At 42.3% G+C, this 115,343-nt stretch carries 107 protein-coding genes, 2 tRNA genes and 1 pseudogene (2 of these 110 cut by a window edge); 48 read left to right on the top strand and 62 right to left on the bottom strand.

Annotated elements, in window-relative coordinates:
* The 5 genes from tsf to BM176_RS26060 all read right to left on the bottom strand — a co-directional run.
* A protein-coding gene (tsf, locus tag BM176_RS26080) for a translation elongation factor Ts (RefSeq protein ID WP_090107318.1) crosses the window boundary here: on the bottom strand, positions 1-771 show its 5' portion. It extends 57 nt beyond the left edge of the window; the window shows 771 of its 828 coding nt (coding positions 1-771); its start codon is at positions 769-771; its stop codon lies off the left edge, out of view.
* Between the two features lie 121 nt (positions 772-892).
* On the bottom strand, positions 893-1,930 hold the full coding sequence (gene rpsB / locus BM176_RS26075) for a 30S ribosomal protein S2 (RefSeq protein ID WP_090107316.1): 1,038 nt from the start codon (positions 1,928-1,930) through the stop codon (positions 893-895).
* Positions 1,931-2,004: 74 nt separating this feature from the next.
* Positions 2,005-2,394, bottom strand: coding sequence for a 30S ribosomal protein S9 (gene rpsI / locus BM176_RS26070; protein ID WP_089781816.1), 390 nt, complete (start codon positions 2,392-2,394; stop codon positions 2,005-2,007).
* A 14-nt stretch (positions 2,395-2,408) separates the two neighbouring features.
* Positions 2,409-2,852, bottom strand: a complete 444-nt coding sequence (rplM, locus tag BM176_RS26065; RefSeq protein ID WP_090107315.1) for a 50S ribosomal protein L13 — start codon at positions 2,850-2,852, stop codon at positions 2,409-2,411.
* A 425-nt stretch (positions 2,853-3,277) separates the two neighbouring features.
* Positions 3,278-3,967 (bottom strand): zinc metallopeptidase, encoded by a 690-nt coding sequence (locus BM176_RS26060; RefSeq protein WP_090107314.1) that lies wholly within the window; start codon positions 3,965-3,967, stop codon positions 3,278-3,280.
* A gap of 675 nt (positions 3,968-4,642) precedes the next feature.
* Between BM176_RS26060 and radA the strand changes: the two genes are divergently transcribed.
* The 5 genes from radA to BM176_RS26035 all read left to right on the top strand — a co-directional run bounded on the left by radA (position 4,643) and on the right by BM176_RS26035 (position 10,189).
* Complete coding sequence (gene radA, locus BM176_RS26055; protein WP_090107313.1) at positions 4,643-6,013, top strand: DNA repair protein RadA; 1,371 nt, start codon at positions 4,643-4,645, stop codon at positions 6,011-6,013.
* A 49-nt stretch (positions 6,014-6,062) separates the two neighbouring features.
* Positions 6,063-6,752, top strand: coding sequence for a ComF family protein (locus tag BM176_RS26050; RefSeq protein ID WP_177230550.1), 690 nt, complete (start codon positions 6,063-6,065; stop codon positions 6,750-6,752).
* Positions 6,753-6,859: 107 nt separating this feature from the next.
* The gene (locus BM176_RS26045; RefSeq protein ID WP_090107309.1) at positions 6,860-7,390 is read left to right on the top strand and encodes a glutathione peroxidase; all 531 of its coding nucleotides are present in this window, start codon (positions 6,860-6,862) and stop codon (positions 7,388-7,390) included.
* A gap of 90 nt (positions 7,391-7,480) precedes the next feature.
* On the top strand, positions 7,481-8,614 hold the full coding sequence (locus tag BM176_RS26040; RefSeq protein ID WP_090107307.1) for a DNA polymerase III subunit: 1,134 nt from the start codon (positions 7,481-7,483) through the stop codon (positions 8,612-8,614).
* A 162-nt stretch (positions 8,615-8,776) separates the two neighbouring features.
* The gene (locus BM176_RS26035; protein WP_090107306.1) at positions 8,777-10,189 is read left to right on the top strand and encodes a PSP1 domain-containing protein; all 1,413 of its coding nucleotides are present in this window, start codon (positions 8,777-8,779) and stop codon (positions 10,187-10,189) included.
* Positions 10,190-10,723: 534 nt separating this feature from the next.
* Here the strand turns inward: BM176_RS26035 and BM176_RS26030 are convergent.
* Entirely contained in the window at positions 10,724-11,776 is a 1,053-nt protein-coding gene (locus tag BM176_RS26030) for a nucleoid-associated protein (protein WP_090107300.1), read from the bottom strand.
* 70 nt (positions 11,777-11,846) lie between these two features.
* Between BM176_RS26030 and BM176_RS26025 the strand changes: the two genes are divergently transcribed.
* Positions 11,847-12,737, top strand: coding sequence for an SMP-30/gluconolactonase/LRE family protein (locus tag BM176_RS26025; RefSeq protein WP_090107298.1), 891 nt, complete (start codon positions 11,847-11,849; stop codon positions 12,735-12,737).
* Between the two features lie 67 nt (positions 12,738-12,804).
* On the opposite strand, the gene fabG is transcribed toward BM176_RS26025, so the two are convergent.
* Genes fabG through lptB form a run of 3 tightly spaced genes read right to left on the bottom strand, consistent with a single transcriptional unit; the run spans position 12,805 to position 15,903 of the window.
* Positions 12,805-13,554, bottom strand: coding sequence for a 3-oxoacyl-[acyl-carrier-protein] reductase (fabG, locus tag BM176_RS26020; protein WP_090107296.1), 750 nt, complete (start codon positions 13,552-13,554; stop codon positions 12,805-12,807).
* 28 nt (positions 13,555-13,582) lie between these two features.
* A complete protein-coding gene (locus BM176_RS26015; protein WP_090107294.1) occupies positions 13,583-15,115 on the bottom strand; it encodes a GH3 auxin-responsive promoter family protein in 1,533 nt (510 codons plus the stop codon).
* Positions 15,116-15,138: 23 nt separating this feature from the next.
* Positions 15,139-15,903: an LPS export ABC transporter ATP-binding protein gene (gene lptB, locus BM176_RS26010; protein WP_090107293.1), complete on the bottom strand. Its 765-nt coding sequence runs from the start codon at positions 15,901-15,903 to the stop codon at positions 15,139-15,141.
* 212 nt (positions 15,904-16,115) lie between these two features.
* Here lptB and metF point away from each other — a divergent pair, with 212 nt between their 5' ends.
* Entirely contained in the window at positions 16,116-17,069 is a 954-nt protein-coding gene (gene metF / locus BM176_RS26005) for a methylenetetrahydrofolate reductase [NAD(P)H] (RefSeq protein WP_090107291.1), read from the top strand.
* Positions 17,070-17,258: 189 nt separating this feature from the next.
* Here metF and BM176_RS26000 read toward each other — a convergent pair whose 3' ends face one another.
* From BM176_RS26000 to BM176_RS25985, 4 genes are all read right to left on the bottom strand, one after another.
* On the bottom strand, positions 17,259-17,960 hold the full coding sequence (locus BM176_RS26000; RefSeq protein ID WP_090107290.1) for an outer membrane beta-barrel protein: 702 nt from the start codon (positions 17,958-17,960) through the stop codon (positions 17,259-17,261).
* A gap of 225 nt (positions 17,961-18,185) precedes the next feature.
* Entirely contained in the window at positions 18,186-18,815 is a 630-nt protein-coding gene (locus tag BM176_RS25995) for a porin family protein (RefSeq protein WP_090107288.1), read from the bottom strand.
* A gap of 136 nt (positions 18,816-18,951) precedes the next feature.
* Entirely contained in the window at positions 18,952-19,647 is a 696-nt protein-coding gene (locus BM176_RS25990; RefSeq protein WP_090107285.1) for a porin family protein, read from the bottom strand.
* 119 nt (positions 19,648-19,766) lie between these two features.
* Complete coding sequence (locus BM176_RS25985) at positions 19,767-21,176, bottom strand: TlpA family protein disulfide reductase (protein ID WP_090107284.1); 1,410 nt, start codon at positions 21,174-21,176, stop codon at positions 19,767-19,769.
* 102 nt (positions 21,177-21,278) lie between these two features.
* Here BM176_RS25985 and rlmD point away from each other — a divergent pair, with 102 nt between their 5' ends.
* The 8 genes from rlmD (at position 21,279) to BM176_RS25945 (ending at position 29,962) form a co-directional block, all read left to right on the top strand.
* On the top strand, positions 21,279-22,685 hold the full coding sequence (rlmD, locus tag BM176_RS25980; protein WP_090107282.1) for a 23S rRNA (uracil(1939)-C(5))-methyltransferase RlmD: 1,407 nt from the start codon (positions 21,279-21,281) through the stop codon (positions 22,683-22,685).
* A gap of 22 nt (positions 22,686-22,707) precedes the next feature.
* Entirely contained in the window at positions 22,708-23,514 is an 807-nt protein-coding gene (locus BM176_RS25975; protein WP_090107276.1) for a rhomboid family intramembrane serine protease, read from the top strand.
* 17 nt (positions 23,515-23,531) lie between these two features.
* On the top strand, positions 23,532-24,296 hold the full coding sequence (locus BM176_RS25970) for a rhomboid family intramembrane serine protease (protein ID WP_090107274.1): 765 nt from the start codon (positions 23,532-23,534) through the stop codon (positions 24,294-24,296).
* 76 nt (positions 24,297-24,372) lie between these two features.
* Entirely contained in the window at positions 24,373-25,482 is a 1,110-nt protein-coding gene (locus BM176_RS25965) for an endonuclease/exonuclease/phosphatase family protein (RefSeq protein ID WP_177230549.1), read from the top strand.
* Between the two features lie 83 nt (positions 25,483-25,565).
* On the top strand, positions 25,566-26,636 hold the full coding sequence (locus BM176_RS25960; protein ID WP_143097934.1) for an endonuclease/exonuclease/phosphatase family protein: 1,071 nt from the start codon (positions 25,566-25,568) through the stop codon (positions 26,634-26,636).
* Between the two features lie 99 nt (positions 26,637-26,735).
* A complete protein-coding gene (cysS, locus tag BM176_RS25955; RefSeq protein WP_090107270.1) occupies positions 26,736-28,235 on the top strand; it encodes a cysteine--tRNA ligase in 1,500 nt (499 codons plus the stop codon).
* A gap of 31 nt (positions 28,236-28,266) precedes the next feature.
* On the top strand, positions 28,267-29,256 hold the full coding sequence (locus tag BM176_RS25950; RefSeq protein WP_177230548.1) for a M28 family peptidase: 990 nt from the start codon (positions 28,267-28,269) through the stop codon (positions 29,254-29,256).
* An 85-nt stretch (positions 29,257-29,341) separates the two neighbouring features.
* Positions 29,342-29,962, top strand: coding sequence for a DNA-3-methyladenine glycosylase family protein (locus BM176_RS25945; RefSeq protein WP_090107267.1), 621 nt, complete (start codon positions 29,342-29,344; stop codon positions 29,960-29,962).
* 195 nt (positions 29,963-30,157) lie between these two features.
* Here BM176_RS25945 and recA read toward each other — a convergent pair whose 3' ends face one another.
* The 5 genes from recA to BM176_RS25920 form a co-directional block, all read right to left on the bottom strand.
* The gene (recA, locus tag BM176_RS25940) at positions 30,158-31,174 is read right to left on the bottom strand and encodes a recombinase RecA (RefSeq protein ID WP_090107266.1); all 1,017 of its coding nucleotides are present in this window, start codon (positions 31,172-31,174) and stop codon (positions 30,158-30,160) included.
* 272 nt (positions 31,175-31,446) lie between these two features.
* Positions 31,447-32,139, bottom strand: coding sequence for a phosphatase PAP2 family protein (locus BM176_RS25935; protein ID WP_090107264.1), 693 nt, complete (start codon positions 32,137-32,139; stop codon positions 31,447-31,449).
* A 36-nt stretch (positions 32,140-32,175) separates the two neighbouring features.
* Positions 32,176-33,663 carry an RNA polymerase factor sigma-54 gene (gene rpoN / locus BM176_RS25930; protein WP_090107262.1) on the bottom strand — a complete coding sequence of 496 codons (1,488 nt, stop codon included), beginning with the start codon at positions 33,661-33,663 and terminating at the stop codon, positions 32,176-32,178.
* A 70-nt stretch (positions 33,664-33,733) separates the two neighbouring features.
* Entirely contained in the window at positions 33,734-34,354 is a 621-nt protein-coding gene (locus BM176_RS25925) for a ribonuclease HII (protein WP_090107260.1), read from the bottom strand.
* 74 nt (positions 34,355-34,428) lie between these two features.
* Positions 34,429-34,860, bottom strand: coding sequence for a hypothetical protein (locus BM176_RS25920; protein WP_090107259.1), 432 nt, complete (start codon positions 34,858-34,860; stop codon positions 34,429-34,431).
* A 180-nt stretch (positions 34,861-35,040) separates the two neighbouring features.
* Here BM176_RS25920 and BM176_RS25915 point away from each other — a divergent pair, with 180 nt between their 5' ends.
* Entirely contained in the window at positions 35,041-37,197 is a 2,157-nt protein-coding gene (locus BM176_RS25915; RefSeq protein ID WP_090107258.1) for a S46 family peptidase, read from the top strand.
* 147 nt (positions 37,198-37,344) lie between these two features.
* Here the strand turns inward: BM176_RS25915 and BM176_RS25910 are convergent, their stop codons facing one another.
* The 5 genes from BM176_RS25910 to BM176_RS25890 all read right to left on the bottom strand — a co-directional run bounded on the left by BM176_RS25910 (position 37,345) and on the right by BM176_RS25890 (position 44,472).
* Entirely contained in the window at positions 37,345-37,818 is a 474-nt protein-coding gene (locus BM176_RS25910; RefSeq protein ID WP_090107257.1) for an META domain-containing protein, read from the bottom strand.
* A 47-nt stretch (positions 37,819-37,865) separates the two neighbouring features.
* A complete protein-coding gene (locus tag BM176_RS25905; RefSeq protein ID WP_090107256.1) occupies positions 37,866-38,741 on the bottom strand; it encodes an SIR2 family protein in 876 nt (291 codons plus the stop codon).
* A 148-nt stretch (positions 38,742-38,889) separates the two neighbouring features.
* Complete coding sequence (typA, locus tag BM176_RS25900) at positions 38,890-40,704, bottom strand: translational GTPase TypA (RefSeq protein WP_090107255.1); 1,815 nt, start codon at positions 40,702-40,704, stop codon at positions 38,890-38,892.
* Between the two features lie 423 nt (positions 40,705-41,127).
* The gene (locus tag BM176_RS25895) at positions 41,128-43,374 is read right to left on the bottom strand and encodes a patatin-like phospholipase family protein (RefSeq protein ID WP_090107254.1); all 2,247 of its coding nucleotides are present in this window, start codon (positions 43,372-43,374) and stop codon (positions 41,128-41,130) included.
* 45 nt (positions 43,375-43,419) lie between these two features.
* Positions 43,420-44,472, bottom strand: a complete 1,053-nt coding sequence (locus BM176_RS25890; RefSeq protein ID WP_090107253.1) for a COX15/CtaA family protein — start codon at positions 44,470-44,472, stop codon at positions 43,420-43,422.
* 155 nt (positions 44,473-44,627) lie between these two features.
* On the opposite strand from BM176_RS25890, the gene BM176_RS25885 reads away from it, so the two are divergent.
* The gene (locus BM176_RS25885) at positions 44,628-45,050 is read left to right on the top strand and encodes a hypothetical protein (protein ID WP_090107252.1); all 423 of its coding nucleotides are present in this window, start codon (positions 44,628-44,630) and stop codon (positions 45,048-45,050) included.
* Positions 45,051-45,213: 163 nt separating this feature from the next.
* Here BM176_RS25885 and BM176_RS25880 read toward each other — a convergent pair whose 3' ends face one another.
* Positions 45,214-48,276, bottom strand: coding sequence for a glycoside hydrolase family 3 N-terminal domain-containing protein (locus BM176_RS25880; protein ID WP_255373590.1), 3,063 nt, complete (start codon positions 48,274-48,276; stop codon positions 45,214-45,216).
* Between the two features lie 323 nt (positions 48,277-48,599).
* On the opposite strand from BM176_RS25880, the gene BM176_RS25875 reads away from it, so the two are divergent.
* The 4 genes from BM176_RS25875 to BM176_RS25860 all read left to right on the top strand — a co-directional run bounded on the left by BM176_RS25875 (position 48,600) and on the right by BM176_RS25860 (position 52,082).
* On the top strand, positions 48,600-49,187 hold the full coding sequence (locus BM176_RS25875; RefSeq protein WP_090107251.1) for an adenylate kinase: 588 nt from the start codon (positions 48,600-48,602) through the stop codon (positions 49,185-49,187).
* Positions 49,188-49,320: 133 nt separating this feature from the next.
* The gene (obgE, locus tag BM176_RS25870) at positions 49,321-50,316 is read left to right on the top strand and encodes a GTPase ObgE (protein WP_090107250.1); all 996 of its coding nucleotides are present in this window, start codon (positions 49,321-49,323) and stop codon (positions 50,314-50,316) included.
* A gap of 361 nt (positions 50,317-50,677) precedes the next feature.
* Positions 50,678-51,421 carry a hypothetical protein gene (locus tag BM176_RS25865; protein ID WP_143097933.1) on the top strand — a complete coding sequence of 248 codons (744 nt, stop codon included), beginning with the start codon at positions 50,678-50,680 and terminating at the stop codon, positions 51,419-51,421.
* 1 nt (position 51,422) lies between these two features.
* Complete coding sequence (locus tag BM176_RS25860; protein WP_090107248.1) at positions 51,423-52,082, top strand: DUF2306 domain-containing protein; 660 nt, start codon at positions 51,423-51,425, stop codon at positions 52,080-52,082.
* Here BM176_RS25860 and BM176_RS25855 read toward each other — a convergent pair.
* The 3 genes from BM176_RS25855 to BM176_RS25845 all read right to left on the bottom strand — a co-directional run bounded on the left by BM176_RS25855 (position 52,048) and on the right by BM176_RS25845 (position 53,703).
* A complete protein-coding gene (locus BM176_RS25855) occupies positions 52,048-53,160 on the bottom strand; it encodes a TPR end-of-group domain-containing protein (RefSeq protein WP_143097932.1) in 1,113 nt (370 codons plus the stop codon). The two genes, BM176_RS25860 and BM176_RS25855, sit on opposite strands and share 35 nt — an antisense overlap.
* A 93-nt stretch (positions 53,161-53,253) precedes the next feature.
* A tRNA-Thr gene (locus BM176_RS25850) sits at positions 53,254-53,326 on the bottom strand.
* Between the two features lie 65 nt (positions 53,327-53,391).
* The gene (locus BM176_RS25845) at positions 53,392-53,703 is read right to left on the bottom strand and encodes a YbaB/EbfC family nucleoid-associated protein (RefSeq protein ID WP_090107246.1); all 312 of its coding nucleotides are present in this window, start codon (positions 53,701-53,703) and stop codon (positions 53,392-53,394) included.
* A gap of 69 nt (positions 53,704-53,772) precedes the next feature.
* Here BM176_RS25845 and BM176_RS25840 point away from each other — a divergent pair, with 69 nt between their 5' ends.
* Together BM176_RS25840 and BM176_RS25835 are read left to right on the top strand one after the other, a co-directional pair.
* The gene (locus tag BM176_RS25840) at positions 53,773-55,023 is read left to right on the top strand and encodes a geranylgeranyl reductase family protein (RefSeq protein ID WP_090107245.1); all 1,251 of its coding nucleotides are present in this window, start codon (positions 53,773-53,775) and stop codon (positions 55,021-55,023) included.
* A 3-nt stretch (positions 55,024-55,026) separates the two neighbouring features.
* A complete protein-coding gene (locus BM176_RS25835; protein WP_255373589.1) occupies positions 55,027-56,130 on the top strand; it encodes a DUF2891 domain-containing protein in 1,104 nt (367 codons plus the stop codon).
* Between the two features lie 37 nt (positions 56,131-56,167).
* Here the strand turns inward: BM176_RS25835 and BM176_RS25830 are convergent, their stop codons facing one another.
* From BM176_RS25830 to BM176_RS25815, 4 genes are all read right to left on the bottom strand, one after another.
* Positions 56,168-56,470: a Dabb family protein gene (locus tag BM176_RS25830; RefSeq protein WP_090107243.1), complete on the bottom strand. Its 303-nt coding sequence runs from the start codon at positions 56,468-56,470 to the stop codon at positions 56,168-56,170.
* 27 nt (positions 56,471-56,497) lie between these two features.
* On the bottom strand, positions 56,498-57,697 hold the full coding sequence (locus BM176_RS25825; protein ID WP_090107242.1) for an ABC transporter permease: 1,200 nt from the start codon (positions 57,695-57,697) through the stop codon (positions 56,498-56,500).
* On the bottom strand, positions 57,694-58,344 hold the full coding sequence (locus tag BM176_RS25820) for an ATP-binding cassette domain-containing protein (RefSeq protein WP_090107241.1): 651 nt from the start codon (positions 58,342-58,344) through the stop codon (positions 57,694-57,696). The genes BM176_RS25825 and BM176_RS25820 overlap by 4 nt, the downstream gene beginning before the upstream one ends.
* A gap of 63 nt (positions 58,345-58,407) precedes the next feature.
* Positions 58,408-60,180 (bottom strand): DUF4836 family protein, encoded by a 1,773-nt coding sequence (locus tag BM176_RS25815; protein WP_090107240.1) that lies wholly within the window; start codon positions 60,178-60,180, stop codon positions 58,408-58,410.
* Positions 60,181-60,456: 276 nt separating this feature from the next.
* Here BM176_RS25815 and BM176_RS25810 point away from each other — a divergent pair, with 276 nt between their 5' ends.
* Complete coding sequence (locus tag BM176_RS25810; RefSeq protein ID WP_255373588.1) at positions 60,457-60,732, top strand: YciI family protein; 276 nt, start codon at positions 60,457-60,459, stop codon at positions 60,730-60,732.
* A gap of 65 nt (positions 60,733-60,797) precedes the next feature.
* On the opposite strand, the gene msrB is transcribed toward BM176_RS25810, so the two are convergent.
* Positions 60,798-61,265, bottom strand: a complete 468-nt coding sequence (gene msrB / locus BM176_RS25805) for a peptide-methionine (R)-S-oxide reductase MsrB (protein WP_090107421.1) — start codon at positions 61,263-61,265, stop codon at positions 60,798-60,800.
* Between the two features lie 263 nt (positions 61,266-61,528).
* Here msrB and mutL point away from each other — a divergent pair, with 263 nt between their 5' ends.
* Positions 61,529-63,400, top strand: coding sequence for a DNA mismatch repair endonuclease MutL (gene mutL, locus BM176_RS25800; protein ID WP_090107238.1), 1,872 nt, complete (start codon positions 61,529-61,531; stop codon positions 63,398-63,400).
* A 321-nt stretch (positions 63,401-63,721) separates the two neighbouring features.
* On the opposite strand, the gene BM176_RS25795 is transcribed toward mutL, so the two are convergent.
* Positions 63,722-65,200 (bottom strand): gluconokinase, encoded by a 1,479-nt coding sequence (locus BM176_RS25795; protein WP_090107237.1) that lies wholly within the window; start codon positions 65,198-65,200, stop codon positions 63,722-63,724.
* Between the two features lie 110 nt (positions 65,201-65,310).
* Here BM176_RS25795 and BM176_RS25790 point away from each other — a divergent pair, with 110 nt between their 5' ends.
* The 4 genes from BM176_RS25790 to BM176_RS25775 all read left to right on the top strand — a co-directional run bounded on the left by BM176_RS25790 (position 65,311) and on the right by BM176_RS25775 (position 70,847).
* Positions 65,311-67,050 (top strand): GMC family oxidoreductase, encoded by a 1,740-nt coding sequence (locus BM176_RS25790; protein WP_090107236.1) that lies wholly within the window; start codon positions 65,311-65,313, stop codon positions 67,048-67,050.
* 2 nt (positions 67,051-67,052) lie between these two features.
* Positions 67,053-67,733, top strand: a complete 681-nt coding sequence (locus BM176_RS25785; RefSeq protein WP_090107235.1) for a gluconate 2-dehydrogenase subunit 3 family protein — start codon at positions 67,053-67,055, stop codon at positions 67,731-67,733.
* 54 nt (positions 67,734-67,787) lie between these two features.
* Entirely contained in the window at positions 67,788-69,236 is a 1,449-nt protein-coding gene (locus BM176_RS25780; protein WP_090107234.1) for a Gfo/Idh/MocA family protein, read from the top strand.
* Between the two features lie 246 nt (positions 69,237-69,482).
* On the top strand, positions 69,483-70,847 hold the full coding sequence (locus tag BM176_RS25775) for a hypothetical protein (RefSeq protein ID WP_090107233.1): 1,365 nt from the start codon (positions 69,483-69,485) through the stop codon (positions 70,845-70,847).
* A gap of 300 nt (positions 70,848-71,147) precedes the next feature.
* On the opposite strand, the gene BM176_RS25770 is transcribed toward BM176_RS25775, so the two are convergent.
* The 3 genes from BM176_RS25770 to BM176_RS25760 form a co-directional block, all read right to left on the bottom strand.
* Positions 71,148-72,455: a D-alanyl-D-alanine carboxypeptidase/D-alanyl-D-alanine-endopeptidase gene (locus BM176_RS25770; protein ID WP_090107232.1), complete on the bottom strand. Its 1,308-nt coding sequence runs from the start codon at positions 72,453-72,455 to the stop codon at positions 71,148-71,150.
* Between the two features lie 270 nt (positions 72,456-72,725).
* Positions 72,726-74,060, bottom strand: coding sequence for a Gfo/Idh/MocA family protein (locus tag BM176_RS25765; RefSeq protein WP_090107231.1), 1,335 nt, complete (start codon positions 74,058-74,060; stop codon positions 72,726-72,728).
* 92 nt (positions 74,061-74,152) lie between these two features.
* Positions 74,153-75,124, bottom strand: coding sequence for a formylglycine-generating enzyme family protein (locus BM176_RS25760; RefSeq protein WP_090107420.1), 972 nt, complete (start codon positions 75,122-75,124; stop codon positions 74,153-74,155).
* Positions 75,125-75,289: 165 nt separating this feature from the next.
* Here BM176_RS25760 and BM176_RS25755 point away from each other — a divergent pair, with 165 nt between their 5' ends.
* From BM176_RS25755 to BM176_RS25740, 5 genes are all read left to right on the top strand, one after another.
* Positions 75,290-76,216: a hydroxypyruvate isomerase family protein gene (locus BM176_RS25755; RefSeq protein WP_090107230.1), complete on the top strand. Its 927-nt coding sequence runs from the start codon at positions 75,290-75,292 to the stop codon at positions 76,214-76,216.
* A 45-nt stretch (positions 76,217-76,261) separates the two neighbouring features.
* A complete protein-coding gene (locus tag BM176_RS25750; RefSeq protein ID WP_090107229.1) occupies positions 76,262-76,606 on the top strand; it encodes a phage holin family protein in 345 nt (114 codons plus the stop codon).
* An 11-nt stretch (positions 76,607-76,617) separates the two neighbouring features.
* Entirely contained in the window at positions 76,618-78,594 is a 1,977-nt protein-coding gene (locus BM176_RS25745; RefSeq protein ID WP_090107228.1) for an alpha-ketoacid dehydrogenase subunit alpha/beta, read from the top strand.
* 70 nt (positions 78,595-78,664) lie between these two features.
* Positions 78,665-78,808 carry a hypothetical protein gene (locus BM176_RS32595; protein ID WP_177230546.1) on the top strand — a complete coding sequence of 48 codons (144 nt, stop codon included), beginning with the start codon at positions 78,665-78,667 and terminating at the stop codon, positions 78,806-78,808.
* 270 nt (positions 78,809-79,078) lie between these two features.
* Positions 79,079-80,290, top strand: a complete 1,212-nt coding sequence (locus tag BM176_RS25740; protein WP_090107227.1) for an MFS transporter — start codon at positions 79,079-79,081, stop codon at positions 80,288-80,290.
* 142 nt (positions 80,291-80,432) lie between these two features.
* On the opposite strand, the gene BM176_RS25735 is transcribed toward BM176_RS25740, so the two are convergent.
* From BM176_RS25735 to BM176_RS25725, 3 genes are read right to left on the bottom strand one after another with little or no spacing between them, the layout of a single operon-like run.
* Positions 80,433-81,509 (bottom strand): iron-containing alcohol dehydrogenase family protein, encoded by a 1,077-nt coding sequence (locus tag BM176_RS25735; RefSeq protein WP_090107226.1) that lies wholly within the window; start codon positions 81,507-81,509, stop codon positions 80,433-80,435.
* 21 nt (positions 81,510-81,530) lie between these two features.
* On the bottom strand, positions 81,531-82,259 hold the full coding sequence (kdsB, locus tag BM176_RS25730) for a 3-deoxy-manno-octulosonate cytidylyltransferase (RefSeq protein ID WP_090107225.1): 729 nt from the start codon (positions 82,257-82,259) through the stop codon (positions 81,531-81,533).
* A 7-nt stretch (positions 82,260-82,266) separates the two neighbouring features.
* Positions 82,267-83,457: a DegT/DnrJ/EryC1/StrS family aminotransferase gene (locus tag BM176_RS25725; RefSeq protein WP_090107224.1), complete on the bottom strand. Its 1,191-nt coding sequence runs from the start codon at positions 83,455-83,457 to the stop codon at positions 82,267-82,269.
* Positions 83,458-83,537: 80 nt separating this feature from the next.
* On the opposite strand from BM176_RS25725, the gene BM176_RS25720 reads away from it, so the two are divergent.
* Positions 83,538-83,960: a YybH family protein gene (locus tag BM176_RS25720; protein WP_090107419.1), complete on the top strand. Its 423-nt coding sequence runs from the start codon at positions 83,538-83,540 to the stop codon at positions 83,958-83,960.
* 105 nt (positions 83,961-84,065) lie between these two features.
* On the opposite strand, the gene BM176_RS25715 is transcribed toward BM176_RS25720, so the two are convergent.
* Positions 84,066-84,257, bottom strand: coding sequence for a hypothetical protein (locus tag BM176_RS25715; RefSeq protein WP_090107223.1), 192 nt, complete (start codon positions 84,255-84,257; stop codon positions 84,066-84,068).
* A gap of 444 nt (positions 84,258-84,701) precedes the next feature.
* Between BM176_RS25715 and BM176_RS25710 the strand changes: the two genes are divergently transcribed.
* Positions 84,702-84,911, top strand: coding sequence for a hypothetical protein (locus BM176_RS25710; protein WP_090107222.1), 210 nt, complete (start codon positions 84,702-84,704; stop codon positions 84,909-84,911).
* A 56-nt stretch (positions 84,912-84,967) separates the two neighbouring features.
* On the opposite strand, the gene BM176_RS25705 is transcribed toward BM176_RS25710, so the two are convergent.
* Together BM176_RS25705 and BM176_RS25700 are read right to left on the bottom strand one after the other, a co-directional pair.
* The gene (locus BM176_RS25705; protein ID WP_090107221.1) at positions 84,968-85,243 is read right to left on the bottom strand and encodes a hypothetical protein; all 276 of its coding nucleotides are present in this window, start codon (positions 85,241-85,243) and stop codon (positions 84,968-84,970) included.
* Between the two features lie 21 nt (positions 85,244-85,264).
* On the bottom strand, positions 85,265-86,050 hold the full coding sequence (locus tag BM176_RS25700; RefSeq protein WP_090107220.1) for a glycoside hydrolase family 25 protein: 786 nt from the start codon (positions 86,048-86,050) through the stop codon (positions 85,265-85,267).
* Positions 86,051-86,171: 121 nt separating this feature from the next.
* On the opposite strand from BM176_RS25700, the gene BM176_RS25695 reads away from it, so the two are divergent.
* Entirely contained in the window at positions 86,172-87,197 is a 1,026-nt protein-coding gene (locus BM176_RS25695; protein ID WP_090107219.1) for a radical SAM/SPASM domain-containing protein, read from the top strand.
* Positions 87,198-87,200: 3 nt separating this feature from the next.
* On the opposite strand, the gene BM176_RS25690 is transcribed toward BM176_RS25695, so the two are convergent.
* From BM176_RS25690 to BM176_RS25680, 3 genes are read right to left on the bottom strand one after another with little or no spacing between them, the layout of a single operon-like run.
* Entirely contained in the window at positions 87,201-87,566 is a 366-nt protein-coding gene (locus tag BM176_RS25690; RefSeq protein WP_090107218.1) for a hypothetical protein, read from the bottom strand.
* Between the two features lie 32 nt (positions 87,567-87,598).
* Positions 87,599-88,024, bottom strand: coding sequence for a hypothetical protein (locus BM176_RS25685; protein WP_090107217.1), 426 nt, complete (start codon positions 88,022-88,024; stop codon positions 87,599-87,601).
* Positions 88,025-88,050: 26 nt separating this feature from the next.
* A complete protein-coding gene (locus BM176_RS25680) occupies positions 88,051-88,248 on the bottom strand; it encodes a YtxH domain-containing protein (RefSeq protein ID WP_090107216.1) in 198 nt (65 codons plus the stop codon).
* A gap of 169 nt (positions 88,249-88,417) precedes the next feature.
* On the opposite strand from BM176_RS25680, the gene BM176_RS25675 reads away from it, so the two are divergent.
* Positions 88,418-89,452: an AI-2E family transporter gene (locus BM176_RS25675; RefSeq protein ID WP_090107215.1), complete on the top strand. Its 1,035-nt coding sequence runs from the start codon at positions 88,418-88,420 to the stop codon at positions 89,450-89,452.
* A gap of 70 nt (positions 89,453-89,522) precedes the next feature.
* Here BM176_RS25675 and nadD read toward each other — a convergent pair whose 3' ends face one another.
* From nadD to paaA, 5 genes are read right to left on the bottom strand one after another with little or no spacing between them, the layout of a single operon-like run.
* Positions 89,523-90,092: a nicotinate (nicotinamide) nucleotide adenylyltransferase gene (nadD, locus tag BM176_RS25670; protein WP_090107214.1), complete on the bottom strand. Its 570-nt coding sequence runs from the start codon at positions 90,090-90,092 to the stop codon at positions 89,523-89,525.
* A gap of 60 nt (positions 90,093-90,152) precedes the next feature.
* On the bottom strand, positions 90,153-90,644 hold the full coding sequence (gene paaD / locus BM176_RS25665) for a 1,2-phenylacetyl-CoA epoxidase subunit PaaD (protein WP_090107213.1): 492 nt from the start codon (positions 90,642-90,644) through the stop codon (positions 90,153-90,155).
* Between the two features lie 13 nt (positions 90,645-90,657).
* Positions 90,658-91,413 (bottom strand): 1,2-phenylacetyl-CoA epoxidase subunit PaaC, encoded by a 756-nt coding sequence (paaC, locus tag BM176_RS25660; protein ID WP_090107212.1) that lies wholly within the window; start codon positions 91,411-91,413, stop codon positions 90,658-90,660.
* Positions 91,414-91,435: 22 nt separating this feature from the next.
* Complete coding sequence (locus BM176_RS25655) at positions 91,436-91,804, bottom strand: 1,2-phenylacetyl-CoA epoxidase subunit B (RefSeq protein ID WP_090107211.1); 369 nt, start codon at positions 91,802-91,804, stop codon at positions 91,436-91,438.
* 35 nt (positions 91,805-91,839) lie between these two features.
* Positions 91,840-92,844 (bottom strand): 1,2-phenylacetyl-CoA epoxidase subunit PaaA, encoded by a 1,005-nt coding sequence (gene paaA, locus BM176_RS25650; protein WP_090107210.1) that lies wholly within the window; start codon positions 92,842-92,844, stop codon positions 91,840-91,842.
* A 63-nt stretch (positions 92,845-92,907) separates the two neighbouring features.
* On the opposite strand from paaA, the gene BM176_RS25645 reads away from it, so the two are divergent.
* Complete coding sequence (locus BM176_RS25645) at positions 92,908-93,558, top strand: hypothetical protein (protein WP_090107209.1); 651 nt, start codon at positions 92,908-92,910, stop codon at positions 93,556-93,558.
* Here BM176_RS25645 and BM176_RS25640 read toward each other — a convergent pair.
* The 4 genes from BM176_RS25640 to BM176_RS25625 all read right to left on the bottom strand — a co-directional run bounded on the left by BM176_RS25640 (position 93,523) and on the right by BM176_RS25625 (position 98,950).
* Positions 93,523-94,425, bottom strand: coding sequence for a M28 family peptidase (locus BM176_RS25640; protein ID WP_090107208.1), 903 nt, complete (start codon positions 94,423-94,425; stop codon positions 93,523-93,525). The two genes, BM176_RS25645 and BM176_RS25640, sit on opposite strands and share 36 nt — an antisense overlap.
* A 58-nt stretch (positions 94,426-94,483) precedes the next feature.
* Positions 94,484-96,616 (bottom strand): ferrous iron transport protein B, encoded by a 2,133-nt coding sequence (feoB, locus tag BM176_RS25635; protein WP_090107207.1) that lies wholly within the window; start codon positions 96,614-96,616, stop codon positions 94,484-94,486.
* A gap of 204 nt (positions 96,617-96,820) precedes the next feature.
* The gene (locus tag BM176_RS25630) at positions 96,821-98,575 is read right to left on the bottom strand and encodes a PspC domain-containing protein (protein WP_090107206.1); all 1,755 of its coding nucleotides are present in this window, start codon (positions 98,573-98,575) and stop codon (positions 96,821-96,823) included.
* A 42-nt stretch (positions 98,576-98,617) separates the two neighbouring features.
* On the bottom strand, positions 98,618-98,950 hold the full coding sequence (locus tag BM176_RS25625; protein WP_090107205.1) for a PadR family transcriptional regulator: 333 nt from the start codon (positions 98,948-98,950) through the stop codon (positions 98,618-98,620).
* A 338-nt stretch (positions 98,951-99,288) separates the two neighbouring features.
* Here BM176_RS25625 and BM176_RS25620 point away from each other — a divergent pair, with 338 nt between their 5' ends.
* The 3 genes from BM176_RS25620 (at position 99,289) to BM176_RS25610 (ending at position 102,180) form a co-directional block, all read left to right on the top strand.
* A complete protein-coding gene (locus tag BM176_RS25620) occupies positions 99,289-99,576 on the top strand; it encodes a hypothetical protein (protein WP_090107204.1) in 288 nt (95 codons plus the stop codon).
* Positions 99,577-99,831: 255 nt separating this feature from the next.
* Positions 99,832-101,454, top strand: a complete 1,623-nt coding sequence (locus BM176_RS25615) for a SulP family inorganic anion transporter (RefSeq protein ID WP_090107203.1) — start codon at positions 99,832-99,834, stop codon at positions 101,452-101,454.
* Positions 101,455-101,484: 30 nt separating this feature from the next.
* Positions 101,485-102,180 (top strand): carbonic anhydrase family protein, encoded by a 696-nt coding sequence (locus BM176_RS25610; protein WP_255373587.1) that lies wholly within the window; start codon positions 101,485-101,487, stop codon positions 102,178-102,180.
* A 106-nt stretch (positions 102,181-102,286) separates the two neighbouring features.
* Here the strand turns inward: BM176_RS25610 and BM176_RS25605 are convergent, their stop codons facing one another.
* The 3 genes from BM176_RS25605 to BM176_RS25595 all read right to left on the bottom strand — a co-directional run bounded on the left by BM176_RS25605 (position 102,287) and on the right by BM176_RS25595 (position 105,566).
* Positions 102,287-103,420, bottom strand: a complete 1,134-nt coding sequence (locus BM176_RS25605; RefSeq protein ID WP_090107202.1) for a methionine aminotransferase — start codon at positions 103,418-103,420, stop codon at positions 102,287-102,289.
* 78 nt (positions 103,421-103,498) lie between these two features.
* Positions 103,499-104,590 carry a mannose-1-phosphate guanylyltransferase gene (locus BM176_RS25600; protein WP_090107201.1) on the bottom strand — a complete coding sequence of 364 codons (1,092 nt, stop codon included), beginning with the start codon at positions 104,588-104,590 and terminating at the stop codon, positions 103,499-103,501.
* A 1-nt stretch (position 104,591) separates the two neighbouring features.
* Positions 104,592-105,566, bottom strand: coding sequence for a KpsF/GutQ family sugar-phosphate isomerase (locus BM176_RS25595; RefSeq protein ID WP_090107200.1), 975 nt, complete (start codon positions 105,564-105,566; stop codon positions 104,592-104,594).
* A gap of 302 nt (positions 105,567-105,868) precedes the next feature.
* Between BM176_RS25595 and recQ the strand changes: the two genes are divergently transcribed.
* The 3 genes from recQ (at position 105,869) to BM176_RS25580 (ending at position 109,020) form a co-directional block, all read left to right on the top strand.
* Positions 105,869-108,070 carry a DNA helicase RecQ gene (recQ, locus tag BM176_RS25590; protein ID WP_090107199.1) on the top strand — a complete coding sequence of 734 codons (2,202 nt, stop codon included), beginning with the start codon at positions 105,869-105,871 and terminating at the stop codon, positions 108,068-108,070.
* Positions 108,071-108,094: 24 nt separating this feature from the next.
* Positions 108,095-108,868, top strand: a complete 774-nt coding sequence (locus tag BM176_RS25585; RefSeq protein ID WP_090107198.1) for a DUF3050 domain-containing protein — start codon at positions 108,095-108,097, stop codon at positions 108,866-108,868.
* 79 nt (positions 108,869-108,947) lie between these two features.
* A tRNA-Phe gene (locus tag BM176_RS25580) sits at positions 108,948-109,020 on the top strand.
* Here the strand turns inward: BM176_RS25580 and BM176_RS25575 are convergent.
* From BM176_RS25575 to BM176_RS25565, 4 genes and pseudogenes are all read right to left on the bottom strand, one after another.
* On the bottom strand, positions 109,013-110,584 hold the full coding sequence (locus tag BM176_RS25575; protein WP_090107197.1) for a recombinase family protein: 1,572 nt from the start codon (positions 110,582-110,584) through the stop codon (positions 109,013-109,015). The genes BM176_RS25580 and BM176_RS25575 overlap by 8 nt on opposite strands.
* Positions 110,585-110,758: 174 nt before the next feature.
* The gene (locus BM176_RS25570) at positions 110,759-111,481 is read right to left on the bottom strand and encodes a hypothetical protein (protein ID WP_090107196.1); all 723 of its coding nucleotides are present in this window, start codon (positions 111,479-111,481) and stop codon (positions 110,759-110,761) included.
* A 277-nt stretch (positions 111,482-111,758) separates the two neighbouring features.
* Positions 111,759-111,842 (bottom strand): annotated as a pseudogene (locus tag BM176_RS33180) (KilA-N domain-containing protein); the annotation flags it as partial.
* A 347-nt stretch (positions 111,843-112,189) separates the two neighbouring features.
* Positions 112,190-112,405 carry a helix-turn-helix transcriptional regulator gene (locus BM176_RS25565; protein ID WP_090107195.1) on the bottom strand — a complete coding sequence of 72 codons (216 nt, stop codon included), beginning with the start codon at positions 112,403-112,405 and terminating at the stop codon, positions 112,190-112,192.
* A 476-nt stretch (positions 112,406-112,881) separates the two neighbouring features.
* Here BM176_RS25565 and BM176_RS25560 point away from each other — a divergent pair, with 476 nt between their 5' ends.
* Genes BM176_RS25560 through BM176_RS25550 form a run of 3 tightly spaced genes read left to right on the top strand, consistent with a single transcriptional unit; the run spans position 112,882 to position 113,887 of the window.
* The gene (locus BM176_RS25560) at positions 112,882-113,235 is read left to right on the top strand and encodes a hypothetical protein (RefSeq protein ID WP_090107194.1); all 354 of its coding nucleotides are present in this window, start codon (positions 112,882-112,884) and stop codon (positions 113,233-113,235) included.
* Positions 113,236-113,246: 11 nt separating this feature from the next.
* Complete coding sequence (locus tag BM176_RS25555) at positions 113,247-113,579, top strand: hypothetical protein (RefSeq protein ID WP_090107193.1); 333 nt, start codon at positions 113,247-113,249, stop codon at positions 113,577-113,579.
* 53 nt (positions 113,580-113,632) lie between these two features.
* Positions 113,633-113,887: a hypothetical protein gene (locus BM176_RS25550; RefSeq protein ID WP_090107192.1), complete on the top strand. Its 255-nt coding sequence runs from the start codon at positions 113,633-113,635 to the stop codon at positions 113,885-113,887.
* Positions 113,888-114,926: 1,039 nt separating this feature from the next.
* Here BM176_RS25550 and BM176_RS25545 read toward each other — a convergent pair.
* Positions 114,927-115,343, bottom strand: partial view of a hypothetical protein gene (locus BM176_RS25545; protein WP_090107191.1) — the 3' portion only. 24 nt of this gene lie beyond the right edge of the window; the window shows 417 of its 441 coding nt (coding positions 25-441); the start codon falls outside the window, past its right edge; the stop codon is at positions 114,927-114,929.

The raw sequence follows: 115,343 nt of genomic DNA, 5'->3' as shown, positions 1-115,343 counted from the left end.
CAGGTAATCAGCTACAGACTTGTTGCTATCCTTAACAAAAGCCTGCTGTAACAGGGTACTATCTTTATAGAACTTATTGATCTTGCCTTGTGCGATCTTTTCAGCCATTTCAGCTGGCTTACCTTCAGCTTTGATCTGATCGATAGCGATCTCTCTTTCGCGAGCTACCAGTTCAGCTGGTACGCCGTCTGCATCAACTGCAATCGGGTTCATAGCTGCGATCTGCATAGCGATATCTTTACCAACTTCTTCAGAAACTGGAGCAGTGAAGCCTACCAGTACACCCATACGGTAGTTACCGTGGATATAAGAAGTAACGGAAGCAGCAGTGATTTTTTCGAACTTAGCCAGGGTGATTTTTTCACCGATCTTAGCTACCTGATCATTCACTTTATCTGCCACTGTAGCACCATCCAGAGATGCTGCTGCCAGTTCTTCTACTGTATTTGCACCGATGCTGATAGCGAGATCAACGATAGACTGAGCAAATTTTACGAAATCTTCGTTTTTTGCAACGAAGTCAGTTTCACAACCCAGAGCTACAACTACACCAGATTTACCATCTGCTGCGGTTTTAGCAATGATTACACCTTCTTTGGTTTCACGGTCGGAACGCAGAGCTGCTACTTTCTGTCCTTTCTTACGCAGATAATCTACTGCTTTTTCGAAATCGCCATCACTTTCAACCAGTGCTTTTCTGCAATCCATCATACCTGCTCCGGTTTGCTGACGCAGTTTATTCACATCAGCGGCTGTAATTGTTGCTGCCATAACTTATAATGAGTTTAAATGAATTAAGATTTATAGTTTATCCATCACTAATGATCAATTGCGAATCACGGATCAAAGAATGTCCACGATTCGCAATTGATATTATTAGATTAATCAGTGTTTATCTTGCACCACCGGGTCTAGGACCGCCACCGGAACCAGCTGGGCGACGTTGTCCGCCTGCACCACCGCCACCGGGTCTGCTACCGCCACCACCGGGACCACGGCCAGGACCACCAGGTCTGTTACCGCCACCACCACCGGGCCTGTTACCACCGCCGCCAGCTCCACCAGGACCGCGACCACCTGGTCCACCAGGACCACGGCCACCGCCACCAGGACCGCCACGACCAGGACCACCTGGTTTACGACCTCTTTCACCACGATCATCGCCACCTTCCAGTTCGAATTTCAGCGCCTGGTTGTCAGCTTCTTCCTCTTCTATAACGTCGTCAGTTTTTTCGCTAGCTCTTTCAGACAACCCTTCTGCAATTGCTGCAGCGATGTAGTTGGTGATAATTGCTATTGATTTGGTAGCGTCGTCATTTGCAGGAACTGCGAAGTCAACTTTAGTAGGATCTGAGTTAGTATCTACCATACCGAAGGTAGAAACACCCAGGCGACGAGCTTCTGCCAGTGCAATGTGCTCATGGCTGATGTCAACCAGGAACAATGCAGCAGGAACACGGGCCAGCTGAGCGATACCACCCAGAACTTTCTCCATTTTCTCCTTATCGCGGGTTAAAGTCAGACGTTCTTTCTTGGTAATGCTATCGAAAGTACCGTCAGTCAGCATTTTTTCGATGCTCTGCATCTTCTTAACGCTCTTACGGATAGTAGCGAAGTTAGTTAACATACCACCTAACCACCTTTCGGTAACGTAAGGCATGTTTACACGCTTAGCAGCTTCTGCTACGATTTCTTTAGCTTGTTTTTTTGTTGCCACAAACATGATCTTCTTACCACTCTTCGCGATAGATTTAAGGGCAGCTGCTGCTTCCTCTAAACCTTCAACTGTTTTGTTAAGATCTATGATGTGAATACCTTTCTTTTCTGCGAAAATATAAGGCAGCATTTTAGGATTCCACTTCTTCTTCAGGTGACCGAAGTGTACACCTGCCTCCAGTAACTGCTGCTGTAATGAGGTATTATTTTCCATGTTATTATGCTCTGTTATAAAGGATCAATGTTAATAATCTGCAATCAGCGGTTAAGCTTATGCATTCACCACAATTAGCGTTTAGAGAACTGGAAGCTTCTTCTAGCCTTACGTTTACCTGGTTTCTTACGCTCAACGCCTCTTGGATCACGTTTCAGTAAACCAGCCGCCTTCAATGCAGGACGGAACTCTATGTTCACTTCACATAATGCACGTGCGATACCCAGTTTCACGGCTTCTGCCTGACCTTTGATACCACCACCGGCAGCATTAACCTTTATATCAAATTTATCCAGTACATCTACTGTTTTCAACGGAAGTTCAACCTGGTTCTGCAGGTAAACTAACGAGAAGTATGTTTTATAGTCCTTGTCGTTGATGATAACGTTACCGGTACCCTTGCTGATATAGATACGGGCAACAGCTTCCTTACGACGACCAATGGTATTTTTTTGCTTTTCCATGTATCAGAGACGAATTAGAAAGTTAAGGATTTAGGTTTCTGCGCTGTGTGCGGATGTTCAGCACCGGCATATACGAACAATTTCTTGTACATAGCACGTCCCAGGCGGTTTTTAGGCAACATACCCTTTACAGCCCTTTCTATTACTACTTCTGGTCTGCGGCGGATCAGTTCTTTAGCAGTTTCTGCCTTCTGACCACCCGGATAACCGGAATAAGTAAGATATTCCTTATCATTCCATTTGTTACCTGTTAATGCTACTTTTTCAGCATTGATAACAATAATGAAATCACCACAGTCTGTATGAGGTGTATAGTAAGGTTTGTTCTTACCTCTTAAAATGGACGCAATCTTAGCGCTCATCCTGCCTAATGTCAGGTTGGTAGCGTCTACAATGTGCCAGTCACGCGTTACTGTTGCGTCGTTGGCCGATTTAGTCTTGAAGCTTAAAGTATTCATTATAGTATATAATAAAATTTTTACGTCTTATAACTATCCCAAACAATTTGGGAGTGCAAAGCTAACTTTCTTCCTTTGAATAACCATACATTTTGAAGACTTTTTTACATAGCACCCTTGCAAGTTACTGATTATCAATAAATATTTTGACGATTAGTTATTAACACCGATACCCATGATTTAATATCAGCGTTTTTTACATTGATAAATAGGTCGTAATACATTTATTGTATATTATATGCATCTCCAAAATAGTTACCTCATTATTCCCATGACAATTAAAGGGCAAAAAAAACTGGCTGAGAAGATCGTAGCCTGATAATCAGCTCTACTTCTTCCCAGCCAGCAACTTCCTGGTATATATAATATTGAATTGATCAGCCTCCCCTTCTCTGCCGCACTTGTCAAAACCTGGTTTCTATCTCTTAATCACGGTTCCGGACTCCGGCATATATTAATATATATTGCAAAAGTGTTACCACTGAAGCCACCGCAGCCACCACATAGGTCATGGCTGCCCACCATAAAGCATCCTTAGCTTTATCGTGCTCATCTCTTTGCATCAGATTCGTATTATCCAGCCAGGCTAAAGCCCTCCGGGATGCGTCAAACTCAACGGGTAGCGTGATCAGCGAAAAGACGGTTGTTACACCAAACAGTACAATTCCTCCCAGCAACAGAGCGGGAAATACATTGATCAACAGGATACCTCCCAACAGTACCCACTGGACCAGGCTGGAACTGATCTGAACGGCAGGTACCAGCCGGGAACGCATTGATAACCAGGGATATGCCCGGGCATGCTGTACGGCATGGCCGCACTCATGCGCTGCAACAGCTGCTGCTGCCACGTTTGCCCCACTATATACTTCAGGACTAAGATTTACTGTTTTGTTGGCCGGATCATAGTGATCGGACAAAAAGCCATCCACGGAAACTACCTGCACGCCAGATACGCCGTTCTCTCTGAGCATCTTCTCAGCCACCTGCTTACCCGTTAGGCCGGAAGAGGTCGGCACATTGATGTATTCCCTGAATTTGCTTTTCAATCGCAAACTAACCAACATGCTGATACCGATAAATATCAGCGATATGATCATAATTCCAGGTGTCATAATTATAGAATAAAGGTTTATTGTTTACAAAATTACACCTACTTCCATCAAATAAGCATCCAACAGCCCCTTCTGCTCATGATTTAGGATTTCCTTAAGAAACCGGCTTAAAACTCCCATTTTTTCCTGCCAATCATGAAAATTAACACTGCCATTATGTCTACAATAAAAAAATTTCAGCCTATTTTCAGCCGTTCTGACAGATATAAATTATCAAACTATTAGCGATTTTTCATATATAAATTAGGGCGGCATCGTTCCTATTTATCAACCTTTTACGAGCTTTAATTGAACGTATTATTAAATGCTTTTCTCCTCTGAAACATGCTATGGGAGCCGATCTGTCACCCCCTCCCAACCCATCAAAAGTTATTCACATCTATTAAATAAACTTTTTTATTCTGTAGCCATTTAGTAATTTACACGTGAATTTAATGGGTTAGTAAGTAGAAAGAGTCAGCAGAAACTTCTGTTGGCTCTTTTCTTTTTTACAACATTTTCCCCGTTGCTCTTTTTCAAGAGATCTCACTTAAAATTTCACACCTGCATTTCTCTTTTCACATATTTTTTCATCGATAAATGATGTTCTCTGATAATTTTTTTCAACAGACTTCTTACATCGATAACTTGTTGTTTACAATTAATTGCTTCTCGCTAAAAACTTAACTTCGCCACATGAAAATAAAAACCGCTTTTTTTTGTCAGCATTGCGGATACGAATCAGCTAAGTGGACAGGTAAATGTCCCAGTTGCGGACAATGGAATACTTTCGTAGAAGAGAAAGTACAAAAAGATGTTCCGTTACGTAATATCAGCTGGCAGGAAGAAAAAGATAACAGCCGTTCTAATAACTTTGTAACCCTTTCGGAAGTAAGCGGTATTGAAGAAGAAAGATTGTTAACTCCTGATGGAGAACTAAATCGTGTATTAGGCGGAGGTATCGTTCCAGGCTCTCTGGTGCTGGTTGGCGGCGAACCTGGTATTGGTAAGAGCACACTCTTCCTCCAGAACGCACTACAGCTTAAAAATATTACTACCCTCTATATAAGTGGCGAAGAAAGCGCACAACAAATAAAGATGCGCGCAGATAGATTGCAGATCAAAAATGATCAGTTCTACCTGCTTACTGAAACATCTACACAAACCATTTTTCAGGAAATAAAAAAACTCCGTCCGCAACTAGTTATTATAGATTCTATACAAACATTACAGTCTCCTTTAATAGAGTCCGCTCCCGGAAGTGTATCACAAATAAGAGAAACGGCAGCAGAGATGCAACGCTTTGCTAAAGAAAGTCATACACCAGTATTTCTTATTGGTCATATCACAAAAGATGGCTCAATTGCCGGCCCTAAAATATTGGAACACATGGTAGATACAGTGTTACAATTTGAAGGTGATCAACACTATGCATATCGCATTTTACGCACTATAAAGAACCGCTTTGGCTCCACCGCAGAGTTGGGCATTTATGAAATGACCGGGCAGGGGCTCAGGCAGGTGACCAACCCTTCCGAGATACTGATATCACAGCGGGAAGACATGCTCAGTGGCGTGGCGATTGCTTCTACCATGGAAGGAATGCGCCCGATGCTGGTAGAAGTACAGGCACTTGTAACGCAATCTGTTTACGGTACTCCTCAACGTACCGTTACCGGTTTTGATCTCCGCAGGTTACAACTCCTGCTTGCAGTATTGGAAAAACGCGGTGGATTTCATTTTGGGATGAAAGATGTATTCCTGAATATTGCTGGTGGAATTCGTGTTGAAGACCCTTCTATAGATCTCTCTGTATTATGTGCCCTGCTTTCTTCTTACGAAGATATTGCTATTGGAAGCAACATCTGCTTTGCAGGAGAAGTGGGATTAAGCGGAGAAATACGTGCCGTTAACCGGATAGAGCAACGTATTGCAGAAGCAGAGAAACTGGGCTTCGAAAAAATATTCGTTAGCCGGTATAACAAAAAAGGTGTTGACTTCAGCAAGTTCAATATAGAAGTGATCGCTGTAGGCAGAGTAGACGAAGTATACAAAGGATTATTCTGATGATATATTAATCCGTATTTTCAGCATGTTAACCAATCCATTTCTAAAAATGAGAACACTGCTGTCGTCCCTCCTCCATTTATTCTATCCACATACCTGTGATGGGTGCGGTAATGATCTTACACGATCAGAAGAAGTGCTTTGCCTGCACTGTAAGCAGCAATTGCCATACACCAGATTTCAATACCACGCCGGTAACCCGGTAGAGAAAATTTTCTGGGGGAGAGTAGATGTACGTCATGCAATGGCTGCTTATTATTATAAAAAGACGTCTCTTTTACAGTCACTCATACATCAGTTCAAATATCATAACCGTAAGGATATTGCGCTATACCTGGGGCGACAAACAGGAAACATACTTTTGCAATGTGAATGGTTACACGAAATAAGCTGCATCATCCCGGTACCGCTAAACAGTTCCCGGGAAAGACGCCGTGGTTATAATCAGGCTACATTACTGGCAAACGGTATTTCTTCTGTTATAAAAAAACCTGTGATCTCCCATGTGCTTACCAGGGAAAATTATCTTTCTTCACAAACAAAGAAGAACAGGGAACTGAGATGGGAAAATGTGGAAGCTGCCTTCTCTCTTAAGCATGCTGCCGATATCAGAGATAAACATGTGCTGCTGGTAGATGATGTAATCACTACCGGAGCTACAACAGAAGCCTGCTGCCAGGCACTGCGGCAGGAAAAAACAGAGATCAGTATATGTAGCCTTGCTTATGCCAGCCATTGACTATTTTATACCTACCGCTGGTCCTAACTTAACATCCTGTATACATTTATTTACTTAATTTTATCATCCGACACATAAATCTTCAATCAACAATAAAATTTATCCATATGTTAAAAACATTGCTCATTTCAATGCTGATATTCATGAAAGCAGGTGCTATTTACGACTTTAAAGTGGATGCTGTTGACGGTGGCAAGATCAACTTTGCTGATTATAAAGGCAAAAAAATCCTGATCGTAAACACTGCTTCAATGTGCGGAAATACCCCACAATATGCGGAGCTGGAAAAACTCTATAAAAAATATGATGGCAAGCTGGTAATTATTGGTTTCCCGGCAAATAACTTTGGTTCTCAGGAGCCTGGATCCAACCAGGAAATCCATGAGTTCTGCACCAAAAAATACGCTGTTACCTTCCCAATGGCTGCAAAGATCTCTGTAAAAGGATCTGATATTCATCCTATCTATAAATGGTTACTGGAAGAAAGTAAAGCCAAACATTTCGAACCTGCTGAAGTGACCTGGAATTTCCAGAAATACCTGTTGGATGAAAAAGGAAACCTGGTAACCGTGTTTTCACCCAAAACACAGCCTTCTGCTCCGGAGGTTATCGCCGCTATCGAGAAGAAGTACAATTAATATAAGATAAAACTCAAGATATAAAAGCAATTATGGGCATCCCCCGTAATTGCTTTTTTCATTTCTCCTTTTCTCCGTTAATTTGCACCTATGCTTTTTTCCAACATCATAGGCCAGGAGGATATTAAGGAACAACTGATCAAATCAGTAGTGCAGAACCGTATGAGCCACGCCATCGTGTTACTGGCTCCAGAAGGAACCGGCGGCCTGCCATTGGGATTAGCCTTTGCTCAATACCTGGTATGTGAAGAGAAACAACCCGATGGTGCTTGTGGAAAGTGCCAGGCCTGCGTTAAATCAGGTAAATACCTCCATCCGGACATCCATTTCTCTTATCCGGTGATTCCCCGTAAACCAGGCGATAAGCCTGTAAGTACCGATTACGCTGCTGAATGGCGGGAATTCATTGCTTCCAATCCTTATGGCAATGCTTATGACTGGTTACAGTTTATAGGTGCAGAAAACAAGCAGGGTAATATCACAGCTACCGAATGTCAGGATATTATTCACAAGCTGAGCCTGAAGAGTTTCGAAAGTCAGTATAAAATCCTGTTGATGTGGATGCCCGAATATCTGGGTAATGAAGGTAACCGCCTGTTAAAGCTCATCGAAGAGCCGCCGGCAAATACCCTCTTTCTGCTGATCGCAGAAAACCAGGAACAAATCCTTGCCACTATCCTGTCCCGTACACATCTTATAAAAGTAAATCCATTGCCCAAGGAGGTAATGATAGAAGCATTGATATCACGGAATCAGACTCCTCCGGCAAAAGCCCGTCAAGCAGCAACCATTGCTGCCGGTAATTACCGCGAGGCCCTGTATCTGCTTCAAAACTCAGACGACGACTATCACGAACTGTTACGTAACTGGCTCAACTATATCTTTACCGGTAACCGGGGTGCATTACAGGAATGGATTGATGGCGTTGCTAAAATGGGTCGTGAAAACCAGAAACAGTTTCTCCGCTACTTCATTAATCTGCTGGAACACACCCTTCGTCTTAAATACATAGATAAAAGTCTGCTGGCATTCTCTGAAGAAGAAACTGACTTTGCTGCTAAACTGCAGAAACTGGCCAATCTGCAACAAATGGAGCTGATTATGCAGGAGTTAGACAGCGCCTGCTATTACGTTGAACGTAATGCGAATGCCAAGCTGTTATTTCATGCACTCTCTATCAAGCTGCAATACATCTTTAAAAAGAGACCTATTCCTATGATGTAATGACGTGCCTTTTGCAGTCCACAGCAACACATCCGCACTTTAGCACAATTTCCGCTATCTTTGTCAACTACGTCCTTTTTGTATTACAAGGGGAAATACGTAGTTTAAAGCGGCCGGGACTAATACCGGATGCATATTCATTTAATAATTAAACTAATTAATATGGCTTGTGCCGGATGTGGTACAGGTGCAGAGGGGAAGCCGTCAGGATGCAAAAGCAATGGAGGTTGCAGTACTGGAGGTTGCAACAGGCTTAATGTATTTGACTGGCTAGCCAATATTCCCTTAAGTGACAGCTTAGCACCATTTGAAATTATTGAAGTAAGTTTTAACAACGGTAGCCGCAAAGATTTTTACCGTAACGTTACCAAGCAGTTCCTGGATAAAGGAGAAATGGTCACAGTTGAAGGAGTTAGCGGTTTTGATGTTGGGCAGGTAAGCCTTACGGGTGAACTGGTAAAACTCCAAATGAAGAAACGCCGCACAGAAGATACTCCCGAAGTAAAAAAAGTGCTGCGTCGCTCCACAAATGAAGATCTTAGTCGTATGGGCGATAACAAAGCCCGCGAAAAAGAAGCACTGATCAAAGCAAGAGCAATGGCCCGCAGTATAGGCCTTGAAATGAAACTTACCGAAGTTGAAATTCAGGCAGACGGCCGTAAAGCTACTTTCTTCTACACCGCCGATGATAGGGTGGATTTCCGCGAACTAATAAAGTTATATGCCGGCGAATTCAGGGTGAAGGTGGAAATGCGCCAGATAGGTGCCCGCCAGGAAGCCGGAAAAGTAGGTGGTATTGGTAGCTGTGGCAGAGAACTTTGCTGCTCTACCTGGTTAACAGACTTCAAAAGCGTAAACACAACTGCTGCCCGTTACCAGAACTTATCTATTAACCAGGCTAAACTTTCCGGTCAGTGTGGACGACTGAAATGTTGTCTTAACTACGAACTGGATACTTACCTGGATGCATTGAAAGATTTTCCGGAAGATGCAGACAGTATCGAAACTACCAATGGCGTAGCTTCCCTCCAGAAAAGAGATATCTTCAAGAACCTGATGTGGTATTCCTACGGAGATAGTAACAAACAATACCCGCTTACTATTACCCGTGTAAAGGAAATACGCCAGCTTAACAGGCAGGGCATTAAACCTGAAGATCTCAAACCGGTAGAAGTTGTTGCCGGTAAACCTAAGGAAACAGATCTTGGCTTTGCAGATGTGGTTGGCCAGATAAGCCTCCGCTCTCTCGAAAAGACTTCGCAGAAACGCAAGCATAAAGACAAGGAGAAACAAAAACACAAACAGAAATCACAGGATCAGCCGCAGCAACAACAGCAGCAACCTGGGAAAAAAGCTGATGGTAAGCCAGATGCCCGTCCGCAACAACAACGGCAGCAGGAAAACAGGCAACAACAACCACAGAAGCCTAAACAGGAGCAGCGGAATAATCCAAGACCAAACGGACCTGGTAACAATCCTAATCAGAGTGGACCAAGGCCACAGGGAGGAAATAATCGTCCGCCTAAACCAAGGCATAAACAGAATAACACATCGGGACGTCCTGAAAAGGATTAACCCATGAAGGCATAAAAAAAGGCCCTGGTTGAAATCAACCAGGGCCTTTTTTATGAAAATATATTCCAAATAGTTGTAAATCAGCAAATTGAGAGACTAATTAAATACCGGTTTTCAGGCCTGGATGTAATCTCTTCCTCTCACCCTTCATTTATCATCTTTTCTTATAACAAGCTTTGGGATGGATCTTTTATGCCCCAAAGTGTAATAGCAATTCAGGACTTGTACAAATTACCTGTGTCTTTGGGGAGAGTTCGGAGTGAGTTGATATTTGCTTCATACTTTGGACATTCGTTGGACAATCTTTGAACAGGTATACCTGTTCAAAGATTGTCCAACGAATGTCCAAAGATTGTTCAACAGATGTTCAACATATAGACTCACTATTATGTCTCTGCGAACTCTCCTAAACCAGTATGGGTTATACTATTAAATATAATAAAGGGATGGATTCCGGCCAAACAAAAAGGCCGTCCGAAAGAACAGCCTTTGTTTAACAATTGGTTTTTGCTTATGAAAAAAGAGATTATTCGATTACGTTTCGGTTTCAAAAAGTAGCTTGTAATAGGACATATTCGTAGCCTCATCAAATCCGCGCTCTATCATTTCCCGGTCGCCATGAATATAAATATGAAAATTCCTGTCCAGTTTTAATACACTCTTGAAAACCTTTTGCTGCTTTTTAACTGCTGGTGTAGAAATGTCAAACTCGTCAGGGATCTGCTGCTGAGATTCATTCTGGAAGTGATCACGATACTCCTTAAATGATGCAATTGCATCCGGATTACCTAATACTTCCTGTGCAAAATCATCCAGCTGAAACTGTTCCTTTTCCTTAAAATAGGCGGCTGACTTATTGAGCAGATCTACCTGATCCACCCGGCTTATTTCATATTCACTTGGCAATTTATCGTGGATAAACTGCTTACACATGTTCACTGCCAGTTCCGTCTGATGATAACTGTCATCTCTCCGCTGTACCTGTAAAAAGGAGTCCTTCCAGTATACAGCCTCATTTTGTTTGCTTATGCTGTCGATTACGCTGACTTTGTACCCATTCTCTTCTTCGGTATTATACACAAGGCACCCTTTATCCAGCTTGTTTATATTGATCCCATCCTCATAGTTCACCTGATAGCTTTCATCGGCTAAGAATACTTTCAGATAGGTATCTCTCGTTTCAGATTTAAAAATACCGAGTGCTTCTACGTCTTCTCCATCCACCTGACATTTACTAAAATAAGCTATGTATAGTTCTCCCCCTTTTATCTTCGGGTGAGTGGAATGTTTATAGAGATGCTTTGCTATATTAATCGACTGCTCATGAAAATTGTCCCTGTTTTCAAATATACGACGGCAATACTGAAATATTTCATTTAATTGTAAGTCCGCCTCATGAAAAAACCGGAAATATTCCGCGCTATTAGTAAACGGCTGTATAAAATAGCTTAAAAGTAACTGGCTGATGGTTTCGTCCTGTAATTCGAGCGGAGCCTGTGAGCATATCAGGGCTTCTTCCTGTGAGGAGTTACCTACCTTATGTATAGATAGTAACTCAAGATCTTTAAATTCTGAAACATGTATCATGGCGCGGCGAAAATACAGATTCCCTCAAAACTTTTCTTAACTTGATACCTTAATGTCAACAATCATTTTTATGAAACAATATATCTGTTTATTACTGGCTATAACTGCAGGTTATGCAGGAATGGCACAGGTAAAGACACCAGCACTGTACAAGACACAGGATCTGACAAAAGAACAAATGTTCTCCGTGAACATTGAAGGCCCCAACGTTGACAAAGCAGGCAGGCTGTATGTAGTGAACTTTCAACGGGATGGAACCATTGGCAGGATCAATCTGAAGGACGGTAGTGGAGAACTGTTTGTTAGCTTGCCGGACAGCAGTGTCGGGAATGGAATCCAGTTCAACAGTAAAGGCAATATGTATCTGCCGGACTTCAAAGGCCACAACATATTGGAGGTGGATCCCCGCACAAAAAAAATAAGTGTATACGTACATTCTGATAAATTTCACCAGCCCAACGATCTCTGTGTCAACAGTCGCGACCAGGTGTATGCATCAGATCCTGACTGGAAAAATAACGGTGGTCAGCTATGGCGCATTGATAAAGGTGGGAAAATGGTACTCCTGGAAGGCAACATGGGTACTACCAATGGGATAGAACTCAGCCCGGACGAGAAAACCTTTTATGTGAACGAAAGCATGCAGCGGAAAATCTGGAAATATGATGTGGACAAGGCCGGCAATATCAGCAACAAAAAACTGTTTGCAGAATATCCTGATTTCGGATTTGACGGAATGAAGTGCGATAAAGCAGGCAACCTTTATGTAGCCCGCTGGGGTAAAGGGACTATAGTTGTACTCTCCCCCGTCGGTAAAGAGATCCGTGAAATTCCGCTCACAGGTAAGCAGTGCAGCAACCTGACCTTTGGCGGTAAAGATGGTAAAACCGTATTTGTAACGTTACAGGACAGGAAGTGTATGGAAATGTTCAGAGTAGCAATAGCAGGAAAACGATTTTAAGAAGGTATAATAAAAAGGCTTGTCTCAAAAGTATGAGACAAGCCTTTTTATTATCTTATAAATAATTTTAGATGTTCAATCCACCGCAGGTACTTACTACCTGGCCTGTTACATAACTGCTCATGTCAGATGCCAGAAACAGGCATACATTGGCGATATCTTCAGCCGTACCAAAACGACCCAAAGGAATCTTTTCAATATAACCTTTAGCACCTTCTCCATCTTTCAGATAACTTGTCATATCTGTTTCTACAAAACCCGGTGCAACTGCATTACAACGAATGTTCCGGCTACCCAGTTCCTTTGCTATAGACTTCGTGAATCCGATGATCCCAGCTTTGGAAGCAGCATAACTACTTTGTCCTGCATTACCGGTGATCCCGATAATTGAACTCATATTAATAATAGCACCACTCTTAGCTTTCATCATAGGGCGTATTACATGTTTCGTCATGTTGAAAACGCTCTTCAGATTAATATCCATCACATCATCCCACTGTTCAGCACTCATGCGTAACAGGAGATTATCTTTTGAAATACCTGCATTGTTCACGCAGATATCAACTGCTCCGAATTCCTTTATCACATCATTCACCAACGCTTCGCATTCTTCGTATATTCCGGCATTGGATTTAACGGCTTTCGCCTTTACACCCATTACCTGCAGCTTCTGCTCCAGCGCTTTGGCCTTTTCTTCTGAACTGAGATATGTAAAGACTACATGCGCGCCATGTTCTGCAAATTTTAATGCAATGGCTTCACCTATACCACGGCTGGCGCCCGTTACAATAGCTACTTTGTTCTCCAGTAATTTCATATAAGCGTGATAGTTGTTAGTTTACGAATCATTTTCCACCAGTTACTCCGGCAAATTTCAGAATATCTTCTACGTACTGCCGTTCATTATTCAAACGGGGTACTTTATGTTGTCCTCCAAGTTTCCCTTTACTCTTTAACCATTCGGTAAAGGTTCCTTTTGGTAATACATGCATTACAGGGCGACAAAGTGCCATATCCTTATAACGCTTGGCTTCGTAATCTGAATTAATGGATTTAAGTGTACTATCCAGTACATCTATAAAATGCTCCACATTATCCGGCATCACATCAAAATCAAGCAACCACTCATGCCCTCCTGATTTATTTTCACTAAAATAAATAGGAGCAGCTGTATAATCATTTACTACAGCCCCTGTCTGTTCACAGGCTTTGGCAATAGCCATATCTGAGTTTTCTACTATCAGTTCTTCTCCAAAAGCATTGATGAAAGATTTAGTACGGCCGCTTACCCTTACACGGTAAGGAGCCAGTGATACGAATTGGATGGTATCACCTACCAGGTAACGCCATAGTCCTCCGTTGGTACTTATAATCAGTGCATAGTTTTTACCCATTTCCACATCCTGCAATTGCAGGGTTTGCGGATTTTCCTTTCCGTATTCCTCAATTGGCATGAACTCATAAAAGATCCCATGATTCAGGAATAACAGTAGTCCTTCCTCTCCTATAACGTCCTGCGCGGCAAAGAATCCTTCAGAAGCGTTATATGTTTCCTGGTAAAACATGTCCGGTTTGCGGATCAGGTTTCTGAACCTTTCGCGGTAAGGCATAAAGCTAACACCGCCATGCATATATAGTTCCAGGTTAGGCCAAACGTCTGCCAGGTTATCTTTTCCTGTAATTTCAAAAATACGTTTTATGAGTACCAGTGTCCAGGTAGGTACCCCGGCTATGGATGTTACATTTTCATGTATCACAGCATTGGCCATACGTTCAATCTTCTCTTCCCACTCATCCATAAGGGCAATGGAAAGATCTGGAGTACGTACCAGATTCCCATAGAAAGGCATGTTCTGTAACATCACCGCACTGAGATCTCCAAAATAGGAATCACTTTCCGGCGCCAGTTTATTTACCTGATGACTGCCGCCAATAACCAGCGACTTTCCAGTAAGTAAACGTGATTCCGGGAAGTTATTATAATAAAGAGACAGTACATCGCGGCCTGCACGGTAATGACACTCGTCCAGGCTTTCTACTGATACGGGAATAAATTTACTTTTATCTGCCGTAGTACCACTTGACTTTGCAAACCATTTTATGGGTGTATTCCACAAAATGTTCTGCTGCCCTTCCATTAATCTTTGAATGTAGGGTTTAAGTGTATCATAATTATGTATGGGTACCCGCTGCTTGAACTCCTCTATCTTATAGATCTGTGAAAAGCTATATTGCTTGCCAAACTCGGTGTACTGAGCTGCGCTGATAAGGTTTTGGAATACCTGCTGCTGCACCTGCAGGGGATATTGCATAAAATACTCTATGCGTCCCATGCGCAAACGCGCCAATTGTGATATTGCAGGACTTAATATTCTCATAATAGGATTAGGAACGTAGTAGTTTATTGTTGCTTTGCTGCTTCGTCCAGGTAATTTTTACGGCGTAAAATGAAATTCTGGCCAAGATACACTTTTCTTACTTGTTCATCTTCAGCTAACTCTTCCGCTGTACCGGCTTTTAGTATTTTACCTTCAAACAGCAGGTAAGCTCTGTCAGTAATCGATAATGTTTCCTGTACGTTGTGGTCTGTGATCAGGATACCGATGTTTTTATATTTCAATCGGGCAACTATAGATTGGATATCTTCTACCGCGATGGGGTCAATACCTGCAAAAGGTTCATCCAAAAGGATAAACTTAGGGTCAACTGCCAGGGCACGGGCTATTTCTGTACGACGCCGCTCTCCTCCACTTAATACATCTCCGGGACTTTTACGTACATGGGTAAGGTGGAATTCTTCAAGCAGGCTTTCCAGCTTCTCTTTCTGAGCGGCCTTTTTAAGCCCGGTCATTTCAAGTACTGCCGAAATATTATCCTCCACGCTCAGCTTACGGAATACCGAAGCTTCCTGTGGCAGATAACCAATACCCATCTTTGCTCTCTTGTACATGGGCAGTTTGGTTATATTCACCTCATTAAGGAACACCTGTCCTTCATCAGGTTTAATTAACCCCACTACCATATAAAAAGTAGTTGTCTTTCCGGCACCATTCGGGCCCAGTAATCCTACAATCTCTCCCTGCGTAACTTCTACAGATACGTGATTCACTACGGTTCTGCTTCCGTAACGCTTAACCAACTGATCTGTATGTATTTTTAATGCCATATGTTTAAACTTAGCAAAAATAAGCAATTCATTTAGCTTTCAATAGATAACTATCCATTCTTGCCGGTTTTGTCCTTTAAGCTATGGATTTTTTCTGCCAATAGTGGACTGTGGGATACAATTTAACGGACTATCAACTAAAAAATAGATGATAATACTAAGAGATATACTATTTTTGCTCCGCGCAAACTTAAGCCACTTTTATTTAATTTATGAAAGTCACAGAACATATAGCACAGGCAAAAGATACACTTATATCTTTTGAAATCCTTCCCCCATTAAAAGGAAAGAGTATTGAATCTATATATGAGCATCTGGACCCGTTAATGGAATTCAAACCTGCTTATATTAATGTAACCTACCACAGAAGTGAGCATATGTTCAAAAAGAAAAGTGATGGTTCCTTTGAAAAAGTGGAGATCCGCAAACGTCCCGGTACTGTGGCTATTTGTGCAGCAGTAATGAATCACTATAATGTGGATGCAGTACCACACCTTATCTGCGGTGGATTTAGCCGGGAAGAAACGGAGAACGCATTGATAGATCTTAATTTCCTTGGTGTAGATAATGTACTGGTATTACGTGGTGATGCTCCAAAAAATGAAGCCTCCTTCGAACCAGAGCCTAATGGACACCGTTATGCAGATGAATTACTGCAACAGGTTGTTCATATGAATAATGGTATTTACCTGGAAGAAGATCTTCAGGGTGGTGTTAAAACAAAATTCTGTATCGGTGTTGCAGGTTATCCGGAAAAACATTTCGAAGCGCCTAATATGCAAACGGATTTGAATTATCTGAAGCGTAAGGTGGAGAATGGAGCTGATTACATTGTTACTCAGATGTTTTTTGATAATCAGAAGTTCTTTGACTTCGTAGCCAAATGCCGTGAAGCAGGTATCACCGTGCCTATCATTCCGGGATTAAAACCAATTACTACTCGCAAGCAGATGAACATTCTGCCCCGCACTTTCCATGTAGATATTCCGGCAGACTTCTCTAACGAGATTTTAAAATGTAAATCCGATAAAGATGTAGAAGAACTGGGTGCACAATGGCTTATCCAGCAATCCAAAGAGCTGAAAGCATTTGGTGTTCCTATTATTCACTACTATACTTTAGGTAAACCTAACGTGATCCTGAAAGCTATCCAGGCAATATCCTGAGGATGCATAAAATAATGCCACCACGTGGAAACGTAATGGCATGTCCGAATAACTGTCACACTTTGTGCTTTAATAGCCTAAGTTGTTATTAAGACGGTAATAGGTATTGTCACCCCTATCGGGCATAAAAAAAGAGGTTGTATGGTACAACCTCTTTTTTTATGCCCGATAGGCAATATGATTTGTATGCTAATAATCTTCCCTGCTCAGTAATACTCCCACACTAATACCCACATAACTGTTCTTCACTTTATATGCGGCAGAATTATCCAGATTTATCATACCCTGGCTATAATTAACCCCTATATTCACCAGGTTATTGAGTTCAAGACCTATGGTGGTATTGATCCCTCCATCCCAGCGATCCAGGTACAATCCCGGAGATATTACATTATCTGCATTTTCAAATCCGAGAGAACGCTTTTCATGACTCACTATTTTACCATTGTCGATAATGTCCGTACGGTAATTTCCTCCCAGTGCATACGCGATATAAGGTCCGGCACCTACTGCCAGCTTAAACCCTGGAAACTGGAATTTGTATAACAGGTTTACTGGCATTTCAAGATATCGAATCGCGATCCTGTTGCCGGATTCTCCACTTGCTGTTGCCTGCTGCTGGGCCAAAGGTTCAAAGTAGGTTCCTTTTGTAATATATCTGAGTACCGGTTGAAGATGAAACCCTCCATACAAGGGTACATTCAGTAAAAGATCCGCATGTAGGCTCTTTAATTGGTTATCATTACTTATTCCCCCACTCTTTTGCCCGGAGGAAGTTTCAAATTTCATGGCAGTTACACTAAACCCTCCACGTATGCCTAAACTTACCTGGGCATAGAGATATTGGGATGTGAATAAAGAAAATAAAAACAGAAGTAGAAATTTCCTCATGCATTAGGTGTTAAATAACAATAAAAATTAAATTATCCCTCTTAAAAACAAACTTAAGTACAAGCTCCCAGCGGATTTCAACGTTAAATTAACGTACTAATTTGGTAAATGGATTTATTAATTATGACTTATTTAATAAATAGGAGATAATACCTAAAAAAAAGATGAATGACAATTCTAATTACTTAGATTATCATTCATCTTTTCAATATGTGCTTATGTCTCTTAGAACTTATATCCTAAGGAAACACCAAATGAGGTGTTTTTAAGACTACGGTCGTTATCGGTATTATCGTATATATTTACCAGTCCCAGGTCTGCATTCAGCCCCATATATAAACCGCTGTTCAGTTCATATCCGGCTACAACGCCGATACCGGCATCAAAGCGTTTCAGTTTCTGATTGATGACTTTTGATTCATCATCAAACGCATTGTAATCTATAACCAGATTGTTAAGTGTGCCTTTATGCTTTCCGCCAAGACCATAAGCAACATAAGGACCCGCTCCCAGATTAAGTTTTCCTGAACCTACTTCTGGTTTAAACAAAAAGTTAACAGGTACCTGTAAGTAAGACAAGGTCGTTTTAAAATTCCCATTGTCTTTATTCTTACCACCTTTACCTGCATATAACAATCCTGTTCCTATATAAAATTCATCGGCCAGATGCAGATCTGCAGTGACACCAGCTCTAACTCCTACAAGCAGATCACTGGTTTCCTTCCCACTGTTTAAAGAAGTATTCTTTGAGGTAATACTGGAAAAACTGGGGCCTGCCAGAATACCAAATTTAGTCTGACCAAATGTTACACCAGCCGTTAAAATAGCTGCACAGAATAATAATATCTTTTTCATATCAGTTTTTTAATACTGGTATAGTATCCTGCAGGCATTTGGATACTATACCCTTTTAATACTTTTTTTTAATCTGAGCGTTGCCTGCCTACGCATCTTTACTTGTATTTATATACAAAATGGATGAGAAACATTTTTAAAACAGAAATCCTGCGGAAAGGCTAAATACACGGTTCTTATTCTTGTCGTTATTATTATCACTTGAACCGGAATTGATCTTAGCAAGGCCTAATCCATACTGCGCAGAAAGAATTAAACCGCGAATTTCTGCACCTACCAACAGATTACCGCCATAGTCAAACCTTTTGTATTTGTCAAAACCCTGGTTAGCATCGCCGGAATTGAAAGGGGTATCATCATCCCATTTGATGTTGGATTCTGTGCTGGTAGTTACACCTGCCACTGTTGATGATACTTTGTTCTTGCCTGCTACGCCAAATGCAATGTAGGGCCCCAGACCTGCAAATAGGTTTGTGCCAGGTCCTACTGGAATTTTACCCACAAAGTTTAAAGGAATTTCAATGTATGAAGGGGTAGTAGTATACTTCCTGTATACAGATCCGGAATTGTTCTTATCCCCGGATTCAAGTTTTGCGCCTTTTGTAGTATAAAATACACCAGGCTGGAATGACAGGATCTTTGGTACTAAAGGAAAATCTGCAATTAAACCAATATTGAATCCTGATAATGATTTATCCTTATCAACGGAACCATTATTATCAACTGAAATAGATGAAAGGTTCCATCCCCCTTTAACACCAACACGAGCCTGAGACATCGCACCAAATGAAATCGCGAGGGCAGTAAACGAAAGAATAGTCTTCTTTATCATAACCTAAATGTTTTGATACACCAGGAACTTTTCAAAGACTATGCCAAAGGCTTACACAGCAATCTTATCTATTTGATAATAAATAAGTTATAACACGGTTTATATTTTATATATGATGCTTAATTATGAACACTGCTGCTACGTGCCTCCATTTTTTCAATGAATTCATTCAGTTGTTCCACTCCAAGTCTTTTTGCAACAATCTTCTTTTTTTCATCCAGCAGGTATACTACCGGTGTACTGTAAACATCATAGAGTCTGCGGTAATTACTCTGTGTATCAGGATCCCATGCATGAATCCAACCAGTAAGGTTATATTTCTTAATGAACTCTCTCCATTCATCTTTAGTACCTTCTGTTTTAAATCCGATCATTGTTACGCCCTTACTCTTCCAGCTGGCTTTGTAGGCAGAGTCTAAACGGGGAATTTCAATTTTACAATGTCCACAGGTGGGATCCCAGAAAACGAGTACTGTATATTTAGCCTTCGTAGTATAAAGAGAAATAGGTTTTAAAGCAGAATCTTTTACTTCAAGTGGTGGTGCCTGTTGACCTATAAGATTTGGCGCAATTGCATAAGCACGCGTAATAACTTTATTCAGCTGTTCATCATTAAGCCAGAATGCATCTCCTGCTACGTAATACTTTTCTACAAGGTGCACAAATACCGCATCCATACCCATATACTGGGATGTTTCGTAATTGTAGGTAAGCCACCACACCACATACTTGAACACCTCTTTATTTTTACGTGTCTGGGCTATCAGCAGATCACACTCTATGTTCACGGAATCAGGATGAGGAGGAACAAGTTGTGTAAAGTATTTATGTAATTTATTATCAAGAATGGGTGTATATACCAGCCTGTCATCAGTCAGATCTATATTTTCCCAGTAATGTGCTTTATAATAACGGTAGCCGAAAGTAGAATCTTCTGATGCGGGCTTTGTGGGCACTTCGGGTTCTTTTAATGCCTTGAACATACTGCTGAGTAAACTCTGTGGATGTTTTGTTACCACATCATTACGATAATCCTGCAATTTTTTGCGCAGGGTTGTTTCCAGCGTCCTGGCACCCGCACTATCCGCAGCAGTATGGGCAGCTGCCAGTTTTGCCTGTAGTTCGTTATTTATGGGCCCTATTTCCTGTGACAGGAATTTATTATATCCGAAGAAAAGATCATTCTCCGGAGAGTTTTTAAAGGTTGTCTTTGCAATCAGGTCGGAAGTATCAGCACTAATACTGAACTGCTGCTGCTTTCTATCCAGCAATATTTCAAAATAACGCTGTTTACCAGGTAATAAGATGATGTAAATTCCTCCGGGCAGAGCTTCTTTTCCTTTTAATATGGCTACCCCCTCTGGATTAAGTACGGCAGAATCCGACATGTATTTATTATTACCCATGTAATGGGCCAGGTAAAGCTGTCCGCTTTTATATTGCTTTAATTGAACGGTGATCTGGTATCCCTGAGCCAGGAGTTGTAACTGGGATAAAAGACAGGCTAAAATGATAATAAGTCTTTGCATAGGACATCGGTTAGTGTAAATGTAGCAAGGAAATGGGAAAATTTAAAATCTCAGGGGGCAGGAACCTACCGGAAAACTCACTAAAACCCTACCTTTGCATCCGTGAGGAAAAAAAATGTTATTCTGGAAAAAGTACCGGTGAGCGCTTATGCCGCAGAAGGGAAAGCACTGGCCCGTATTGACGGTAAAGTGATCTTTATAGAAGGAGGCGTGGTGCCCGGAGATGTGGTGGATGTAAGGCTCGGTAAGAACAAAAAAGACTGGGCAGAGGGTAAGGCCGTTCACATCCATAGCTATGCGGAAAATCGTGTGGCCCCTTTTTGTGAACATTTTGGAAGCTGTGGAGGCTGCAAGTGGCAGATGTTGCCCTACTCCCAGCAGCTGGAATACAAACAACAGCAGGTGGCAGACAATCTGCAACGTATTGGTAAACTGGAATTACCTCCCATGCAACCTATTATGGGGTCCCGCTTCAGTACTCATTACCGCAATAAACTGGAATTTACTTTTAGTAACAAGGCTTATCTGCTGGCAAATGAGATCGGAGAAGATGGTGTTATCCCCAGACGCAATGCACTGGGCTTTCATGTACCCAAATTATTTGACAAAGTTCTGGATATAAATACCTGCTACCTGCAGGCAGAGCCCGTTAATGCTATCCGTAACACTATTAAGGCATATGCGCTGGAAAATGAGCTTTCCTTTTACGACATTCGTGCACAGGAAGGATGGCTGCGCAACCTGGTAGTAAGGATCTGCACCACTGGCGAAGTTATGGTGAACCTGGTGATTCACCATGAGAACAAAAAGGACAGAGAAGCCTTGCTGGATCACCTGCTGGCTACCGTGCCCGGTATTACCACCGTACTGTATACCATCAATCCGAAAGGGAATGATACCATCTTTGACCTGGATCCAAAAATTTATTATGGAAAAGGATATGTAGAGGAAAAACTGGAAGATTTTGTATTTAAGATTGGTCCAAAATCATTTTTCCAGACCAATACTTACCAGGGAGAAGCCTTATATCAGGTAACAAGAGAGTTTGCCGGATTAACGGGAACAGAAATTGTTTATGATTTATACTGTGGAACAGGTAGTATTGGTATTTTTGTATCCCCGCAGGCAGGAAAAGTAGTTGGCATAGAATTGATAAAAGAAGCTATAGACGATGCCATTGAGAATGCCGCTATGAACGGTGTAAACAATGCTACGTTTTTTGCAGGCGATGTGGTTGATATTTGTAACGATGCATTCTTTGCTCAACATGGGCAACCGGATGTTGTGATTACAGACCCACCACGGGCAGGGATGCATGAAAAGCTGGTAAATAAATTACTGGAAATAGCAGCTCCCCGCATTGTATATGTAAGTTGTAATCCGGCTACACAGGCAAGAGATCTTGCTTTGCTGGATCAGTTGTATGTTGTAAAAAAGATACAACCCGTTGATATGTTTCCGCACACCCATCATATAGAGAATGTGGTGTTGCTTGAGAAACGAAATTAATCATGAAAGAATCATTAATTAAATGAGTGAGTTCAGGCCCAGCAGATTTCAAATTCTTCCTACCGTAATCAAAAATTTACTGATCATTAACGGTTTGATATTCCTTGCACAATACACGCTGGGTGATAGCTTGGGAGGGCATAAACTGGAAGATTTCTTTGCTTTGCATTACTGGGGTTCAGACCTCTTTAAACCTCATCAGCTGGTTACACACCTGTTCATGCACGGTTCTTTCGAGCACCTGTTTATGAATATGTTCACATTGTGGATGTTTGGTGCTACGCTGGAAAATATATGGGGACCTAAACGATTCATTATATTTTATATTGTTTGCGGACTGGGTGCGGCACTCTGCCACATGGGCGTACTTACTTATGAGAATATCACACTAAACAGAGACGTACAGGCATTCCTTACGGCCCCTTCAGCCAGCAATTTTGCCATTCTGCAACAGAAGTATGATCTCTCCTTTGGTCAATACGAACTAAGCTATCCCAATACACCAGGGCAGATGAATGATGCGAAAGTGTTTCTGCAGCAATATGTGAGTGCATATCGCGATACAGCTACACTTGGAGCTTCAGGAGCGGTGTTTGGACTACTGTTCGCATTCGGATACCTCTTTCCGAACAACCTTATATACCTCTACTTTTTATTCCCTATAAAAGCCAAATATTTCATTGGCTTCCTTATAGTGCTTGAGCTTATATCCGGTGTCCAGAATTCGGCAGGAGACAATGTGGCCCACTTTGCCCACCTTGGGGGAGTGCTCTTTGGTTACCTCTTACTAAAGATCTGGAACAGAACTAACCGTCGGCATTTTTATTAACATAAACACTTTGTGCCATGCATCAGGAGGAAAAAGGACGATTAATACAGCTCTCACTGGGTGAACGGAGAAATATGGTTACCCAGCTGCTGCTGGTAAACATCACCGTGTTTATGCTGCTGTTCTTTACAGAGATCATTTACAATATTGAAGGTAATACCACCGAAAGATTTAACCAGGAAGTACTCAGCAGGGTAACACTGCCGGCAAGCATACCAAAATTGCTACATAGCCCCTGGACCATCATTACCTCCCTTTTTGCGCACAACAGCTTCTGGATGATAGTCAGTAACATGATCTGGTTATGGTGCTTTGGTACTTTATTACAAGGCCTTGCCGGACACAGACGGATACTCCCCCTTTATCTCTACAGCGGCCTTTGTGGGATCGTATTTTATTTGCTGGGCATGCAGTTTATTCCTGCACTTCACGCCCAACAATCATATTCGGCAATGACAGGTGCATCTGCAAGTATTATGGCGCTGGCAATAGGTGCCACTACCATTGCACCAAATTACCGCATTTACCCGCTGTTATCCGGAGGTATTCCTCTCTGGGTAATCACCATCATTTTTATAATTATAAACGTGGGCACCCACGCCTACTCTCAAAATGATATCACGGTGTTGCCGGCCTTACTGGGTGGCGGTCTTACCGGTTTCTTTTATATGAAGCAATGGAATAAGGGTAATGATTGGGGAGCCGGCCTTAACCGGCTTATTTATAAGATCACTCATTTTTCCCACCCCAAAGGTCCCAGCAACCTGAATATTGTAAGATAAATTATACAGAAAAACATCCGGTGAAGACAAAATTTCCCGGATGTTTTTTATTTTACTTTTATTAAACCCCAATATTGTGCTTATAAAGTCCCCATTTATCCGTCGCGTTCCGTTTTATATTAATGTGCTGATAACACTTACTCTTATTCTCACTGCCTGGTTACCATTCATCAATCCTCAAAAGTGCTGGCCCTGTGGCTTTATGGGTTTATTCTTTCCGCTATGCTGGTGTTTGAATCTATTATTCATCCCACTCTGGATTATATATAAAAAACAATATTTCTGGTTACCTGTGATTGGCATTCTGCTATCCTTCAAAGCCAGCTACAACAGTTGGGGCATGCATCCTGCAGCAGGATCTTCCAATAGCAGCAGTCAACAGTTCACACTAATGACCTTTAATAGCAGCAGTATGGGGCTGAAAGATTATAAAGAAGATCCTGCTTTAAGAAGTCATATTTATCAAACCTTACAAACAGCATCTCCGGATATACTTTGTTTGCAGGAGTTTTATACAAATACCCGGAAGGATCTTACCGATCATATAGCCAAACTGCAGGAAAATCTGCATTATCCCTATTATTATTTTACGAAAGATAAAACAAGCTGGAATACCTGGCATTATGGTATCATTCTCTTTTCCCGGTTTCCTATAATACAAACACTGAAAATTCCCTGTGGGCACAGTGCGGTGGGCAGTGGAAGCAGTATTCTGCAGGCCGACGTATTAGTGGCTGGCGATACTGTACGTATTTTTACGGCGCAGCTGCAATCTTACATGTTCAAATCAGATGATTATTCTTTTCTTCATTTAAAGGATCCTGGTGATGTAGATGAAGGCAAACATCTGACAGGAAAGATGCGCCGTACTATAAATAAAAGAGCAGAACAATCGAGGTTGCTGGCATCGCTGGTGGCTGCAAGTCCTTATCCGGCCATTGTTTGCGGCGACTTTAATGATGTACCCGTATCCTATACCTATAACACTATTAGTTCTGGTTTGCAGGATGCTTTTCTTGCCAAAGGATGGGGAATAGGACGTACATTGTCCTTTTTATCTCCTACCCTGCGTATTGATTATATTCTAACACAACCTTCCTTTATTATTCACAACTACAAAACTTTCAGAGAGAAAGGCTTTGAACATTTTCCTGTTATGTCCGGCTTATCTCTAAAAAGAAATTAATTTCTCGCTTTCTACTATCTTTAAGTATAAAGCAATAGCAGTTGAGATTCTTGAGGCTTTTTACAAAAGGTTTTTTTCTGACAGTGAACGTCATTGTATTGTTACTATTTTTAGTGGCATGCCTGGCTCCTTATGTGTCACCTGAGCAATGGTGGCCTATCAGTTTTATCACCCTGCTGTTCCCTTTATTACTGATTTCATTGTTACTTTTTTTTGCCTGTTGGCTGTTATTCGATTTCAAGTATTGCCTGCTCTCGTTAATGGCAATCGTGATAGGCTGGAAATCTATTGCAGCTTTCATTGCATTCAACTATCCATCCAGTCAGAAACAGTTCGCCAATCCTCCTGGCAGCCTGCATGTAATGAGCTATAATGTATCCCAGTTCGGGTTATATAAGGAGAAGGACAGTAAATATAACCGTCAGGCGATGTTTGCACTAATCAAGAAACAGGAACTGGATGTAGTTTGCTTCCAGGATTTTTATACTTCGGAGAAGAAAAATGACTTCAATAACCGGGAAGATATTTCCCGGGAAATGAACTTTCCTTTCCGCTATTTTTCCAGCGACTTTAACCGGGATGGTATGCAGCACTGGGGTTCTATTATCTACTCCCGCTATCCAATTCTCAAATCAGACAAGCTAAAAATGTCTACCGGCCCATTAAGTGAAAGCCTGATCTATGCAGATATTTTACTCGATGACGATACTATACGGGTTATCAACATGCACCTGGCTTCATATCGGTTCAATCAGCGGGATTACCGTTTCATCGAAAAAATAAAGAACCAGGAAGATACCGGCCTGATAGCTACCCGCAACATCATGCAAAAGATGAAGGACGCGTATGTGGGCCGCAGCCGGCAGGCAGATATTGTTGCTGCTTTTATCAAAACCAGCCCTTACCCGGTAATCGTATGCGGAGACTTTAATGATACTCCTGCATCGTACACCTACTTTACTATCAGGGGCAGCCTGCAGGACGCCTTTCTCCAGAAAGGTAGTGGCATAGGCCGTACCTTTGCCGGATTAGCTCCTACCCTTCGTATAGATTATATATTCGCAGATAACCAATTCACTATCAATTCATTCCGGAAAATAAATTCAGACCTGTCTGACCACTACCCAGTTATTGCAAACCTGACGCTGCAATAAGAATATGCTTTTTCAACGGTAATGCCACTGACAAAACAATAATTATCTTTGCAATCCAAACAAAACGAGAAAGGTTGTTGCCTTTCGAAATTATCTGATATGTCTGAGCTTAAAATATACAATTCGCTACAACGGCAAAAGGAAGTATTTACATCTCTGTATCCCGGTCATGTTGGTATGTATGTATGTGGACCTACCGTATCCGGTGAGTCTCATCTGGGTCATGCCCGCCCTTATATCACATTTGATGTTGTATACCGGTACCTTCAGCACCTGGGGTATAAAGTGCGTTATGTACGAAACATTACAGATGCCGGCCATTTTGAGGAAGAGGGCCGTGAAGCTGAAGACAAAATAGCTAAGAGGGCAGTACTGGAAAAACTGGAGCCTATGGAACTGGTACAGAAATATACGAACCTGTACCATTGGGCCATGCACCAGTTTAACTGTCTGGAACCAAGTATTGAGCCTACGGCTACCGGTCATATTATTGAACAGATTGAAATGATCAAGAATATCATGGGTAAAGGATATGCCTATGAACGAAACGGCTCCGTATACTTCGATGTGAAAAAATATGCAGAAACCCATGAATATGGAATTCTGAGTGGCCGTGTGCTGGAAGATATGCTGGAAACCACCCGCGAACTGGAAGGACAGGATGAGAAAAATAATAAAGTGGATTTCGCTTTATGGAAGAAGGCTCCTCCTGAACACCTGATGCGTTGGCCCAGCCCCTGGAGCGATGGCTTTCCCGGCTGGCACATTGAATGTTCTGCAATGAGCAACAAATACCTGGGCAAACAGTTTGATATTCACGGTGGTGGTATGGACCTTCAATTTCCTCATCATGAGTGTGAGATTGCCCAAAGTGAAATAGCTCATGGAGAAATGATGTCCCGTTACTGGATGCATAACAACATGATCACTATTAATGGCCGTAAAATGGGTAAGGCCTATAACAATACGATCAAACTCACGGAACTGTTCTCCGGCAGCCATCCTATATTGGAAAAGGCCTACAGCCCCATGACTATCCGCTTCTTCGTTTTGCAGACGCATTATCGCGGTACACTGGACTTTTCCAATGAAGCCTTACAGGCCGCGGAAAAAGGCTTGCAACGCCTGTGGGCTGCTTACGAAGTATTGTTAAAGCTGAATTACAGTGATGCTGGTAGTGGTCTTATCAATGAAGAGCTGGACAAACAAGTACGTGAATGGTGCCACGAATGCAAAGAATTCATGAATGATGACTTCAACACTGCGAAGGTGCTGGCAAATCTTTTTGAACTGGCGCCAGTGATCAACTCATTCAAAGGTGGACAAGTTAAAATGCATGAGATCAGTGAAGAAACTTTCCAGCTCATGCTTAAAACATGGAAAACTTATCTTATCGAAATTCTGGCTCTTATACCGGAAACACTCGCTACAGATAACAATACCCTGGATGGTGTTATGCAGTTACTTATCGATATGAGGAAGGAAGCGAAAAGCCGTAAAGACTATGCTACTTCCGACAAGATCCGCAATCAGCTGCTGGCCGTTGGCATACAGCTGAAAGATGAGAAAGACGGTGGTGTTAGTTATACTATCCAGTAAAGCAATAATCATAAACAGTACTCATTTTTATATGAATAAATTGATTAGCATCGTTACGGGTATGGCATTATTTGCATGCGCTTGTAATGAGTCCACAAAAAATAATCAAAACAAAGGTGCAGATAGTTCAAGCGTGCAGGCAACTGTAAGCGTAAAGGTACCCGTTTTCAATGCCGACAGTGCTTATGCTTTCACTGCAAAACAGGTGAGTTTTGGTCCGCGTATTGCCAACACACCGGCACAACCCAAATGTGCAGAATGGCTGATACAACAATTAAAACCACTCGCAGATACAATTTACATACAGCGTACTACTGTAATGGGTCCTAAGCATCAACCACTGCCTTGTATAAATATCATTGCTACTTTCAATCCTGAAGCAAAACAGCGCATCCTTTTGTTATCACATTGGGATACTCGTCCACATGCTGATCAGGATGCATTTGATAAGACGAAAAAACTGGATGGTGCAGATGATGGTGCCAGTGGTGTGGGTGTACTCATTGAAACAGCAAGAGCCTTGCACGAGCAAAAACAATCTGTTGGTGTAGACCTTTTATTAACTGATGTGGAAGATTATGGCATCTCTGAAGAAGAGAACAGCTTTTGCCTGGGTACACAGTACTGGGCAAAAAATCCACATGTAAAAGGATACAAAGCTAACTACGGTATTCTCCTGGATATGGTTGGTGCCCGCGGTTCACAATTCTTTATGGAAGGAGGTTCCCAGCAATATGCCTACGGCCCGATGAAGATGTTCTGGGATGTGGCTAACCGCCTGGGATATTCAGATTACTTCCGCTATGAGAATAATGGTTCCACAATTACAGACGATCACGTATATGTGAACACCATGGCGAATATTCCCACCTTCGATATTATTGCCCTTCAACCCAACGGGAACTTTGCTCCACATTGGCATACTCAAAACGATAATATGAGTGTGATTGATAGACGTACACTGCAAGCTGTCGGACAAACAATCCTCCAGGTGATCTACGCACAGCCTTTCGATTACTAGATAATATGTCTCTATAATGATGCTCCTGACGAAGTGAATATTCCTATTTTTGCTTTATCAGGAGCATCCTTTTTATACCCTTGTTATGGCTCAAACTTCCGATATTTATCTGCTGCATCTGGGTAAGGACAAAAGATTAGTGCCTATCATGGTAGATCCATTGCCCGTCCTGCCTATTCGTGAAAATATTGCACTCCGGCTGATAGGTTCTATTATGAGCCAGCAGTTAAGTGTTAAAGTAGCCGATGTTATTTATAAGCGCTTCCTTACATTATACGGAGATAAAGAACCTTCTGCACAGCAGATTCTGGACACTCCTCCTGAAACATTGCGCAGCATTGGTTTGTCTAATGCCAAAGTGAGTTATGTACATAATGTAGCCCGTTTTACTGTTGATGAAAAACTGACCGATAAGAAGTTGCAGAAGATGGAAAATGAGGATGTGATTACATATCTCACACAAATAAAAGGAGTGGGTCGCTGGACTGTAGAGATGTTGCTGATGTTCTATCTGGGTCGTGAAGATGTATTTGCCGTAGATGATTTGGGGATTCAGCAAGCGATGATAAAATTGTACAAACTTGATAAGACTGATAAGAAAGCTTTCCGGGAAAAGTTATTGAAAATATCTGCGAAGTGGTCTCCTTATCGAACGCATGCCTGCCGTTATTTGTGGGCATGGAAAGACATGAAACCGACGGCGTAATCTGATTTAACCGCTTATATCTAACCTATTCTGGTCCTCTACTTTCAAGGTTAAAAAGGATAATCCCAGTATTGAAGAAATTCGTTATACTCCTATTCAATACAGCAAAATAAAATCCCCACCTTGAAAAAGGCGGGGATATAGGTAATACTAACTAACCCAATTGCTTATATCTAAAACTAAAACAACTCTTTTTTAAGAAGCGGCTTCCAGCTGTTGTGCTGCAATTTTCGCTTTGATTTTCCCTTCAATTTCCGTTGCTACTTCCGGATTGTCCATTAACAGCTGCTTCACGGCATCGCGGCCCTGGCCCAGCTTGTTGGTATCATAACTGAACCAGCTGCCGCTTTTCTGAACGATGCCATATTCAACACCCATATCAATGATCTCACCTACTTTGGAAATTCCATGTCCGTAGATGATATCAAACTCAGCCTGGCGGAAGGGAGGTGCTACTTTATTTTTTACCACTTTTACTTTTACGCGGTTACCAACAGCCTCATCACCATCTTTGATCTGAGCCATACGACGGATATCCAGGCGCACAGAAGCGTAAAACTTAAGGGCATTACCACCGGTAGTGGTTTCCGGGTTACCGAACATTACGCCTATTTTTTCACGCAGCTGATTAATAAATATGCAGCAGCAGTTTGTTTTTGAAATTGTAGCGGTCAGCTTACGAAGTGCCTGAGACATCAGACGAGCCTGCAAACCCATTTTGCTATCGCCCATCTCGCCTTCCAGTTCCCCTTTTGGTACCAGTGCTGCCACGGAGTCAATTACTACCACATCTACCGCACCGGATAAAATCAGACGGTCTGCTATTTCCAGCCCCTGCTCTCCATGATCTGGCTGGGAGATCAGCAATGAATCAACATCTACACCCAGTTTCTGGGCATAAGTACTGTCAAACGCATGCTCCGCATCTATAATGGCGCAGATACCGCCTTTCTTTTGCGCTTCTGCAATAGTATGTATCGCTAAGGTTGTTTTACCAGAAGATTCCGGACCGTATATCTCTACAATCCTGCCTTTGGGAAGACCGCCAATACCCAGCGCAATATCCAGACCCAGAGAGCCGGTAGATATTACCTCCATGGCAACCACCCCTTTTTCCCCCATCATCATTACGGATCCTTTACCGAAATCCTTATCGATCTTGTCCATTGTAAGGCGCAGTGCCTTCAATTTATCTGCATTAGCTGTAGACATATTAGTAAGTGTTTTTTACAAATTTAATGGTGTGCTAAGTTATGATCTAATTTTTAACTTTCCCAAATTTTTTAGCATTTTAATCAAAATGCTAAATCCTATAGCAAAATCCCAACCTTTCACCAAATTATTTTATAATTAAAAAAAGTTTAAGGGTTAACTCACAACGGTGCATATGTCAATGTTCAAATAACACTACAAAGATGCACCGCCAATACGCAGTGAATGTGCGTAGCGAAAAAAGATGTAGAAATTTCTTTATTACAGGCTGCTTAGCCTACAATTCCATATGCAATCCATTGTGAAAGAATACCAATAATAAAACCAGCGTATATTTCTGCGGGAGTATGCGCAGAAAGGATTAAACGGGCAGTTGCTACAATACCTGCTACCAGAAAAGTTACTACCAGAGGAAAGCTCACATTCATATGCATTCCGGTCATCAACATCAATAAAAGACCAATCACCCCGCCCCAGCCTGTTGTATGCATACTAATCTTCGCATAGGTATTTGCTACCATTGCAAGCACAACAGCTATGAATACTCCCAGGAAAAACGCATTAAAAAAAGGAGGTGTTACCCCTTCCCGTTTGAATGCATAAAAAGCCCAAAAGTAATAAATAGTGCAGGCTACATAAGGAATGATGCGGTCACGCTGAGTGTGCATCTGGATAGAATCTACAAACTTCAGCGAGCGGGCCAGCAGTAACGTGAGTACGGGGAAAAAGATGCTGATGCTTAATACCCTGATATACAGCATGTCGAATGGGAAACGCCTGCTGCCGTGAACAAAAGCAACAAAATATTCCGGCAACGCCTTTACCACCAGAATTGTAATAATTAACGGTATAAATAACGGATGCGTGATATAAGAAATAACCGTTGCTACCGCACGCAGTACTGGCGAAAATACCGGCCCTTCCTGCGGATGGTTGCCTGTTGTGGATAAAGTTGTTTGTTCCATTAATTTTTATTGCCTGCCCCCTGTTAATATTAAAATTTAAAGCTCTTTCCGAAGCCTTGCTACTGGTATATTCAATTGCTCCCTGTACTTGGCTACTGTACGACGGGCAATATTGTATCCTTTATCCTGGAGCATTTTAGTAAGATTCTCATCACTGAGCGGCTTACGTTTATTCTCCCCTTCTATCAGATCTGATAAGATCTTCTTCACTTCACGGGTAGAAACTTCTTCTCCACTGTCTGTTGATAACGATTCACTGAAAAAGAACTTGAGCTTAAAGGTTCCGAACTCCGTCTGTACATATTTACTGTTAGCTACACGGCTTACCGTAGAAATATCCAGTTGGGTGATATCTGCTATATCCTTCAGAATCATTGGCCTCATCGTAGTTTCATCCCCTGTCAGGAAAAACTCCCGCTGATATCCCATAATAGACTCCATCGTTGATAGCAGCGTATGCTGCCTTTGCTTAATGGCATCAATGAACCATTTGGCGGCATCAATTTTCTGCTTGATAAACAGGACAGCTTCTTTCTGACGCTTGTCCTTCTTATCGCCACGGTCATAATCCTTCAGCATATCCCTGTAACCTTCCGAGATTCTCAGGTCAGGTGCATTCTTGGAATTCAGTGATAATTCCAGTTTACCATTATTATTGAGGATGAAAAAGTCAGGTATTACATAGCTTTCGGCCTTATTCAGAGTGGCATAATTACCTCCTGGTTTTGGCGTGAGCCGTATGATCTGTCCGATAGCTTCTTTCAACGCTTCATCACTCATATTCAATCCCTTCTGGATCTTCTCGTAGTGCTTCTTGGTAAACTCATCGAAATAATTCTCGAGGATCTGGTAAGCACCCATCACACCCGGATCGTCCTGGATCTTGCGCTTCAGTTGCAATAACAGGCACTCTTTCAGGTCGGTGGCACAAATACCGGGGGGATCAAACTCCTGAATCTTTTTGATAAGGTCTTTGATCTCCTCTTCGTCTGTAGATACATTCTGAGAAAAGGAAAGGTCATCTACAATAGCACTGATTTCTCTTCTCAGGTAACCATCATCATCAATACTACCGATGATCTGCTCGGCAATGCTGGTTTGCCTTTCGTCCAGCGCCAGCATACCCAGCTGTGCCAGCAGGTGCTCGTGAAAGGAAGTTTCTACCCTTACCGGGATGGTTTTGTTTTCATCCGGGTCCGGATAGTTATCATCCCGCAACCTGTAATCAGCTATATCATCATCTCCCTCACTTACGTACTCGGAGATGTCAATGTTATCATATTCATTCTCACTTCCATCAGGCTCAAATTCATCCTCCTCTTCCGGGGTAGTAAATTCTTCCTGTGTTTCCTTAAATTCATCCTCCTGCGCTTCCTCTCCATACTCCAGTGCAGGATTTTCTTCCAGCTCTTCCTTGATACGTTCTTCAAGAACAGCCGTAGGTACCTGCAGCAGCTTCATTAACTGAATCTGCTGAGGTGACAATTTTTGTAATAGCTTCTGCTGTTGTGTCTGCTTTAACATAGTCTAATCCTATCCAAGGGCAAAAATAATAACAATAGTTTTAAGTATCTACTTCCACAGACGGGAAGCTTTATTCCACAGGTTCGTTGGCAAAATCCAATTCAATCTGTGCTGGTAATAACCGGAAAGTCTTACGGTGATAAGGCGTGTCCCCATGCTTCCGGATAGCATTCCGGTGAAACACCGTAGGGTAACCTTTATTTTCCTGCCAGCCAAATTGTGGAAATTGTTCATGCAGTTGCTGCATATACTCATCCCGATAAGTCTTGGCCAATATGGAAGCTGCTGCTATTGAAGCATAGATTCCATCCCCTTTTATAATACAGGCATGAGGGACGTTTTCATAAGGAACAAATCGGTTTCCATCTACCAGGATGTAACCCGGTTTTTGCTGCAGCTTTTCCAGTGCCAGGTGCATGGCTTTGAAAGATGCCTGCAGAATGTTAATCCTGTCTATCTCCTCATTATCTACACTGGCAACAGCATAACAGACTGCTTCTCTTTCTATTACCACCCGGAGGGTATCCCGTTCTGAAGCCTTCAGTTGTTTGGAATCGTTCAGGAGTTTATGCCGGAACTTTACCGGCAATATTACAGCCGCTGCAAATACAGGCCCTGCCAGACAGCCTCTTCCGGCCTCATCGCAGCCCGCTTCAAACGCAATTTCCTTTTGATGATATGAAAGTAACACAGCGCTATAATGATTGTTGCCTGGTAAAGTTAGTTATTTTAGGTTAGCCCCCGCAGAGCGCTGCAAATCTTAATTTAATGGAATAATTCCTTAAACTCCTGTTTGAACTCGGTCCATTCTCTGTCTGATTTTTTCAGCAAAGAATCTACATCTTTACGGGTACTGTCCCAGGTAGATGCACTGCTATGTTTTACCTCATTCAGTTTATAATCAATCTGCTCTCTCAGTACTCTCAGTTTCTTACGTGCTTCCAGATTTTTTTCAGAACCATCCTTTTTGAGATCCTTCATTTTCAAATCTATTTGCTGTTTACGTTCTTCCAGGTCGTCTTCCATCGTTTTGCGCTGCTCTTCCAGATAATCTTTTGCATCCACGGCAGTTTCCTTGACATCTTGTCCAAGTTTTTCTACACCTTCTTTTATTTCATCCTTCTTCTCCTGCTCCTTCCTATTTTCCTGACAGGCAAGAAACGTAACAGCAGCCAACAGATACAGTAATCTTCTCATAAGTAGGCTTTTAAAATGATTATCAATGCTAATGAAGTAATAATTAACTCCCCTTACAAATGTCATTCCAACTTTATAAGATGCGCATCTGTGCTTCACTACAACCATTTAACACAGTCAATATGGCGCTTAATGAAAAATCAGGTAGTTTTGAGGTCCTTTAAAAATTAGAATATAGTTATGAAGAAAAATGTATTACTCCTCCTTTTACTGCTGACCGTTCAATTTGCCAAAGCAGATGAAGGTATGTGGCTGCCTTATTTATTAGGACAGCAGGTATACAACGACATGGTTAAAAAAGGTCTGAAACTAACCAAAGAACAGTTGTACAGTATTAATAATGCATCTTTGAAAGATGCCATCATTATATTCGGAGGAGGTTGTACAGGAGAAATAGTAAGTAACCAGGGATTAATATTCACTAACCACCACTGCGGCTATGATGCAATTGCCACTGCCAGTTCTGTAGAACATAACTACCTGAAAAACGGCTTTTATGCATTAAGCAAACCACAGGAGATCCCCTCAAAATCATTATCAGTACAGTTCCTGGTAAGAGTCGAAGACGTAACCACTAAAGTTGAAGAAGCTTTAAAGGGACTTACCGGACAGGAAAGGGTACAGCAACAACAAAAAATCACAGCAGATATTATAAGCCAGGTAATTGCCGGCACCAACTATGAGGCAAAAGTATTGCCCATGTTTAAAGGCAATCAGTTCCTCCTATTTGTATACGAACGCTATAAAGATATTCGCCTGGTAGGCGCACCACCTGAAAGCATCGGAAAATTTGGTGGAGATACTGATAACTGGGAATGGCCCCGCCATACGGGTGACTTCTCCATATTCCGCGTATATACAGGCAAAGATGGTAAACCGGCAGAATATGCGGCTGATAACGTACCCCTGAAACCAAAATACTTTTTACCCGTATCCATAAAAGGGGTAAAAGAAAACGACTATGCTATGATCTTCGGGTATCCCGGTGGTACCAACAGATATGAAAGTTCCGAAGGAGTAAAACTCAAGATCTCCGTCGAAAATCCTTCCGTGGTGGCCCTCCGTGCTGTACGTCTCAAATTAATGTTTGAGCAGATGAAAAAAGATCCTGCCATTAAGCTGAAACTGGCCTCCTCCTACGCCGGCATTGCGAATTACTGGAAGTTCTTTGACGGGGAAACACAACAATTGCTGAAATACAAGGTGCTGGAACAGAAAAAGGAACAGGAAGCGGCCTTCGTAAATTGGGCACAGGGCAAACCTGAATTTGAACATATTTTTACCGATTACGAAAAAGCCTATAAAGAGTGGGCTCCATATGCCAAACAGCGCATTTATATGAATGAGGGCATCTTAGGTTCTCCTATTGCTGCTTTTGCCGCCAGCCTGCAGGCTGTGGAAAAAGCACTGGTAACAGCAGGGACCACACAGGATGCAATTAAACAAAGTATCCAGGCGGCCGATAAAGCCCGTACTGCTTTCCTTGCCCAGGAAGATAAAACCAGCGATCAGAAAATTCTGGCTGCTACCTGCCGTCTTTTCTATACAGATATTCCAACGGCACAACATCCTATCGGTTTTTACGATGCCGTGAAAGCGAAATTCGGCGCACTGGATGATGATAATACCTATCGTTTATGGTCTGCTGCTTTAATGTCTGGTACTATGCTCATGAATGATGCCCGCTGGAAAGCATTCATCGCAAATCCGGATGCAGTGACCCTGCAGACAGATCCTGCATTTGCTTATTCCAATGCTTTTATAAAAAACTATGTGGGTAAATACCTCCCTGTCTATAACCAGTTCGTTACACAGAATAATGACCTGGGCCGCATTTACCTGAAAGGAGTATTACAAATGGAGCCTAATAAAAAATGGTATCCTGATGCTAATTTCTCTATGCGCCTTAGCTACGGACAAGTGAAATCTTACAATCCCCGGGATGCTGTTTCGTATGATTACGTGTGCACCATGAAAGGTGTTATGGAGAAATACAAACCAGGGGATTATGAATTTGATCTACCGGATAACTACCTTGAACTATATAAGAAAAAAGACTTCGGTCAATATAAAGATCTTCGTAAGAATGATATCGTTACCTGTTTCATTACCACCAACGACATTACCGGCGGTAACTCAGGTTCTCCGGTATTGAATGCTAACGGGGAATTAATAGGTCTCGCTTTTGATGGTAATTATGAAGCCTTAAGTCATAAGATCCAGTTTGATCCAGTGTATAACCGGACTATCTGTGTGGATGTACGTTATGTGCTCTGGTGTATTGATAAACTGGGTGGTGCGCCGAATATTGTTAATGAGCTGAAACTGATTAAATAATCCTTCATAATAAGATTCTAATGATCAATCGAAGAACTCTGATGTCCTTCATTTATTTTTGAGTCCTCTTTTTATTATGAATGATACAAACAAAAAGCCCAATGGTTCCACCATTGGGCTTTTTGTTTAAAGTACGGTAAACGGATATTACTTCTCGTCCTTCCCTTGCGCACCGAACATTAAAATAATTTTACTGCTATCATAAAGTTGCAATGTCTGATCTGCTACATCAAATGTATACGTATGATCTGATAGCAGGCGCAATATGTCTGTCTCCCTTTCATTTGCCTTCTGATCCAAACAAGCCATCAGTGTACTCTGCACCTTCTGAAAAGTGATAACATCGCCGGCCACAGTAAAAGCTCCTGCCAGTTTATTACAACCTCCATTACCACTAAAGCGATGCGTCGTTGTATCAAACTCCAGCCACATAGAGGGAGATGGCTCCTGCATTTTGCCTTGCATCTGAATCAGCTTCCATCTTTTTTGCTGGATATAATGCCATACACTACCTGTTGTATTGGCTTGTACGACTACCGGCGATGATTCTTTTTTAACCGGAGGATGATTACAAGTGTTGGCTAACAGTACCGCCAAAGTGAGCGTGAGTTTATAGAACATAATTATAGGTTTTGCTGCTTTTATCGTTCAAAAATCAAACCACCGGGTTATAACTGTCTGATCCGCCGGATCACTTCTCCATAATAAGTTCGTTTATCCGGGGCTTCAATATCAATCACTTTCACATCATTGGCGGTGAGCATGTCCAGCTTAAATTTGGCACCTTTAACGAATTCGGCCGGAATGTAATAATACAGCGCATTCTCTACCGGGATAGTATTCTTCTGGAACTTTTGACGGGCCCGGTAAGTTAACAACCACCACAGATCCGTTTCTACAAAGTCGAGCGACAGCCCGAAGATATGAATATCTCTTGTAAAGAACAGGTCCAGCCATGAGTGCTCAAGCACCGGCTGTTTCAGGTGAATGCGCCGTACCAGGGATATTTTGGGAGCCTGCAAACTGGAATAAGTGGTGCCGGATACCACATAGTTTCGCATCTGTTGAAGTTGCCCTCCATAATGTTCAAAGCCCAGGTTAATACTTAAAGGATTCTGACAATCGCCATGAATATGCCAGTAATTAATATTGCCTACTATGTATTTTCTGAAAATACTGAATACCCGTTCTGTGATAATACCGTCATACTGCCCGGGGATAATACCTTCCAGGGTAAATTCATAATTGGTAGTGAGAATATGTGCCGGTGAAAGGCTTCGGATTTCTTCATGGATTTCATTGGGCTGTATGGCCAGAGTTTTTTCTGCGATGAACGATTTCAGTTCTGCCTCCTTTATATGTGCCTGCCTTATTGCCGTCAGGAAAATTTCTTCATATAATAATGGGAAAGGCTTCCTGTCATCCAGTTGTACACAACCGTCGGGCAAACAGAAATTCACGATATCCTGCAGGAGTTCTTTCCAGCTCTGCCCTTTGGAAATATTGTTAATATCATTGCCTACCAATAATATCGGGTTCTTCATATTTTAAGGTTTTGGTGTTAACAGTTTTTCAATTGAACGTTAAGCAAATTTAGGGATTGAGTGCGCATCCAATATACGCAGGCTGGAGAAAATAAAAAACCGTTCCGGCGGGTGCCGGAACGGTTATATCTTAGTTTGTGAAGATGACTTACGCTACGCCGTCAGCCTTCATTACTTTTTGTTGTTTTTTACGCTCTTCTTCATCCAGGATGGTTTTACGCATACGGATGTGGTTTGGCGTTACCTCGATACACTCATCATGCTGGATATACTCCATACATTCTTCAAGTGTCATCAGGGTTTTAGGAGCGATATTGGTAGCACCATCGGTACCACTTGCACGCATGTTGGTCAGTTTCTTTCCTTCATTAGGATTCACTACCAGGTCACCAGGTTTGTTGTTCTCTCCGATGATCATACCTTTATACACTTCCTCTCCCGGATCTACGAAGAAAAATCCTCTGTCCTGCAGTTTATCCAAAGAGTAACCTGTTGTAGTACCACCTTCTTTAGCGATCAGTACACCATTGTTACGGCCTGGGATAGGTCCTTTCCATGGTTTGTAATCATTGAAACGGTGCGCCATTACAGCTTCACCGGCAGTACCAGTCAGCATCTGTGTACGCAAACCGATCAAACCACGTGAAGGAATTTCGAATTCCAGATGCTGCATGTCACCTTTAGTTTCCATGATCAGCATTTCACCTTTACGACGGGTAACCAGGTCAATTACTTTACTTGCGAATTCCTGAGGTACATCTACCACCAGTGTTTCATAAGGTTCACATTTCTTACCATCTACCTGTTTCAGGATTACCTGAGGCTGACCTACAGTCAACTCATATCCTTCACGACGCATAGTTTCTATCAATACCCCTAAGTGCAGGATACCACGGCCATAAACCATGAAGCTATCCGCGCTGTCAGTATCCAGCACACGCAGTGCAAGGTTCTTTTCAGTTTCCTTCATCAGGCGGTCACGCAGGTGACGGGATGTAACGAACTTACCATCTTTTGCAAAGAAAGGTGAGTTGTTAATGCTGAACAACATGTTCATTGTTGGTTCATCCACCGGAATGATAGGCAATGCTTCTGGTTCGTCGAAATCAGCAATGGTATCACCAATACCGAAATCTTCAATACCTACTACTGCACAAATATCTCCTGCTAAAACTTCTGTTACTCTCTTTTTACCCAACGCTTCAAACACATATAATTCGCGTACACGGGTCTTTTTAATAGAACCATCCGCCTTCATTAATGAAATCGGCTGGTTTTCACTGATAGAACCACGAGCTACTCTTCCGATAGCGATACGGCCAAGGAATGTAGAGTAATCCAGTGAGGTGATCTGCAACTGCAGGGTACCGTCAGCGATCTGAGGTTCCGGAATGTGTTTCAGGATACCATCAATCAGCGGGGTAATATCTTCACTCTGTTCTAATGTATCATTAAACCAGCCATTCTTACCTGAACCATAGTAGGTTGGGAAATTCAGCTGCTCTTCCGAAGCATCCAGGTTAAAGAACAATTCGAATACCGCATCATGTACTTCGTCAGGACGACAGTTAGCCTTATCCACTTTGTTAATAACAACAATTGGTTTCAGGTTAAGCGCCAGTGCTTTCTGCAACACGAAACGTGTCTGCGGCATTGGTCCTTCAAAGGCATCCACCAGCAATATTACGCCGTCAGCCATTTTCAACACCCTTTCAACCTCTCCGCCGAAGTCGGCGTGACCAGGGGTGTCTATCACGTTGATCTTCACACCTTTGTATTCAACAGAGGCGTTTTTACTGAGGATCGTGATACCACGTTCTCTTTCCAGGTCGTTACTGTCCATGATCAGCTCACCGGTTTCCTGGTTAGCCCGGAAAACGTTGGTGTGATGGAGGATCTTATCAACCAGGGTAGTCTTACCGTGGTCTACGTGCGCAATAATTGCTATGTTACGGATATTCATAAATCTTGTTAAAGTGTTTCTGGCTTTTGACGACACGTCAGGCCAAAAGAAGGCGCAAAGTTACAACAAAATGTGGAAAAAAGGGGGATAAGATCTTAAATAATTGTGATCAATCTGTTAAGGTTGTCTTTTATAGCTTAAAATGCTGATTATAAATTAATTACAGAAGTGGTTTCTCTACCAGTTCCGCCCGGTTCAGCTTTTATTTTTGGTGTTTGAGGATGGTTGGAAACCCTTGATTGTGAATGATCATAAATACACTACATCTGCCTGTTCAGTTTTTTAATCTGGCTTTAGAATAAGATTTTAGATTTATTCCCGATTATACTTCACCTGATCATCACGGCAGATAAGGTGTATTTATTGATCATTCACAATCACACTCTAACAGCAGCTCTACACTACTTTTAGCCTCTTATTCTATTATTTATTAACTTTCTGATAGTTAATTAAATGCATCACACTATCAAATGCTGTCCGGTTGGCCGGATTATCTAAAGCCCCTGCAATGTCAATCTTCTCGCGGGAAGTTAGATGCAGGCTCAGTGCGGCGGCTCTATCTTCTTTCTGTGGTACATACTGAAAAATGACGCGATGGAATTTTCCAGGGAAATAACCTTCCAGGTAATTCAGTTCAGCGTCCTGTACAAAATCCTGCATGGCACTCCAGTGTTGTTGCATGGTAAATAACGGGTCAAATGCCATATCGCTCAATTCCATAGATTGCTGAATGCCTTTGATATCATTTTTACGGGTATCCCTGATCTGTAAAAAGATGACTCCGCTGGTATTCTCATTTATCCATTCCCGGAAAATATGCAGGAAACGCATAGAGGTTTCCTGTCCGAAGTTATCCCGGATACCTGCATCCATAACATCTACAATAGGGTTGCTGGGCAGGAAAACGTTTGGCAGCACATAAGGGAAAGTAGCACACATCCGGATGGCGCTGGTAACCTTCATGTTCATAGCTCCCTGTCTGGCAAAATATTGCCCGAAATCCACCCCGTCCACATCCTGGAATCCAGGCATGGATGGACTATACTCAGGTGAACATAAATAACTTACCGGTTGAGGAGAGATAAGGAGTTTTCGACCATCTGCATTGATAGTAGCACTCCATATTAACATTGGGATCTGCGCTTTCAGCTCTGGGTCCTGATAGTATTTTAGTGTTTTATCCAGCACATTATCCGTGTTGGCATTCAATTGCATTTCAAATGTATATCCCCTGTCTTTGGCATAAACGTCATTGCCAATGCGGAAACTCCGGAAAGGTGTAATAAAATCGTTCACCGCCATGGAAGTGAATACTGAGTTCAGTAAATCCCTGGCTATCCGTTCTGTATAAACACTATCATGCAGATTAATCAGCATGCCCTGTTGTTTTTCCAGATAAAGTGCGCGGAAGTAAGATGCGCCAATCATTCCTCCGGATGCGCCCGTCATAAGAAAAGTATGGTCCATCAGTTCCCCTTTCATCAGGGTGTCCAGCCGTTGCAGTACATTCATACTCCAGGTAGCGGCACGAAGGCCTCCACCGCTGAAATTGACTACAATCAGTTTTGGCTTTTCACCCTCGGGGAACTTTGCCTTCCAGTTTTCAAGGATCTGTAGTGTTTGTTCCTTATCGTTTCTGGCCCGGGCTTCCGTAAAGAACTGCTGCAGAGCTGATACACTATATTGAGGCCGGGCATCCCGTTCATGGTAATTAAGCCCGTATCCTTTATTACGATTATCTACCAGGTTATGTTCTACCATCCAGTTAAGGCCAATTGTCATTAACAGTAACACAGGTATAGCCCAGCTTTGCAGCATATAAGCATATGCTCCTGCCACTCCTATCAGGAAGGCAAAAAAGATCATTACGCTTGCTCCTGCAGGAATCCTGAAAACGGAAAAGTCCATCATATATGAAAGGAAAACAAGGAACACCAACGCACAGCCTACTGTGATCATGGCTGCAAAGTGATGCTGTTTCAGGATACTATCCAGGTAGCGTTTGTTATAGTGATCTACATTACGCGCCCGCCTCAGTTTCCAGGGCGAATTAAAATAATTATGCACTGGCAGGGCGTTCTCATCTTTATCCTGTGTGGGCTTAAATACTGTGCGTACAAAGTTGCGCGTATTCCCAAACTGTTTACCGAGCCTGCGGCCTATATTCTTATCTGCGTTAAAGAAATAAAAGAAGGAAAAGAAGATGACAAACAGGTATCCACATATAAACCCTTCACTCAGTAGTAATATTTCCGGTACGGTGCTCAACTGTTGATAACGTTGATATTCCCATCCGCGAAACAGCAGGTTGATGATGAAGGCCAATGGAAAAATGGAGTTATTCAAGCAATATTTAAAGAACGGCTGGGAAGTTGTTGCCAGGAATTTGAAGCGGCCGGTATGCAGGATGAAAGTGGTAATATTCCAGCTCATGGCAAACAGACCGGTGGCCAGCCCCAGGATAGTAGTGCTGTAAAAATTTACTTTACCCAGGTACTCCGGTGCCAGAAAGAGCGCATCCCCTCCAAACACTTTAGCAAAATTTCCGTTGACAGTACTAAAAAGTACTGCCCAGAAAACGACCAATATCTGGTACTTGCGAAAATGCAGCAATAACAGTTGTATCGGAAAAGAATAATAGATTTTTACCGGCAGAAATTTCACTTTCATCTGTATCGCAATTACAATTAAACTTACGAAAAAGTTTAATATGCCCTATGCGCTTATTTCCTTGCCCCTGCTAAGGAATAATGTCCATAAGAGTGCCAGTAGCAGCATCATGCCGGTAAACTGATGTAAAATTGCGAGTGACAACGGAATTTTCACCTGGCTGCCCAACAACGTCAGTACACCCAGCATTACCTGTAACAGAACCAACAGTAAAGGGATGTAGCGGATGCGGTGTAACAGGCTATCTTCCGGAGTTTCAGCGGCCTTCCACCACCAGATGGTAACAAAAATGGCAATCAGATAAGCCAGGCCACGGTGAATAAATTGTATAGTGATCTCGTTATGGGTAATATCCGACGGGAAACTGCCCTGCGTGAACATACTGGCGGGAAACCACATTCCATTGATATCCGGCCAGGTACTGGCAGCAAGGGCGGCATGCAATCCAGCCATAAAAGCGCCATAGATCAGTTGCAGGGTAAGTAATACCAGCAACCAGATATTCAGGCTGGCTAATCTTTTTACAGGTAATATTTCTTTATCGGGAGTACTCAGTTTTAAAGCAAACCACAAAACATAACAGCCTAAGATAAGGGCTGAGATAAAGTGAATAGCAAGCCGGATATGATTTACATAAAGATTGTCTACGTTCAGCCCACTCTTCACCATGATCCAGCCAATTGCACCCTGTAATCCTCCAAGAAGAAACAGGATGATCATCGGTTTTACCATAGTACGGTCAATCTTTTTCTTAATCAGGAACCAGACAAATGGTACGGCAAATACAACACCCATCAGCCTTGCCCAGTCGCGGTGCAACCATTCCCAAAAATAAATAGCCTTGAAATCGGAAAGGGTGAAATGACTATTTACATACTTCGACTGTCCTATCTCTTTATAATGGTCAAAAGCCGTTTGCCAGGCCTGCTGGTTCATGGGAGGCAATGCTCCCAGCAGGGGTTGCCATTCTGTAATAGATAAACCAGAACCGGTAAGCCGGGTGATGCCACCCAGTAATACCTGAATAATGATCATCCCCACTCCTGTATAAAGCCATATAGCTACGGGCCGTTGCTGTTGTAATGTTGATTTTTCCATAAACGCCAACAAAGGTAGGGAATGTCAATTAATCCTTTCTTAACGTGCCGGTAATATTCAGTTAACCTGGTGCATAGATCTTTGCGGCGAAATAAGGAACCATTGTATTAGCTAATACGAACCCTAATTGAAATCATCATCAAAAAAAACTTTGTATGAAACACATACTGGTATTAGCAGCTATTCTGCTTAACCTCTCATCCGTTAACGCCCAGAATAACATTTACGCGTTTAACAAAACAAGCATTGTCAATAATAATAACAATGATGAAATGCCTGTTACAACAACTTCTTTCAAACTGGAAGTTTCCCAGATCCATGACGACCTGGTATTCCGTGTAACTGTTGAAAATCCTGGATCAGAGAAAGTGATCCTCAGCATAAAAGATGCAAACAATGTGGTTCTTCACCAGGAAACCCTGCCGGTTACCCTTCTTTATAAGGCTAAATTCAACCTCCAGGGACTGGAAGACGGTAATTATACTTTTGAGATCAGAAAAGGAAAGACCAGAGTGGCAGAAAAAACAGTAGATATCCGGACAGAAACAAGCATCAACAGAACAGTATCAGTACAGTAATATGGTAATTATACCATAGGAACTACATCAAGAGAACAGTATCCGTTATACTACTGGATCAACAGAAAATATCCATACAGTAATCAGATATTATTAAAAAAATAGTGCCAGATGAATGGCCTTACGGCATACTTCATCTGGCACTATTGACTAATTACCTTCCCTATTTGCCATTCTCCATCGCTTCATACAGCGTTTCCATCATATTCTGCCGCACATGCATCGTACCTAACTTAGGATTATCCCCGTCAGGACATACCCTGTTACTCAGGAAAATGAATACCAGCTTAGATTGAGGATCCACCCAGATACAGGTTCCTGTAAATCCGGTATGACCATACGTTAATGGCGATGCACTCTTACATGGGTATGCATCTTCACTCTTACTCTTTTTACTTTTACCCTTTTTCTTTTTACCCTTAACTTCTTCCTTACTATTATCTTTTTCAGGTTTGTCGAATCCCAGCCCGCGACGACTTACATTACTATTATAGCTGGTGAACAACTGCAACGTTTCAGATTTGATATACTGCTTTCCGTTATACGTTCCCCCATTGAGTAACATCTGCATTAATATTGCAAGATCTTCTGCATTTGAAAACAATCCGGCATGACCTGCTACACCACCAAACATGGCAGCTCCCGGATCATGTACATCTCCACGAATCCATTGCCTCCTGAAAGTGCGCTCATTTTCTGTAGGTGCCAGTTGTGAGAGGGAGAACCGTTCTCTTGGTTTAAAACCGGTGGTGGTCATTCCCAATGGTTCGTAAAATGTTTCCCTCACATAATGGTTCAACTTCTTACCTGTGATCTGTTCCACAATTTCTCCCAGCAGGATAAAATCATTGTCACTGTATACATAACCCGGTGAAGGCTTCAGCGGACTTTCAACAATCCGGCGGAACAGCGTATCAGTATATGTGCTCTTCAGATACAAATGTTCTGCTACCCTTACAGAATATAAAGAATCTGCGTAGCTATGGTAAAGAGCGGTATCGGGGACACCCTTATCCATAAGCGTTTCTTTATAGAATGGAATAAAAGGAACCAGGCCGGCCTGATGCAATAATATATCCCGGATCCGCAAGCCGGCTTTATTACTACCCACTACCCAGGGCAAATAATCTCCAAGTGTGGCATCCAGTTTCAATTTACCCTCATCGTACAACCGCATTACCGACATAGTGGTGGCACATACTTTTGTTACTGAGGCCAGATCATAAATGGATTGAGAAGTAACAGCCTCCCTTTTACTATAGTCATAAGCCCCGAAGTTTTTATCATATACAATCTTTCCATCTTTCATTACCACTATCTGACAGCCGGGGGCAGCTTTCTTTTTGATCATTTCATTCGCCAGTACATCAAGATGTTGTAAGGTTTGACTGTTCATCCCAACAGATTCCGGTTTCACATGTGATAATTCCAGCGGCGCAGCTAGCTTGGGCAATGGCTCAGGAACGATTCCTGTTCCGTAAGGGAAATTAGAACATACTGTAACCGGCAGTTTTCCTTTAGGTTGTAACTGTCCGAACAGCTGTCTGGCAGCAGCCCGTTGTGTATTATCATCATCTTCATAAGCAGCAATGATAGTAGGTGCCTCACAGAAATACTGAATAGCATATGGATTCCCAAATACCACTGTAACAGAAGGCATTTCCAGTTGCAACTGCTGGATCAGCAGCCTTTCTGCCGTGCTGAGACCAAAACTGTTGGCCGGACGGCGGCCATAATTATGCAATCCTATGATTACCGCCTGGTAATCATGTTTAAGGCGTTCCACTACCTGCCCCACCTGGTTCACATCTTGCCGGGAAGTGAAGATATAACTGGTTACATCCGGCCGTATTGCTTTTATCGTTTGTACAAATGCATTATTCACATCCGCCCCCACTGCTATTACAGCCACTTTACCAGGTGTATGCTGATTGAAGGGGATCAGGTGATTATCATTCTTCAGTAAGGTCAGCGCGTTTTCAGAAATCCTTCTTGTTAAAGAATCGGAAGCGGCATTCAGATCACTGGTGAGATTGTTGAGATCTATTACCTGTGGTTTATATAAGCCCATCTGGTATTTAGCGTGCAGCACTTTTTTCACCCGCAGGTTCACTTCATCCCAGGAAATCAGGTCTTTTCTGATAGCGCGTTTGATTGCATCTACGCTTCCTTCTGCCGTAGAAGGCAGCATCATCATATCATTGCCGGCCAGCAGTGATTGTGCGGCTTCCTCTCCGTTGGTATAGAATTTTGCGATGCCTTTCATTTCCAGAGCATCTGTAATAATGATACCCTTATATCCCAACTCCTGTTTCAGCAATCCTGTTACTGCTTTATAGGAAATGGAAGTAGGAGTATTAGGTGTACTATCAATAGCGGGAATATACAGATGAGCTATCATGATTCCGCCTACACCCGCCGCAATGGCCTCTCTGAAAGGGTAAAGTTCCAGAGAATCCAGCTGTGCCCTTGATTTGCGGATGGTTGGGAGGTCCAGATGAGAGTCTACATCAGTATCTCCATGACCGGGAAAGTGTTTGGCACAAGCCATTACGCCTTGATCCTGCATACCTTTAATTGTTTGTATGCCCAGTCTTGCCACCTGATATTTATCCTGCCCGAAAGAGCGGTCGTTGATAACAGGGTTGTTAGGATTGTTGTTCACATCCATGTCCGGAGCATAGTCCATGTGAATTCCCAGTCTACGGCATTGTTGCCCCAGGATTCTACCATAGTCATATGCCAGTGTGCTGTCTTTTACCGCTCCCAACATCAGGTTACGGGGCAGGGCAATTACACTGTCCAGGCGCATTCCCAGTCCCCATTCGCCGTCTATTGCTATCATGAGCGGAGTTTTGGAAATGGACTGGTAATAATTGGTAAGCAGAGCTTGCCTTACCGGGCCTCCCTGGAAAAAGATCAGTCCACCTACTTTATTATCCTTTATATCATTTACTATTTTATTTACGTGATCTATACCCAGATTGGAATGGGCTCTGATCATAATCAGCTGAGCGATGCGTTCATCTGCATTCAGCGATTCAAAAACACTATCCACCCAATGATCTTCCGGGCTTTCTCTTCTAAGTACCGGTATTTTGTTTTCATGACGTGGTTTATCAGGTCCTGCCTTGTCCGGATTACTGGGATTTATCCTGGTCGATGTTCCCGGAGCACTGCCCGCCAGGAATAATCCGGCGAACCCTAGAATCAGTAATTGCTTCATAATCATTGGCTAAACTTACGAATTAATTATTTTTTGTACGAGATACTCATATGAAAAATACTACTCTTTACACTTTTCCGGTTGATATAATCTGGCAGTGTAAATACCTATATTTACTAAAAGTTCATAACATTCTTCACATATCTGTACCTATGGATCTATTGAAAGGCGCTTAAAAATAATCCACTAATTACAGCATATCATTGAATGATATCTATCAAATTTCTTAAATATTTCACATTATTCAAGCAATAGTAATTTTAGTTACCTATACATTCAATTGTTTGTTATATTTGTGGTCTTGCTAAAGATTTAATAAAAACATGGTCAATATCATTTTATTTGGCCCTCCCGGCAGCGGTAAGGGCACACAAAGTGCTAATCTTATTGATAAATACGGCCTTATCCACCTCTCTACCGGAGATTTACTACGCAGTGAAATAGCGGAGAAAACGCCCCTGGGCATGGAAGCTAAAAAAGTAATCGATCAGGGACTTCTGGTTCCGGATGAGGTTGTGATCGGTATGATCAGTTCTAAACTCGATGCAAACCCGGAAGCAAGGGGATTTATATTTGATGGTTTTCCGCGTACTAATGCCCAGGCAGAAGCGTTGGATAAACTCCTGACACTGAAAAAAACGGCTATTTCCAATGTATTGGCACTGGAAGTACCTGAAGATCAGTTGATAGCCCGCCTGCTTAACAGAGGTGCTACTTCCGGACGCAGTGATGATGCCAACGAAGACGTAATACGTGCACGTATTGTGGAATATCACAACAAAACGGCTCCTGTTGCAGATCATTATGCCAAATATGGCAAGTTTAAAAAGATTAAAGGAGAAGGGTCTGTTGAGGAAATATTTGACCGTTTAAGTAAAGAAATCGATAGTCTGATAGAAGAAAGAGTATAACAGGCAACGTATATATTTTAAACGCAAAGATTGTAAGTATGTATTTTACTTAGTAAAATGCCTGAACTTAACGATCTTTGCGTTTTTACGTTTAATACGAAGCGCTGAAAATGGCGCATAAATTACAGACAAATTGGAAAGAGGTAATTTCGTTGATTATATAAGGATATCTGCCAAATCTGGTAAAGGCGGGGCCGGAAGTGCGCACTTTATGCGTACCAAATACAACCCTGAAGCGGGACCGGATGGTGGTGACGGAGGTCGTGGCGGACATATCATTTTAAAGGGCAATTCCCAGTTATGGACATTGCTGCATCTGCGCTGGTATAAAAATGTAGTGGCTGAGGATGGTGCAAATGGCCGGGATAATAACAGTACCGGTCACAACGGAGCCGATGTAATCATTGAAGTTCCCCTGGGCACTCAGGCCTTTGATGAAGAAACCGGGGAAATGGAAGTTGAGATCCTTCATGACGGACAGGAAGTAATATGGGTACCAGGCGGACAAGGTGGCCGCGGTAACAATTACTTTAAGTCGGCAACCAACCAGGCTCCTGAATATGCACAACCAGGGATGCCGGGACGTGAAGGCTGGAAAGCACTTGAACTGAAAATGCTGGCCGACGTAGGTCTGGTAGGCTTCCCAAATGCCGGTAAATCTACCCTGCTGTCTACCATTACTGCTGCCAAACCTAAAATTGCTGACTACGCTTTTACCACACTTACTCCTAACCTGGGTATGGTGGCTTACCGTAACGACCGCTCTTTCTGTATAGCGGATCTGCCGGGGATTATTGAAGGTGCCCATGAAGGTAAAGGCCTGGGACACCGTTTCCTGCGACATATAGAACGCAATCCTGTATTGTTGTTCCTTATACCGGCCGACAGCCAGGATCACCGTAAAGATTTCGATATCCTGTTAAACGAACTGGAACAGTATAATTCAGAACTGCTGGATAAAAAGTTTGTGCTGGCTATTAGTAAAAGTGATATGCTGGATGAAGAACTGAAAGTTGCTATTGCGGAAGAATTACCTCCACATGTACCTCATGTGTTCATTTCTTCCGTTACTCAACAGGGGCTGCCAGATCTGAAAGATCTGTTATGGCAGGCGTTGAATTCAAAGTAGATAGCTGCTTATAGTTGACATTGAACTCAAACAATACTGTTAAAATAATATTACAAGGGCGAAGATACATTCTGTGTCTTCGCCTTATTTTTTCACTATATTAAATGCTGATTATCAGTGTAAAAAGGAGTCAGATCCAATAGAAACCCGGTAGAGATTCGCTCATCCTTCGTTCATCCTTCGTTTAAAAACGTAGGATGAACGAAGGATGAGCCTTTTCCTACCCTGTTTAATTCCTCTTTATTTCCTGTTTATGCTTTATTCCAGGACTTGTAATAGTACTATTTTACCCTTGGGGATCGGCAAACTGTCAATAAACATTCTACAGAATATTTTATTATTTTACGAAAATTTTTATCCTGTGAAATATATTATCGGCGCATGTTTCTGCATCTTCCTATTCAGTGAATGTTCTTCTTCAGGCAATACTCAAACTCCTGCAACAACAGATTCTACTACCGTCGTAGTTCCCCAAACAGTATCGATACAGGGTACCTATAAAGGTGATTTTGGCGGAAGTCCTATTTATATCACTATCAACTATATAAGCGGTAAACATATTGCAGGCTACAATGTGCACAAAGGACTGCGTCGTAACCTGAGCGGTACCATACAGCAAGCAGGAGATGGCTGGGAATTATTACTAAATGAACCAGGAGATCATGCTTTTGACGGTAAATTCAAACTCTTATTTGATGCAGATTATGCTACCGCAAAAGGTCAGTGGAATCCGTTAAATACGCCTTCTTCATTAAAAGAAAAGAAGTTTACTCTTAGCAGGGAAAAAGTCCAGAGCTATGATGATGCAGATTTCATGGCTGATATTACCTATCAGGCAGATCATGCAGATATAAAATTTAACAGCGACGGCAGCTGCATATTTAATTATTACGACAAGATTTCTGACTCCGCTTTTGCACAGCAAATGAATACAGTAAGAGGTACATGGGAAAGAAAGGCTTCAAATATTATGATAAACTGGCAGAAAAATGAACATATCAGTAAGCCAAGCAGCGTTTTTGAAATCATTTATGAAGATTATGAAGGTAAACAGGTGATGAGTAATATTCAAGGTGAGGGATTTGAATTCAGGATGGCATTCTAATATGATTAAACGGATCGTTCTTTTTTTACTGGCAGGTTTAATACTATATGCCTCCTGGCTTATGCTTTTATTAAGCCTGCCCTACACTTCCTTTGACCGGCATGTGGATTTCCTCATGACCAAGCAACTGGTATATCATATCCGGCACTGGCGGGTCAGCTTTTATACGCATGTATTTGTCAGCATAATTGTACTACTCACAGGACTCCTGCAATTCAGCTGGTATCTCTTAAAAAAATATCCCGGACTGCATCGCATGTCCGGGAAGATTTATGTATTGGTGGTGTTATTGTTCAGTGGGCCCAGTGGCCTTATCATGGGCTTTTATGCTAATGGTGGCATACCTGCCCGGATCAGTTTTGTGATCCTTGCAATGCTCTGGATAGCCAGTACTTTTATGGGATGGCGGTATGCCCTTCAGCGCAACTGGCAGAAACATGCAGCCATGATGGTTCGCAGTTATGCCCTCACATTATCTGCTATCAGCCTGCGATTCTATGCTTTTCTGATCGGTACATTTCATCTCCCTCTTCATCCGGTAACAAAGTACATCCTTATCTCCTGGCTTAGCTGGACATTAAACCTGCTGATTGCGGAAGCCATTATAAAATGGGGCTTCCAAAAGATTAGTCGTTCATACTCAGCAAAGCCTGCTGCTTAACGAAATGACCATCTGACGAAATAGTATAGTTTTCTTTATCCAGTTCTTTTGATTCCAGCAGTTTATTATCATCATATCCTGCGCTCTCCGGATCTTTCTCATATACCTGCTTAAACAGTCCTACCTGTATAGTTCCGTTCTCCGCCAGAGTAGCTACTTTAAATGGTTCATCCAGTTTTAACTGGCCAGCAATCAGTAATTTATCAATCAGTTTACCCTGCTTGTCAAAACTCACAATGTAATAGGCAGGAGGTGCCATTTCACTCATCATTACTTCCCTTATCGCATAGATCAACGTTTTTACACTATCACTGTTTTTTACGAGACCTACATGATAATATTCACTGCCTACTTCGCGGGAAAACTGACCATCCCTCATTTCAGGAACAAAACGTTCATAGTCATATGAAATATAATCCTCACCAAGATTAGCTCCATATTTCATATCCAGTACTAATGGAAACTCTAGTGGTTTGAACTCATGCCAGAAAAGATTCCACTGTAATTTCTCCGGGTCAGTTGCACCGCTTAGTGCAGCATTTACATAATTATTAAAATCTCCCTTTGAACGCAGATAAGCCAGATCTTCATCTGCATAAATATTTTTCACATTGCTGTACCCAAATTCTATGGCAGAAATGAGGCAGTATCTTGCAGAAGTCGCATCCCCTGCAATAGAATACACACAAGCCATATTATACAATACTTTATGCAATGGCTTATAATCCAGTAGTTCCGCTATAACATATGCCTGCATAGCTTCCTTCAGCTTTTTCATATCAAAGAGGGCGTTTCCCAACTCATAATATGATTTAGCCTGTGGCTTCAGTACAATAGATTGCTTAAATAATTTAATACTACCTGCGGGGTTTTTCTTATTCCTGTAACTGTCTATCGCATTCAGGAACAGCTTGTCGGCGTCATTGTTTTTACCAGTAGTTTCATGGACTACCAGCAAAACAGTATCCTTATTGTATAGATTATCGGCTGTTAAGTGAATGGAAGTAGTAGTCTTCTTTGAGGAAGGAGTACATGCAAACAAACAGGCGCTGGCAATAAAGGGAAATAGATATCGCATGCTTAAAGATAATACCAATTATTATAATGTGTATGCCGCCGCTCAGGAACATAAAAAAAGCATTCATAACGATGTTACAAATGCTTAATAATGAGCCAACCAAGGGGCTCGAACCCTCGACCTGCAATTTACGAAACTGCTGCTCTGCCAGCTGAGCTAGGTTGGCGTTATTCATATAAAAATAACACAGCCTCCCTCATGTATAGCCGCAGTGCCAGATTATTGCAGGTGTTAAAACAGTCCGCCAAGACCGCCCATCATACCACCGGCAACGCCTTTCATTTCAGCTTCCCAGGCATTTTCAGCATTTTTCAAGGCACGGTTCAACGCTGTGATCATAAGATCTTCCAGCTCTTCTTTGTTATCTTTTTCAAGTAACCGTTCAGCAATATCAATGCTTTTCACTTCACGATTTCCGGTTACCGTTACTTTAACAGCCCCATCGCCGGCTTCACCGTCTACAGTAATCTGTGCCAGGCGAACCTTGCTGTCTTTCATTTTTTCCTGCGCTTCCTGCAGCTTGCCAAAAAGATCTCCAAACATGGTGTATTGATTTAAAGCCGCGAAGATATTCCACTTTTCTTTATCTTAACGCTTTAATCGCATTATAGGATGTTAGAAACCAAAGTATGTATTGTTGGAGCAGGGCCTGCCGGAACTGCAGCCGCTCTTCAACTGGCCCAGTTAAATATTGAGTGCATTATTGTTGATAAAGCAGTATTTCCGCGCGACAAAGTTTGTGGCGATGGATTAAGCGGAAAAGTGATCACGGCCCTCAATCGTATAGACCCGGCTATTGCAACCCGTCTGAAACAAGCCGATTTCAAGGTAAACAGCTGGGGTGTTACGTTTGTATCTCCTGCCCGTCATAGTCTGGATGTGGGTTACCGCCCGGATTATAACAGCAAGGAAACCAGTCATAAGGAAACTCCAATTGGCTATGTGTGCAAACGTATGGACTTTGACAATTTCCTGGTAGATGAAGTAAAACGCCGTCCGGAAATTAAACTGCACGAAAGCGTTACCATAGAGAGCTACGAACTCACTAAAGATGGATATATTGTTACCGGCAATAAAGGCAGCTTCCAGGTGAAAGCACAACTGCTCATCATTGCCAATGGTGCTCACTCCTCTTTCACAAAGGAAGTGGCCAATATCACCATGGAACCCAAACATTATGTGGCAGGCATCCGTGCCTATTACAAAAATGTGAGTGGCAATAACCCGGACAATTTTATAGAACTGCACTTCCTGAAAAGCCTGTTACCAGGATATTTCTGGATCTTCCCGCTGCCAAACGGAGAGGCAAATGTGGGCGTGGGTGTACTGAGCGAAGCTGTACGTAAAAAGAAAATGAATCTGAAAAAATCAATGCTGGAAATCATTGAGAACGACCCTGTTTTCAAGGAGCGTTTCAAAAATGCAGAACTTACCAGCAGCATTGAAGGATACGGATTACCACTGGGTAGTAAAAAGCGGGTTATTTCCGGCGAACGTTATATGCTGGTAGGTGATGCTGCCTATCTCATCGATCCTTTCACTGGTGAAGGTATCGGCAATGGGTTGTATAGTGGCCGTATAGCCGCATTAGAGGCTGCGGAAGCGCTGAAAGCCAATGATTTCTCTGCGGCAAAACTGGCCCACTACGATTCAGAAGTATACCGCATTATGGGTCCGGAATTGAAATTAAGTCACCGGCTGCAAAAATTAGTTAACTTCCCATGGCTGTTTAATACCCTCATGAAAGTGAGTAGCCGTAATAAACAACTGCAGGAATTATTATCCTGTATGTTTTATGAAGTAGATCTGAGGAAAAAACTGGCCAAACCATCCTTCTATCTGAAATTACTTTTTAACAGATAATCTGTGAAAATAATCGTTCCATTATCCCTGCTAATCTGTTCTCTTATGCCTTCTGCATTTGCTCAACAGCCACTTTATACGCACAATAATACCGGCAACCTGGAACTAACAGTAGCTGGTGCGGCTCATCTTGCCCAGCTGCCACTGAGGTGTATGCAACAGGAGTTCCCTTATAAAACAGGGGTGGTATTTTCGGATTCCTCCCTGGTAACAAATCCCAGGAACTATCACCCGGCATTTTATGGTTGTTTCGACTGGCATAGCAGCGTACATGGACACTGGATGCTGGTACGCCTCCTGAAATCATTCTCTGCCTTACCTCAAAATCAGGAAATCAGAACCAAACTGTCCCAGAACCTGACGGCAGCGCATATCCAGGAGGAACAACAGTTATTCAGCAACAGAGAAAATAAAGGATTTGAACGTATTTACGGATGGAGCTGGCTTCTGCAATTGCAACGTGAACTGCTCACATGGAATGATCCTCTGGGTAAAGAACTGGCAGCTAATGTGCAACCACTGGCTACTCAATTCTCAAGAGCATATATAGATTTCCTCAGTAGACTGATGTACCCTATCCGCGTGGGAGAACATACTAACCTTGCCTTTGGCCTCCGCCTGGCATGGGACTATGCAGAAACAGTAAAGGATACGGCCTTACAAACAGCCATCCGGCAGGCGGCTACCCGGTTTTATGCGGCAGACAAAGACTGTCCGGCATCCTGGGAACCCGGTGGATATGATTTCCTTTCTCCCTGTCTTGAAGAAGCAGATCTCATGTGGCGCATTCTTCCAAAACAGGAATACCAGGTGTGGGTAAAAGCATTTTTACCAGACCTGTTTAAGAAAGACACCCACATCTTCAAAGTAGCTCTGGTAAAAGATTATACCGATGGGAAACTGGTTCACCTTAACGGACTTAATCTGAGTCGCGCATGGTGCCTGTACGGTATTGCCAGACATAGTACTGAAAATAAACAAGCTATTCTGCAAATGGCGAATGAACACCTGGAAGCTGCAATTCCTCATGTGGCAAGTGGCGACTACGCCGGGGAACACTGGCTGGCATCTTTTGCAGTGTATGCATTGACTACAGAAAATAATTAGCAAAAAAAGGCCGGCATTACGCCGGCTTTTTTTATGCTTAAATAGTTTCCGAATCAAAGATCACTACCTTTTCCCACAGATGTTTGCAGTTTTCTACAAAAGCCAGGTGCACAGGTGCTTTCTGATAAATATTATGTCCTTCTTCATCATTGAAAACCGTCAGCTCGCAATAGCTGTAACTTCTGTCAATAACCGGGCGATCGGTAGATGCGGGTTTACCAACATTAAATAACACCAGCGATTCAATACTGCTCAGAGAATTAACGCCGTCTTCAAATTTCTTGATATCAGCTTCTGAAAGCCCGGCTTTCAGATAAAAATTAACAACATGTACAAACATCCTTCAATATTTAATAAGTATTAAAAACTAACTCACCTCTCCTACATATTTCCGCACATTCAGCTGGTTCACCAGGTACACCAGTAATAATACCAGCACCGCCGCGCCAAACGTTACAAGAGACAACATAGGATCTATAAACATTTTATTTGCGGCCAGTACATTGGAGGCCCACCACTGCAATCCGGCTAATATCAGTAAAGCAACGATACCCGTTATTACATACAACGGAATAAATTGCCACATCAGATAACGACGCAACTGACGGGGCGCTGTTCCCAGCGTTACCAGCAACTGAATTTCCCGCTTGCAGCTTACTACTACCAACTGTATGAACATACTGAACACTAACAGTGCAAACAGGAATAATATCACACCAAAGAATCCGATAACAGATACGATCGTTTGAACGATCAGGATAGTCATACTATGTTTAATCTTATCCTGGTTTGTGGTATAGCCTTTATCATTCAGGTATTTTACCAATACCGGATTGGAAGGATCTTTTGTTTTGATGATTACCCGGGAAGGTGCTGTAACAGTACCATCACCAAATTTATGATTGGCCCATTCCATAAAATTCCCTGGTACAAGGATAGAAGAAATACGGTCGGAGAAACCAACAATACGACCGGAAAACTCCTGTACATCCAGACCTTTGGAAATGGTAATCTTCATAGGCAGTGCTTTCACTGTTTCCTGCGAAATTTGTGGTAGTCCCTGGCTTAACGCAAATCCAAAATTATAGAGGTTCAGGAAATCATTGGGTAAGATGATGGGGATTGTATTATCGCCGGTGTTCCATTTCCAGTCTTCATTTTTTACATCAATAAATGCGTCTGGCACAGATTCAAAGAACATGTCTGTATAAAAATGCAGATCGCCGGGAGCTGCAGCTGTTACCTTAAACTTGTTGGAGGTGATAAAACCAAACGCTTCTACGAAAGGTTGTTTTTGTATATCGGCTATCTCTTCAGGGGTAAACTCACTTTTAGCGGATTCGCCCATCATGGCATTAGTAATCTGTTTATTGATCAGCAGGAAATCGGCAGTTTCATTCTGGTTCTTCCTGCTATACAATAACTGGTTTGAATCCGTATGAACCTGTATAGCCAGTAACATTAACAACATGGCAATCCCAAATCCCACGGTAGCCATTATCAGGCGGGTTCTGCCAATGCCGGTTTGTATGATCTTCTTGATTAAGCCGAAAAAAGGTCGCATCATAAATTATAGTGTGTGTCATACGCAAACCTGCTATCATGATCCAGGTCTGTTAAAATAAATCCGGCCCCACGGGTACGGCATTCTTCTGCGATCAGGTCTGCAGCTCGCTGTGCATTCTCATCATCCAGGTGACTGAAGGGTTCGTCCATAATCAGCCACTGAAATGGCTGTGACAGCGCCCGGAGAATAGCTATACGCTGCCGCTCTCCATAAGAGAGGGTTTTGCCGCTTTGTGCCAGCACATGTGTTACATTGAGGCGGGCTGCCATTTCCCTGATCTTTTCTGTGGTACAATATGGCTGAGGGATCATCACCCTTTTCAATTCAATGTTCTCTTCAGCAGTGAGTTGTTCAAAAATGCGCAAATCCTGGAAGATCACACTTACCTGTTGCTGCCGCATGGTAGCAATTAATTCTTTATTGTACGACTGCCACAACTTTCCGTTTATCAGCACCTTGCCCGTATAATCATACCTGATATGATACAGGTAATGTATCAGCGTGGTTTTACCGGTACCGGAAGGTGCTTTTATCTTTACAAAGCTACCGGGTGTAAAGGAGACCTCCTTGTTCCAGATGTCTGACGATCGCTGCAATACTTTATCCTTTAGGGGGATCGGTACCAGGTTCTCTAACTGTATCTGCATGGCTGTAATGTATAAAAAACCCGGCTTCTTACGAAGCCGGGCTCTATTAAAAGTGTGTAATTATTATTGTACAGGAACAGCAGCGGTATCAGGTACTGCTGCACCTTCCCATCCCTGATGCTCTTTTTCCTTATGCTCCTTATAATACTTCGCAGCACTTGTACCCAGGTTTACTAATTGTACCAGGCTATTCTCATTTTCGTTCTTAAAGTTCAGCACCATTTCTGAATGCTGGATCTTACCATCAAACTTATTTGTGAGTATAGTAGCATCCTTTAACAGGTTCTTAACCTGGCCGGCCAGTTCCTTACTATCTGCCGGAATTTCTTCATCCGGAATATTGTTTACGATCTTTTCGATGTTCACATAACCGCCTAAAGGATTTCCTTTTATTTTGCTTATGAAGCTGTTATCCAGTCCGCCGGCTTTCCCTTTACCAGCCTGGTATTGTTCCAGGAAGGCGTTGTCAGAAGCAGTCACTACAAGTTTGTCGGTAATAGATACTGCAGGCATACCCGGCATACCTTCCTGCATTACGTAATGGTCGCCTTGTTTGGTGAACATATTCTTCAACATTGGAGAAGTCATCACTTTATCAAAAGCAGCCTTATCTCCTACTTTCATCGCAAAGATCCATTTAGCATCTGATTTGGTGATGCTATCTTCCGGGAAGTAAGGATTAGGTTTCTTAGAAACTGAGAAATCGGAAGCGGCGAATACCATCTGGCCTTTAAAGGCATTCAGGATATCATCCAGTGTAAGTCCTGAACTATGCAGGCCCATATTGGCAATACCATCCAGACCTGTGCTTTTCACGATGTCGCCGATAATACGGAAATCAAAACCGTATACAAGGAAACCGGTAATGTTATCTGAAGGATATTTCTCCAGCATTTCCAGGTCAGCATCCTGTGAATCGTATTTTTTGTAAATAGCTGCCAGGTCTTTACCTATATAAGAAGAACCTTCTACTACTACTTTTCCTTTCTCGAAGTTTATGGAACCGGTGTAAAAATTACCCGCGATCAGATTCTTCAGATTCGCCGGGATCATTGATGAGATAGAGGAACCCTGTGCAGTATAAATAGGTTCCGGATTCACGTATACACTCAGATCCGCATTATCTTTCAGCAGATCTTTGAAAGCGTCGATAGTACCAGCGGTTTCATCTTTTTTCAGATGGAACAGGTGATCTACTTCCGCTACCCATGTATCTTCCAGAGAGCTGGCATCAGATGTTACCAGGGCTGCTGGCTGAGCAACGGCAGAATCTGCTACTGCGGCCTCTTCAGAATCAGAATCGGGATTATCGGAAGGCATCATACCTTTGTTTTTCAGATCCTTAGTATCTACGCCACGTACATAGATTACCGTTTCCTTATTCCATCCGATCACGGCTTTCTGGTCTTCCTGCCATACATATTGGAAATCGTTTTTCTTTTTCAGTGAAAAGTTCGGGATGTTCTTTTTCAGATATTCCTCAAACTTGCCAGCATCCTTTAATCCGCCGGTCATACTTACATATGATTGCTCGCTGCTGTTAAAAACAACAGATACAAAGAAGTTCCCCTGCAGGTCTATTCCTGAGTTTTCAGCATCTTTCCATGCTTTCATTGCAGGGTTGGAGGTGTCTTTATCCTGTACGGCAGCAAACATTTTATCCATGGTAATACCATTGGTAACCAGCTTTTTACTGATCTGTTTACTGTTAATACTCAGTACTACACCTGCCGTTTTGGGGATATATTTGCTTTGTTCCGGCAACTTGGAACATGCAGAGAATACGACCGCTGCTGTTACAGCGGTTAACAAAACTTTGGAAATGTTTTTTCTCATAATAAGGTATCAGAATTAATAATGAAATATTATACGCTAAAATAGTTTGTTTTTCGTTAGTACAATAGAGATCTCATTGATTAAATTAGTCTTTTCCTGCATATATTACGTGTAGCCATCACAATTTGTTAATATACTATCAGAATAAGGGCAATAGCCTAATTTCTAATGATTTATTAAAAAATTTAAAGCTGCAATAGTTTTATACCTTTGTAAAAATCGAGGTCTGGTTATGATTCTAAATCCTATTATTGAAGCGCTACTATGTACTTAATCATGTTACAATATATCCGTCCCGTGGCTGCCATAGAACATTATATGGATCAGCACAGAGCCTTTCTTGACAAGTTCTATAAAAGTGGACAATTCATTCTTGCGGGACGCAGAAAGCCAAAATCAGGAGGAGTAATTCTATGCAAAGCCTCCAGCCGGAAAGAAGTAGAACAAATTATGAGTGAAGATCCGCTGGATAAATATCAGCTGGCGCTTTATGAGATTATTGAGTTTGAGCCGACTTCCTATGTAAACGAATTGCAAGCCTACCTTTCATAAATGAGGAAAGACAAATTACCGGGATATTACTCTCTGCAATTCGTCTTTCCTGATTATTTTCCCTCTTAGTGTTTCTCCTTATAATGTTTATCTGCATTCTGTGCCTTGTCAAAGTCCAGGATCACAGAATTAATGCAATAACGTAACCCTGTAGGTGGCGGACCATCGTCAAATACGTGCCCCAGGTGTGCCTTACAACGTCCGCACATTACTTCCGTCCGTTGCATGCCATGTTCATTATCCGGTGCATATATCACACTTCCCTTTGTAATGGGTTCAAAAAAACTTGGCCAGCCACAGCTGCTTTCAAACTTGGCATCTGAAACAAATAAAGGATTCCCACATGCGGCACAGTAGTAAGTGCCTTTTTCCTTGCTATTCCAGTATTTACCTGAAAATGCATACTCAGTACCCTTGTTACGGGCAATGTTATACACCTCGGGCGATAACTGCTCTTTCCATTTGTCGTTAGATAAGCTCACTTTGCCGGTGTCTGTCCGGGAGTAAACTTCACTTCTTTTACCTTGTTCCATAGTCTTATTTTTTGCTCCCTCCTGTGAATATGTACAGTTGCTGACCAATATAGCTAAGCTCAAAATTATCAGATTTCTCCACGTCATAGTAACAATTATTAACGATCCCGTTTAGTTTTTACCTTTCCGTCTCTTTTTAAAGTTACGAATTGTATAGTATCCCGGTTTCATATGTAAGGGCTTCCAACTCTATTTAACATTTTCACAGCATCTTTATCAACCATTAAACTTTCCTAACTTTACAGCAAAAGGCACAAAATATAGTGGCGGACATAATCAATCTATTACCAGACAACATAGCCAACCAGATAGCAGCAGGGGAAGTGATCCAACGGCCGGCATCGGCAGTGAAAGAACTGCTTGAAAATGCTGTGGATGCAGGTGCATCAGAAATACAATTGATTATCAAAGATGCGGGTAAAGAACTGGTGCAGGTAATTGATAATGGAAAGGGAATGAGTGAGACTGATGCCCGTATGTCTTTTGAAAGACATGCTACTTCCAAAATAAAGACCATTGAAGATCTTTTTCATATCCGTACCATGGGCTTCCGTGGGGAAGCACTGGCTTCCATAGCCGCTGTATCACAGGTGGAACTGAAAACCCGCCTGCGTGGTACTGACCTCGGGTCCTATATAGAAATAGATAACAGCGCCATAAGAAAACAGGAACCCTGCCAAACAGCAGAAGGTACCAGCATTGCCATGAAGAACCTGTTCTTTAATGTGCCTGCCCGTCGTAACTTCCTGAAAAGCAACGCGGCAGAAATGCGCCATATAGTGGATGAGTTCATCCGGGTGTCAATGGCCTACCCCCAGGTTCAGTTCACCCTTACCAATAATACACAGCAACTGTTCTATCTGGAAAAGGGCTCTCTGAAACAAAGGATCATCGCAATTCTTGGTCAGCATTATAATGCCCGGCTGGTATCAGTGAAGGAAACCACAGACTATATGGATGTAAACGGTTTCGTTGGTAAACCGGAAACGGCCAAGAAAACCCGGGGGGATCAGTTCTTTTTCGTCAACAACCGTTTTATCAAAAGCCCTTACCTGAACCATGCTATCATGAACGCTTTTGCTGAAATGATCCCGGCAGACAGTTATCCTTTATACGTATTATTTATAGATCTTGATCCTGAACATATTGATATCAACGTTCATCCTACCAAACAGGAAATAAAGTTTGATGATGATAAACTGATGTATGCTTTTGTACAATCTGCGGTAAAACATGCACTGGCACAATTCAGTATCACGCCTACTCTCGACTTTGAACTGGATCCCGGCATTCAGCACCTGGATGCAGTGAGCAAACCTTTTACAGAACAACAACAGGCCCAATCCGCAAACAGTTCATTATATAAAACCTTTACACAAGCTAATCAGGCCCATGTTATTGATAACAATAGCAACCTTAAACACTGGAAGGATCTCTACGATATAGGAAAGTCTACACCGGATACTGGTATCCGGGCTACACGGGAGGAACAGCCTTCTGCCTTTGGGGCCGGTTTTGAAAGCCGTTTTTCCGCTTCTGTTATAGATGAACGCTGGCAGGATACTACAATAGATCATAAAGTACCCGTACAGGTACATCTGCAATATATCCTTTCCCAGATAAAATCAGGCTTCATCCTGATAGATCAGCAGTCGGCACATGAAAGGATTCTTTATGAAAGATACCAGCGTGCATTGCTGGATAGTCCCGTACCCGTTCAGCAAAGCCTGTTTCCGCAAACATTACCATTGCTGCCGGCAGATGCGGCACTAATCTCTGAAATGCTGCCAGACCTTCAGGTGTTGGGCTACGATCTGGAACCTTTTGGCAATAATACTTTCGTAGTTCGTGGTACACCGGCAGATATACAGACCGGCAACGAACAGGCCAGCATAGAAGGATTGCTGGAGCAATTCAAACACTTTAGCAATGACCTTAAAGTGAACCGCCGCGAACAACTTGTGCGCTCTATGGCACACAATAATTCAATTCCTGCAGGGAAATCACTGAGTACCCGTGAGATGCAAAATATTATCGATGAGTTGTTTGCGTGTGCGATGCCAACTTCTTCACCAGGTGGGAAGTATACCTATATCTCTTTTAAACTGTCTGATATTGCAAAGATGTTCGGATAGTTTATTTTAGGATGGAGTTTTGTTTATTATGAATAGTGAGGATGGGTTATTGTTTATTATTAATTGCGACGACGGATTGTTGTTTGTCATGATGACAACGGATTGTTGTTAATCATAAATATACTGCATCTGCCTGTTCAGTTTCTTAATTAAACTTTAGAATAAGATTTTAGGCTAGTTTTTCAATTATACTTCACCTGTTCATCACAGCAGATAAGGTATATTTATGATCAACAACTCCCCTCCCTTTATATAGGCACCGTATTTTCTATTTCTATCTATCATTGAGAGGTAATGAAAAAGACCTTGTTATATCTCCTTTTATATCTCCCGGAACACCTCTTTTAATGCGCCATATAATTTTTTATAAACCGTATATGCTACACGATAAGTTTCTGCATGGGAGGCATCTGGTATAAATACCTTCACCGGCTGTACTGCTTCAATTCCTGGTGTGATGTTCAGTGCCTGGAATCCCAGCAGGATGGCTCCCATAGCAGAAGCATCTCCCTCCCGCTGTAAATGCATTGGGCGCTGAAACAAATCGGCCAGCATTTGCACCCATCCGGCTGAAGCAGTAAATCCACCACTTACAGAAATCTTATTAATTGCTCCGGCGGTTTCCTCCAGTGCTTCTGTAATGCTCAGCAACCCATAACCCATTCCTTCCAACAAAGCTCTCATAAAATGCCAGGCATTATGTTGTGGTAATACACCAATAAATGCTCCTTTAGTATGCCCATCCCAAACTGGGGCCCGCTCTCCATGCAAATATGGCAAACACAATAATCCCTCTGTCCCCGGCGCTATGGCTAATGCCTGTTGTAACGCATTATCTACCTGCATCTTCTTTTCCGCCACGGCCTGTACAAATGCTTCAAGAAACCATTGCACTAATACTCCTCCATTATTAGAAGCTCCTCCCGTGATGAAATGCCCTGGTGTTAACACATAGGTGAACAGTCTGCCCTGCACATCGGTCACTGGCTTGCTCACAGCCATGCGCACAGCTCCACTTGTGCCTATCGTTAAGGTGGCATGACCGGCATCCAATGCATGGCTACCCAGTTGTGCCAGGCAACCGTCGCTGCCTCCCGCAATGAATGTTGTAGTATCCGGTATGCCCATTTCTGCGGCTACCGCCGTGGCTAATCCTGTAATAATTCTTGTGCAGGGCACTGCTTCCGGTAATTGTGCCGGAGTGATTCCTGCTAGTTCCAGTGATAATGTATTCCATTCCAGCTGATGAATATTGAATAAGCCGGTCGCAGATGCTATTGAATGGTCTGTGATATATCGCTCGAAGAAATGGAAAAAAATGTATTCTTTGATCCCGATGAACCGCGCTGCTGCCGTAAAGATTTCCGGTGCCTGCTCCTTCCACCAGATGATTTTGCACAATGGCGACATCGGGTGAACCGGTACGCCCGTTTGCTGATATAACATAACCCCTTCGGAAGAGGCATGGATTCTGTCTGCTATCTGCTGGCTGCGGTTATCAGCCCAGATAATAAGTGGAGTTAATGCCTGGTGATCTTTATCCACAGCCATTACACTATGCATGGCACAGCTGAATGAGATGGCGGCAGGATCTTGTTTCAGCAATCCGGCAACACTTCGGATCCCACTTTTTACCGTCTTCAGAATTTCTTCGGGGTCCTGTTCACTATAACCGGGTTGAGGCTGCCGGGTGGGGTAATCCTGTTGGTGATGGGCTATCACTTTCCCGTCCTGCTGTACTGCTATTACCTTCGTGCTGCTGGTTCCTATATCCACGCCTATCAAATATGTTGCCTCCATAGTTAACTTATATTTATAAAAACTCTCCGTTCCTACTATTTCCCTTTTATCCCTTAAAAATAATTTATAGTTTTAAAAGACACTTAAAGTTCACTCAAATAATCCACGATATGGCATTTCAGATTAAGCAAAAAGGACCGGTGTATGACGTATGTATTGTTGGCTCCGGAGCAGGTGGTGGTATGGCAGCAAAGATTTTATCAGAGGCTGGTTTAAAGATTGCACTCCTGGAAGCGGGACCCAAATATGATCCCGCCAATCCCGAACAGATGACCCAACTGAAATGGCCATATGAATCACCCCGGCGCGGCGCCAGTACTACACGCCCATTTGGGGATTTTGATGCAGCCTACGGCGGATGGGAAATTGAAGGGGAACCTTACACTACCAAACAGGGTACGAAATTCGATTGGTTCCGCTCACGTATGGTGGGTGGGCGTACCAATCACTGGGGACGGATCTCATTACGTTTTGGTCCCCGCGACTTTAAACACAAAAGTTATGATGGCTTGGGGGATGACTGGCCAATAAGTTATGAAGAAGTAGCCCCCTTCTATGATCGTGTAGATAAAATGATTGGAGTATTTGGAACAAAAGAAGGAATGCCCAACGAACCGGATGGCTATTTCCTGCCTCCTCCCAAACCCAGGCTCCATGAACTCATGATAAAAAAGGCGGGCGATAAATTGAAAATACCGGTAATACCGGCGCGGATGTCCATGCTTACCCGTTCTGTAAATAAAGACCGTAGCCCCTGTTTCTATTGTGGACAGTGTGGGCGTGGTTGTTCCGTATATGCAGACTTCTCCTCTTCTTCCGTACTGGTAAATCCTGCTGTGAAAAGCGGGCATGTAGATCTGTATGATAATGCAATGGCAAGGGAAGTACTGACAGATAATGAAGGCAAAGCCACTGGTGTAGCATATGTTGATAAAACAGATCTGGAAGAATATGTAGTGAAAGCAAAAGTTATTGTACTCGCTGCCAGTGCTGGAGAATCTGCTCGTTTGCTGCTCAACTCAAAATCTTCCCGCTTCCCTAACGGACTCGCAAATTCCAGCGGTATTGTGGGTAAGTATCTGCATGACTCTACCGGCTCTTCCCGTGCTGCTTTCTTACCTCATCTTATGGACCGTAAGCGTTACAATGAAGATGGTGTTGGAGGAATGCACATGTATATTCCGTGGTGGGGTGATAACAAAAAACTGGACTTTGCCCGTGGTTATCATATGGAATTTGGAGGTGGCCTGCGCATGCCTTCCTATGGTTTTATGAACGCCATTGAAAACATGAATGGCAAATACCCCGGCCGTGACGGGAAACTTAAATCAGCAGGTGGTTACGGGGCATCTCTTAAAGATGATTACCGTCGCTTTTATGGAGCTACTATTGGGCTTGCGGGGAGAGGCGAATCTATTGCCCGTGAAGATAATTACTGTGAAATAGATCCTAGTGTTGTGGATAAGTGGGGCATTCCTGTATTACGATTCAACTATACCTGGAGTGATCATGAAATCAAACAGGCTAAACACATGCAGGATACTTTTGAACAACTCATTCATGAAATGGGAGGTGTTGCGCTGGGAACTAAACCAGGTGCAGAAACCATGTATGGATTGGAAAATCCAGGCAGGATTATTCATGAAGTAGGTACTACCCGCATGGGGGATGATCCTAAAAAATCCGTATTAAACAAATACAACCAGGCACATGATGTAAAGAATTTGTTTGTTGCAGATGGCGGACCATTTGTATCACAGGCAGACAAGAATCCTACCTGGACCATTCTCGCACTGTCTATACGTGCTTCAGAATACATTATGAATGAGTTTAAAAAACAAAATCTTTAACAATGGATAGAAGAGAAACCCTCAGAGCCCTGGCAGTCGGGTCTTTATCTGTTAGCGCCTTTCTTACCGGCTGTGATCCTAAGAAATCTAAAGAAGTAGGTGAAGGCGTTAAAGCGCCTGTGTATGGACGAACTGACGTGGAGAAAAAACGGGATGCCGCACTGGAAAGTGAAAAGTTTTTTACGCCGGCAGAAATGAAAACAATTACTGTACTCGCAGATATTATCATTCCGGCAGATGAGCATTCCGGCAGTGCTTCGGAAGCTAATGTGCCGGAGTTCATTGAATTCATCGTAAAAGACATGCCTAAATATAAAACGCCAATGCGTGGTGGCCTGCGATGGCTGGACATTCACAGTACCCGGCTGTATAACAACGGTTTTACTGATTGCAGCAGTCAGCAGCAACTGGCGTTGATAGACCAGATTGCCTATCCTGAAAAAGCGACTCCGGAAATGAGTCAGGGCGTGGCTTTCTTTAGCCTGATGAGAGACTTTACAGCCAATGCTTTCTTCACCAGTAAAATAGGAATTAAAGATCTCGGCTACATGGGTAACACACCTAATGAATGGGATGGTGTACCTGCCGATGTTTTAAAACAATATGGACTGGCATATGACGAAAAGATGCTGGCAGAATGTCTGAAAGTAGAAGACCGGGGCAAGCTGATGACATGGGATTAATCCATCTTTACAACACACTTTTCTTTTATAATAATCGGTAAATCTATTGTTACTATGGTCCAGGAAAAAAATAACCAGGGAAGTCATGTCTCCCGCAGATCATTTTTAAAGAACGGAGCCTTAACCGCTGCCGGATTTATGATCGTTCCACGTCATGTATTAGGAGGTAAAGGCTTCATCGCACCGAGTGATCGTTTACGCGTAGCCGGTATTGGTGTAGGAGGTAAAGGAGAAAGCGATCTTTCAGAAATTGCAAAAGGCCCTTCAGACATTGCATATCTCTGTGATGTGGATTCCCGTCGTGCTGCAGCTTCTGTGGCCCGTTTCCCTAAAGCAAAATTTTATAAGGATTTCAGGGAAATGCTGGATAAAGAGCACAAAAATATTGATGCTGTAACTGTATCCACTCCAGACCATCAGCATGCTGTTGCCGCGATGGCAGCCATGCAATTAGGCAAACATGTGTATGTACAGAAACCGCTTACGCATGATATTTACGAGGCCCGTATGTTATCTGCGGCGGCAAAACGTTACAACGTGGTTACCCAAATGGGCAACCAGGGCGCTTCAGGAGACGGGGTACGCCAGATGATGGAATGGTATAATGCCGGTACTATCGGTGATGTACATACGGTGTATTGCTGGACAGATCGTCCCGTATGGCCACAGGGTATTCCCTGGTCATCCATGAAAGCAGAAGTGCCGAAAGAACTGGACTGGGATCTGTGGCTGGGTACAGCACCTTACAAAGATTACATTAATAAACTGGTGCCTTTCAACTGGCGCGGCTGGTGGGATTATGGTACCGGTGCATTGGGCGATATGGGATGCCATATTATAGAACCGCCTTTCCGAATCCTGGGACTGGGCTACCCTACATCTGTTGAGTGTAGCGTGGGTAGTGTATATGTGGATGAATTTAAACGCGGCTATTTCCCTGAAAGCTGTCCTCCATCTTCTCACGTGATCCTAAAGTTTGCCGGTAAGAATGGAAAAGAAGTAACGTTCCACTGGATGGATGGCGGTATCCAGCCTGAACGTCCGGAAGAACTGGGACCTAATGAAATAATGGGTGATGGCGGTAACGGTGCCATCCTTATTGGTACAAAAGGTAAAATGATGTGTGGCACCTATGGTATGAATCCTACTCTGCTACCTACCAGTCGTACAAAGGAAGTGAATATTGCTAAAACGATTGAACGTGTGCCGGAAGGACATTATGTTCAGTGGGTGAATGCTGCGATTGCCGGATATAACAGTCCGAAAAATAAGCTGATCAGTTCTCCGTTCTCTATTGCGGGTCCGCTTACAGAAAGTCTGCTCATGGCGAATCTGGCTATCAGAAGTTATGATATCCGCAAGGAAAAAGAAGGCAAAACTTCTTATCCCGGACGTTATATCAAACTGCTGTGGGATGGTCCGAATATGAAAGTAACCAACTTTGATGATGCAAATCAGTTTGTAAAACGTACCTATCGGCAGGGATGGAGCCTGGGTGTTTAGTTATACTTTGTAAAATGTTTTTTTTATACCCGTACAAATTGCAAGAGATGGAGCCCGGACATTGTGTTTTATACTTTGTAAAACGTACACGCAACCAGGGATGAATCTGCCATTTAGTTTTATACACCGTCTTATCTGAAACGGGATCAGTAGCCAGGGGTTACTGATCCCGTTTCTCTTTGTTAATCAATCTTTTATGTCCTACATTTACAACAACTTCATTACCCCCCAAAATTATCCCGCAGAATGAAATTGTTAAGATTATCACGTGTTTTTTTGTTTGCTGTGCCAGCATTTACCATATGGGCATGTCAGAAAAATAAGTCAGGCGAAATAGGTGCCCCCGTAATAGAAACAGTTCAAACAAGTGTACAGGGCCGCGTGCTGGACCAGCATCTGTTACCGCTGAAAGGTGCAACTGTTGTATGTGGAGGGAAAACTACAACCACCAGCGTGAATGGTACTTTTTTACTGGAAAAAGTAAGTGTTAATAAGGATGCCGCTGTGGTAATTGTTTCAAAGAACCAATATCTTACAGGGATCCGTACGTTGATAGTGAACGAAAACGACCTTCATTATGTGCAGATCATGCTGCACGAACGTGAAGTAGCGGCTACCTTCAGTGGCGCCAACGGTGGTATAGTGAGCCTGCCGTATGGTAAATTAACAATACCCCCTAATGCTGTGCTCCTGAAAGATAGTACGCTTTATAATGGGATTGTAGACGTTAACTTCAGATATCTCAATCCGGCAGATGATCATTTTGCTGACCTGATGGCCGGCGACCTGCGGGGCATTACATGGGAGAATATCCAGAAAGGGTTGTGGTCTTATGGGATGTTTACACTGGAACTATCCGGTCAGAATGGGGAAATCCTCCATCTGGATAATAACAACCCTACTACTCTACAGATAGTCATTCCCGGTCCCCTGCAAGGCAGCGCACCTGCCCAGATTCCTTTATGGTTTTTTAATATTACTTCCGGTTATTGGGAGGAAAAAGGCACAGCCACAAAACAGGGGGATACTTACATAGCCACTATAAAAAGTACCGGCTTCTGGCATTATGCCGTTCCCTACGATCTGGTAAGCCTGAGAACAACAATTATTGATCAGCACAATGCACCTGTGCCAAACATGCAGGTAACAATTCTGAGAAAGCTTGATTTCATACCCGTTTACAGTTATACAGATGCTGCCGGCAGGTTTACCGGTAAAGTACCTGTCAATGCCCAACTCATTTTCACACTTACAGATCCCTGCAGGGATATATTCTACCACCAGGAAACCGGCCCTTTTGCTGCCGCCAGTAGTATTAATGCCCTTACCATTACACTACCATCTGATAATACGCTGATGATAGATGGGATAGCAAATAACTGCGCGAATGAACCTGTACAAGGGGGAATTGTAAACATGCTCGTTGATGGCCTATATTATAAAGCGGCTGTAACTAAGGGGCATTTTAAATCAACCATACTGCGTTGCAATAGTTCTTCCACAGATGTTGTACTAACAGCTACAGATACAACTGCAAGTATTAGCACAATGACCACTATCAACGCCAATAATGGCATAATTACTCCTACATTGGTGGTTTGCACTCCATAAAAAACTAAACATTTGATAATCAAGAACATACTGACAATCAAGAAAAATATGGCACTTGAGAAATGTTTAAATGACTGCATGTACGGAATTCACAAATGGGAATGAACGTTTGGGGGAATTGGGAGTGAGTCTATATGTTGAACGCACGTTAGACATTCGTTGGACATTCGTTGGACAATCTTTGATCACAAATAAGTGTTCAATCATTCTCCAATGTATGTTTTACGTACGCCCAAACCCAAAAGTCACTCCATATACCCCATTATACTGCTTTTCAACCTGTATAATCTTTGCTAATTATTAATATTGCTCCCAGATTTGCGTCAGGAAACTTTCTACTGTTCTTCTTACATTGCTTGCACTGTTATTGTGGTTATTCACAAGTACACTGAATACCAGCGTTTTCTTTTTACGGGTTATAAGGTATCCGCTTAATGCAACACAACCAGATAAGGTGCCTGTTTTGGCGTGTACAAACTGTTGTTTATAGTAATTTTTAAGGGTTCCTTTTCCTCCTGTTGGAAAGATGCTGTACAGTCTTGCAGTATCGTATGTTTTATACATGTCTGTCAATACACTTACGAAGTCGCGCGGCGTGAACAGGTTATAACGGGAGAGACCGGAACCATCTACCCATCGCGGAGTATCAGGGAGTTTAGACAGGTAAGTCTGTTCCATAAATTCTATCATCCGGGAGGTACTGATTGTATCCCATAAACGGGAGGCACACATCATCAATGTCTGTTCAGCAAAGAAGTTATCACTACGGTTCATCATAGGTGTAAAGAGCGAATCAACCGGAATACTGTTTAACATCGTAAAGCCGGTGATTTTTTTATCAGGAGCAACCGTGACAGACCGGTGGAGGGTATCCTGTAAGCGTATGGCCAGATCCTGCGTGTTACCGGTAATGAAAGGCACTTCTGTCTCTTGTAAATTTTTGTTACGGCTATTGAATGATACATTAAACCGGTTGCTTAATTCCTCTCTTACTCCCAATAACTCCTTCAGTGTATCATTCTGCTGGTAAGAAAAATGCGCTGCATCATTAAACATTTTTGGTGTTATCTGATTGGTATCCCCATGATGCCTGATATGGGCAACATTTCCATATACCGGCCATTCGCTTAATTCCGGCTGATAATAATCTGCATAATCACTCCATGCCCATCCGGAACCAAACCGTTTGTTCTCATTTACCACTGGAACCACTTCAATTCGTTTACCTGTTTGTTGTAATAACTGAAAAGCTGGTTGCAGAGTGTAATCGGGATGTAGGAAAGAAGGATCTCCTGTACCCTTTACATATAATACAGAGTCTGTATTGAGGTAACGGAGCGCTGGCAAAGAATCTCCCAGGAAACGTAACCCGGTATACAATGAAAAGATTTTCGTGTTGGATGCCGGAGTGAAATATCTGTCGTCCTGATAGCGGTACCAATACTTACCGGTAGCCGGTTCGTAGATGCATATCCCGGTATGTGCCTGCCGTAAAGCAACACTATTCAGCAATTCCGTTTCTGCCCATTTTTGAATATCCTTAAACTGGGCTAAAGCACCAGGTTGCAGACAAAGCAAAACACTACACAATAAGACAAATCTTTTCATACTCCTTCTTTCATTATAAAATGGGCTGATGGTTACTTATTATATTTGAACCAACTCCTGATCGGGAGCTGATTCAAATATAATAAGATTGGATATGCTGTATTTAACCTACACGATACTCCTTATATCAAGGCCCATTGAATGTAGCAAAAAATATTGCGCTTATTGTTCCGGAGCCTGTTGAATGCAACAAAATTGAATACTCCAATTTAGCTTGTAAAATATAAATTGTATCAGAGTCTGTTGAAATACGGTACCATATATTAAGCCTTAACTAAAATAACGTGTAATACCCGGTTTTGCATGTGGATAATTACCATCAGCATCTGGCATTACCGGAGGGTTTGCATTAAATGCATACGTTGTTGGTTGCAGGTTCAAGCCGGAATTAAGAGCCTTATCAAATGGGATTACTTGTCCGGAGTATGTTGCCAGTCGGCCAATAATAGCTGTTAGCGTAGTTTTGGCAGCCCGTTCCGCATCCCAGAATTTATATTCACCTTTTGCTATAGCAGCAAATAATTCATCGTGTTCTGCCTGGTAAGGCTGGTTTTCCGTTTTCTTATCAAACTGGAAAAGCACTTTTCCTTTATGGTCCTGGATCAATCCCCTATCGCAGATAATGCGTCCTTTTGTTCCCACCAGTTCTTCATCTACACGACTGGTACTATCTTTCCAGTGGCGACATTGGCTGTTCATCACCACCCCATTGCCATAGCGGTATTCCACATAATGGTGATCATAGATTTCCCCTGCCTCTTTACCCGTACGTATAGCACGGCCCCCCATTCCGGATGCTGTTACAGGATAGTCTTTCATGAACCAGTTACCCACATCTATATTATGAATATGCTGCTCTACGATATGATCTCCGCACAACCAGTTAAAGTAATACCAGTTACGCATCTGGTATTCCATTTCCGTATACTGTGGTAGTCTTGGCTTTACCCACAGTGCCCCCTGATTCCACCATACCTGTATAGATAAAAGATTACCGATTATGCCATCATTGAACCGTTTGAATAATTCGCGGTAAGATGTCTGGTAGCGGCGCTGTAATCCTACCACCACATTCAGCTTCTTTGATTTCGCTATTTCTGCGGCATCCAATACTCTTTTAATCCCGGCAGGGTCTGTCGCCACCGGTTTTTCCATGAAAATATGTTTACCCTGCTTTACCGCTTCTTCAAAATGGATTGGACGGAAGCCCGGCGGAGTAGCCAGAATCACCACATCTGCCAGTGCAATGGCTTTCTGGTAAGCATCGAAGCCAATGAACTTATGTTCTTCCTTTACATTTACCCGGCTGGCATTTTCTCCCAGCTCTTCCTTAATACTTTCATAACTACTATTCAGCCTGTCTGCAAAAGCATCAGCCATTGCTACCAGTTGTACATTCTGTTTAGTCCTTAATGCTTGTACCGCAGCGCCGGTACCACGGCCACCGCAACCAATGAGCGCTATTTTGATAATAGTATCTGCACCGGAAAAGAAGTTGGCCTGGGATAACATAGGCATTGCCAGCAAGCCGCCGGCCAGCATAGACGATTGTTTTACGAAGTCACGCCTGCTGTTTGAGTGGAATTCGTTTTGTTCTTCTTGCATGATAGAATGTGTGTTTAATTGTTAATTGTGGGATATATACCTGTAACATTTTTAATTTTCGTGGTTTAGTAGGTAGCATTATACTCATGCTTTTATCTCGCACCCAGATATTTATCAACTACATCTGCAAAAAACTGCTCCACTTCTTCCTTTGTAGGCTGCAGTACAGGTCGGATGATTCTAAATCCGATAAATGGTGAATCTGCATTCCACCATTTACTTTTAGGGATTTGTGGATCACGCCGGTTCCAGTCAGTATTAGATTTCAGACGACTGGCACTACGCAGATGTGTTGCATCATCCTGATAATTTCCTCCTTTTATGGTACGCGGCGTTTTGGTGGTAGGTTTATTCCAGGGGTCCACAGCTGTTGCACTTTCCAGGAATTTTGGGTCATACTGATCAAGGGTCCATTCTGCCACATTTCCCAGCATATCATATAGCCCCCAGGCGTTAGGTCGCAACTCTCCTACTTTATGATATTTATTCTCACTGTTTGCAGCATACCAGGCATAGTCTTTTAATTGTGCCGCATCATTCCCAAAAGGATAAGCGGTAACAGCTCCCGCCCTGCAGGCATATTCCCATTCGGCCTCTGTGGGCAGGCGGTAAAACACACCGGTTTTTGCATATAGCCAGCGGCAATACATCAATGCTCCATACTGGCTCATACTATTGGCAGGAAAACCTCCCAATTTACCCATTCCCAATGTAAGATCTATATATGGTGGACTAGGGCGCGTCATCCCATCAGGAACAGGTGTTTTATCCTTTTCCGCATCTGCATAAATATCATATTCGTCAAATGTAACCTCATGAGCCCCCATCCAGAAAGCTGCAATCTTTATTTTTTTCTGTGGTCCTTCATCTTCACCCCTGCCTTTTTCTCCGGCCGGGCTGCCCATGGAGAACTCTCCTGCCGGAATGGGCATCATTTTAAATGTTAAAGCCGTTCCCGGCAATTTTTCTTCGTAAGCTGCAAATGGTTGATTGGCAGCGCCCTGTCCAAAAGCTGTACCTGTAAGCATGCTTCCCAGCGACAACGCCAAAAGTCTGTTTTTCATAACAATCATTGTGATATAATACCAGTGAATTTATTAAATCAATTTTTGGGATGCAACGTTTTTTACATGAATGTTTAAACAACCCTGTTTTACCGTTTTTAACGTATTGCATTTACGCATAAAAGCCACTACTTTTAGTGTTCATGCAATTAACTTGTTAACGTTATGGAAAGAAGACAATTCCTCCAACAAGGCTCTCTCGCAGGGCTTTCTACGCTGGCCTTCGGCAGTGTTACCGCAGCGGCAAAAAGCAATCAACCTCTTACAGCTGCAGATGGGAAAACATTTAATTTGAATTATGCCCCGCACGATGGTATGTTTAAAAACCATGCCGGTGCGAATATTCTGGACCAGATAAAGTTTATGTACGATCAAGGCTTCCGTGCTCTTGAAGATAACGGGATGATGAAGCGCGATGTGGCAGAACAAGAAAAGATTGGCAACCTGCTCGCCAAGTTGGGCATGCATATGGGCGTATTTGTAATTGATGGAGGTGATAACTGGAAAGTATCTCTTACTACCGGCAAGCAGGAGTTCAAAGATAACTTTGTAAACACCTGCCGCAAGTCACTCGAAACCGCTAAACGTTGTAATGCAAAATGGGCCACTTTCGTGCCCGGCTATTTTGAAAGAAACCTCCCGATAGGTATTCAAACGGCAAATGTAATAGAGGCACTGCGACTGGGTGCACAAATACTGGAACCACAGGGCCTGATCATGGTATTGGAACCTCTCAGTGATAATCCGGATCTGTTCCTTCGCACAGCAGAACAAAGCTATATGGTATGTAAAGCAGTAAATAGCCCAAGTGTGAAAATCCTGTACGACATTTATCATATGCAACGCAATAGCGGCAACCTGATTCCTAATATGGATCTGTGCTGGAGTGAAATCGCCTACCTCCAGATCGGTGATAATCCAGGACGGAAAGAACCCACTTCGGGAGAAATCAACTATAAGAACATTTTTAAACACGTTCATGCCAAGGGATTCAAGGGCGTACTCGGTATGGAACATGGAAATGCCAACCCGGGAAAAGAAGGAGAATTAGCCCTTATTAAAGCTTACCGCGATGGCGATGACTTTCTTTAAGCTGGTATAATACCAAATCAGTACCTTCCACTTAAATTTGTCGCCATGAATTTTATAATCCGCATGCTGGTTACCGCATTGGCTGCAATGGTTACCGCATATCTGTTACCCGGAGTCAGAATCAAAGATTTTGCCACAGCCATTATCCTGGCCCTGGTACTATCTCTCTTGAATTTCCTGATAAAACCGATCCTGATAATTCTTACGCTTCCAGTAACTATTATTACGCTGGGGCTTTTTCTGTTCGTAATTAATGCGATCATTATTTTACTGGCATCAAAACTAGTCTCCGGCTTTAAGGTAGATGGCTTTTTCTGGGCCCTGGTTTTCAGCCTTGTATTGTCACTGGTTAGTTATATAATGGAGAGCATTGCGGGGACTAACGACTGAGTTTAAATACCATGTACTTTGACCGCACACATATCAGTGATGAACAGCTGCTGAACTTTTACAAAGCACTACTGTTCCCCCGGCTGGTAGAAGAGAAAATGCTCTTACTACTGCGCCAGGGAAAGGTAAGTAAATGGTTTTCCGGCATCGGCCAGGAAGCCATTGCTGTGGGCGCAACACTTGCTCTGGATGCGGATGAGTGGATCCTGCCGCTGCATCGTAACCTGGGAGTATTCACAGCTCGCAAAATGCCGCTGCAACAACTCTTCCACCAATGGCAGGGAAGCCCCCTGGGCTTTAGTAAAGGCCGTGAGCGTTCTTTTCATTTCGGTAGCCAGCAGCATCATATCTGTGGCATGATTTCACACCTGGGGCCTCAGCTTTCCGTGGCAGACGGCATCGCCCTGGCACATAAGCTGAAAGGTGAAAACAAAGTGTCTCTTGCTTTTACCGGAGAAGGGGGCACCAGTGAAGGAGAATTTCATGAAGCCCTCAATGTGGCTGCTGTATGGGATCTTCCTGTGATTTTCATGATAGAGAACAATGGGTATGGCCTAAGTACCCCCGTAGAAGAACAGTATCGCTGTGAACAGCTGGTGCAGCGAGCCGCAGGATATGGTATGCGGGGAATGCGTATCGATGGCAACAATCTGCTGGAGGTTTATCATGCTGTCAGGGAAGCGAAAAAACATGCCCTCCAGGAACAGCAACCCGTGCTGATAGAAGCCGTCACCTTCCGGATGCGGGGCCATGAAGAAGCCAGCGGCACAAAGTATGTCCCTCCTGCTTTGTTGGAAGAATGGGCGAAACAAGATCCGATTCATCATTTTGAAGATTTCCTCCAATACCTGGAGCTGCTGGATCCAAAACGGATCAGCACTATCCGGGAAGCTTTGAAACACGAAATAGATGCTGATATAACAGCGGCATTGACGGAAACCGTAATCCACGCAGATACAACCATAGAACTGGCGGACGTTTATGCCCCCCTGCCCGAAGAACAACCCGATATATCCGGAGCTATCAGAGAAAAACGCTTTATCAATGCCATCTCAGATGCCCTGCATCTGGCCATGGATAAATATCCAAATCTGGTATTAATGGGACAGGATATAGCGGAATATGGCGGTGCTTTTAAAATCACTGAAGGATTTGTTGAGCTGTTTGGGAAAGCCAGAGTGCGTAATACGCCACTCTGTGAAAGCGCCATTATCGGCACAGCTTTAGGTTTGTCGGTAAAAGGGTTCAAAAGCATGGTGGAAATGCAGTTTGCAGATTTTGTTACCTGCGGATTTAACCAGATTGTGAACAACCTTGCCAAAATTCATTACCGTTGGGGACAGGCTGCGGATGTGGTGATCCGCCTTCCCACAGGTGCAGGAGTAGGCGCAGGTCCATTTCATTCCCAAAGCAATGAGGCCTGGTTTACGCATACTCCCGGACTGAAAGTCGTATATCCTTCCACACCTGAAGATGCCAAAGGTCTTTTACTGGCGGCGTTTGCAGACCCCAACCCAGTACTTTACTTTGAGCATAAAGCGCTTTATAGAAGTATCAATGGTCCGGTACCGGATGGATTATATACCATAGAGATAGGCAAAGCGAAACTAGTGCAGGCTGGTGAGGATATCAGCATTATCACCTACGGGAGTGGTGTACACTGGGCATTGGAATATGCACAGCAGCATCCTGATATCTCCCTTCATATTCTGGATCTTCGTACCCTGCTGCCACTGGACTATGCGGCAATACAGTTTGCAGTGGCCCAAACCGGCAAGGTGCTGATTCTTCACGAAGATACACTGACCGGCGGCTTAGGGGGAGAAATTGCAGCCTGGATAGCAGAACACTGCTTCCATCTACTGGATGCTCCCGTTATGCGATGTGCCAGTCTGGATACTCCTATCCCGTTTGCTGCATCATTGGAGAAAAATTTTCTCGCCAAAACACGTCTGCATCAATATATACAGCAACTCACTGCATACTAATAACATTGTGGTGTTGGGATTTTTAAACGGAATGCGCTAACTTGCACAGCAGATCACTAAACGTCTTTTTATGTTGCTTTCAATCGTTAATAATGTAGAGGTTACAGATTTTTACAGAACAGGAGATAAGATCGCTCATTATCTTACTATTGGTGTTATTGTCCTGTTTGCTGCTATGTTCCTGTTTGCAGCTGTGAAATACGCAAAACGCTAATTATTACCTTATTAAGATATTATCTGGCTGTTCTACAATGTAGAACAGCTTTTTTTATTCTCCCTTGCCTCGTTAATTCCTGGTCAATTCCTGGTTAATCTTTGCTCTATCCCGGCAGTCGACCAGAGCTCTCCCCGAAAACACTAAAGCATATCTCAGTCAAATCTGCCATCTGTTAATCCTGAATATACCAGCCTGACCTCCTGTTACACAAACAAATTCACACATTCAATGTACTGAGCATGTGTTGTTTATAATTAACTTTGCATTATGGATAAGTTGCCGGGAAGAATTTACTCCTTCCACTTTATCATGCTATGCCTTAGCAACGCCCTTTTTTCTGCCAGTTTTAATATGTTGCTGCCAGACCTGCCAGATTACCTGAGTAATATGGGAGGAGCACAATACAAAGGATATATCCTTGCTCTTTTTACCCTGATGGCCGGATTATCCCGCCCTTTCAGCGGAAAACTCACTGATACAATTGGCAGGGTACCTGTAATGATCTTTGGTTCCGTTGTATGCGTGATCTGCAGTCTCCTATACCCATTAGTGGGCAGTGTGGCGGCCTTTCTGCTTTTACGCTTTTTTCATGGCTTTTCTACCGGATTCAAACCTACCGGTACAGCCGCATACATATCAGATATTGTTCCCTCCACCCGACGGGCGGAAGCTATGGGAATGGTAGGATTATTCAGTACCATCGGAATGGCTCTTGGCCCTGCTATTGGAGGATATATTACTCCTCACTGGGGTATTACAATTATGTTCCAGGTATCAGCAGTATTTGCACTACTATCGGTAGTTATACTGGTGGGTGGCATGAAAGAAACCTTGCAGAATAAGCAGGGTTTCCGCCTTTCGACTTTAAAGATTTCAAAGAATGAAATATTTGAACCGTTGGTACTTGCGCCGGTAATTATTACTTTTCTGACTTACCTCAGTTATGGCGTTCTGTTTACAATCATCCCGGATTTCAGTGCCCATCTGGGCATTCAGAATAAAGGGCTGTTTTATGCATTCTTCACAGCGAGTTCTATTGGTATACGATTGCTGGCAGGGAAAGTCTCCGACAAATACGGACGGTTACCGATATTAAAGATTTCTACACTTACCATGGCTTTCGGGGTATTCATTCTGGCCATTGCCACCACACCAGCCATGATGTTCACGGCAGCAGTGATATATGGAATTTCTGTAGGCCTTAATTCTCCTGCTATCACGGCATGGACCGTAGACCTTGGGAATCCTCTCTATAAGGGCCGTGCACTGGCATCTATGTATATTGCCATGGAAGCTGGTATTGGATTAGGGGCTTATATCTCTGTCTTCATCTATCATAATGATGCTCAGTATTTTCCAATAACATTTTACGCTACAGCTGCTGTGACTTTACTTGCTTCCTTTTACCTGATGTTCATTTATAATAACCATCGTCTGCAAGTCATGCGACGTTTTGTAAATATGCGGATAAAGTTTTAGCTGAATGTAAAAGAGTGGGTATCCAATAATAAAGGGTTTGAAGATCGCTTAAACAGAACATTTTTTTTCAGGAGGTCTCAAAATTAAAAGAGGTGCATCAAAAGTATGATGCACCTCTTTTAATTTTTTATCAGATTTACTATTATAGTTGTTCGTATAAAGCACGCAGGCGTTCACGGGGCATCTGCTGTTTCCAGTCTTTACCCAGCGCATTCTCCCATAACGGAGCCATTCCCAGAGATACATCTATCATGATGTTAAACTGCTCATCTGTCAGCCCCTTGGTAATGTTCTGCGGAATGTCAATGTTGTGCTTCTTCACCATCTGCTTGAATTCCTTTACCCCATCAGGATAAAATTCTTCCAGCTTATCAAACACAATGCAATTACCAATACCATGTTTGGTTCCTAATAAATAGGCCAAACCATAACTTACCGCATGTGCCACGCCTACCTGAGAATAAGCTATACTCATACCACCAGCGTAAGAAGCCATCATCAGTTTTTCATCCGCATCATCATCCCATTTTTCTTTCTCCAGGAAAATCTCCTGACACAAACGAAGGGATTCTTCTCCATAAGAGCGGCTGAAGGCATTCAGATAAGTACCTGTCAGCGACTCAATACAGTGAATGTAGCAGTCCATCGCAGTGTAGAACAACTGGTTAGTTGGTACACCTTTTATTAACTCAGGATCCAGTACTATCTGGTCGAAAGGAGTAAAGTCTGAATTCATACCCAATTTACGGGTGGGGCCAGTCAGTACACAGGTACGGCTTACTTCCGCTCCAGTACCGGAAATGGTGGGAATCCCTGCTTTATATACACCTGGAAACTTCACCAGGTCCCAGCCCTGATAGTCCGCAGAGGAACCAGGATTGGTCATCATCAATGCCACTGCTTTCGCCATATCCATCACAGAACCACCACCAATACCAATGATACCACTTACCTCTCCAAATTCCGCTTTCAGTTCATCACGAACTTTATCCACATATTTTGTCTTCGGCTCATCAGTTACATCGATATATACAATCTTATCTTTCCCCTTTGCCGGTATGCGGGCCGCAAAGGCTGGCTTATCCTGGAAAAAATGATCTACAAAGTATATCATGGGCGCATCGCCTTTACGTTGCGGTTCCAATATTTCATCTAACTGGTCAAATGCGCCGCGGCCAAATACCACATAGTCGACCATCTTAAAATTCCTGAATTTCATCTTAGCCAATTAAGTTATTTACTAAAGTAATTTCTCCGCTTTCAGCAAATCTTCCGGAGTATCAATTTCCACCCCCATATATTCTGTTACCACCATCTTCAACGGAATTCCGTTTTCGAGATAACGCAGGCATTCAATCTTTTCTGCAGCTTCCAGCGGACTTACCGGCATTTGGGTAAAGTCCAGTAAGGTTTGTCTGCGAAAAGCATAGATACCGATATGTTCGTAGTAGATAGTAGGTACTGACTTATCGCGTGGATAAGGAATTACTGAACGGGAAAAGAAAAGCGCATTAAACTGTTTATCCACAGCCACCTTCACATAGTTAGGGTCTTCAATGGCTTTCCAGTCTTTCAGCTCCTGCATTAGGGATGCCACCTCTACTTTCTTACCAGCTTCACCTTCAAATACCTGTAACAGTTTTTCCAGCGGTTCCTTTTGGGTAAAAGGTTCATCCCCCTGTACATTCACAACAATGTCGATATCAGTTCTGTCGGCAATGGCCTCTGCAATACGGTCTGTTCCACATTCGTGCTCCTTTTTGCTCATAACAGCTTTACCGCCATTATTTACAATTTCGTTGTAAATGATATCACTGTCACATACCACCATCACTTCATCAAATACTCCTGTGTTCACAGTGCTTTCATACGTACGCAGAATCACTGATTTGCCTCCCAGTTTTGCCATGAGTTTACCCGGAAAACGGGTAGCTCCATAACGGGCAGGAATTAAGGCTATCTTTTTCATGATTGGATTATAAAGCACTCTTTATTGCATTCACCAATTTCTCTGCACGCTGTTTCACTTCTTCTTCACTCCATCCCAGGTTGATGGGAGTGCAGATACAACGGCTCATCAGGGCATCAGACACTGGGAATTGTTTTACTTTATACAGTTCCATTGCCTGTTGCAATCCTGGAGCAAACCGGCTCATTACAGAGCTTTGCTTAAAGTGCTCCCAGTTGCGGATATAATGCCAGTTGTTATCAAACCAGTAGAAAGCAGCCAGGCCGGCAGCTTTCATAGCAGCAGCAGCAGCCCGTGCCTGACCTTCTTCCGGAAGGAAAAAGCCAAGAAAGGTAGCACTGTCGCCGGATGGATCCGGTAAACGGCGGAAGCTCACTTCTGGTATGGTAGCCAATGCATCTTTGAAAATCTTCTTTGTTTTGCGCTGTATTTCCAGGAAGGTATCCAGCTTGCGTACCTGGGCAAGGCCCACCGCCGCGTGCAGTTCGGAAATACGGTAGTTGTATCCTATATAAGGATGCAGATCTGCTCCACGATCTACACCAAGGTGATCATGTCCATGATCTGCATAAGCATCACATTTGGTATATACATCAGGATCATTTGTAACGATGGCTCCACCTTCGGCACAGGTTATCGTTTTTACAAAGTCAAAAGAGAATGCACCAGCATGCCCGATCGTTCCCAATGCTTTGCCTTTATAAGAAGCACCGAATGACTGGCAGGCATCTTCCAGCAATATCAGATTGTGTTTGTCGCAGATCGCTTTTAATGCATCCAGATCTGCCATGGCACCGCACATATGAACGGGCATGATAGCTTTGGTACGAGGTGTGATAGCTGCTTCCACCGCCTTAGGGTCCAGGGTCAGTGTATCGTCCACATCTACCAGCACAGGTGTAGCACCAACAGAAAAAATACATTCAAAGCTGGCCACAAAGGTGAAGGTGGGCATAATCACTTCATCACCCGCCCCGATACCCAATGCCGCCATTGCAGTAGTAAGGGCTGAAGTACCGCTGGACACCAGGTGCGTATAAGAAACGTTCAGTTTCTCTGATATAGCCTGTTCAAGCTCTTTCGCTTTCCAGATGCCTTTACGTGGGCCGTCAAAGCCATAGCGCATAAAAATTCCGGTTTCCAGCACATCATTTACCTCTTTTCGTTCTTCCGGTCCAAAAAATTCATATCCGGGCATAAGTCGTAGATTTTTGCAAAGGTAGTATAATCATGTTGCCTTACATCGCAAAAACTGTTTATCTTTTACTAAAAATTAACATGCGTTTTGTCTTGTATCTTATCCTGTTGGTCGCTCCGGTAACAGTCCTGCGGGCACAACAGCCCGAGGCGGCCATTAAAGCACTTTTACAGCAACAGACGGATAGCTGGAACAAGGGTAATCTCGAAACATTTATGCAAACATATTGGCAGTCAGATTCCCTTATATTTATTGGTAAGCGCGGACCTACATATGGATGGCAGGCCACATTGGATGGGTATAAGAAATCCTACCCGGACACCACCGCAATGGGCAAACTGAATTTTAATTTACTGGAGATCAGGCCATTATCTGCACAGGTATATTTTGTAGTAGGCAAATGGCATTTACAACGTAGTGCCGGTGACCTGGAAGGTCATTTCTCCCTTCTCATTAAGAAAATCGGAAAAGCCTGGAAAATTATTGCAGACCATAGTAGTTAAAAAGAAAACCATCCCATGAATGGGACGGCCTGCTATACACCACAACATTAAAGAAGAACATTCCAAATAATATTGAGCGTTATTCAATATATAAATGGTAATATTTTAGTCTTTTCTTTTTGAGATCTGATTTCGCACTGCTTTATTCTCATCTTCCGGTTTTCCCGAAAGATTTCCATGAAGAGGATTACGACCATTACCTGCTTGATCTGTTTTTAAGATCTTAACCTGTTTCTGCAGTTTCTGATTATACTCTTCGGATTCTTTGTGCTTACCAGATGATTTATCATGTAGCATATGTTTCCGTTTTAATTAGTAAAATGCTTCGGTTAATAGTCAGAATATACTTTGCAAAGTTTATTCCATGCTGGAAATGCCAGCCAATAGTACATTACATAGAATTACTGAGTAATAGCCTCCACAGATTGCGCAACAAAACATTCTAATTGATGTCCCGCATGCTCCACAAGCAGAAGCAGAAGAGTCAGGTGCAATAGATTGCATTTTTGAGTTTCTCTTAAACTTCATCGTTTTTCATGTCTATTTTACATAGCCTTGCTAAACATTTTACTCCAAGATCCTTTACTGCAAAGAATTACAGACGATGAATCACAGCCGTTAGCATACTATCGTCGGCTGTCTGATGGCATAGATGTTGAGTAATATCTAATCCAGCCGTGATGTTTAACCGCTGCAATTAATTCGGGATAAACAATTGAATAACAACTAAATAATCAGTCTATGAACATCCGAGGGTATCAGTGGTCAGTACTAAAAAACCTGCTGAAGCAACGCTTCACACAACTTTCAGATGAAGATCTGATTTTCGAAAGTGGTAAGGAACTAGAACTGTTTGTGCGTCTGGAAAGAAAAATTGGCAAGCCAAAGGAAGACGTAGCCCGTATTATCAAAGGTATGCAACAATGTTATCTACAGCGATCACTGCTGTAATAAAAATCCTGTTACGTTTAAGCCAGTTACAATAGGTAACGTTGTAATTGGCTTTTTTATTTGTAGTTGTCCTGTACTGGTTTCTTTTTCCTCCACATCCTGAACACCAGGTACAGATAGCCTCCAAGGCTTATTACAAACCAGCTGTAAAAAAAGATCATTCTACCCTGGGTTGATTCTTCCGGAATGCCAAACCCCAGGTACAATCCCAGGAACACATTTATAATTCCCCAGAAAAATCCAATGAACAGGGTACGCATAATCCTGACAAAATATGCCACGATTCCCATATCAAATGGTTCCTTTTGATCATGCTGTTCCTGTGATTCCATTTTCCAGGTATTATTCCGATGTTAAGGTATGCATAACTTTCTCAGGGCAAGGCTATCTCCGCTAAAAACATTAAAATCCACTGTAGTACTAATCCCATTTACACGTCCCATATCATTATGCTGCCAGAAGATCCACTTTCGGTTGGTGGAGGGTCTCTCCTGCTGATAATAATGGGCAACCCAAAGCGGATAACTATCAAACTCATCACCAAGATAAGTATCGTAAAAGTGCATATTGGTATAAATAATCGGTTTTACACCATAAGCCTTTTCCATTTCTTCCAGCCATATCCTGGCTGTACTTCTTATTACTGCAGCAGGTTGATTATTATGTACTTCTATATCCAATACGGGAGGAAGATCGCCAGGTTCAAGCTGTACCACATTCTGGAAATTGATGACCTGCTTTAAAGGGTCGCGGGTGGAGTAAAAAAAATGATAGGCTCCTCTAATAATACCGGCCTTTTTTGCCTTCTGCCAATTTTGACGGAAAGCTGCATCCTGTCGCGTAATCCCTTCTGTTGCTTTTATAAACGCAAAGGATACATGGATATTATCCACCTGCATCTGCTCTACAGCAGACCAGTTAATATTTTTCTGAAACTTGGATACATCTATCCCGTGGATTGAGTAGTTCACTGGCATATCTATTCCAAACTCCTCATACCGCACAAAGTTAAGTGCATCTTCTCTTTGTTGCCACCAATACCACGCTCCCACTGCTACACACATCAGTAACACCAGGATAAATGGCAAACGGGATGCTTTTCTGATTCTTACTTTAGCTACCTTTTTGTTATTCCGCATTTCGCTTTTCTGTATAGGCCCGAACACTACCCTTGTCCCCTCAATTTTACAGCAAGTATAATATTATTTATACATAACCGGTATAGTTATCTTATTTTTACAACAACAAGTATTGAGAAATATGCCGGATTTCAATTTGAATGATACACTCAACCTTTTCTCCAAGTTTACCCTGCGCCGTGCCTGGAATGCCGGCAAAGTGCTCAGTGGTTACTTTGTAAGTAAATGGATGAACAAACCTACCCAATGGGGATACCCTATTTCGGTATCATTTGAACCAACCACATCCTGCAACCTGCGTTGTCCGGAATGCCCCAGTGGATTGCGTGCCTTTACGCGGCCTACAGGTATGCTTCAGCAGGACCTTTTCAAGAAAACAATCGACGAAATCTCCAAAGAGCTTTTATATCTTATTTTTTACTTCCAGGGTGAGCCATACCTGAATCCCAGTTTCCTGGATATGGTGAAATATGCTCATGGCAAGGGAATTTATACTGCCACTTCCACTAACGCACATTATCTTACAGATGATAATGCACGCAAAACAGTAGAAAGCGGGTTAGACCGGCTGATCATTTCTATTGATGGTACTACTCAGGATGTATATACTCAATATCGTATAGGCGGCAACCTGGAAAAAGTAATTCAGGGAGCAAAGAACATTGTGAAGTGGAAAAAGGAATTAAAATCAAAGACGCCCTTTGTTTTCTTTCAGTTCCTGGTAGTAAAACCGAACGAACACCAAATTGAAGATATTAAACTGCTGGCGAAAGAAATAGGTGTGGACCAGGTACGTTTTAAAACAGCACAGGTATATGATTATGAAGAAGGTAACCGCCTTATTCCTACCATTGATAAATACAGCCGCTACCAACGTAAAGAAGATGGTACCTATAAGATCAAAAATAAAATGGGGAACCATTGCTGGCGACTGTCACATGCGCCGGTAATTACTTTTGACGGACTGGTAGTACCCTGCTGCTTTGATAAAGATGCACAACACAAACTGGGTGATCTGAAGAAACAATCCTTTAAGGAACTCTGGCACAATGACCAATACGTAAAGTTCCGCACTCAATTGAAAGAAGGACGTAAGAATATAGATATTTGTGCTAACTGCAGTGAAGGAACAAAAGTCTGGGGATAAGTATTAATCCTCTTCTGACTCAGCTGCTTTTGCCTTTTTCTTCTTACTACGGGTTTTCCGGAATTTGTCAAACAGGTTGATGCCCAACCTCACACCCGCAAATTCCAATGCGGTCATGATAGCACTGGTAGCAAACGATTTGAACGTCCCGCTTTCCCATGCAACTTTGGCCACACGCCCGGCAATACTAAAGATGCCGGAATGTTTGGCGCTACCTGGTATAACAGAATTCAAAGCCATCTTTTTATAATTCCCCTTAAAAAAGTCTATACGGTCTCCCAATTCGCCTTCAAGTCTGCGGGAGCGTTTTTTAAGGCGGGCTATTTCCTGTTCCAGTTTTTCTGTAGTGGTGACTTTCACCTTAGGCATGTGTAGAAGTTTATCATTTTTTGTGTACTATATCAGAGTTGTTCATATGCCTCTTCTTCTTCCTCTTCCTTCTTACTGATTACTTCATCGTCATCATTATCATCTGGATTTATCTCACTCATCAATTCTACAATAAGCATATTAGAAAGAGGCCTTTGTATAAGAGGTTTTTTGAACAATAGAATAATGACCAGTAAAAACACAAACAATCCTGCAGAGCAGGAAAACCCAATGGTATAACTATGTGTCATTTCGCCAATCCAGAATCCTACCACCATGCCAAGGAAAACAATGACAAAGAAGAACAACAGGAAAGCTAAGAGCAAAGAGAAAAAAAGAGATAACGCTTTGGATAACTTTCCTGCTGCCTGAAGCTTAATCAGGTCCAGACGGGTCTCCAAATATTCTTTGGCAACCTTACCTGTCTGATTGAAATAATTGCTGAAATTATCTTCCATGCAAATGTTTTTAGTGCAATAAAAGATTAAGCCAGCTCATTTTCAAGAGCGTCCTCATATTGCCCTTTCTTCTTGTTAAACTTGTCTTTTAATTTGTCTGCCTGATATTTCAGTTTATCAACCCACTCATCCTTTTTGTCTGAATTCAGGAAATATCCTACTGCTACACCTACTGCAGCACCTACAATGAATGATACAACTGCTTTTGAACTGTTGCTTGCCATAAAATAAGTTTTAAAATATTAACATTTATAATACCATGATTCGGTCTCCTAGTAGTTACAAACACTATTCCAATAATTACCAATTAAGTAAATCTATGTGTTAAATTGTAGTGAACGGTATCTTTTTTGTAACATTACTAATATCACCTGACATATTAACATTAACCTCATGAGTGTAATCGACAACCAGCGCCTTAAACAGATCAGTTTTTTGTTACTCATTGTTCTATTAGCAGCTCTTCTTTTTTCTGAATTGTATATCTTTTTCCCCGGCTTTCTGGGGGCCGTTACCCTTTACATCATTGCCCGGAAATATATGTTCCGCCTGGTAGAAGAGCGAAAGTGGAATAACAATCTGGCCGCTGCTACACTTATGTTACTATCGTTTATCATAGTACTCCTGCCCTTTGGCCTGATGATCAATATGCTGACAGATAAAATCGCGTATGCTGTTTCACACACATCGGAAATGATGAATAGCATCCGCACTGTCAACTATCGCATTTACTCTTCCACCCGCATAGATATCCTGTCGCAGGTACGGCTGCAAAAACTGCAGGAGTATATGACAGGGGCGCTACCAATGTTGCTGGGTGCTACTTTCAACACATTAACGGCTATCGCCATCCTATATTTTATCCTGTATTTTATGTTGGTCAATGGCCGGATACTGGAAGCACGACTGTACGAATATATTCCCCTGAAAGATGAAAATGTACACCGGTTGGGTAATGAATTTCGCAAACTGGTGATTGCCAATGCCGTAGGAATTCCCCTTATTGCTATTATACAGGGCATTATATCCCTGATAGGTTATTTTATTTTCGGTGTACCTCAACCTTTTTTCTGGTTTACGGTTACCTGCTTCACTGCCATGTTGCCGGTAGTAGGCGCGGCAGCGGTATATGTACCCCTGGGTATTTACCTGATAGCTGCCGGTAACACCTGGCAGGGAGTAGGTGTACTCGTTTACGGCTTTGCCATAGTAGGTACTTCGGATAATATCTCGCGGTTTATGCTGGCTAAAAAAATTGGAGATGTACATCCTCTTATTACTGTATTTGGCGTACTGATAGGCGTGAATCTTTTCGGATTTATCGGGTTGATATTCGGGCCTCTGCTTATTTCCATGTTCATTCTGCTTCTGCAAATATATTCAAACGAATTCCTTACAAAGAAAAGAGAAGTTCAGATAAAGAGATAGATATTACAAACACAAAACCGGAACAGGATTATGTGTTACAGCACATTTTGCTTTCCCAAACAGCATTAAATTATTTATAATAATTGTTCTCTGCGATATAGGCAGCTACATTTTCCGGTACCAGGTAGCGGATAGACTTTCCTTCTTTGATCCACTGCCGGATACTTGTAGAAGAAATATCCAGCAAGGGAGCTTTCAGGATTTCCACCTGTGCGCCATACGTTTCTGTAATCTGATGCCCGGGACGTTCATAGACATAAATGGGATAATGTTTGATCAGTTGCTGGTAATTTTTCCAACGGGTAATATTCTGGAAACTATCACTTCCCATGATTACCGTGAACTCCTGTGTAGGAAATTTTTCTGACAGATAAGTTAATGTATCAATGGTATAAGAAGGGCGGGGTAATGTGAATTCAATATTACTTGCCCTTAACTTAGATTCGCCCGTTACGCCGAGTTCAACCAGGTGCAGACGGTTATGCTCATTTAATAATGATGCGGATGGCTTTAATGGGTTATGTGGTGATACCACCAGCCATACTTTATCCAGGTCTGTATTGTATGCCATATAGTTGGCAATAATGAGATGTCCGGTATGTATAGGATTAAAGGACCCAAAGTACAAGCCTATCTTCATGCCCCTGTTTTTTTTGAGCGTGAAAGTAAACAATAATGTGCAGATGTGATAAATGAAAGGTTATGACAGGGGCTTAAATTGCTCGAACATCATCCCGCAATTTTTGCAGAAGTGTATAGCCCGGCAAAGAGTTGAGCCAAAGGGTGATCGCAGATAAGTGTTCTCACTTCCACAATGCGGACAGGTTGTATGGATTAAGAGATCCATTTCAACTTCTCCATTGTGGTGCTGTGGCGGAGCTATTCTAAAATTGCGCAGTTTTTCCTTTGCAGTTTCGGTCAACCGGTTGCTGTTCCATTGCACTTCTTTATCTACAGATACCTGTACGGGTATCTGCAGATCTTTTTCCAATGTTGTTTTAATATTCTTTTTGATGATTTCTACTGCCGGGCAGGCAGCGAAAGTGGGAATCATTTTTATAAGAAGATATTCATCCTCCATAATAACCTCCGTGATCATTCCGAGTTCCAATACATTTAATACCGGGATTTCCGGGTCCATTACCTGTTCCAGGGAAGTATATACGGCTTGTATCGTAATTGTGCTGTCCATATGTGTTTTCTTTCTACCAGATTGCTTCAGGATTTAGCCTGAATACTTCTCCCATCTCATTCAGTAAGGGTTGCAGGTGTTTTGTGTGTTTACCGGAACGTCCTCCAAACACAGGTTGTTTTCTTTCGGGCAGGTCAAGGGCTGCTTTTGTGAGCACCGGGGAAATATGTTCTATCCATTGTTCATACAATACTTCTTCTCCCGGATAAATATTTTCGGCTGCCAGCATTGCATCATTAGGTCCAGGTTCAAAAATGCCACATGCCAGTTGAAAACAATTGTTCAATGCCTCTTGCATCTTCAGATAACTTTCCTCTCCTGCCTTACAGAGTTGTATTATCCATGCATCTGCATGCAGGGTATGATATTTTAACTCTCCCCTTACCTTTCTTGCCAACAGCTGTAATGGAGTAAAGCTACTTTGAAGCAGGCTGTTGTAACGCACAGCTTCTGCATGGTCAAACAGAAAATGACGCATGAGGCTAAAGTCATAAGACCCTATGGGCATCTCTGTGAGATGACAACATTTGAAATCCTTTTCACTGCGCATAAAAGCAAACTGGTCGGGGTTCTCCCCTCCCAGCTCTTCATGCAGGATACGGTATAGAGCCCAGGCATGACCGATTTTATCTTGTGCCATAGAAGAAAAAGCAATATCCTCTTCCATTACAGGGCCTAATCCTGTCCATTCAGAATTACGATGACCTATAATCAGTTCATCATCGCCCATTTTTGTAATAAGCTCTTTGAGTAATTGATCTACTAACATTGGGGAGATATTTGTCGTTTGCTTATTTAGCCTTTGCTTTAAATTTATTGATCTTCTCCATTACCTTAAACCCACTGGCATCCCTGTACGTTTTTTCAAGGTTATTGGCGAACATATCTTCATCTTCCTGGTTAAATGCCAGTATATCTGCACTGCGCACTACCCACAGGTTTACACATTTTTTACGGCGGCCATATTGTTCTTTGGCAAATACGAGTGCCAGTCCGGCATCCGGTGCATGTACACAACCAACATGTTCATGGTGAGCGCCTCTTTTTTCCTGGTGGAATACTTCAAATACGTTCCAGTTTTCCCCTTCTTCTACTTTAAAGGGATCGTCTGTTTTATTCAGCGTAAGCCTGTTTACACGTGGATCTAATGAGTCATTCATATTCGTGTGAATTTATACTTTCGGGGTGCTGTTCTCTAAGCTACCGGTAATGCCTGTCGTTCAAAAGTTCCCGGTTTCATCAGGGCTTTCCTGATCCAACGTCCGTGTTCTTCCGCCCATTTCCTTACATCCAGCCTTTCCTTATTACAAGGGCCGTTTCCTTTTATTACTTCGAAAAAAAGATCCCAGTCAGGATCTGAGTATTCCCATCTACCGGTTTCCTCATTCTTTTTCAATAATGGATCGGGCAGGGTTAATCCCAACTCCTGGATCTTAGGCACATATGCGTCCAGAAATTGGTTACGCATATCATCATTACTCGCCATTTTCACCTTCCATTGCATCAGCTTTTCGCTATGACTGGAAGCCTTATCTGGCGGACCGAAGAAGTGCATGATAGGCTGCCACCAGCGATTGAGAGCATCCTGTAACATTGCTTTTTGGTCCGGAGTTCCTGTGGCCAGTTCGATAAAAGCATCATGTCCCTGTTTCAGGTGGAAACTTTCTTCATAACAAATGCGATCCAGAGCCCGGCAATATGGGCCGTAGGAACCTTTTGCATTAGCTACCTGGTTCACAATGGCTGCAGCATCTATCAGGAAACCAATTACGGTTACATCTGCCCAGGTTTCTGCCGGGTAGTTAAATACATTGGAGTATTTGGATTTCCCGCTCAGCAGATCATTGATCATTGCTTCCCGGGATTTACCCAGCGTTTCCGCGGCATTATAAAGCAATTGCCCGTGACCGATCTCATCCTGTACCTTGGCAATGAGTGCCAGTTTACGCTTGAAGCCGGGAGCCCGGGTAATCCAGGTACCTTCGGGTAATGCCCCAATAATTTCGGAATGTGCATGTTGTTCTATCAGCCGGATCAGCTGTCTGCGATATTCTGCCGGCATCCAGTCGCCAGGCTCTATTTTTTCCCCGTTTGCAATACGCATCTCAAATGCGGCAAGCTTTTCAGGATCATCATGCAACTGCTCTTCCCGCTGTTGCACCCTGTTGGGTTCGTCGAAAATATATCCGCCACCGTACATAGTGCGATTGTTTTGGTAAGTCGTAAGTTACGAAAAATGTACCTTTAAATACATTTGGAAGATATGTTTTTACTCCGGGTCATATGGTGTTGCTGTCTGTTATCGGTATCCCCGGTAACAGGGCCATTCCATACCAAACCTGTTATAAAAATAGTATTCACACCAGACAGACGGCCAGAGAATCCCTTATCAGACAGTCTTTTTTATAAGGTTAACAGGAAATTACGCTGGTCTGATTTCAAAGCTACCCCTCCCATACAAAGTAAAAGCGCAGCCGTTAGTTATACAAGTTTTGCATACGAAGGGAACAGCCTTCATAAAAAGGATACCTTATTGCTCAACCTTACCCTCCAGGTCTTTTTCGTGAAGAGTGCGTCCTGGGCAAAACCCATTGCTATGGATGCCTCCGGACTGGCTCATGAGCAACTGCACTTTGACATAACCTGGCTGGTGGCACTCCGCTTTCAGCAACGGATTAAAGCAATGTTACTTACCATAGAAGATTATGATAGCATTATCCAATATCAATACTTGGAGTCTTTCAGGGAAATGAACCGCCTTCAGGAGGCCTATGATAGTGAAACCAATCATGGCCAGTCTCCCGCTGCTCAGTTAAAATGGCAACAGACAATAGCAGAGGCGCTTACAGCAATAACAGTGGAAGGAGCACTTACCGGGTCAGATTCCTTTATCAGCAGCCTGGAGCACTTTTAAAACATGCTGAACGGCCTGGTAATAAAAAGATGGTTGTATATGTTCAAACTCATCTGATAGCTGATGGTAGTCGGGATGATCTTCTACTCCAAAGTATAAAAAGGGAATCTTTAGTTTATAAAATTCATAGTGATCACTCTGGTTGATCCAGTTCTGCGCCCCATCTTCCTTACGGTCATGCCCGGAAAGCAGTTTCACTTTACTCTGGCCTGCCGTGGCTGCATCTACATAACTTTTCAGCCGTGGGAATGGGGTTAGCCCGCAGACGTACAATTCATTCTTATCATTGCGGCTCAGCATATCCATATTGATATTCAGCATTATCAAACTGGCAGATACCGGTGGCTGCTTTACAAAAGCTTTGGCTCCCTGCAATCCTTCTTCTTCACCATCAAATGAAACAAAGAGTAGTGTATGTTCCGGGGGATGTTTTTTGAAATAAGTGGCAATCGATAATAGTCCACCCACTCCGGAAGCATTATCATCTGCACCATTATATATACTGTCTTTACCCGCCTGGCCTTTTTTGATTCCCAGATGATCATAATGAGCAGACACTACGATAACGGAATCTGACTTGCCTTTTATATAACCAAAGAGGTTGGTTCCCATTGTCTGCTTATCCCCATCCTGGAAATAAAAGGGATACTCAAATGTGTTGTGGTATGGCTGGATGCCTATCTCTTTAAAGCGGTCTCTCAGGTAAAACTGTGCCATGCGACTTCCCTTACTGCCTGCGCGGCGGCCTTCAAATTTATCCAGAGACAATGTCCGGATATCCTTTATCAATTGCAGGGAATCTATAGAAGATTGGGCTTGTGCAGTCAATCCCAGAAAAAGGGATAAACAAACGGATAATATTTTCATGCCTTAATATCTTGTTTCACAATATAAGATATTTCGCAGCTTCCTCCTTTTTCCATACCTATTTAAACAGCTGGAAAGCGATAAAGCTGAAAACGTAAGCCAGGGCTGTCATATATACAAACTGGATAGCAGGATATTTCCAGGATTTCGTTTCCCGTTTCACAATAGCCAGTGTGCTCATACACTGCATGGCAAAAGCATAGAACAGCATTAGCGCCAATCCGCTGGCAAGCGTATATACCGGCCGGCCATCACGCCAGGTAGCGGAATTCATTTTTTCGCGCAGCGTTGCATCATTATCATCCGGATTTTCGCCCACACTATATAATGTAGCCATTGTACCTACAAATACCTCCCGTGCTGCAAAGGAGGTGATCAACGCAATTCCTATTTTCCAGTCAAATCCAAGAGGACGAATAACTGGTTCAATAGCATGTCCTAAGATACCTGCGTATGAATTAGCCAGCTTTTCTGATTCTTTTTCCCGGCTCAGCTCATCCTTTTGTGCAGGGTTGGCCGAGATCAGTTGTTCATATCTCGTATTTACGGCATGCATTTTTTCACTGGGACCATAACTTGCCAGGAACCACAGAATGATGGAAATGACCATGATTACCTTACCGGCATCTGTGATAAAGATTTTTGCTTTCTGCAGCATAGTGGTACCCACATTTTTCCAGCGGGGAGCTCTGTACACCGGCAGCTCCATGATGAAGTAGCTCTTTTCTTTTATGGCGATAAAGAACTTCATAATGGCCGCAATGATGAGAGCCATTACAAACCCCAGCAGATATAATCCCATCATAACCAATCCCTGTAGGTTCAGGATGCCCAGGAATGGCTTATTGGGAATGACCAGCGCAATCATAATGGTATAGATTGGCAGGCGGGCAGAGCAACTCATCAGGGGGGTGATCATGATGGTGATCAGGCGCTCCTTACGATTTTCAATGTTACGCGTAGCCATAATAGCAGGTACGGCGCATGCTACCCCGCTAATCAGAGGCATGACGGATTTACCATTTAGTCCAACCTGTCGCATCAGCCTGTCTGTCAGGAAACTGATGCGGGCCATATATCCGGTATCTTCCAGGATGGTGATAAACCCGAACAGGATCATGATCTGTGGAACGAATACTGCAATTCCTCCCAGCCCTGCTATTACACCATTGATCAGGATATCTGTCAACTGGCTTTCCGGCAGGATCTCTGTCAGCTTTCCGCTTAACGAGCCAAAAACGGCTTCAATCCAGTCCATTGGATAAGATGCCAGCCAGAAGATGCTCTGGAACATAATGAACATAATGCCCAGCAGGATGGCATATCCCCAGAAGCGGTGCAGCAGGATGTTATCCAGCTTTTCTGTTTGTAATTGTTTCTGCAGCGGATCGGCTTCCACGACCGCTGTTTTCATAATATGTTTAATGCGGGCATATCGCTGCATGATCTCTTCTGCCTGCACTTTGGTTTTATTAAACTGGTATTGCTGGATGGCATTGGTAATGGCCAGTTTCTGACCACCATTCAGGAAGTGCAGCTCCAGGTAGTTCACTGCTATATGGAGGGCTGCATAATCACTACGGGTTGGTACAAATTGTTTTACCACCTGCACGACTTCAGGTGCCAGAGTGCGGCTATCTATAAAATCACGGGGAGGAGATACATGTTTCTCTTTTGCCAGCAGCTCAATCATTTTTTTAAGCTCTGCCATTCCCTTATTCCTGCGGGGGTTGATGCTTACCACAGGAACACCGAGTTCTCTTTCCAGTCCGGCTTCATCTATTTCCACTCCCTTTTTCCGGGCAATGTCCATCATTGTGAGGCCAATGATTACCGGGATTTTAAGGTCTATGATCTGGGAACAAAAGAGCAGGTTACGTTTCAGGTTTGCCGCATCGGCAATGATAAGGATCATGTCTGGCAATTCTCCTTTAGGATTTACCAGCACATCGTAAGTTACAAATTCGTCGGCACTTTTGGGATACAGGCTGTAAGTACCTGGCAGGTCAATGATATTGGCATGCAGACTGGCAGAGATGTTGGCACTACCTGTTTTTTTATCAACTGTAACTCCCGGGAAATTACCTACTTTCTGATTGAGCCCCGTTAATGCATTAAACAGCGAACTTTTCCCACTATTCGGATTTCCTACCAGCGCAATATTGATCGATGCGTTTTTTGTTGCCTGCATTCCTTATCCTTATCCTGATAAAACGATTAAAAAGACAAAACTATGAATTAATACGGGAGGGCAGTGATCGTATCCGGAAAAAGTTGTCCTAACATTCTTTTAAATGAAAAACCACGGTAAATACCGTGGTAATTTTCATTTCTTTAACTATTGAACTTATTGTGATAAAAATGTTTGATCAGCTTTTTGACTCAATCCATCGCATCACTTTGCCAAATGATATAAGCTGTAAAGAATAACATCAATACCTATTTCGGCCTTCGTTGCCGGTTGGGTATGTTCTCCACTATCCTCTACAGGAGTAGTATTCTTCTTTTTGCTATTTTCATAGCGGTAATTATTTTCCAGAGAATCCTTATCAGTATGGTTGTCCGGTTTCTTCTCTGTATGGATATTATTCAGCCCCTCCGTTGTCATTTCCAGCTCTTCCAGATCATCATCAGTATCATTCCATCTGTCATTGTCTCTCCAGTTGTATCCAAAATCATAGTGATTACGCACATCGCTATCAACATTTATGTGCTTCCCTACGGGAACTTTAATAATCACCAACACACGCTGATTTCTATATTTGGAATTCCTGGGGATAGAAAACCCTGATGGCAGGTAGAGTACTGAATCCTGTTGTGTAATCTGGAAGCTGATTTCCTGTGCAAGCCTTCTTGCTTCTGCAAAAGTCCGGCCGCGGGAACTGCGTTGTACTTCTACCTGGAAGCTGTCATTTGAACTTTTCTCCAGCCTTACGCGCAGGTCTCCAATAATTACAGTGTCATCTGTCATACGGAGTCCCCCATCAAAAAAACCAATCTCGTCCATATCACTAATATCTTCTGCCCTCTTAATGACGAGTGTTTTCCCGGAAGGTTGCATCACTGAAATTTTTTCTTTTACAGGCATAGCAGGACCAGCTCTGAAATCATTTCCTATAGAAGTAATTACCATTAAGGCTAAAATCACTCCTACGAAAAAGAAAAAGCTAAGGGTATATCCTACATAACGGTTGGTTTCTTTTATTCCTGTCAGTTTACGGATGAGGAATATCACCAATCCAACAATCGGGATACCAATTATAAGGATCAAAGCCGGCCAGAAAAGCAGATTTTGTATAGTGCCTGACAGTAACAGGTCTTTCAGCGGGAAAAGGACCGGGGAAGCAACTGCAATTCCGATACCTGTACAAAACAGTACCAGCAGGATAATTGCAGCAAAGAAATAGAAAAACCCTTTAGTTAGTAATACGAACACTTTTACCAATCCTCCAACGAGGTTGCGGACAAAGCGCTCTATATCATTACCAACCTGTCTTCCACGGCCCTGAGAAAAATTTCGCACATCATCCCCTACATTTTTAAGATGACCTTTCATTGCCTGGATTTCGTCCTGCACAGTTGCCTTTATATTATTAACATCTATGCGTTCTCCTCTCATTTCCAGTTTTTCTGTAGCAGTAGTGGCTTCCGGAGTAGCAACCCATATGATGAAGTAAATTAGGATTCCTGTGCCGAAACCACCGATAGCTAATAAGGCAAAGATGATACGGAATACCACAGGGTCTACATTCAGGTAAGCTCCCAGGCCACCACATACGCCACCCAGTACTTTACTGTCCGGATCACGGTACAGGCGTTTACGCGGACGGATTTTATCAAATAAGGTCTCTTGTGCAGCTCCCTGCTCCTGAGTACCCGATTCTGTACCACCGTCAAACTGTTCAGGTGTGCCCATGGCAGACTTCATTGCCTGTACATCCTCATCGGTAATACAATGAGCTCCTTTTTTAAGTTTATCCTGGAATAATTCTGCTATGCGACTTTCTATATCACTCACAATTTCATCCGCCCCTTCTTCACGTGCAAAGTATCGCTTCAGACTATCCAGGTACTGCCGCAATATTTCATATGCGCTATCCTCAATGGGAATAAGGCGGCTGGCCAGGTTTATATTTATAATCTTTTTCATTTGCTGATCACTTTAATTTTAGGTTTTGGTTATGTGGATGGACTAATCTTTATTACTTGTGAGTTGATGCACTGCATTTGCTAACTCATTCCAGGTTGTTTCCAGTTCTTTATAGAAGCTTTCGCCCTTTTCAGTCATGGAAAAATATTTTCGAGGGGGGCCCGAGCTACTTTCTACCCATCTGTATGTAAGCAGTTCCGCATTTTTCAACCTTGTTAGTAGCGGGTAAAGGGTGCCCTCAAGGGTGTCGAGCTTTGCTTCTTTCATTTTTTCAATAATGTCTGAAGGATAAGCTTCACCTTGCTTGATGATTGAAAGGATGCAGAACTCAAGCACACCCTTTCTCATCTGTGATTGTGTGTTATCTATGTTCATGGCAAGTGAGCTTTAATAAAAACATGTGACTCTCATTTTTAAACATTGGTTTTTGATAATTACAATACAAAGATAGAGAAAACATACTACTATGCAATACACAATACCATAGAAAGCAAAATAACATGCTTAGAATATTACTCATCTGGATAAGATAAAAGCGCCACTGGTTTCATTTTCATTGTTCATCCTGAGATGCAGGCGCATTGAAGCGATTGTGATGAACGGTCATATAACGTGATGAAATTAAGTTATCTAGGATATGTAAAGCTGTTTTAACATTTATTTATTACGTATATTTATGAAAATGAATCCTGCTTAATTACTTTTGTAGCAATATGAAAAAGGTTTTAGGAATAGTTCTTCTGCTGCTGATGAGCACACAACTCCTTCCAATAAAGGAGATGGGAAGACTATTGTTTAATAACCAGATTGTGGAAGAACATCCGGTAGATGGATGTACTGACCTCGTTAAGTTAGCTAAAGAACTAAAGTTCCTTAAGCAGTTCGATGCATCTCTTCAATATTCTCCATATTTATTTTTAACCAGCAGGCATTATAATTTCTTCGAAGAAATTCCTCAGGGCCCTGCAAGAGAAATACACTGCCCTCCACCCAATTGTTAATTTGTTTATAGCCACTTTACAGTTTCTGTCATGTGCATGCCTATGCATGTTTAAATGATTTGCCTGTTTGTAAGCTATAGACCTCCGCATGCCGGTACATGCAGTTATGTTATAACTGTGCGTGCCCCTTTCCTATTCGTTTTATTATCTATTAATCAATTAGTGTCCGCAGGGCTTTTGCCATACCACGTTAGCGAACAGGTATTGCTATGCCCTGCCGGATCAGCCAATTATTAGTTACAAATCCTTTGTACTATGAGTAAGTCGTCTGTTTTTTCAAATATAAAAAGTGATTTTTCATCAGGTCTCGTTGTATTCCTGATCGCAGTTCCATTATGTTTGGGTATTGCCCTCGCCTCCGGCGCTCCTCTGTTCTCCGGAATGATTTCCGGAATAGTAGGAGGTATCATAATAGGATCACTAAGCGGATCTCAATTGAGTGTAAGCGGTCCTGCAGCTGGTCTTACAGCCGTTGTACTTACTGCCATCACCAAGTTGGGGGCCTTTGACGTATTCCTGCTTGCACTAGTAATAGGAGGTGCATTGCAATTACTTCTCGGAGTATTAAAAGCAGGTACCGTTGCCAATTACTTCCCTTCCAATGTGATTAAGGGGATGCTTTCCGCTATTGGTATCATCATTATATTAAAACAACTTCCTCATGCATTTGGATATGATGCTGGGGGAGGCATGACCGATGATGATAATAACCAGATGGCCTTGTTATCCTTCTTGAACCATGTTCATCCGGGAGCAATATTAATCACAGCGATCTCCATACTGATCATCCTTTACTGGAGCAAAATACCCAAAGTAGGTGTTATACCATCTGCACTGGTTGCTGTAATCGTGGGTGCCGGATTGAACGCGCTATTTATTGAGATGAACAGTCCGCTGGCAATTGCATCATCTCATCTTGTGAGTCTGCCAATACCGGACAGCTTCGGAAGTTTTATAGGACAGTTCACCACACCTGATTTCAGCGCGATTAGTAACAAAGAAGTCTGGATCACCGCTGGTACTATTGCTATCGTGGCTTCAGTGGAGACACTGCTGAATGTTGAGGCAACAGATAAACTCGATCCACTGAAAAGGTATACTTCACCAAACAGGGAACTGAATGCACAAGGTATCGGTAATATCGTGAGTGGATTGATAGGAGGCCTGCCAATTACATCTGTGATTGTACGCTCTTCGGCTAATATTAATGCGGGTGGTAAATCCAAACTGGCGACCATCGTACATGGTTCATTGCTGTTGATTTGTACCGCGCTGATCCCGGTATTACTGAATAAGATACCACTGGCCACCCTGGCGGCGGTGTTATTGGTAACCGGCTATAAACTGTGTAAGATTTCCATATTCACCGAAATGTTTAAAAACGGTAAGTATCAATGGATCCCATTCGTGGTGACAGTAGTAGCCATAGTAGCTACAGACCTGCTGATCGGAATCGGACTGGGTATGGCGGTAAGTGTGTTATTCATTTTACGTGGTAACATTAAGAGCTCTTACTTTTTCCGGAAAGAGAAATATCACAATGGAGATAGCATCCGCCTGGAACTGGCAGAGGAAGTTTCTTTCTTGAATAAAGCCAGCATCCTGCTTACGCTGGATCATATGCCGGAAAATACAACAGTTATCATTGATGCCGGGAAAACTACCTATATAGATTTCGATGTGCTGGAAAGTATCCGGGAGTTTAATGACGTAAAAGCACCACAGAAAAATATTCTTGTTGTGCTGAAAGGATTCAAAGAAGCGTATAAAATTGCGAACACTGACGATGCAGGACAACAGGCTGCATTAACAGGAAAAGTTCACACGATTTCTTCAGGTAATCACAAACAATTGCTGAAAGAGTTGCAGTTAAACTAAACTCAAGCAATGATCATTCACTTCTTAAAAATGAAAAAATTGAAAACATTAAATAAAATATCACAGACATCTCTGTCTCCGGCAGATGCCCTGAGCCTCCTCAAAAAAGGGAATGCCCGTTTTGTAGATAACCTGCAGTTGCACCGCAATCTGCTGGAACAGGTAAATAATACCCGTGATGGGCAATGGCCAATGGCCGCCATCGTGAGCTGCATGGACTCCCGCACCTCCGCGGAACTCATCTTTGATCAGGGACTGGGAGACATTTTCAGCATCCGCTTAGCTGGTGCTGTTATTTCGGATAACGTTCTGGGAAGCCTGGAATATGCCTGTAAAATTGCAGGATCCAAGTTCATCGTGGTGCTGGGACATAGCAAATGTGGAGCAATCAAAGGTGCATGCGATAAAGTAGAATTAGGTAACCTGACCGGTTTGCTGAACAAGATCACCCCTTCTGTATATGCAGAATCAACAATCAAACATAACAGGACTTCAGACAATCCTGCATTTGTAGAGGCAGTAACACATATTCATACGGAACGTTCCGTGCAGGCTATTATGGAACAAAGCCATATTTTACGTGATATGATTCTGAGTGGTGAAATAGGAATCATTGGCGCCTTATATGATGTAGAAACCGGTGTGGTAAATTTCCTGGATGATACCCTGGTAATAGGAAGAGAGAACTTCAGGGAACTCCATGAAGCAGAAGCTGTTACAGTTTAAAGTGAACAAACTTACAGGCCTTGCTTGTAGTCATATACAAAGGATGAGCCGCTCCATTTCTGGGGCGGCTTTTTCATGTTATCTAATATCCGGAATGTTTTTTACATCAGATCTTCCGGAGTCTTTCTACCGCACTTTCGAGCGTTTCTGTTTTCTTCGCAAAACAGAAGCGTACCACATGATCGTCTTTCCCTTCCTGATAAAATGCAGATACCGGTATGCTGGCTACACCAAATTCTTTTGTGATCCGGGTAGCAAAATCTTTATCTCCTTCATCAGAAATACGATCATAACGCATCAGCTGAAAATAGCTGCCGGAAGATTTCAATGGGGTGAACCTGGTGTCTGCCATCATTTGCAGGAAGTGATCTCGTTTTTGTTGGAAGAATGCGGGCAGGGACAGATAGTGCTCCGGCGTTTGCAGGAACCCTGCTATTCCATACTGCATGGGCGTATTCACAGAAAAGCATAGATACTGGTGTACTTTACGGTACTCCTGCATCAGGTGGGCCGGTGCTATACAATAGCCCATTTTCCATCCCGTAATATGAAATACCTTTCCAAAAGAGAATGTCACAAAGCTATTGCGGAATAAAGCCGGATAACGTAGAATGCTCAAATGCTCCGCCCCATCATATACCAGGTGCTCATAAACCTCATCAGATAATATCAGCAGATTAAATTCCGCTACCAGCTTTTCCAGTTCCTGTATATCTGTTTCTTTTAAAATACTACCGGTTGGATTGTGAGGTGTATTTAGCATGATCATTTTAGTGCGGGAGGTAATCTTACTCCGCACCAGTTCCCAGTCAATATGATAATCGGGGTATGAAAGCGGGATCAATACCGGTACGCCACCATTTACCAACACATTTGGTATATAACTATCGTAAGCCGGTTCGAAAATTATCACCTCATCGCCAGGACCAATGCAAGTAGCAATAGCCGTAAAAATAGCATAAGTACCGCCGGGGGTAATTGTGATTTCTGTATCCGGGTGTATGTTTTGTCCGTAAAGATTACTGATTTTCCGGGCTATTGCCTCCCGCAATGGCATGATCCCAGGCATAGGAGCGTATTGGTTATGCCCTTGTTCCATCGCATCATTTACCAGTTGCTTTAATATGTCACTGCAATCAAAATCGGGAAAGCCCTGAGAGAGGTTAATGGCCTTATGTTGCGCTGCCAGCGCAGACATTACAGTGAAGATGGTGGTTCCTACATTCGGTAATTTAGACATATGATCAGTTGCGAATTATTGAATCTGTTTTCTGAAATTAAAACAAGTAATCAGTAATTCGCAACTAATCTGCCGTAATTATAAATACTTTTCTCCTTTATTCCTTTTTACTTCTGCCACATATTCTTTGATCTGCTGCTCGTTTTCTTTTTTACAGATCAGCAATACATCCGGAGTATCTACTACGATGAATTCGTCTAATCCCTGTACTACCAGTAATTTTTCCTGGGGCGCTTTTATCATGCAATTGGTAGCGTCTACCAGCATCACATTCTTTCCCTGTACAGCGTTACCGGAATCGTCGCGTTCCAGATTCTCATAGGCAGAAGCCCAGGTTCCAAGATCGCTCCACCCGAAGTTGGAGGGTATCACATACACATTGTCTGCCTTTTCCATGATACCATAATCAATGGAAATACTGGAACACTGTGGATAAATTTTTTCTATTGCTTTCTTTTCTTCTGGTGTGTTTAATACAGGTAAACTCTGTTCAAACAGTTCATCTATTTCCGGCAGATACTGTTTAAATGCAGCAAGTATTGAATTTACATTCCATACAAAGATTCCTGCATTCCAGAGGAAGTCTCCACTTTGCAGAAATGTTCTTGCCAGTTCCAGGTTAGGCTTTTCGGTAAAGGTTTTTACCGGGTATACATTATCTGCAACTTGTTGTGTTTCATGCTGAATATATCCATAACCGGTATCCGGGCGTGTAGGCTTTATACCCAGGGTAACCAGGGCTCTATGCTTCTGCACAAACATGAGTGCATTCAGGCAGGTAGTGGTAAAAGCCATTGGGTCCATGATCAGGTGATCTGCAGGAGCACAAATGATATTCGCCTTTGGATCTTCCTTATGGATCTTATGAGAAATGTAAGCAATACAGGGAGCCGTGTTTTTACGTGATGGCTCACTCACAATATTTTCTACCGGCAAATCAGGAAGTTGTTCCTGTACCTTTGAGATATAATGCTGGTGTGTTACTATATAAATATTTTCCTGTGGAATGAACTGCAAAAACCTTTCGAAGGTCCATTGTAATAATGTTTTTCCCGTGTTGAGAATATCCAGGAACTGTTTGGGGTAATCTGTACGGCTATAGGGCCAGAAACGGCTGCCTATTCCCCCGGCCATGATGGCCACATAAAAATGCTTGTTCACATTTGTCATCTCAAATAATTCCTTCCCTGATTAAATCATGTAAATGAATGATACCAATATATCGTTTATCTTCCAAAACTAATAGTTGCGTAATATCATGCTCCCGCATCATTTCCAGCGCATTAATGGCCAGTTCATCCTTCTGGATCGTTTTTGGATGTTTGGACATGATATTTTTTGCTGTTCCGCTTTCTGCCGGAATTTCCTTTTCCAGCATTCGACGCAGGTCTCCATCTGTGATAATTCCCGCCAGTGCACCCTCTTTATCCAGTACAGCTGTTACACCCAACATTCCTGAGGAAATGTTTACGATGACCTCTTTCAATGTACTATCCAGCTGCACATGTGGTGCCGGATGCTGCCGGCTAAGATCTCCTACTTTCAAATATAACTTTTTACCCAGAGTTCCACCCGGATGGAACTTGGCAAAGTCGCCCGCAGTGAAGCCATGCCATTCTATCAGGCATACTGCCAGCGCATCCCCCATCGCCAGTTGTGCCGTGGTGCTGGTTGTAGGCGCCAGGTTATTGGGACAAGCCTCCTGTGCAACAGTAGTATCCAGAATCAGATCTGCCTCCTGTGCAAGATAGGAAGATGCATTTCCCACCATAGCAATCAGTTTATTGCCAAAGTTCTTTACCAGCGGCACTAACACTTTGATTTCCGGAGAGTTACCACTTTTAGAGATGCAGAGAATGATATCCTCATCCTGGATCATTCCCAGATCTCCATGAATTGCATCTGCTGCGTGCATAAAAGATGCCGGAGTTCCTGTGGAATTAAGCGTAGCCACTATTTTCTGACCAATGATGGCACTTTTTCCTATCCCAGTGATTACAAGACGGCCGGAGCATTGTGCAATCAGTTCTACCGCCTGCTCAAAGTCACCATTGATGTACTGTTGCAAATCATCTATCGCCGCTGCTTCCAGCTGGAGGGTCCGTTTTGCTACCTGGGCTATATTTATGACCGTTCTGTTTTTCATTAGCGCTTACAAAGTTAACTAGGTTTCAGGAGATTAAATCCAATACATACTTAAATATTATCATGAATCCCCTTCTTTCTGTTACATGGGAAAACAAAAGTACTCCGGTAGTTGTAATTAGACAAACGCGGCTTTCTACCTTCGGGGAAAACCAGGTCAATTACGGCAAAGACGTCCATTCGGGATAAATTAATTGCGGGACAGCGCATTTTTAGTTAACTTCGTGTCCCCTAAAAAACACATAAACAATATCCATAATTTGTTACTTTTCTTTAGAGTTTGTTGTTTAAATATTGAATGCAATGGCTGTTGTAAAGGTAAGTTTGAATGATGCATTAAAGGAACATTTTGGGTTTGATTCCTTCAAAGGAAATCAGGAAATCATCATCAAGAATATTCTTGCAGGTAAAGATACTTTTGTTATTATGCCAACGGGCGGTGGTAAATCTTTATGTTACCAATTACCGGCATTAATGAGTCCTGGTTGTGCACTGATTGTTTCTCCGCTGATAGCTTTAATGAAAAACCAGGTAGACCTGGTTCGTTCATATAGCAGCAAGGACAATGTGGCACACTTTTTAAATTCAACCCTGTCCAAAGCTCAGATAAAAAAGGTACGGACCGACCTGATATCCGGTAAAACGAAGATGCTCTACGTAGCACCTGAAACTCTTACCAAACAGGAAAACCTGGACTTTTTCCGCGAACTGGAGATTTCATTTATCGCCGTGGATGAGGCACACTGTATTTCAGAATGGGGACATGATTTCCGTCCTGAATACCGTCGTTTAAGGGAAATGATACAGCAGATCAATGATAATCTGCCCATCATCGCCCTTACCGCCACCGCTACCCCCAAGGTACAAAGCGATATTGTAAAGAACCTGGAACTACGAAATCCTGAGATCTATCTGTCTTCGTTTAACAGGGCAAACCTGTTCTACGAGATCCGTCCCAAGCGCAAGAAAGATCAGACCATCCGTGAAATTGTCAAATTCATTCATTCGCATAAAGGTAAAAGCGGTATAATATATACCCTGAACCGGAAAACGACTGAAGAACTGGCAGATATGCTGATGGCCAATAACATCAAAGCGGTTGCCTACCATGCCGGACTGGATGCCAATACCCGGGCCATGCGCCAGGATCAGTTTCTGCATGAAGATGTAGACGTGATAGTGGCTACTATCGCCTTTGGTATGGGAATAGATAAACCGGATGTACGCTTTGTAATCCACTACAACATTCCTAAAAGCCTGGAGAATTATTACCAGGAAACAGGGCGTGCCGGTCGTGATGGTCTTGAAGGCATCTGTGTTTGCTTCTACTCCTATAAGGATGTGCAGAAACTGGAACATCTCATGCGCGATAAGCCATTGAGTGAACGGGAAATGGGCGCACAACTGATTAATGAAACTGTTGCCTATGCAGAAAGTTCTGCCTGCCGCAGAAAAGTGATCCTTCATTATTTTGGAGAGAAGTATGACGATAGCAGCTGTAATGGCGCTTGTGATAACTGCCGTAATCCAAAAGAAAAGATAGAAGTCAAGAACCGTGTAGTAATTGTCCTGAAAGCGATCCGCTCCCTGGAAGAACGCTTTGGCAGTGACTATGTAGTGAACGTAATAACAGGTAAAGCCAATCCGCAGATAGCTACTTTCCAGCATAACCAGCTGGAAGTATTCGGAGAAGGAAAAGAGTTTGATGCTCACTTCTGGAACTCCCTGATCCGCCAGATGATGCTGGAAGATCTGATAGAAAAGGATATCGAAGAATATGGCCTGCTCAAGATTACGGAAAAAGGTCACACCTTCCTGAAGGAGCCTTACAATATAATGGTATCGCTGAATCACCAGTTTGATGAAGAGGCTACTGAAGAGGAAGAAGTGGCAGCAGAGGCACAGGCTTCTGTGGATACCGTACTGGTAGAGATGCTAAAGGAACTGCGGAAGAAGGTAGCGAAAGAAAAGAACCTCCCTCCTTTTGTAATTTTCCTGGAAACATCCCTGGAAGATATGGCAACCCAATACCCAACTACCGTACAGGAACTGGAAAAGATTCAGGGGGTAAGTAAAGGTAAAGCCACCCGTTACGGTAAGCAGTTTGTTGATGTCATCTCCAAATACGTAGAGGAAAATGATATCGTAAAGCCGGACGACTTTGTGATGAAGAGCGTGGTGAACAAGAGCGGCATGAAAGTATTTATCATTCAGAACATCGATAGAAAGATGCCACTGGAAACCATTGCCAAAAACAAGGAATTATCTATTTCCCAGTTGCTGGATGAGATGGAAACCATTGTGGCCAGCGGTACCAAATTAAACCTGGATTACTGCCTGGATGAGGAACTGGATGATTATGCACAGGAAGAGATCATGGAATATTTCAAAGGCTGTGAAACATCCAGCCTGGCACTGGCTCGCGAAGAATTATCTGATGGGGACTATACGCTTGAACAACTGAAACTGATGCGAATTAAGTTCCTGGTTGTATATGGCAACTAAGGACATGTGATTTATATTTTTTTGATGGAAGGGATAGAACAAATTAAAAATACAATAGCACCTGTAAGGGACACCATTGTACAACATCCGCTATACAGCCACATGCAACGCATGGATGATATCAGACTGTTTATGCAATATCATGTATATGCCGTTTGGGATTTTATGTCCTTATTAAAATCCTTGCAGCAACACCTTACCTGTACCAACATTCCGTGGGTACCAGTTGGTAGTGCTGCCACCCGTTTCCTGATCAACGAGATCGTTACCGGAGAAGAAAGTGATATAGATCCTCAGGGTACAAGGGTAAGTCATTTTGAACTCTACCTTCAGGCTATGAAACAAGTGGGTGCCGATACACAGGATATTAACAACTCCCTGGATCTGATCCGGCAGGGTCAGCCTTTAGCTACAGCCATTCAATCGATACCACCGGCAGCAAGACCATTTGTGCAATACACCTTTGATCTGATTGCCAATGCACCTGTACATGTCCAGGCCGCTGTATTTACTTTTGGCCGGGAAGATCTGATTCCCGATATGTTCCTTGCACTTGTTAATGACCTGGATAAACAATTTCCCGGACAGATCAGCCTGTTCAAATATTACCTGGAAAGGCACATTGAAGTGGATGGTGATCATCATAGTCACCTGGGTATGCAAATGGTACAGGAACTCTGTGGAAATGATGCTAAAAAATGGGCCGAAGCTGCACAGGCTTCCAGGATTGCACTGGAAAAACGACAGGCTTTATGGAATGGCATTCTTGAAGAAATTACTGCAGTTGAAATAATTTAATTGAAGAATATTTGGAAGTTAATATTGAATTTTATTATCTTTGCAATCCCTTCACAGGAAGGGTATACAAATAAAAGATGGTGCGGTAGCTCAGTCGGTAGAGCAAAGGACTGAAAATCCTTGTGTCGGCGGTTCGATCCCGCCTCACACCACAGAAGCGGGAAAATTGATGTTAAAGTCGATTTTCCCGCTTTCTTTTTGCCCTAAAACCCGCGACTGTTGGGCCATTGAGAGAAAGACCGAGTTAGATTTGCATGTTCGATATTCTGCATTTTCATAATCATACAAAACGCCTTCCGGGAACAGCAATGTTTGCAATCCCTGTTTCAGACTAAAATCACCACTTCCCCACATGGTATTGAGTTTAGAGGCTAATTTTACAGAATAATTGACAAAATTCCCTACGTTCGATAATTGTAAATCTACTTTCCGCAATTCATTATTAATTACATTCTGTTCTTCCAAATACTTACTCTTTACTTTCCGGAAAACTTCTTCTTCTATTTTTCCTAATGCAAATCTTTCCTCAATTGTATTAATGTTTCCTTCCACTTCACGTAGTTGCTTATAAATTTGAGCTTTTACACCTTCATTACCTTTATTCATATCCTGAAAGGTCATGGATAACTGCAATTTTAGCGGACCTGTATATTTTTCTCCAATCATATAATCAGAAAGGAAAGTTTTAAAATCCCCATGTATTATATCTGCATTCCTATTACATTTGCAGCCTTTGGTATTACATTTATAATAGGTTGCCTTTCTTCCCTTTACTGTATAGCCGACATATTTAACACCACATTTAGCACAGGTTATAAATCTTTTCAACGGGAATAGATTATCTGTTGGCCTTGCCTCAAAGTTTTGAGGGTACAGAATATCAGCACCGTTGATTTTCAGGAACAACTCTTCACTAACTAATGGTTCATGCTTCCCTTTTACCAGCTCATCACCTATTATCTTATTGCGGATATAGCCACAATAAAACACGTTCATGAACATCTCTGAAAGGCGTTTAGGGTCAATATAACGTCCCATAGCCTTACATTGTGATGCAACATCGTCTATACTCACCCCCTGCCCTCTCAACGCAAATGCTTGCCTTACGATAGGCCCTGATTCCTCGTCAATAACAATCTTCTGCCTTTCGTTTGTAAGTAGGTGTTTATATCCTAACGGAGCGCGACCAGACCTATATCCTTCCTTTAAAAGTTCCTTCATTCCGGAAACGCATTTTTCCCGTCTTATCATATTGTCGTACTCACTAAAAATAAACTGGATGTTCTGTTGAAGCTGACCTCCTGAAGTTGTCGTATCGACTTGCTGAGTACAGGAGAGAATATGTACATCTATTTCCCTAAGCTCTTTTGCTATATAAGCAGCATTTACGCCTGAGCGGGAAAACCTATCTACACTGTAAACAATAATGTAATTGATTGATTCCTTGGACTTTTTTATAAAGTCCAACATTTTTGTAAATTCCTTCCGTTCATCTGTCTTGGCACTTTCATACGTCCCTCCGAAATAACTAACTATTTTATAACCATATTTTTGTGCAAACTCCACGCAATATTTCCGCTGAGTTTCCAATGAATTATTATTATCCGCTTGTTCTTTGGTTGACACGCGGGTATAGATTACCGCATTTTTATCTTTCATCACTTTCACACTACCTGCCCCTTTAAACATGTTCTTTAACTGTTGTTGCGTATCCATGTACTATTGGTTTTGATGAAAAAATCTATATGCTAATACTGAAAACTGGTATAGTGTATTGATAATGGCTTGTCCTTCTTGTTCTGTTATATTTTCAAATCCTGCAAATTGACGTAATTGTTCTAAAGTGATTATTGGCATTTATTATTGTCATAAAAGGTCTTTGTTGATGGTTCATAATCGAATTGAAATACCTGAGTATTTCTCTAACATAATTGTACTAATGAATTCTTGCACTGCTGATTCTCCCGGTTTAATTATAATTTCCGGCTTATTCTCTACCCTAATACCTATTTCAGCTTTAGGATTGTTATACAGCACTTCCAAAGCTTGAATCTCTCTGTCTTCTAGCAATCCGTTCTCCTTTATGTAGGGTAAGAACTGTTTCACGCACAAAAACTCTCGTACAAATCGATAAACGTTTGTCTGGGTATATAATCCATCATGATCATTAAAGAGTATACTTGCTATCCCTTCTACATCATATTTCACATCAAATTCCCCATTCAGGCCAAAGAAAAGCAACACGGGAGCATTGCGAACAGTCAAAGCAGTAATCACTGCTTTTTCAAAGGCTAACATTCGCAAGTCCTCTTCCTGTTTCGTAAATACCGATTTAGCGTTTTCCTTTAGAATATCGTTATCATAATTAAGTTCCTTTAACCTCCTTATAACCAATATCCAAATGAACTCATAAAAACTAAATTTAACCCAGTTGGAAGAGTTGTCGTTTTCATCAGGAGCATGATTACCAACAAGGTTTAAAGAAATCCAGTAATGCAACGGCCGTGATCCCTTTGGATCAATAAATTTAATATCCTTTATAGCAAAGGACTTTTCACTTAACGCAGCATGTAACTTTGCAATTTTTTCCGGTAGTTTTGAAGGTTTGGCCATATTATTAATTGAACAATACAAAGGTAATATGAAGTTTTAAATTTAACAAGTTTTGATAAATTAATAATCATCATTTTACAATAAAATGATATAAAATGTAAATCGATCATATAAAAGTTATTTAGGGATTTTAGGGGAGTAAAATGAACAACAGGCGTTCAAAACAGCTATCAATGAAAGAGAGATTAATTATTTTGATTTGTAAAAGGGGCAACTGAAGTGCAATTAACCTATTGGTCAGATTAGCCTTTAAATAGTAGTTGGTGTTACTGTCATGCTACAGATAAAATTCAGTAGATAACCATTGAGCAAAATGAAGTGCTACATCTTCATGCATCCATGTTGTTTGATCTTCTGCATAATTACCACCCCTTGTTGATTATAATCAACTTATCACCGATATTCACATCTGAATATCGATTGATTTTCAATGTGATAAGGTAATCCTACGTGAATCTTAAACGTGTATAGTTTCCTACAGGTTTGCCAAATGGCTTGGCCATTTCAGTCGCGTTAATGTAGGTTATACCCAACATTCTATAAGGATGGATATGTTGGTTATACTCGACATTCTAAACGATGTAGGTTATATTCAACATTGAAAAATGAAAACAGTTCAAAGAAGAGATAGGAAAGGAACGACTATTTAAGGGCCTTATACCTCAAAGAGGCAACATGTTGTCGAGAAGCACATTAACAAAGAGTGATCTATAGCTTAGGTTTGGTAGACACAAATAGCTCTCTCAAATTTATATCAAGCAATACAGCAATATTATAAAATGTTTCGACTGAAGGTTGTTTGTCATTCGTTACCCACCGAGAAACTGTTGTCTCCGCAACCCCTAACTTCTGAGCCAATACACGATTGGTCATGTTCTTTTCAGCTAACACAATTTTTAATCTATTGATTACAATTTTAGCCATTAGGGTAAAATATTTGCTGTTTCATGCAAATATAATTACTTGAAAATAAGTGATTAATGTACAAATATGGCTATTGTATTGTTTATAATATCAATTGTATTATCTTTAAGGTAATACTTTAGGCAATTTTAGACACAATAAGAATTGATCAAATACTTTAAATGGCTTATAATTTACGATTTAATATATTAAAACTATTTTTGCGCCCTCCATAGTATTTCACTTAAGGTGCAAAATATTAAGGCATTAGGCTAAAAATATCCGTAACAGCAAACGTCGGAAATTTGAATCGTACACGGGTTAAGTTTAGCAAAATGCTCACCTAAAGGTGGGCTTTTGCTTGCTTATGTGTACAAGGGATTCCGACCCCGGCTGTTACTAAGCAATGTCAAAAGTCCACTTTTTTATTTTGAACCTTGCCGTTGTCTGGCTTTACTGCCAGATTATAATATCCCCTCCCATTAAACAACCTCGCAATGCTTAAATCCTTATTTCCTCGAAGCGCAGAGCTTCAGAGGCTGGAAAACTCATTCCAAAAATTGCACGATGACATTATCCAAATAGAAGCAAAATATTCAACAGCCCAAACACCAGAAGAGAAAGGCAAACTCGATTGGGAGTTAATTCTATTAGCTCATTTTGCCTATCAGGAAATTAGTACCCGGATAACCAGAAACCGATGGGATACGTTAAAGAAGACCGTTTCGCTCAATGTATATGGCACTATCCCTATCGATGCTGCCTACCAGTTTACAGTCTTTAGACTTCTTAAAAACGGCCATCAGGCGGGTGTGAATGCAATCATAAATCGAATATTCATTAAACATTAATTCAATTAAAAATGGACACTCCAATCATCAATGAACAATTCAGTTCTCCAATCTCTTACGCACTGAAGCAATTTTTAGACGTTATCCCTGTAAGGAGATTTAGTAATAATCTTCGGGATTTAATTCTACACCTAATCCAACTGAACAAAGAACAAGGAGAACTTGCAAACTGGCTGGAATTAACAGAGGATTTTGCATCGTTGTTCCTGCTTCTTGATGCCTTAGAAGAAGAACAACATCCTGATACTGTAGAAAGTCTAGTCAAAGAACGCATAGAAGAAGAAAAAGCCCATCTACAGCGATACAATGATAGTATAAGTGGATTAAACAATCCATTACTCTAAGCCATTGCTAACATAATCTACGTTCTATATTTTTAACCTAATCACAGTAATAAATGAGGAAAAGGACCTTACTAATTGAGACTAACATGCTGCATGAAATGCACGCACAGACTATTAAATTGAGTAATCTGTTTCGTGATATTGTATGCCGTGAGTGCGGCTACTCAGTTCCAACATACTACAGGAAAGCAAGGCCTAGTGATACTAAGCTGAGCAATGCGGAGAAAGAGAAAATAGCAGAATGCTTCGATTCCTCAATCGACAAAATAAGGGATTCGATGAAGAAATACCTCAAATACCGCTTTTAGGATTAAGAATGTTTGAAACTGTCAACGGGGAACGTTAATATCAGCGTTTCCCGTTTTTATTATCGAATAACTCCACTACTAGCCAAAATCTGAATGTTTATACCCTATTACCGATTCAATTGCTTTCGAACACCAAATTATTGTTTGTACTAGGGCTTCTGAACGTCATTATGAGAAATGATGATAGATAGTCGGTTTAATTCAACATCAATGCATCGTCCCTTTGAATGTGTTAGGTACAAGGGGAAAAGACTTACATTGATGTAAACTTGAAACGATGAATTTATGAATGTGACGTTTGTAAACGATGAAATAACATCGATGTAACAACAACACATATTTTAACCCTCCGTAAATCCCGTAAAAATATAGGGTACTCCCTACACTCAAATTAACTTCCCCTACTACCCGTACTAATTACAAGTTGAAGTGTTTTGAAGTGAATATTACTATTCACCAATCCCATTATACATGGGGTGTTGCGCTAAACAAACGCCAAGACGTAGTTGCACCGCGTCATATCATTGTTTTTCTTGACGGTGTATCCTTAATTCTTCAATAAAGAAAAAGTGAACTGCAAACATACAAAAAATATTTGGCTCTTTCAATAATTATCACTATGGAATGTGATATATAACACTATTTTAACAATTATATATGAATGCTTTTTATACAGATGAAATAAGGATTAATAAAGATTTTAAACGGCCAATAAGAACTTCATATTATTTGATTATGATTTTCATAAATATTCATGATAAACGTCACTGAATATTTTGAATAAATGCCCTCATGCTTTGTCTTAGAACTGATTAAGGCATCATTGAATATGTACACGCACCCTGAAACCCACCACTAACTACACCCCTTCCCTATATGGATATGTCGGTTATCCCCCCGTATTCGTTACAACTTTAATTTCAAATTTAATTATGAGCCTTTCGGAGAAGTCTAGGACTAATGGAGTCTATTTTAATGGTAAAAGGGCGCTAACAAAGCTAGCACCCTTCTATATAGAATATTGTGTTTCCATTTGCACCTACCTTTCATAAGGTAGATATACTTCCTTATTCTTTAACTTCCAACCATCAAAATATAAATGTAAAATTGGGGTTTCTACTTCATGTCCTTCCATTACAGCGTTAAAGAAATCGTATAAAACCTCCCATTCGGACTCATCCTCATTTGGAAGCCTTAATTCTCTGATCTGAGATGCCAGCTCATACCCATTTTCGAAATCGTCCGAGGTTAACACTTGGCTTTTATACAGTGACATTTGTTTTTCAATAACAGATTCCAAATCTTCATTTCCATCAAATAAAAGATAAAATGCTATATCGTATTTTGAAATTTCGCTAATATCCCTATTAATATTACTTTGAAACATATCATCGAGGATCAAATTATGGGGCACATCTTCATACACTTCTTTTAAGGATGCAGCTTGGGATTTAAT

This window comes from Chitinophaga sp. CF118 (genome assembly GCF_900112615.1).
GTDB lineage: Bacteria > Bacteroidota > Bacteroidia > Chitinophagales > Chitinophagaceae > Chitinophaga.
The sequence above is the reverse complement of the archived record's forward strand: the minus strand, read 5'-3'. Positions and strand labels throughout refer to the sequence as shown.

Bases quoted from the DNA above. Each gene is read 5' to 3' on its own strand.
- cysS (WP_090107270.1), top strand. From the start codon at position 26,736: ATGTCTGAGCTTAAAATATACAATTCGCTACAACGGCAAAAGGAAGTA.
- BM176_RS25840 (WP_090107245.1), top strand. From the start codon at position 53,773: ATGTTAGAAACCAAAGTATGTATTGTTGGAGCAGGGCCTGCCGGAACT.
- BM176_RS25630 (WP_090107206.1), bottom strand. From the start codon at position 98,575: ATGAAAAAGATTATAAATATAAACCTGGCCAGCCGCCTTATTCCCATT.
- nadD (WP_090107214.1), bottom strand. From the start codon at position 90,092: ATGAAGATAGGCTTGTACTTTGGGTCCTTTAATCCTATACATACCGGA.
- BM176_RS25755 (WP_090107230.1), top strand. From the start codon at position 75,290: ATGGAAAGAAGACAATTCCTCCAACAAGGCTCTCTCGCAGGGCTTTCT.
- BM176_RS26045 (WP_090107309.1), top strand. From the start codon at position 6,860: ATGTTAAAAACATTGCTCATTTCAATGCTGATATTCATGAAAGCAGGT.
- recQ (WP_090107199.1), top strand. From the start codon at position 105,869: ATGGCTGTTGTAAAGGTAAGTTTGAATGATGCATTAAAGGAACATTTT.
- BM176_RS25985 (WP_090107284.1), bottom strand. From the start codon at position 21,176: ATGCAAAGACTTATTATCATTTTAGCCTGTCTTTTATCCCAGTTACAA.
- BM176_RS25945 (WP_090107267.1), top strand. From the start codon at position 29,342: ATGGCTCAAACTTCCGATATTTATCTGCTGCATCTGGGTAAGGACAAA.
- BM176_RS25855 (WP_143097932.1), bottom strand. From the start codon at position 53,160: ATGCGATATCTATTTCCCTTTATTGCCAGCGCCTGTTTGTTTGCATGT.
- rplM (WP_090107315.1), bottom strand. From the start codon at position 2,852: ATGAATACTTTAAGCTTCAAGACTAAATCGGCCAACGACGCAACAGTA.
- BM176_RS25615 (WP_090107203.1), top strand. From the start codon at position 99,832: ATGAGTAAGTCGTCTGTTTTTTCAAATATAAAAAGTGATTTTTCATCA.
- lptB (WP_090107293.1), bottom strand. From the start codon at position 15,903: ATGGCATTAAAAATACATACAGATCAGTTGGTTAAGCGTTACGGAAGC.
- BM176_RS32595 (WP_177230546.1), top strand. From the start codon at position 78,665: ATGTTGCTTTCAATCGTTAATAATGTAGAGGTTACAGATTTTTACAGA.
- BM176_RS25775 (WP_090107233.1), top strand. From the start codon at position 69,483: ATGAAATTGTTAAGATTATCACGTGTTTTTTTGTTTGCTGTGCCAGCA.
- BM176_RS25885 (WP_090107252.1), top strand. From the start codon at position 44,628: ATGAAACACATACTGGTATTAGCAGCTATTCTGCTTAACCTCTCATCC.
- BM176_RS25640 (WP_090107208.1), bottom strand. From the start codon at position 94,425: ATGAAAATATTATCCGTTTGTTTATCCCTTTTTCTGGGATTGACTGCA.
- BM176_RS25990 (WP_090107285.1), bottom strand. From the start codon at position 19,647: ATGATAAAGAAGACTATTCTTTCGTTTACTGCCCTCGCGATTTCATTT.
- BM176_RS26030 (WP_090107300.1), bottom strand. From the start codon at position 11,776: ATGATACATGTTTCAGAATTTAAAGATCTTGAGTTACTATCTATACAT.
- BM176_RS25725 (WP_090107224.1), bottom strand. From the start codon at position 83,457: ATGCCCGGATATGAATTTTTTGGACCGGAAGAACGAAAAGAGGTAAAT.
- BM176_RS25595 (WP_090107200.1), bottom strand. From the start codon at position 105,566: ATGAAAAACAGAACGGTCATAAATATAGCCCAGGTAGCAAAACGGACC.
- BM176_RS25610 (WP_255373587.1), top strand. From the start codon at position 101,485: ATGAAAAAATTGAAAACATTAAATAAAATATCACAGACATCTCTGTCT.
- rpsB (WP_090107316.1), bottom strand. From the start codon at position 1,930: ATGGAAAATAATACCTCATTACAGCAGCAGTTACTGGAGGCAGGTGTA.
- BM176_RS25760 (WP_090107420.1), bottom strand. From the start codon at position 75,124: ATGAAAAACAGACTTTTGGCGTTGTCGCTGGGAAGCATGCTTACAGGT.
- recA (WP_090107266.1), bottom strand. From the start codon at position 31,174: ATGTCTACAGCTAATGCAGATAAATTGAAGGCACTGCGCCTTACAATG.
- BM176_RS25555 (WP_090107193.1), top strand. From the start codon at position 113,247: ATGGACACTCCAATCATCAATGAACAATTCAGTTCTCCAATCTCTTAC.
- BM176_RS25695 (WP_090107219.1), top strand. From the start codon at position 86,172: ATGCCGGATTTCAATTTGAATGATACACTCAACCTTTTCTCCAAGTTT.
- BM176_RS25690 (WP_090107218.1), bottom strand. From the start codon at position 87,566: ATGCCTAAGGTGAAAGTCACCACTACAGAAAAACTGGAACAGGAAATA.
- BM176_RS25585 (WP_090107198.1), top strand. From the start codon at position 108,095: ATGGAAGGGATAGAACAAATTAAAAATACAATAGCACCTGTAAGGGAC.
- BM176_RS25620 (WP_090107204.1), top strand. From the start codon at position 99,289: ATGAAAAAGGTTTTAGGAATAGTTCTTCTGCTGCTGATGAGCACACAA.
- BM176_RS25780 (WP_090107234.1), top strand. From the start codon at position 67,788: ATGGTCCAGGAAAAAAATAACCAGGGAAGTCATGTCTCCCGCAGATCA.
- BM176_RS25975 (WP_090107276.1), top strand. From the start codon at position 22,708: ATGAGTGAGTTCAGGCCCAGCAGATTTCAAATTCTTCCTACCGTAATC.
- BM176_RS25675 (WP_090107215.1), top strand. From the start codon at position 88,418: ATGAGTGTAATCGACAACCAGCGCCTTAAACAGATCAGTTTTTTGTTA.
- BM176_RS25935 (WP_090107264.1), bottom strand. From the start codon at position 32,139: ATGGAACAAACAACTTTATCCACAACAGGCAACCATCCGCAGGAAGGG.
- BM176_RS25995 (WP_090107288.1), bottom strand. From the start codon at position 18,815: ATGAAAAAGATATTATTATTCTGTGCAGCTATTTTAACGGCTGGTGTA.
- BM176_RS25745 (WP_090107228.1), top strand. From the start codon at position 76,618: ATGTACTTTGACCGCACACATATCAGTGATGAACAGCTGCTGAACTTT.
- msrB (WP_090107421.1), bottom strand. From the start codon at position 61,265: ATGGAACAAGGTAAAAGAAGTGAAGTTTACTCCCGGACAGACACCGGC.
- BM176_RS25845 (WP_090107246.1), bottom strand. From the start codon at position 53,703: ATGTTTGGAGATCTTTTTGGCAAGCTGCAGGAAGCGCAGGAAAAAATG.
- BM176_RS26025 (WP_090107298.1), top strand. From the start codon at position 11,847: ATGAAACAATATATCTGTTTATTACTGGCTATAACTGCAGGTTATGCA.
- BM176_RS25655 (WP_090107211.1), bottom strand. From the start codon at position 91,804: ATGAATGACTCATTAGATCCACGTGTAAACAGGCTTACGCTGAATAAA.
- metF (WP_090107291.1), top strand. From the start codon at position 16,116: ATGAAAGTCACAGAACATATAGCACAGGCAAAAGATACACTTATATCT.
- paaD (WP_090107213.1), bottom strand. From the start codon at position 90,644: ATGGACAGCACAATTACGATACAAGCCGTATATACTTCCCTGGAACAG.
- BM176_RS25875 (WP_090107251.1), top strand. From the start codon at position 48,600: ATGGTCAATATCATTTTATTTGGCCCTCCCGGCAGCGGTAAGGGCACA.
- BM176_RS25575 (WP_090107197.1), bottom strand. From the start codon at position 110,584: ATGGATACGCAACAACAGTTAAAGAACATGTTTAAAGGGGCAGGTAGT.
- feoB (WP_090107207.1), bottom strand. From the start codon at position 96,616: ATGCAGGCAACAAAAAACGCATCGATCAATATTGCGCTGGTAGGAAAT.
- BM176_RS26040 (WP_090107307.1), top strand. From the start codon at position 7,481: ATGCTTTTTTCCAACATCATAGGCCAGGAGGATATTAAGGAACAACTG.
- BM176_RS25740 (WP_090107227.1), top strand. From the start codon at position 79,079: ATGGATAAGTTGCCGGGAAGAATTTACTCCTTCCACTTTATCATGCTA.
- BM176_RS25720 (WP_090107419.1), top strand. From the start codon at position 83,538: ATGCGTTTTGTCTTGTATCTTATCCTGTTGGTCGCTCCGGTAACAGTC.
- BM176_RS25830 (WP_090107243.1), bottom strand. From the start codon at position 56,470: ATGTTTGTACATGTTGTTAATTTTTATCTGAAAGCCGGGCTTTCAGAA.
- BM176_RS25860 (WP_090107248.1), top strand. From the start codon at position 51,423: ATGATTAAACGGATCGTTCTTTTTTTACTGGCAGGTTTAATACTATAT.
- BM176_RS25710 (WP_090107222.1), top strand. From the start codon at position 84,702: ATGAACATCCGAGGGTATCAGTGGTCAGTACTAAAAAACCTGCTGAAG.
- BM176_RS25970 (WP_090107274.1), top strand. From the start codon at position 23,532: ATGCATCAGGAGGAAAAAGGACGATTAATACAGCTCTCACTGGGTGAA.
- BM176_RS25735 (WP_090107226.1), bottom strand. From the start codon at position 81,509: ATGAAATTCAGGAATTTTAAGATGGTCGACTATGTGGTATTTGGCCGC.
- paaA (WP_090107210.1), bottom strand. From the start codon at position 92,844: ATGTACGGTGGCGGATATATTTTCGACGAACCCAACAGGGTGCAACAG.
- BM176_RS25750 (WP_090107229.1), top strand. From the start codon at position 76,262: ATGAATTTTATAATCCGCATGCTGGTTACCGCATTGGCTGCAATGGTT.
- BM176_RS25700 (WP_090107220.1), bottom strand. From the start codon at position 86,050: ATGCGGAATAACAAAAAGGTAGCTAAAGTAAGAATCAGAAAAGCATCC.
- rpsI (WP_089781816.1), bottom strand. From the start codon at position 2,394: ATGGAAAAGCAAAAAAATACCATTGGTCGTCGTAAGGAAGCTGTTGCC.
- BM176_RS25685 (WP_090107217.1), bottom strand. From the start codon at position 88,024: ATGGAAGATAATTTCAGCAATTATTTCAATCAGACAGGTAAGGTTGCC.
- kdsB (WP_090107225.1), bottom strand. From the start codon at position 82,259: ATGAAAAAGATAGCCTTAATTCCTGCCCGTTATGGAGCTACCCGTTTT.
- BM176_RS25890 (WP_090107253.1), bottom strand. From the start codon at position 44,472: ATGGAAAAATCAACATTACAACAGCAACGGCCCGTAGCTATATGGCTT.
- BM176_RS25715 (WP_090107223.1), bottom strand. From the start codon at position 84,257: ATGCTACATGATAAATCATCTGGTAAGCACAAAGAATCCGAAGAGTAT.
- BM176_RS25565 (WP_090107195.1), bottom strand. From the start codon at position 112,405: ATGGCTAAAATTGTAATCAATAGATTAAAAATTGTGTTAGCTGAAAAG.
- fabG (WP_090107296.1), bottom strand. From the start codon at position 13,554: ATGAAATTACTGGAGAACAAAGTAGCTATTGTAACGGGCGCCAGCCGT.
- BM176_RS25680 (WP_090107216.1), bottom strand. From the start codon at position 88,248: ATGGCAAGCAACAGTTCAAAAGCAGTTGTATCATTCATTGTAGGTGCT.
- BM176_RS25910 (WP_090107257.1), bottom strand. From the start codon at position 37,818: ATGTTCTATAAACTCACGCTCACTTTGGCGGTACTGTTAGCCAACACT.
- BM176_RS25820 (WP_090107241.1), bottom strand. From the start codon at position 58,344: ATGCAGATACAGTTAGAGAACCTGGTACCGATCCCCCTAAAGGATAAA.
- BM176_RS25625 (WP_090107205.1), bottom strand. From the start codon at position 98,950: ATGAACATAGATAACACACAATCACAGATGAGAAAGGGTGTGCTTGAG.
- BM176_RS26015 (WP_090107294.1), bottom strand. From the start codon at position 15,115: ATGAGAATATTAAGTCCTGCAATATCACAATTGGCGCGTTTGCGCATG.
- rpoN (WP_090107262.1), bottom strand. From the start codon at position 33,663: ATGTTAAAGCAGACACAACAGCAGAAGCTATTACAAAAATTGTCACCT.
- BM176_RS25795 (WP_090107237.1), bottom strand. From the start codon at position 65,200: ATGGAGGCAACATATTTGATAGGCGTGGATATAGGAACCAGCAGCACG.
- BM176_RS25785 (WP_090107235.1), top strand. From the start codon at position 67,053: ATGGATAGAAGAGAAACCCTCAGAGCCCTGGCAGTCGGGTCTTTATCT.
- radA (WP_090107313.1), top strand. From the start codon at position 4,643: ATGAAAATAAAAACCGCTTTTTTTTGTCAGCATTGCGGATACGAATCA.
- BM176_RS25600 (WP_090107201.1), bottom strand. From the start codon at position 104,590: ATGACAAATGTGAACAAGCATTTTTATGTGGCCATCATGGCCGGGGGA.
- BM176_RS25950 (WP_177230548.1), top strand. From the start codon at position 28,267: ATGAATAAATTGATTAGCATCGTTACGGGTATGGCATTATTTGCATGC.
- BM176_RS25815 (WP_090107240.1), bottom strand. From the start codon at position 60,180: ATGAGAAAAAACATTTCCAAAGTTTTGTTAACCGCTGTAACAGCAGCG.
- BM176_RS25550 (WP_090107192.1), top strand. From the start codon at position 113,633: ATGAGGAAAAGGACCTTACTAATTGAGACTAACATGCTGCATGAAATG.
- BM176_RS25570 (WP_090107196.1), bottom strand. From the start codon at position 111,481: ATGGCCAAACCTTCAAAACTACCGGAAAAAATTGCAAAGTTACATGCT.
- BM176_RS25825 (WP_090107242.1), bottom strand. From the start codon at position 57,697: ATGATGCGACCTTTTTTCGGCTTAATCAAGAAGATCATACAAACCGGC.
- BM176_RS25905 (WP_090107256.1), bottom strand. From the start codon at position 38,741: ATGAAGAACCCGATATTATTGGTAGGCAATGATATTAACAATATTTCC.
- BM176_RS25920 (WP_090107259.1), bottom strand. From the start codon at position 34,860: ATGAGAAGATTACTGTATCTGTTGGCTGCTGTTACGTTTCTTGCCTGT.
- BM176_RS25810 (WP_255373588.1), top strand. From the start codon at position 60,457: ATGTTACAATATATCCGTCCCGTGGCTGCCATAGAACATTATATGGAT.
- BM176_RS26050 (WP_177230550.1), top strand. From the start codon at position 6,063: ATGAGAACACTGCTGTCGTCCCTCCTCCATTTATTCTATCCACATACC.
- BM176_RS25765 (WP_090107231.1), bottom strand. From the start codon at position 74,060: ATGCAAGAAGAACAAAACGAATTCCACTCAAACAGCAGGCGTGACTTC.
- BM176_RS25560 (WP_090107194.1), top strand. From the start codon at position 112,882: ATGCTTAAATCCTTATTTCCTCGAAGCGCAGAGCTTCAGAGGCTGGAA.
- BM176_RS26000 (WP_090107290.1), bottom strand. From the start codon at position 17,960: ATGAGGAAATTTCTACTTCTGTTTTTATTTTCTTTATTCACATCCCAA.
- BM176_RS25605 (WP_090107202.1), bottom strand. From the start codon at position 103,420: ATGTCTAAATTACCGAATGTAGGAACCACCATCTTCACTGTAATGTCT.
- BM176_RS25880 (WP_255373590.1), bottom strand. From the start codon at position 48,276: ATGAAGCAATTACTGATTCTAGGGTTCGCCGGATTATTCCTGGCGGGC.
- BM176_RS25895 (WP_090107254.1), bottom strand. From the start codon at position 43,374: ATGAAAGTGAAATTTCTGCCGGTAAAAATCTATTATTCTTTTCCGATA.
- paaC (WP_090107212.1), bottom strand. From the start codon at position 91,413: ATGTTAGTAGATCAATTACTCAAAGAGCTTATTACAAAAATGGGCGAT.
- BM176_RS25645 (WP_090107209.1), top strand. From the start codon at position 92,908: ATGTTTTTACTCCGGGTCATATGGTGTTGCTGTCTGTTATCGGTATCC.
- BM176_RS26060 (WP_090107314.1), bottom strand. From the start codon at position 3,967: ATGACACCTGGAATTATGATCATATCGCTGATATTTATCGGTATCAGC.
- BM176_RS25915 (WP_090107258.1), top strand. From the start codon at position 35,041: ATGAAGAAAAATGTATTACTCCTCCTTTTACTGCTGACCGTTCAATTT.
- typA (WP_090107255.1), bottom strand. From the start codon at position 40,704: ATGAATATCCGTAACATAGCAATTATTGCGCACGTAGACCACGGTAAG.
- BM176_RS25705 (WP_090107221.1), bottom strand. From the start codon at position 85,243: ATGGAATCACAGGAACAGCATGATCAAAAGGAACCATTTGATATGGGA.
- BM176_RS25790 (WP_090107236.1), top strand. From the start codon at position 65,311: ATGGCATTTCAGATTAAGCAAAAAGGACCGGTGTATGACGTATGTATT.
- BM176_RS25770 (WP_090107232.1), bottom strand. From the start codon at position 72,455: ATGAAAAGATTTGTCTTATTGTGTAGTGTTTTGCTTTGTCTGCAACCT.
- BM176_RS26035 (WP_090107306.1), top strand. From the start codon at position 8,777: ATGGCTTGTGCCGGATGTGGTACAGGTGCAGAGGGGAAGCCGTCAGGA.